The organism is Rhodanobacter sp. C03 (genome assembly GCF_002001175.1).
Classification (GTDB): domain Bacteria; phylum Pseudomonadota; class Gammaproteobacteria; order Xanthomonadales; family Rhodanobacteraceae; genus Rhodanobacter.
Map to the genome: position 1 here is coordinate 1 of NZ_MUNT01000011.1, position 115343 is coordinate 115343.

At 64.5% G+C, this 115343-nt stretch carries 100 protein-coding genes, 1 tRNA gene and 1 rRNA gene (1 of these 102 running past the window's edge); 65 read left to right on the forward strand and 37 right to left on the reverse strand.

The window, feature by feature from the left end; all coding sequences use genetic code 11:
• Window positions 1–3 precede the first annotated feature (3 nt).
• Together rrf and B0E48_RS14660 are read left to right on the forward strand one after the other, a co-directional pair.
• Window positions 4–117 (forward strand): 5S ribosomal RNA (gene rrf, locus B0E48_RS14655).
• Between the two features lie 192 nt (window positions 118–309).
• On the forward strand, window positions 310–993 hold the full coding sequence (locus B0E48_RS14660; RefSeq protein ID WP_077518909.1) for a rhomboid family intramembrane serine protease: 684 nt from the start codon (window positions 310–312) through the stop codon (window positions 991–993).
• Between the two features lie 5 nt (window positions 994–998).
• Here B0E48_RS14660 and B0E48_RS14665 read toward each other — a convergent pair whose 3' ends face one another.
• Window positions 999–1736 carry a glutamine amidotransferase gene (locus B0E48_RS14665; RefSeq protein WP_077518910.1) on the reverse strand — a complete coding sequence of 246 codons (738 nt, stop codon included), beginning with the start codon at window positions 1734–1736 and terminating at the stop codon, window positions 999–1001.
• A gap of 32 nt (window positions 1737–1768) precedes the next feature.
• The gene (locus B0E48_RS14670) at window positions 1769–3586 is read right to left on the reverse strand and encodes a GspE/PulE family protein (protein WP_077518911.1); all 1818 of its coding nucleotides are present in this window, start codon (window positions 3584–3586) and stop codon (window positions 1769–1771) included.
• Between the two features lie 98 nt (window positions 3587–3684).
• Here B0E48_RS14670 and glyQ point away from each other — a divergent pair, with 98 nt between their 5' ends.
• Entirely contained in the window at window positions 3685–4596 is a 912-nt protein-coding gene (glyQ, locus tag B0E48_RS14675) for a glycine--tRNA ligase subunit alpha (RefSeq protein ID WP_077518912.1), read from the forward strand.
• Window positions 4589–6736, forward strand: coding sequence for a glycine--tRNA ligase subunit beta (gene glyS, locus B0E48_RS14680; protein ID WP_077518913.1), 2148 nt, complete (start codon window positions 4589–4591; stop codon window positions 6734–6736). The genes glyQ and glyS overlap by 8 nt, the downstream gene beginning before the upstream one ends.
• A 73-nt stretch (window positions 6737–6809) precedes the next feature.
• On the opposite strand, the gene B0E48_RS14685 is transcribed toward glyS, so the two are convergent.
• Both B0E48_RS14685 and B0E48_RS14690 read right to left on the reverse strand, forming a co-directional pair.
• Complete coding sequence (locus B0E48_RS14685; protein WP_343124612.1) at window positions 6810–7502, reverse strand: helix-turn-helix transcriptional regulator; 693 nt, start codon at window positions 7500–7502, stop codon at window positions 6810–6812.
• A 214-nt stretch (window positions 7503–7716) separates the two neighbouring features.
• On the reverse strand, window positions 7717–7935 hold the full coding sequence (locus B0E48_RS14690; RefSeq protein ID WP_077518915.1) for a hypothetical protein: 219 nt from the start codon (window positions 7933–7935) through the stop codon (window positions 7717–7719).
• 11 nt (window positions 7936–7946) lie between these two features.
• Here B0E48_RS14690 and B0E48_RS14695 point away from each other — a divergent pair, with 11 nt between their 5' ends.
• Entirely contained in the window at window positions 7947–9821 is a 1875-nt protein-coding gene (locus B0E48_RS14695; protein WP_077518916.1) for an MFS transporter, read from the forward strand.
• Window positions 9822–9828: 7 nt separating this feature from the next.
• Here the strand turns inward: B0E48_RS14695 and B0E48_RS14700 are convergent, their stop codons facing one another.
• The 9 genes from B0E48_RS14700 to B0E48_RS14740 form a co-directional block, all read right to left on the reverse strand.
• Window positions 9829–10698, reverse strand: a complete 870-nt coding sequence (locus B0E48_RS14700) for a beta-lactamase induction protein (protein ID WP_077518917.1) — start codon at window positions 10696–10698, stop codon at window positions 9829–9831.
• A gap of 173 nt (window positions 10699–10871) precedes the next feature.
• A complete protein-coding gene (locus B0E48_RS14705) occupies window positions 10872–11468 on the reverse strand; it encodes a hypothetical protein (protein ID WP_139350308.1) in 597 nt (198 codons plus the stop codon).
• A 239-nt stretch (window positions 11469–11707) separates the two neighbouring features.
• A complete protein-coding gene (gene nudC / locus B0E48_RS14710; RefSeq protein ID WP_077518919.1) occupies window positions 11708–12679 on the reverse strand; it encodes an NAD(+) diphosphatase in 972 nt (323 codons plus the stop codon).
• An 11-nt stretch (window positions 12680–12690) separates the two neighbouring features.
• Window positions 12691–13059, reverse strand: a complete 369-nt coding sequence (gene erpA, locus B0E48_RS14715; protein WP_077518920.1) for an iron-sulfur cluster insertion protein ErpA — start codon at window positions 13057–13059, stop codon at window positions 12691–12693.
• A gap of 43 nt (window positions 13060–13102) precedes the next feature.
• Window positions 13103–13537 (reverse strand): polymer-forming cytoskeletal protein, encoded by a 435-nt coding sequence (locus B0E48_RS14720; protein ID WP_077518921.1) that lies wholly within the window; start codon window positions 13535–13537, stop codon window positions 13103–13105.
• Window positions 13524–14276, reverse strand: coding sequence for a DUF6776 family protein (locus tag B0E48_RS14725; protein WP_077518922.1), 753 nt, complete (start codon window positions 14274–14276; stop codon window positions 13524–13526). The genes B0E48_RS14720 and B0E48_RS14725 overlap by 14 nt, the downstream gene beginning before the upstream one ends.
• 92 nt (window positions 14277–14368) lie before the next feature.
• Complete coding sequence (gene bfr / locus B0E48_RS14730; RefSeq protein ID WP_077518923.1) at window positions 14369–14839, reverse strand: bacterioferritin; 471 nt, start codon at window positions 14837–14839, stop codon at window positions 14369–14371.
• A 150-nt stretch (window positions 14840–14989) separates the two neighbouring features.
• A complete protein-coding gene (locus B0E48_RS14735; RefSeq protein ID WP_168170374.1) occupies window positions 14990–15187 on the reverse strand; it encodes a (2Fe-2S)-binding protein in 198 nt (65 codons plus the stop codon).
• Between the two features lie 65 nt (window positions 15188–15252).
• Entirely contained in the window at window positions 15253–15813 is a 561-nt protein-coding gene (locus B0E48_RS14740; RefSeq protein ID WP_077518924.1) for an RNA pyrophosphohydrolase, read from the reverse strand.
• Between the two features lie 183 nt (window positions 15814–15996).
• Between B0E48_RS14740 and B0E48_RS14745 the strand changes: the two genes are divergently transcribed.
• Window positions 15997–16073: transfer RNA gene (locus tag B0E48_RS14745), tRNA-Met, on the forward strand.
• A gap of 158 nt (window positions 16074–16231) precedes the next feature.
• On the opposite strand, the gene B0E48_RS14750 is transcribed toward B0E48_RS14745, so the two are convergent.
• On the reverse strand, window positions 16232–16615 hold the full coding sequence (locus B0E48_RS14750; protein WP_077518925.1) for an HU family DNA-binding protein: 384 nt from the start codon (window positions 16613–16615) through the stop codon (window positions 16232–16234).
• A gap of 251 nt (window positions 16616–16866) precedes the next feature.
• Here B0E48_RS14750 and queD point away from each other — a divergent pair, with 251 nt between their 5' ends.
• From queD to glmU, 14 genes are all read left to right on the forward strand, one after another.
• Entirely contained in the window at window positions 16867–17229 is a 363-nt protein-coding gene (gene queD, locus B0E48_RS14755) for a 6-carboxytetrahydropterin synthase QueD (RefSeq protein WP_077518926.1), read from the forward strand.
• A 152-nt stretch (window positions 17230–17381) separates the two neighbouring features.
• Window positions 17382–17768, forward strand: coding sequence for a phasin family protein (locus B0E48_RS14760; RefSeq protein WP_077518927.1), 387 nt, complete (start codon window positions 17382–17384; stop codon window positions 17766–17768).
• 260 nt (window positions 17769–18028) lie between these two features.
• Window positions 18029–18394, forward strand: a complete 366-nt coding sequence (locus tag B0E48_RS14765) for a hypothetical protein (RefSeq protein ID WP_254423984.1) — start codon at window positions 18029–18031, stop codon at window positions 18392–18394.
• A 3-nt stretch (window positions 18395–18397) separates the two neighbouring features.
• A complete protein-coding gene (gene atpB / locus B0E48_RS14770; protein ID WP_077518929.1) occupies window positions 18398–19213 on the forward strand; it encodes a F0F1 ATP synthase subunit A in 816 nt (271 codons plus the stop codon).
• Window positions 19214–19295: 82 nt separating this feature from the next.
• On the forward strand, window positions 19296–19574 hold the full coding sequence (atpE, locus tag B0E48_RS14775; RefSeq protein ID WP_077440243.1) for a F0F1 ATP synthase subunit C: 279 nt from the start codon (window positions 19296–19298) through the stop codon (window positions 19572–19574).
• Between the two features lie 93 nt (window positions 19575–19667).
• Window positions 19668–20138: a F0F1 ATP synthase subunit B gene (locus B0E48_RS14780; RefSeq protein WP_077440242.1), complete on the forward strand. Its 471-nt coding sequence runs from the start codon at window positions 19668–19670 to the stop codon at window positions 20136–20138.
• A gap of 3 nt (window positions 20139–20141) precedes the next feature.
• Complete coding sequence (locus B0E48_RS14785) at window positions 20142–20675, forward strand: F0F1 ATP synthase subunit delta (protein ID WP_077518930.1); 534 nt, start codon at window positions 20142–20144, stop codon at window positions 20673–20675.
• Window positions 20676–20736: 61 nt separating this feature from the next.
• Entirely contained in the window at window positions 20737–22287 is a 1551-nt protein-coding gene (gene atpA, locus B0E48_RS14790) for a F0F1 ATP synthase subunit alpha (RefSeq protein WP_077518931.1), read from the forward strand.
• Between the two features lie 73 nt (window positions 22288–22360).
• Window positions 22361–23278 carry a F0F1 ATP synthase subunit gamma gene (gene atpG, locus B0E48_RS14795; RefSeq protein WP_077518932.1) on the forward strand — a complete coding sequence of 306 codons (918 nt, stop codon included), beginning with the start codon at window positions 22361–22363 and terminating at the stop codon, window positions 23276–23278.
• A 77-nt stretch (window positions 23279–23355) separates the two neighbouring features.
• Complete coding sequence (gene atpD / locus B0E48_RS14800) at window positions 23356–24768, forward strand: F0F1 ATP synthase subunit beta (RefSeq protein ID WP_077518933.1); 1413 nt, start codon at window positions 23356–23358, stop codon at window positions 24766–24768.
• 56 nt (window positions 24769–24824) lie between these two features.
• Complete coding sequence (locus B0E48_RS14805; RefSeq protein WP_077518934.1) at window positions 24825–25253, forward strand: F0F1 ATP synthase subunit epsilon; 429 nt, start codon at window positions 24825–24827, stop codon at window positions 25251–25253.
• Between the two features lie 163 nt (window positions 25254–25416).
• Window positions 25417–25962 (forward strand): hypothetical protein, encoded by a 546-nt coding sequence (locus tag B0E48_RS14810; RefSeq protein ID WP_077518935.1) that lies wholly within the window; start codon window positions 25417–25419, stop codon window positions 25960–25962.
• A 65-nt stretch (window positions 25963–26027) separates the two neighbouring features.
• On the forward strand, window positions 26028–27110 hold the full coding sequence (locus B0E48_RS14815) for a DUF748 domain-containing protein (RefSeq protein WP_077518936.1): 1083 nt from the start codon (window positions 26028–26030) through the stop codon (window positions 27108–27110).
• Window positions 27111–27174: 64 nt separating this feature from the next.
• Complete coding sequence (gene glmU, locus B0E48_RS14820; RefSeq protein ID WP_077518937.1) at window positions 27175–28545, forward strand: bifunctional UDP-N-acetylglucosamine diphosphorylase/glucosamine-1-phosphate N-acetyltransferase GlmU; 1371 nt, start codon at window positions 27175–27177, stop codon at window positions 28543–28545.
• 82 nt (window positions 28546–28627) lie between these two features.
• Here glmU and B0E48_RS14825 read toward each other — a convergent pair whose 3' ends face one another.
• Complete coding sequence (locus B0E48_RS14825) at window positions 28628–29620, reverse strand: pteridine-dependent deoxygenase (RefSeq protein ID WP_077518938.1); 993 nt, start codon at window positions 29618–29620, stop codon at window positions 28628–28630.
• Window positions 29621–29712: 92 nt separating this feature from the next.
• Here B0E48_RS14825 and B0E48_RS14830 point away from each other — a divergent pair, with 92 nt between their 5' ends.
• The 9 genes from B0E48_RS14830 to B0E48_RS14870 all read left to right on the forward strand — a co-directional run bounded on the left by B0E48_RS14830 (window position 29713) and on the right by B0E48_RS14870 (window position 38336).
• The gene (locus B0E48_RS14830) at window positions 29713–29982 is read left to right on the forward strand and encodes a phosphopantetheine-binding protein (RefSeq protein ID WP_077518939.1); all 270 of its coding nucleotides are present in this window, start codon (window positions 29713–29715) and stop codon (window positions 29980–29982) included.
• A 100-nt stretch (window positions 29983–30082) separates the two neighbouring features.
• Window positions 30083–30802: a xanthomonadin biosynthesis protein gene (locus B0E48_RS14835; protein WP_077518940.1), complete on the forward strand. Its 720-nt coding sequence runs from the start codon at window positions 30083–30085 to the stop codon at window positions 30800–30802.
• Entirely contained in the window at window positions 30799–31107 is a 309-nt protein-coding gene (locus tag B0E48_RS14840) for a hydroxymyristoyl-ACP dehydratase (RefSeq protein WP_077518941.1), read from the forward strand. The genes B0E48_RS14835 and B0E48_RS14840 overlap by 4 nt, the downstream gene beginning before the upstream one ends.
• On the forward strand, window positions 31104–32063 hold the full coding sequence (locus tag B0E48_RS14845; RefSeq protein ID WP_077518942.1) for an acyltransferase: 960 nt from the start codon (window positions 31104–31106) through the stop codon (window positions 32061–32063). Before B0E48_RS14840 ends, B0E48_RS14845 begins: the two co-directional genes overlap by 4 nt.
• A complete protein-coding gene (locus B0E48_RS14850) occupies window positions 32026–32658 on the forward strand; it encodes a LolA-related protein (RefSeq protein WP_254423985.1) in 633 nt (210 codons plus the stop codon). Before B0E48_RS14845 ends, B0E48_RS14850 begins: the two co-directional genes overlap by 38 nt.
• 2 nt (window positions 32659–32660) lie before the next feature.
• Window positions 32661–34985 (forward strand): MMPL family transporter, encoded by a 2325-nt coding sequence (locus B0E48_RS14855; protein WP_077518944.1) that lies wholly within the window; start codon window positions 32661–32663, stop codon window positions 34983–34985.
• Window positions 34969–35403 carry a phosphotransferase gene (locus tag B0E48_RS14860; RefSeq protein ID WP_077518945.1) on the forward strand — a complete coding sequence of 145 codons (435 nt, stop codon included), beginning with the start codon at window positions 34969–34971 and terminating at the stop codon, window positions 35401–35403. The genes B0E48_RS14855 and B0E48_RS14860 overlap by 17 nt, the downstream gene beginning before the upstream one ends.
• Window positions 35404–35419: 16 nt before the next feature.
• Window positions 35420–36157 (forward strand): 3-oxoacyl-ACP reductase FabG, encoded by a 738-nt coding sequence (gene fabG, locus B0E48_RS14865; RefSeq protein ID WP_077518946.1) that lies wholly within the window; start codon window positions 35420–35422, stop codon window positions 36155–36157.
• Window positions 36158–36344: 187 nt separating this feature from the next.
• On the forward strand, window positions 36345–38336 hold the full coding sequence (locus B0E48_RS14870; protein WP_077518947.1) for an alpha/beta fold hydrolase: 1992 nt from the start codon (window positions 36345–36347) through the stop codon (window positions 38334–38336).
• Between the two features lie 206 nt (window positions 38337–38542).
• Here B0E48_RS14870 and B0E48_RS14875 read toward each other — a convergent pair whose 3' ends face one another.
• The 3 genes from B0E48_RS14875 to B0E48_RS14885 are packed head-to-tail and all read right to left on the reverse strand — an operon-like array spanning window position 38543 to window position 41292.
• Window positions 38543–39298, reverse strand: coding sequence for a glycosyltransferase family 2 protein (locus tag B0E48_RS14875; protein WP_077518948.1), 756 nt, complete (start codon window positions 39296–39298; stop codon window positions 38543–38545).
• A 15-nt stretch (window positions 39299–39313) separates the two neighbouring features.
• The gene (locus B0E48_RS14880; RefSeq protein WP_077518949.1) at window positions 39314–40102 is read right to left on the reverse strand and encodes a beta-ketoacyl synthase chain length factor; all 789 of its coding nucleotides are present in this window, start codon (window positions 40100–40102) and stop codon (window positions 39314–39316) included.
• On the reverse strand, window positions 40099–41292 hold the full coding sequence (locus B0E48_RS14885; protein WP_077518950.1) for a beta-ketoacyl-[acyl-carrier-protein] synthase family protein: 1194 nt from the start codon (window positions 41290–41292) through the stop codon (window positions 40099–40101). Before B0E48_RS14885 ends, B0E48_RS14880 begins: the two co-directional genes overlap by 4 nt.
• Window positions 41293–41461: 169 nt before the next feature.
• Between B0E48_RS14885 and B0E48_RS14890 the strand changes: the two genes are divergently transcribed.
• The 3 genes from B0E48_RS14890 (at window position 41462) to hemF (ending at window position 43735) form a co-directional block, all read left to right on the forward strand.
• On the forward strand, window positions 41462–42154 hold the full coding sequence (locus B0E48_RS14890) for a YdcF family protein (RefSeq protein WP_077518951.1): 693 nt from the start codon (window positions 41462–41464) through the stop codon (window positions 42152–42154).
• A gap of 107 nt (window positions 42155–42261) precedes the next feature.
• The gene (locus tag B0E48_RS14895) at window positions 42262–42702 is read left to right on the forward strand and encodes a hypothetical protein (RefSeq protein WP_077518952.1); all 441 of its coding nucleotides are present in this window, start codon (window positions 42262–42264) and stop codon (window positions 42700–42702) included.
• 130 nt (window positions 42703–42832) lie between these two features.
• Window positions 42833–43735, forward strand: a complete 903-nt coding sequence (gene hemF, locus B0E48_RS14900) for an oxygen-dependent coproporphyrinogen oxidase (protein ID WP_077518953.1) — start codon at window positions 42833–42835, stop codon at window positions 43733–43735.
• A 97-nt stretch (window positions 43736–43832) separates the two neighbouring features.
• Here the strand turns inward: hemF and B0E48_RS14905 are convergent, their stop codons facing one another.
• Window positions 43833–44492 (reverse strand): hypothetical protein, encoded by a 660-nt coding sequence (locus B0E48_RS14905; RefSeq protein ID WP_077518954.1) that lies wholly within the window; start codon window positions 44490–44492, stop codon window positions 43833–43835.
• Window positions 44493–44636: 144 nt separating this feature from the next.
• On the opposite strand from B0E48_RS14905, the gene gpmA reads away from it, so the two are divergent.
• The 3 genes from gpmA to B0E48_RS14920 all read left to right on the forward strand — a co-directional run bounded on the left by gpmA (window position 44637) and on the right by B0E48_RS14920 (window position 46397).
• Window positions 44637–45380 carry a 2,3-diphosphoglycerate-dependent phosphoglycerate mutase gene (gene gpmA, locus B0E48_RS14910; protein WP_077518955.1) on the forward strand — a complete coding sequence of 248 codons (744 nt, stop codon included), beginning with the start codon at window positions 44637–44639 and terminating at the stop codon, window positions 45378–45380.
• A gap of 12 nt (window positions 45381–45392) precedes the next feature.
• Window positions 45393–45764, forward strand: coding sequence for a cupin domain-containing protein (locus B0E48_RS14915; RefSeq protein WP_077518956.1), 372 nt, complete (start codon window positions 45393–45395; stop codon window positions 45762–45764).
• Window positions 45765–45863: 99 nt separating this feature from the next.
• Window positions 45864–46397, forward strand: a complete 534-nt coding sequence (locus B0E48_RS14920; RefSeq protein WP_077518957.1) for a DUF1453 family protein — start codon at window positions 45864–45866, stop codon at window positions 46395–46397.
• Window positions 46398–46407: 10 nt separating this feature from the next.
• Here B0E48_RS14920 and B0E48_RS14925 read toward each other — a convergent pair whose 3' ends face one another.
• The 8 genes from B0E48_RS14925 to B0E48_RS14960 all read right to left on the reverse strand — a co-directional run bounded on the left by B0E48_RS14925 (window position 46408) and on the right by B0E48_RS14960 (window position 53327).
• Window positions 46408–47265: a type 1 glutamine amidotransferase domain-containing protein gene (locus tag B0E48_RS14925; protein WP_077518958.1), complete on the reverse strand. Its 858-nt coding sequence runs from the start codon at window positions 47263–47265 to the stop codon at window positions 46408–46410.
• 16 nt (window positions 47266–47281) lie between these two features.
• Window positions 47282–48586, reverse strand: coding sequence for an amidohydrolase (locus B0E48_RS14930; RefSeq protein WP_077518959.1), 1305 nt, complete (start codon window positions 48584–48586; stop codon window positions 47282–47284).
• 140 nt (window positions 48587–48726) lie between these two features.
• Window positions 48727–49113 carry a peptidase C13 gene (locus B0E48_RS14935; RefSeq protein WP_077518960.1) on the reverse strand — a complete coding sequence of 129 codons (387 nt, stop codon included), beginning with the start codon at window positions 49111–49113 and terminating at the stop codon, window positions 48727–48729.
• A gap of 118 nt (window positions 49114–49231) precedes the next feature.
• Window positions 49232–49834, reverse strand: coding sequence for a hypothetical protein (locus tag B0E48_RS18110; protein WP_139350309.1), 603 nt, complete (start codon window positions 49832–49834; stop codon window positions 49232–49234).
• A complete protein-coding gene (locus B0E48_RS14945) occupies window positions 49747–51027 on the reverse strand; it encodes an MFS transporter (RefSeq protein WP_077518962.1) in 1281 nt (426 codons plus the stop codon). Before B0E48_RS14945 ends, B0E48_RS18110 begins: the two co-directional genes overlap by 88 nt.
• A complete protein-coding gene (locus B0E48_RS14950; RefSeq protein WP_077518963.1) occupies window positions 51011–51349 on the reverse strand; it encodes a cupin domain-containing protein in 339 nt (112 codons plus the stop codon). Before B0E48_RS14950 ends, B0E48_RS14945 begins: the two co-directional genes overlap by 17 nt.
• Window positions 51350–51460: 111 nt before the next feature.
• Window positions 51461–52579 (reverse strand): cell division protein ZapE, encoded by a 1119-nt coding sequence (gene zapE / locus B0E48_RS14955; protein WP_077518964.1) that lies wholly within the window; start codon window positions 52577–52579, stop codon window positions 51461–51463.
• A gap of 58 nt (window positions 52580–52637) precedes the next feature.
• Complete coding sequence (locus B0E48_RS14960; RefSeq protein WP_077518965.1) at window positions 52638–53327, reverse strand: alpha/beta fold hydrolase; 690 nt, start codon at window positions 53325–53327, stop codon at window positions 52638–52640.
• Window positions 53328–53375: 48 nt separating this feature from the next.
• Here B0E48_RS14960 and B0E48_RS14965 point away from each other — a divergent pair, with 48 nt between their 5' ends.
• Window positions 53376–53969 (forward strand): ACP phosphodiesterase, encoded by a 594-nt coding sequence (locus tag B0E48_RS14965; RefSeq protein WP_077519171.1) that lies wholly within the window; start codon window positions 53376–53378, stop codon window positions 53967–53969.
• A gap of 113 nt (window positions 53970–54082) precedes the next feature.
• Here the strand turns inward: B0E48_RS14965 and B0E48_RS14970 are convergent, their stop codons facing one another.
• Window positions 54083–54604 carry a c-type cytochrome gene (locus B0E48_RS14970; RefSeq protein ID WP_077518966.1) on the reverse strand — a complete coding sequence of 174 codons (522 nt, stop codon included), beginning with the start codon at window positions 54602–54604 and terminating at the stop codon, window positions 54083–54085.
• A 487-nt stretch (window positions 54605–55091) separates the two neighbouring features.
• On the opposite strand from B0E48_RS14970, the gene B0E48_RS14975 reads away from it, so the two are divergent.
• From B0E48_RS14975 to B0E48_RS14985, 3 genes are all read left to right on the forward strand, one after another.
• Window positions 55092–56357, forward strand: coding sequence for an efflux RND transporter periplasmic adaptor subunit (locus B0E48_RS14975; protein ID WP_077518967.1), 1266 nt, complete (start codon window positions 55092–55094; stop codon window positions 56355–56357).
• Window positions 56358–56454: 97 nt separating this feature from the next.
• On the forward strand, window positions 56455–59688 hold the full coding sequence (locus tag B0E48_RS14980; RefSeq protein ID WP_077518968.1) for an efflux RND transporter permease subunit: 3234 nt from the start codon (window positions 56455–56457) through the stop codon (window positions 59686–59688).
• A gap of 176 nt (window positions 59689–59864) precedes the next feature.
• A complete protein-coding gene (locus tag B0E48_RS14985) occupies window positions 59865–62996 on the forward strand; it encodes an efflux RND transporter permease subunit (RefSeq protein ID WP_077518969.1) in 3132 nt (1043 codons plus the stop codon).
• Between the two features lie 100 nt (window positions 62997–63096).
• Here B0E48_RS14985 and B0E48_RS14990 read toward each other — a convergent pair whose 3' ends face one another.
• Window positions 63097–63414, reverse strand: coding sequence for a hypothetical protein (locus B0E48_RS14990; RefSeq protein ID WP_077518970.1), 318 nt, complete (start codon window positions 63412–63414; stop codon window positions 63097–63099).
• A gap of 539 nt (window positions 63415–63953) precedes the next feature.
• Between B0E48_RS14990 and B0E48_RS14995 the strand changes: the two genes are divergently transcribed.
• Entirely contained in the window at window positions 63954–66179 is a 2226-nt protein-coding gene (locus B0E48_RS14995) for an NADP-dependent isocitrate dehydrogenase (RefSeq protein ID WP_077518971.1), read from the forward strand.
• A gap of 219 nt (window positions 66180–66398) precedes the next feature.
• Window positions 66399–67487, forward strand: a complete 1089-nt coding sequence (locus B0E48_RS15000; protein WP_077518972.1) for a TraB/GumN family protein — start codon at window positions 66399–66401, stop codon at window positions 67485–67487.
• Here the strand turns inward: B0E48_RS15000 and B0E48_RS15005 are convergent, their stop codons facing one another.
• Both B0E48_RS15005 and B0E48_RS17610 read right to left on the reverse strand, forming a co-directional pair.
• The gene (locus B0E48_RS15005; protein ID WP_077518973.1) at window positions 67488–68435 is read right to left on the reverse strand and encodes an aldo/keto reductase; all 948 of its coding nucleotides are present in this window, start codon (window positions 68433–68435) and stop codon (window positions 67488–67490) included.
• 104 nt (window positions 68436–68539) lie between these two features.
• On the reverse strand, window positions 68540–68719 hold the full coding sequence (locus B0E48_RS17610; RefSeq protein WP_139350310.1) for a hypothetical protein: 180 nt from the start codon (window positions 68717–68719) through the stop codon (window positions 68540–68542).
• Between the two features lie 107 nt (window positions 68720–68826).
• On the opposite strand from B0E48_RS17610, the gene B0E48_RS15010 reads away from it, so the two are divergent.
• The 5 genes from B0E48_RS15010 (at window position 68827) to B0E48_RS15030 (ending at window position 73357) form a co-directional block, all read left to right on the forward strand.
• Complete coding sequence (locus B0E48_RS15010) at window positions 68827–69747, forward strand: LysR substrate-binding domain-containing protein (protein WP_077518974.1); 921 nt, start codon at window positions 68827–68829, stop codon at window positions 69745–69747.
• Between the two features lie 71 nt (window positions 69748–69818).
• Entirely contained in the window at window positions 69819–70931 is a 1113-nt protein-coding gene (locus B0E48_RS15015) for an S-(hydroxymethyl)glutathione dehydrogenase/class III alcohol dehydrogenase (protein WP_077518975.1), read from the forward strand.
• Between the two features lie 211 nt (window positions 70932–71142).
• Window positions 71143–71805, forward strand: coding sequence for an NYN domain-containing protein (locus B0E48_RS15020; protein WP_077518976.1), 663 nt, complete (start codon window positions 71143–71145; stop codon window positions 71803–71805).
• Between the two features lie 60 nt (window positions 71806–71865).
• On the forward strand, window positions 71866–72798 hold the full coding sequence (locus tag B0E48_RS15025) for a methyltransferase (protein WP_254423986.1): 933 nt from the start codon (window positions 71866–71868) through the stop codon (window positions 72796–72798).
• A 22-nt stretch (window positions 72799–72820) separates the two neighbouring features.
• Window positions 72821–73357 carry a pseudouridine synthase gene (locus B0E48_RS15030; protein ID WP_077518977.1) on the forward strand — a complete coding sequence of 179 codons (537 nt, stop codon included), beginning with the start codon at window positions 72821–72823 and terminating at the stop codon, window positions 73355–73357.
• A gap of 6 nt (window positions 73358–73363) precedes the next feature.
• Here B0E48_RS15030 and B0E48_RS15035 read toward each other — a convergent pair whose 3' ends face one another.
• Complete coding sequence (locus B0E48_RS15035) at window positions 73364–74149, reverse strand: TatD family hydrolase (protein ID WP_077519173.1); 786 nt, start codon at window positions 74147–74149, stop codon at window positions 73364–73366.
• 512 nt (window positions 74150–74661) lie between these two features.
• Here B0E48_RS15035 and B0E48_RS15040 point away from each other — a divergent pair.
• The 18 genes from B0E48_RS15040 to B0E48_RS15175 all read left to right on the forward strand — a co-directional run bounded on the left by B0E48_RS15040 (window position 74662) and on the right by B0E48_RS15175 (window position 102298).
• The gene (locus tag B0E48_RS15040) at window positions 74662–75111 is read left to right on the forward strand and encodes a hypothetical protein (protein WP_139350311.1); all 450 of its coding nucleotides are present in this window, start codon (window positions 74662–74664) and stop codon (window positions 75109–75111) included.
• A complete protein-coding gene (locus B0E48_RS15045) occupies window positions 75108–77114 on the forward strand; it encodes a PA domain-containing protein (RefSeq protein WP_077518979.1) in 2007 nt (668 codons plus the stop codon). Before B0E48_RS15040 ends, B0E48_RS15045 begins: the two co-directional genes overlap by 4 nt.
• Window positions 77115–77839: 725 nt before the next feature.
• A complete protein-coding gene (locus tag B0E48_RS15050) occupies window positions 77840–79786 on the forward strand; it encodes a S8 family serine peptidase (protein ID WP_254423987.1) in 1947 nt (648 codons plus the stop codon).
• 51 nt (window positions 79787–79837) lie between these two features.
• Window positions 79838–80047, forward strand: coding sequence for a hypothetical protein (locus B0E48_RS17915; RefSeq protein WP_168170375.1), 210 nt, complete (start codon window positions 79838–79840; stop codon window positions 80045–80047).
• Entirely contained in the window at window positions 80044–87534 is a 7491-nt protein-coding gene (locus tag B0E48_RS17920) for an ESPR-type extended signal peptide-containing protein (protein ID WP_168170376.1), read from the forward strand. Before B0E48_RS17915 ends, B0E48_RS17920 begins: the two co-directional genes overlap by 4 nt.
• Window positions 87535–87765: 231 nt before the next feature.
• Window positions 87766–89499, forward strand: a complete 1734-nt coding sequence (gspE, locus tag B0E48_RS15115; protein WP_077518981.1) for a type II secretion system ATPase GspE — start codon at window positions 87766–87768, stop codon at window positions 89497–89499.
• A gap of 1 nt (window position 89500) precedes the next feature.
• Window positions 89501–90718 carry a type II secretion system inner membrane protein GspF gene (gene gspF, locus B0E48_RS15120; RefSeq protein ID WP_077518982.1) on the forward strand — a complete coding sequence of 406 codons (1218 nt, stop codon included), beginning with the start codon at window positions 89501–89503 and terminating at the stop codon, window positions 90716–90718.
• A 34-nt stretch (window positions 90719–90752) separates the two neighbouring features.
• On the forward strand, window positions 90753–91178 hold the full coding sequence (gene gspG / locus B0E48_RS15125) for a type II secretion system major pseudopilin GspG (protein WP_077519175.1): 426 nt from the start codon (window positions 90753–90755) through the stop codon (window positions 91176–91178).
• 2 nt (window positions 91179–91180) lie between these two features.
• Window positions 91181–91639: a GspH/FimT family pseudopilin gene (locus tag B0E48_RS15130; RefSeq protein ID WP_077518983.1), complete on the forward strand. Its 459-nt coding sequence runs from the start codon at window positions 91181–91183 to the stop codon at window positions 91637–91639.
• Window positions 91636–92076: a prepilin-type N-terminal cleavage/methylation domain-containing protein gene (locus B0E48_RS15135; protein WP_077518984.1), complete on the forward strand. Its 441-nt coding sequence runs from the start codon at window positions 91636–91638 to the stop codon at window positions 92074–92076. The genes B0E48_RS15130 and B0E48_RS15135 overlap by 4 nt, the downstream gene beginning before the upstream one ends.
• Window positions 92073–92741, forward strand: a complete 669-nt coding sequence (locus tag B0E48_RS15140) for a prepilin-type N-terminal cleavage/methylation domain-containing protein (protein WP_077518985.1) — start codon at window positions 92073–92075, stop codon at window positions 92739–92741. Before B0E48_RS15135 ends, B0E48_RS15140 begins: the two co-directional genes overlap by 4 nt.
• Entirely contained in the window at window positions 92738–93610 is an 873-nt protein-coding gene (locus tag B0E48_RS15145) for a type II secretion system protein GspK (RefSeq protein ID WP_077518986.1), read from the forward strand. Before B0E48_RS15140 ends, B0E48_RS15145 begins: the two co-directional genes overlap by 4 nt.
• The gene (locus B0E48_RS15150) at window positions 93607–94797 is read left to right on the forward strand and encodes a type II secretion system protein GspL (RefSeq protein ID WP_077518987.1); all 1191 of its coding nucleotides are present in this window, start codon (window positions 93607–93609) and stop codon (window positions 94795–94797) included. The genes B0E48_RS15145 and B0E48_RS15150 overlap by 4 nt, the downstream gene beginning before the upstream one ends.
• Window positions 94794–95459, forward strand: a complete 666-nt coding sequence (gene gspM / locus B0E48_RS15155; protein ID WP_077518988.1) for a type II secretion system protein GspM — start codon at window positions 94794–94796, stop codon at window positions 95457–95459. The genes B0E48_RS15150 and gspM overlap by 4 nt, the downstream gene beginning before the upstream one ends.
• A complete protein-coding gene (locus B0E48_RS15160) occupies window positions 95456–96184 on the forward strand; it encodes a general secretion pathway protein GspN (RefSeq protein WP_077518989.1) in 729 nt (242 codons plus the stop codon). The genes gspM and B0E48_RS15160 overlap by 4 nt, the downstream gene beginning before the upstream one ends.
• Window positions 96185–96187: 3 nt before the next feature.
• Entirely contained in the window at window positions 96188–98824 is a 2637-nt protein-coding gene (gene gspD, locus B0E48_RS15165; protein WP_077518990.1) for a type II secretion system secretin GspD, read from the forward strand.
• A 95-nt stretch (window positions 98825–98919) separates the two neighbouring features.
• The gene (hrpB, locus tag B0E48_RS15170; protein ID WP_077518991.1) at window positions 98920–101547 is read left to right on the forward strand and encodes an ATP-dependent helicase HrpB; all 2628 of its coding nucleotides are present in this window, start codon (window positions 98920–98922) and stop codon (window positions 101545–101547) included.
• 64 nt (window positions 101548–101611) lie between these two features.
• Window positions 101612–102298, forward strand: coding sequence for a helix-turn-helix transcriptional regulator (locus B0E48_RS15175; RefSeq protein ID WP_077518992.1), 687 nt, complete (start codon window positions 101612–101614; stop codon window positions 102296–102298).
• Window positions 102299–102515: 217 nt separating this feature from the next.
• Here B0E48_RS15175 and B0E48_RS15180 read toward each other — a convergent pair whose 3' ends face one another.
• Window positions 102516–105176 carry a PKD domain-containing protein gene (locus B0E48_RS15180; protein ID WP_077518993.1) on the reverse strand — a complete coding sequence of 887 codons (2661 nt, stop codon included), beginning with the start codon at window positions 105174–105176 and terminating at the stop codon, window positions 102516–102518.
• Between the two features lie 774 nt (window positions 105177–105950).
• Between B0E48_RS15180 and B0E48_RS15185 the strand changes: the two genes are divergently transcribed.
• On the forward strand, window positions 105951–107186 hold the full coding sequence (locus B0E48_RS15185; RefSeq protein ID WP_077518994.1) for a TIGR03862 family flavoprotein: 1236 nt from the start codon (window positions 105951–105953) through the stop codon (window positions 107184–107186).
• 18 nt (window positions 107187–107204) lie between these two features.
• Here the strand turns inward: B0E48_RS15185 and B0E48_RS15190 are convergent, their stop codons facing one another.
• The 4 genes in view from B0E48_RS15190 to B0E48_RS15205 are tightly spaced (at most 21 nt apart) and all read right to left on the reverse strand, a layout consistent with a single transcriptional unit that may run on beyond the window.
• Window positions 107205–108638, reverse strand: coding sequence for an efflux transporter outer membrane subunit (locus tag B0E48_RS15190; protein ID WP_077518995.1), 1434 nt, complete (start codon window positions 108636–108638; stop codon window positions 107205–107207).
• Window positions 108639–108640: 2 nt separating this feature from the next.
• Entirely contained in the window at window positions 108641–111946 is a 3306-nt protein-coding gene (locus B0E48_RS15195) for an efflux RND transporter permease subunit (protein ID WP_077518996.1), read from the reverse strand.
• Window positions 111943–115062 carry an efflux RND transporter permease subunit gene (locus B0E48_RS15200; protein ID WP_077518997.1) on the reverse strand — a complete coding sequence of 1040 codons (3120 nt, stop codon included), beginning with the start codon at window positions 115060–115062 and terminating at the stop codon, window positions 111943–111945. Before B0E48_RS15200 ends, B0E48_RS15195 begins: the two co-directional genes overlap by 4 nt.
• A gap of 21 nt (window positions 115063–115083) precedes the next feature.
• Window positions 115084–115343, reverse strand: partial view of an efflux RND transporter periplasmic adaptor subunit gene (locus B0E48_RS15205; protein ID WP_077518998.1) — the final stretch only. It continues 1000 nt past the right edge of the window; only the last 260 of its 1260 coding nucleotides appear in the window; the start codon falls outside the window, past its right edge — the gene reads right to left on this strand; it ends in the stop codon at window positions 115084–115086.

The following is a 115343-nucleotide window of genomic DNA, read 5'->3' on the forward strand; positions in this document are numbered from 1 at the left end:
TTCCCTGGCGGCCATAGCGGCGTGGTACCACCTGATCCCATCCCGAACTCAGAAGTGAAACGCGCATGCGCCGATGGTAGTGTGGCTTTGCCATGCAAGAGTAGGTCACCGCCAGGGGCTTTATCCCCAAACCCTCGTAGCTCACGCTACGGGGGTTTGTTCTTTTGGGCGATCCGGATTGTTGCGGCGACGATGCACGCGATGTCGTGTGCGCTTGAATTGCCGCGGTATCGATCGCCGTCGATGATCTGCGATCCCCTATGATGGACAACACGCCGCGATCCAGTCGGTGTTGCAGGGAGCGCGCTCTTGTTTGTTCACGTCGAAACACGCCGCCGTCCGCGTTGGCATTGGGCAACCTTGCTGGTGGTCACGCTTTGCGTGGCATGTTTTGTCGGACTGGCGCTGACGCCGGTACCGCAACGCGGGCCGTTGTTGCTGGAATGGGGTACGGTACCAGCCAACATTTTCAACCCGCATGAGGCGTTGCTGCCGCAGTTGACCGATCCTGCCCTGCTGCGGCTGTTCACAGCACTGTTCATCCATGTGACGTGGCTGCATCTGCTCAGCAACCTGTTGTTTCTGGCCATTTTCGGATTGCCGGGCGAGCGAGCCCTGGGTTCGCTGCGTTTTCTGTTGCTGTTCGTGCTCGGCGGGATCGTGGCGAATCTGATCGGTGCCTTGTCACTGACAGGTGTACGCCTGCCGATCATCGGCTGCAGTGGCGCGGTGTCGGCGGTGGTGGGCACCTATGTGGCATTGTTTCCACGCGCCAAGCTGGGACTGGTGTTGCCACTTGGGCTGTACCTGGAATTTGTGCGCGTACCGGCCTTTCTGCTGATCGGCATCTGGGTGCTGCTGCAACTGCTGTTCAGCTATGCCGGACCGAGCTATGGCGCCTATGTGTGGTGGGCGCATATCGGCGGCTTTCTGTTCGGCGTGGTATTTGCCCTGTTCTCGCGCGACGCGATCGCCCGCCGTCTGCGCGGCTGAACGCATCAACCCGAAACCGCGTCGGCGTGGATCCAGCCATGCCGACGGGCAAACTGGGACAACAACCTGCGTGCGACAGGGGTAGCGGCCACACTGCCGAAGACCTGCTGCGGATCCGCACCTTCGCGTTGCATGTCGGCATGCTTGCGCTTGATGTAGGCACGCATCACGTCAGCATTGAACTCCGGATGGAATTGCGTGCTGATCGCCTGCGGTCCATGCCGCAGCAACTGGTGTGGCTCACGGGCAGAGCGCGCCAGCACGGCGGCGCCGCGCGGTGGTTCAAGCACACTCTGTTCGTGAGTGGTATGCGCGCGGAAGCTGGCCGGGAGGCTGCTCGCCAGCGGATCGGTTGCGGCATCATCAAGTACTTCGATCGGCTGGGTGCCGATTTCGCGGCCACCGGGCAAGTAATCGACGCGTCCGCCCAGTGCATGCGCCATCAATTGATGGCCGTAGCAGACACCGAACAGCGGCAGCTCGACATCCATCGCGTTGCGAATCCAGCCGGCCGTGCGCTCGCTCCATGCCAGACGCTCGGTCACCATCGCGGCGGAGCCGGTGATCACGGCGCCAGCGACGTCCTGTGGTGGTGGCAGCGCCTCGCCGACGGTGACGTCGATGATCTGCAGTTGCTGCGGTCGCAATTGCGCACCGAGCCGGAACCAGTGGGGAAAGTCGCCATGGCGGCCACGGATGTTGTCCGGCGCACGACCGGTGCGGATGATCAAGACAGGTTTCATGCAGGGCAATGTTGAATGTGGAATGGACGTCGTTACGGCGGTGTGTCGTCGAAGGCTTCGATCGGCGGCAGCACGGTGAGAATTTCCTGCACCGTGGTTAGCCCAGCGGCGACCTGATCGGCGGCGGAAATGCGCAATGGACGCATGCCTTCGGACAGTGCAGCTTTGCCGAAGTTGCTCAGATCGAGTTCGGCCGAGATCAGACTGCGCAACCGCGGCGACAGTTTCATCATTTCGTAGATGCCGGTGCGGCCCATGAAACCGGTATTGCGGCACTCAAGGCAGCCGACTGGCTGGAACACCTTGTCCGGCACCGGTATCGACCAACCGTGGGTCAGTACCGTCCATGCCTGCGGATCCTGGACGGCCTCCTGCTTGCAGTGCGGGCATAGCGTGCGTACCAGCCGCTGCGCGACCACACCGGTGAGGGTGGACTGAATCAGGTAATGCGGGACGCCGAGATCGAGCAGGCGGGTGACCGCGCTCGGCGCATCGTTGGTATGCAGGGTGGACAGCACCAGATGGCCGGTCAGCGAGGCCTGTACTGCCATCTGCGCAGTTTCCAGGTCGCGAATTTCGCCGACCATGATGATGTCCGGGTCCTGTCGCAGCAGCGTGCGTACGCCGGCGGCAAAATCCAGATCGATCGCGGCATGTACCTGCATCTGGTTGAATTCAGGCGAGACCATCTCGATCGGATCTTCCACCGTGCACACATTGAGTGCCGGTGTGGCCAGATGCTTCAAGGTGGAATACAGCGTGGTGGTCTTGCCCGAACCGGTCGGGCCGGTGACCAGCACGATGCCGTGCGGTCGCTCCACCATACTGCGCCAGTTGGCGCCCTCGCCCGGCGAGAAGCCGAGTTGGGCAAAATCCTTGACCACCAGATCCGGATCGAAGATGCGCATCACCACCTTCTCGCCGAACGCGGTGGGCATGTTGGAGATGCGCAGCTCCACCTCACGACCACCGGCCGAACGCGTCTTGATGCGGCCATCCTGCGGCCGGCGTTTCTCGGCTACGTCCATGCGCGCGAGGATCTTGATGCGTGCCGTGACCGCGGTCATCACCGGCGACGGCAGTTCGAACACCTTGTGCATGATGCCGTCGATGCGGAAGCGGATATGCCCGGTTTCGCGGCGTGGCTCCAGATGGATGTCCGAGGCGCGCTGTTCGAACGCGTACTGCAGCAGCCAGTCGACGATGTGCACCACATGGCGGTCATCTGCACCGACTTCGCCACTCTTGCCCAGTTCCACCAGCTGTTCGAAATTGAGGATTGCCGAAGACGCGTCGCTGCCTTTCGCGTCCTGCGCCAGCTGGATCGAACGCTGGACGCCGTAGAACTCCTGCAGATAACGGTTGATGTCGATCGGGCTGGACACTACCCGTCGCACGTCACGCCGCAGCATTTGCGTCAGGTCGGCGGCCCAGCCCGCGTCGAACGGCTCGCAGGTGGCGAATGTCACCTCGCCCGCGGTGGCCGCCACCGGCAGGATCCGATGACGCTGTGCATAGGCATGACTCACCACCTGGGTTACCGAGGCGACGTTGATCTTCATCGGATCGATTTTCAGGTACGGCAGGCCGGCGTGACTGGCCAGCCATTCGGTCAGCGCCTCCAGTTTCAGTGGTCGGCCCAGCTCGCGTTGATTCACCATCTTGGCGTTCGCGATCAACACCAGCGGATGCAGTTCCACCACGCTGCGACCGGCGCGTGCGCCCATGCGCACCTGCTTGGCGTCGTCGGCCAGCAGGTAACCGTCGACCACCAGGGCGGCCAGCAGATCGTCCAGTTCCAGTCGGCCACGCCGGCCCAGCAGGGATGCGATTTGTGGTGATGCAGCCATCCGGATGTAACCCCCGTAGTGCTTTTGCCGGCCCGGAGTCCAGTGGGAAAGCAAGCTGCCGCTATACTAACGCGCTTTACCCAAGGTCACGGAAAGCCATGTCCGCGCGCACCTTCCAGGATGTGATCCAGACCCTCAACCGCTATTGGGCGGCGCAGGGCTGTGTGTTGCTGCAGCCGCTCGACACCGAGGTCGGCGCCGGCACGTTCCACCCCGCCACCTTCCTGCGCGCACTCGGTCCCGAGCCGTGGGCCGCCGCCTATGTGCAGCCGTCGCGTCGTCCCACCGATGGCCGCTACGGCGAGAATCCGAACCGCCTGCAGCATTACTACCAATACCAGGTAGTGATGAAGCCGAACCCGGAAAACATTCTCGAGCTGTACATCGGCTCGCTGAAGGAACTCGGCCTCGATCCGCTGGTGCACGACCTGCGCTTCGTCGAGGATAACTGGGAATCGCCGACGCTCGGCGCCTGGGGTCTCGGCTGGGAGGTCTGGTTGAACGGCATGGAAGTGACCCAGTTCACCTACTTCCAGCAGGCAGGTGGCCTGGAATGTCGTCCGGTGACCGGCGAGATCACCTACGGTCTGGAACGACTGGCGATGTATCTGCAGAACGTGGACAACGTCTACGACCTGGTCTGGACCGATGGCCCGCGTGGCACCGTGACTTACGGCGACGTGTTCCACCAGAACGAGGTGGAGCAGAGCACCTACAACTTCGAGCATGCCAATGTGGCCGATCTGCTGCACTGGTTCGATGCGTGCGAGGCGATGGCGAACCAGCTGATTGCCGCGAACCTGCCGCTGCCGGCTTACGAGCAGGTGATGAAGGCCAGTCATACATTCAATCTGCTCGACGCGCGTCGAGCGATCAGCGTCACCGAACGCCAGCGTTACATCCTGCGCGTGCGCACGCTGTCGCGCAGCGTGGCCGAGACCTATGTGGCGCAGCGCGAGAAACTCGGTTTTCCGGGCCTCAAGCAAGTGAAGGAGCCGGCTCATGGCTGAGCACAAGCCACTGTTGATCGAACTGGGTACCGAGGAACTGCCGCCGAAGGCGCTGGACGAGCTTTCCGCCGCATTTCTGCGCGGCATCTGCGATGGTCTGGCCAAACGCGGCATCGACGCCGCGCTGGATCAGGCGAAAGCCTATTGCTCGCCACGCCGTCTGGCGGCGCATATTCCTGGCGTCGCGCAGGCGCAGCCGGAGCAGACGATCGAGCGACGTGGCCCCGCCATGAACGCTGCGCTGGATGCCGAGGGTCAGCCGTCCAAGGCGCTGCTCGGTTTCGCGCAGTCGTGCGGTGTCGGCGTGGAACAGCTGGAAAAGCTCGAAACCGACAAGGGAGCATGGTTCGTGTTCCGTGCGGTGAAGCCGGGCCAGCCGGTGTCGGCGTTGCTGCCCGAGATCATCGAAGAAGCGCTGAAAAGCCTGCCGATCCCGCGTCCGATGCGCTGGGCCGATCATGACTACAGCTTCGTGCGTCCCGTGCACTGGCTGGTGATCCTGCATGGTGCCGAGATCGTCGATGGCGGTGTGCTGGGACTGAAGAGCGGCCGCAAATCACGTGGCCACCGCTTCATGCATCCGCAGCCGGTGCATGTGGCCGATGCCGACAGCTGGCTGGACGCGATGCGCGCTTCCAATGTACTGGCTGATCCGCAGGAGCGCCGCCAGCGCATCCGTGCGCAGGTCGAACAGCAGGCCAAGCAGACCGGTGGCGTGCCACAACTCGATGATGCCTTGCTCGACGAGCTTGCCAATCTCACCGAGTGGCCGGCGGCGATCGCCTGCACGTTCGAGCGCGAGTTCCTCAGCGTGCCGCCGGAGGCCCTGGTGACCACCATGGTGGCGAACCAGAAATTCGTGCCGGTGTTCGATGCAGACGGCAAGCTCACCGAGCACTTCATCGGCATCGCCAATATTGACAGCAAGGATCCGGCCGAGATCCGCAAGGGCTACGAACGGGTGATACGGCCGCGTTTCGCCGACGCCAAGTTCTTCTGGGACGAGGATCTGAAGACGCCGCTGGCCAGCTACCAGGAACAGCTCAAGAGCGTCACCTACCAGCAGGCGTTGGGCAGCTTGTGGGACAAGAGCGTGCGCGTGGCCGAACTGGCGCGCGTGATCGCCAATCGGGTCGGCGTGGATGCCGGCGCTGCAACCCGTGCGGCGAGCCTGAGCAAGTGCGATCTGCTGACCCGCATGGTTGGCGAGTTTCCCGAATTGCAGGGTGTGATGGGTCGCTACTACGCCGGCCATCACGGTGAATCGACCGAAGTGGCCGAGGCGCTGGACAGTTATTACCAACCACGTTTCGGTGGCGATGCGATTGCCGCGGGCCGGTTAGGCCAGGTGCTCGCTGTGGCCGAACGGTTGGACACCTTGGCCGGCATCTTCGCGGTCGGCATGAAGCCGAGTGGCAACAAGGATCCGTTCGCGTTGCGCCGCGCCGCGCTCGGCCTGGCGCGCACGCTGATCGAGGGCGGTCTGGAGCTCGATCTGCGCGGCAGCTTCACCGAGGCACTGGAACTGCTGCCCGATGGTGCGCTGATGGCAGGCCTGAAGCCGGGCAAGGACGGCAAGCCGCCAATCCTGCATGCCGGCGAGCGACGGGCGATCCTGCTCGACGAGCTATACGACTTCGTGCTCGATCGCCTGCGCGGCTACTACGCCGAACAGGGCTTCGACAACGCGCAGTTCGAAGCCGTGCTGGCCGTGCAGCCACGCAGTCTGGCCGACTTCGACCGGCGCCTCCGCGCGGTCGCCGAATTCGGTCGTCGTCCGGAAGCCGCCAGCCTGGCAGCGGCGAACAAGCGGGTCGCGAATATTCTGCGCAAGCAGGCCGAAGAAACCGGCGCGCCCGCGATCGGCCGTACGGTTGATCCAGCGCATTTCGAGGCAGATGCGGAGCGTGAGCTGGCCGCCGCCCTTGGCGCGGCACAACAGGAAACGGCTGGCGCGCTGGCTGCGGGTGACTACACTGCCGTGCTGGCGCGGCTGTCACAGTTGCAGGCGCCGGTGGATACGTTCTTCGACAGCGTACTGGTGAATGCGGATGATCCCGCCGTGCGCGCCAACCGGCTCGCCCTGCTCGGGCAGCTGAAGGCACAGTTCAGCGCCATCGCCGATATCGCCCTGCTCTGAACAAGACCCACAAAAAACGCGGCAGCCGTGATGGCTGCCGCGTTTTTTGTGGGTCGATCGCCGCCGCTTGGACTCAGGCCGTACCGCGATCCAGCCGAATACGCTCGGCCAGCCGGTGATTGAAGGTCACCATGGCGAGTGGGTCCACATGGGAGCCGCCCGGGCCGAGGATTTCATAGAGCTGGGTCAGCAAGTCGGTGTTCTCCGACATGGAAAGCTGGCTGCCGGCCAGACTCAGTTCCGACTGCAAGATGCGCATGGCGGTGTTCAGCCGCTGGGTGTCGACGCCCATACTCATACTCTCGGTATGGCCTTGCGTCGCGCCGAGCCGCGCGCGCGGTCGATGCGAGCTCACGTTTTCCGAGCTGTACTGATCATCCAGAGTGGGCACGTTCGGATCGAGTTGCAACGTGCCTTCGCCGGCCACCAGCCAGACCAGCGAGATGCCCAGAGTGCGCGCAAGCGTGACGCAGCGCGCGCGTGATGGATCGGTATTGCCGTCGCGCCAGCTGCGCACGACGCCTTCGGAGAATCCGCACATTCTGGCGATTTCGGTGGCGCTGCCGACGCGTTTGATCAGCAGTTTAATGCGATCCGAAAAAGTTCCCGTGGCGGTGGGAAGCGTATTTTTTTGCGTATTCATCGGTGGCGGCCAAGGCGATGAGAGGGATGGGACATGGATATCGTAATACCGAATGCCGTAGGAATTCTGAAGATTGAATAAAGTTACGAAGTGTTGCGCTTGCAAAGTACCGAAGAATGTCATAACGCAGCGTTAAATCGTAATTACTTGCGATTTACTCCGGGATTCGACGCGGGAGCGCTCGGCTAGCCTGGACTCCGTGCTTCGATGCGACAAGCGCGCAAAAGTTTCATGCGCCGGTTCATGGTGAATCAGGTCGCGCAAGTGGGCACCGGTTGATTGGGCGCAGCATTTTTGATGTGCAAGTTGTGCCATGCGTTCCTGGCCATCAGCGGGCTCATTGGGTAATGCGAATTTCAGCAACAGCCGTGAAATCGTCGAGCGCGGTCGAGTCGGGTATTCGGCCGCGCCATTGAGTTGCACCCAGCAGGATCAGTGGCTTCGATAAATCGGTGCTTATGGATGCCGGGGCGACTTGCGTTGTGTCCGCGACTTGCTCATGGTCATAATCCCCGGTAACGAAGAAGCCGGCGGGCCGCCCCGGATCTTCCTTCACCAGGGCATCGCATGAGCCAATTCGCACTGCTGGGCAAGCGGCGGTTTGCGCCGTTCTTCTGGACCCAGGCGCTGGGTGCGTTCAACGACAGCGCATTCCGCAATGCGATGGTGATGCTGGCAGCGTTCCAGATGGGGCTGCCAGAGCGGCAGGTCTCGTTGTATACGAATCTCGCGCCGGCGCTGTTCATCCTGCCGTATTTCCTGTTCTCGGCCACCGCCGGGCAGCTCGCCGAGAAATTCGAGAAGACCCGGATCATCCGCTACGTGAAACTGTTCGAGATCGCCGCCATGTTGCTGGCGGCCTGGGGTTTCCACACGCACCATCTGGTGCTGCTGCTGATCGTGCTGTTCATGATGGGCGTTCACTCGACCGTGTTCGGGCCGATCAAGTACGCGATCCTGCCGCAGGCGCTGAAGCCCACCGAGCTGGTCGGTGGCAACGGCATGGTCGAGATGGGTACCCAGCTGGCGATCCTGGTCGGCATGATCGTGGGCAATGCGCTAATGCTGCTCGCCGGGGTGGGGCCGTTGGCTTCCGCAGCGCTGACCATCGCGGTGGCGCTGGCCGGCTACAGTACGAGCCGCGCGATTCCTCCCGCACCGGCGACTGCGCCGGAGCTGAAATTCAACTGGAACCCTGTGACCGAGACGGCGCGCGTGCTCGGCATCACGCGCAGCGATCGTGCGGTGTTCAACGCGGTGCTGGGCATCTCGTGGTTCTGGTTCTTCGGCACCGTGCTGGTGGCGCAGCTGCCGATCTACACCAAGTTCAACCTTGGCGGCGACGGCTCGGTGAGTACGCTGGTGCTTACCCTGTTCTCGCTGGGCACCGGCGTGGGCTCGCTGCTGTGCGAGAAAATGTCGGGCAAGCGGGTGGAGATCGGGCTGGTACCGCTGGGTGCGTTCGGGCTTACCGCCTTCGGCATCGACCTGTATTTCGCGCGGCCAGGTGCGGCGGTGCTGCAGGGCCTGGACTGGCTGGCCTTCCTGCATGCGGCCGGCAGCTGGCGCATCGTGCTGGATCTCACCGCGATCGGTGTGTTCGCCGGCTTCTACGTGGTGCCGCTATTCGCCTTTGTGCAGGCCCGCGCGCCGCGGGAAAAACTGTCGCGGATCATTGCCGGCAACAACATCATCAATGCGCTGCTGATCGTGATGGCCTCGATGTTCGGGCTGCTGCTGAGCCGGCTTGGCATGAGTGCGGCGGAGATTTTCGCAGTCGATGCCGTGCTCAATGTGGTGGTGGCCGCCTATATCTTCAGCCTGGTGCCCGAATTCCTGATGCGTTTCATCACCTGGGTGCTGGTGAATACGCTATATCGGGTGCGCGCCGACGGAGTACAGCACATCCCCGAAGAGGGCGCGACCCTGCTGGTGTGCAACCACGTCAGCTTCATGGATCCGTTGTTGCTGATGGCGAACCTGCGGCGGCCGGCACGCTTCGTGATGTATTACAGGATCTTCAACATCCCGTTGCTGCGCTTCGTGTTCCGCACGGCCAGGGCGATCCCGATCGCTGGCTACAAGGAAGATCCGGCCGTGCTGCAACAGGCTTATGACGCGATCGACGAGGCGCTGGCGGACGGCGAGGTGGTGTGCATCTTTCCCGAGGGTGGACTGACTGGCGATGGCCAGATCGCGACATTCCGTCCGGGCGTGGAAAAAATCCTGGCGCGCCGGCCGGTGCCGGTGGTGCCGATGGCCTTGCGTGGCCTGTGGGGCAGCGTGTGGAGTCGTCGTGATTCCATGCTGCGGCGTGCGCGGCTGCCGCGGCGGTTCCGTGCCCGGGTGGAACTGGTGGTGGATGCGCCGCTGGCGCCGCAACAAGTCAGTGCGGCGATGCTGGAAGTGCGGGTGCGCGAATTGCGCGGCGACCTCGCCTAGGTTGGAGTCAGCTCACCCAGCCGCCGAGCACGATCAACGCCACCACGCTCAGCCACGCCAGCAGTGCGCGCAGCAGTGCACTGCGCAGGCGCACCAGTTCAAACAGCGGATCGCTGTGTTCCTCGGCGTAGCCATCGCCCGCCTCGATATCGATCAGCACGTCGGCTTGTGCCGCTGCGCCGAGAAAACCCGGGCCGATGCTGTACCAGCTGGTGGCCGCGGCCTGGCTGTGCCAGCTTTTCCAGGCGCCGATCACGGCTTCCCAGTGGCCAACCACGGCCAGCGTGAAGGTCAGCAATTGTGCCGCCGGCCAGTCCAGCGCATTGGCAGCGTAGCGGGCTGCCGTGCGGCTGCCTGCATCGAGTCGCAGGGATTCATCGCGGCCCAGTGTCTGCGCCAGGCGGTACAGCAATGCACCGACCGGGCCGAGCAGGAAGAACCACAACAACACGCCAAAGCGCCGTCGCAATGCGGCGTAGGCGATCGCGACGCCCAGTGCGGCGGCATTCCATGCAACCGACTCACCATCGTCGGCAAGTTTCTGTGCGGCGGCTTCACGGCTGGCGCCGTCGGATGCCTTCAGGATCGCTTCCAGATCGGTTTCGAATTCGCGCGGACCGAAGCAGTACAGCAGCACCGCCAGCGAAAACAGCAACTGCAGCAACTCGCCCAGCGGCAGATGTCCGAGCAACCACCACAGCAGCGCGCAGAGCACCGTAGGCAGCAGCAGCGCCAGCAGCACGCGACCGCTGCCACTGGTGTCTGCAAGCTGCGCTATCCAGCGGCGAAAGATGCCGTCGTTACGCCAGTGCGCGAGCTGCGGCATGACATGCAGCAGACCAAGGGCGATGAGAGCGACAAGCAGACGGATGGCCATGACAGACGGACTCGCGGACAGTGGCTGCATTGTAAGCGACGGATCAGTCATGCGTAGACGGGTACCGACCGATTGCGTGTTGATCAACTGGCGTGTGGTGAGTGGGCATGCGGTGGTGCGGATATGCATCATCCAGCGTTCGCTCAAGCCACTCGAAGAAGCCCGTTACCTCATCACTGGAGCCACGGATCATGCTCGTGCGGGAGGCAGTGATACTCCGCGGCGGTTGTTTCCACCTCGTCCGGTGAAATGTGGCGATCGAGCATCTCCTGTGTCGACAGCCGCCTCCACGCATCGACGTCCAGGCAATGATGGTCAGGGATGCCAAACAAGGCTTGCAACCTGCGCGCAACACCGCCGATGCCCTGCCTCTTCGGATCGATCATGTGAATGCCCTGGACGATCGCGACGCCCGAGCCGGGCAGGTGCACGTTGGACTGGCGTGCTCCGGAGGATCCATGCAGCAGATTGCCGCCGGCGATGTAATGCGAATCGACTGTGGCGGGGAGTTCCCAGCGGATGGCTTGTGGCTGCTGTGGCGTTATCGCGGCAGCGTGGTCATCTGCAGACGGGGTCGCTGCGGCTGCCAGCCGCTGGCGCCGGCGAACCGGCAGCGGTGTGGTCATAGCCACAGCGACTGGCAATACGCGAGCGGGCGATGCCTGCGCCGAAACACGGATGAATCTGATATCGAGGACATCATGCGCAATGGCCACGCCATGCGCCCTGTGCCAAGGCGACGTGGTGCCATCGAGCAGCACGATCAGCAAGCCCAAGTGCATGCCGAGCACAACGACATACGTGGCAACCCGGCGCCCCGATTCCCGCCAGTCATCGAATGTTTGCGGACTCGGTCGCACGTCTGCCCATCCCTGCCGCACATGGTGTCCGACAGACCGTGGGGTGCCTGCAAAGTTTCCGCGCACCGCAGGGTATGCCCGGATGCGGCGGGTGATTTGCGAACGTCCTGGAACGATCCACCGTTACGGTAGCGTGGCTGGCAGTGTGCTCAGCGCGGGCTGCTGACGACCAGCGTAGCCAGCTCCAGTCCCGCGCGCTGCTGCAGCCAGTACGCCAGCAATTGATACGACACCGACAGGGCGGTGGATGGCAGGAAGCTGCCATCGGCGATGCCGTCGACGATTTGCTGTGGAGTGAACCAGCGCGCGTCTTCCAGTTCGTGGTCGCGCATTACGATCTGTCGCGAGCGTGCGGTGGCGATGAAGCCGACCATCAGCGAGGCGGGCATCGGCCACGGCTGCGAGGAGTGATAGTGCACCTCGTCGACGATGACACCGGACTCTTCGGCCACTTCGCGACGCACCGCATCTTCCAGCGATTCACCTGGCTCGACGAAACCGGCCAGTGTGGAATAGCGGCCCGGTGGCCAACTGGCCTGGCGACCGAGCAGGCAAGCGCCTTCGTGTTCGACCAGCATGATCACGGCGGCATCGGTGCGTGGGAAATGCAGGTGGCCGCAGTCCGGATTCGTGCACTGCCCACGGTGACCGGCGGCGACCAGTTGCAGCGGGAAGCCGCAACGCGTGCAGTGGCGCGTCTCGCGTTGCCAATGGGACAGGCCCTTGGCGTAGGCGAACAGCCCGGCCTCATGTGCCGGCAGCAGCAAGCCGGCGGCGCGCAGACTCACGCGGCGCGCGTCGAGTGCGGTTTCCAATGTCGTGATGCGCGCCGGGTCGTCCAGCACCAGCAGGAAGTGCGGGCGCCCATCGGCGATGCCGAGCAGACTGGTCGGCAAGTCGTCGAGCCAGCGTTCGCGCTCGCCGACGTCGAGCCAGCGCAGTGCCTCGTGATCGCCCTGCAGGAATGCTTCGCCAGCGGTGTCCAGCAACAAATAGCGTGCCTGGGTGGAGCGTGCCTGTTCGGCAATCCAGCCTGAATCATCCCGCCGCTCGGCGACCCGGTCGAGCACCAGGCTGAGTCCGGCGAAGGTATTCGGAGGCGGCAGTTTGGCCCGGTCCATCGGACGGCCTTTCAGGTGGAGAACGAGGAGCCGCAGCCGCAGGTGGTCTTGGCGTTCGGGTTGCTGATCACGAATTGCGCGCCGCTGAGGTTCTCGGCGTAATCGATCTGCGCGCCGGTGAGGTACTGCAGCGACAGCGGATCGCACAGCAGGGTCACGCCCTCGCGTTCGACTGCAAAGTCGTCTTCGGCCTGGGCCTCGTCGAAAGTGAAGCCGTACTGGAAACCCGAGCAACCACCGCCGCTGATGTACACGCGCAGCTTCAGTGCCGGGTTGCCCTCTTCGGCAATCAGCTCGTGCACCTTGTGCGCAGCGGCCGCGGTGAACAGCAGCGGTGCGCCGCTGCTGCGGTAATCGGGGATCGAGAGCAGAGTTTCCATGACGTTCAAGTGGGGGCGTTGCCGGTTGATGCAAGCATACCGCTTAGGCCGGCATGGCGTCGTCGAGCAGATCCGTAGCTGCGACTTCAGGGGCCGGCAGTTCGCGTGGCGTTTCTTCTGCCTGGCGCGAGATGCGTCCGTTGACTTGGGCGCCGGCGGCCATTTCCAGCGTGTGATAGCGCAGGTCGCCATCGATGCGTGCCTGCGCCGCCAGTTCCAGCCGGGCGCTGATGTGCACGTCGCCGGTGACATGGCCATTGATCACCGCATGCGGCACGCGGATCTCGCCCTGCACCTGGCCGTGCTCGCTGAGCGTCAGCATCGCGTCCTCGCCTTCGGCGAACACGGTGCCTTCGATGCGCCCATCCAGATGCAGCGCACCGCTGAAGCGCAGGTCACCGCGGATCACCGTGCCGCGGGCGATCAGGCTGGTTTCGTGGCTGGCGTTGCTGCGCTCGTTGCGCTTACGGTTGAGCATCTTGGTCCCCTTGGGCTGTGGTGATGTCGCCGCTCAGCGCAGCGCCCCAGGCGACGGTCCGGTCAACCGGATCGCCGCTGCTGGGCTGAATAAGAATGTGCAGCCGCGTCGGGCGGAAATCCGCCGGCAGCACGAAGGTGCCGTGCAGCTGCTGGAAATAGACGAAATGGAACGGCAGGCCGTTCTTCTGCGCGACATCGCCGAGTGCCGGCCAGTCGAGCGTGACCACCTTGTCGCCGCGCAAGCCCTCCACGCTGACCAGCGCATTGCCGACGGTTTCCTCGTCGCGCTTGGCGTTCTGGGTCAGGCTGAGGGTGAGGTTCCAGCCGTGCGAACCGGTGATCGGCTGCAGCTTCACTTCCTGCAGTTTCAGGCCGGCGCGCTGGGCGTCGCCGCCGACCAGTCGTGAATAGAAGCCCAGGTCGGCGCGCAGGCCGCTGAGTTCTTCCTCGCGCTGGGCCAGGGTGCCGCGCAGCGAGCGGGTGGCGACGTCATTGACCTGGGCCGCGCGCTGCAGGTTCGCGACCTGCTGCTTGAGATCATCGATCTGTGCGTTGAGTGCATGCTGCTGGCGCTGATCGGTGGCCGCCGGACTGGCATGCCGGGCCAGCAGACCGACCAGCAAGCCGGTCAGCAGCAGGCTGATCAGCCACGCCGAACCCAGCCACAGCCAACGCCGGCGCGAGCCGGCATCATCATGCCGGCGCACCACAAAGCGCGGTGGGGGTCGTGAAGCCATGCAGGCCGTTCCGGGGAAAAGCGAAGGTATAGCCCTGCCGTGACGAAAGCGTCAAGGAACCGGCGCACGCTTCGGCGCGCCGGTGGGGCAGCTCAGCTCTGCATCTTGCTCTGCAGGTAGCGCTCCGCGCCGATGTCCTTGATCAGGCTGAACTGGGTTTCCAGCCAGTCGATGTGTTCTTCCTCGTCGTGCAGGATGTCCTTGAACAGGTCGCGGCTGATGTAGTCGGCAATGCCTTCGCTGTGCGCGATGGCGGCGCGCAGATCGACCACCGCGGCCAGTTCCAGATCCAGGTCGCCCTGCATCGATTCCAGCGCGTTTTCGCCGATACGCAGCTTGCCCAAGTGCTGCAGGTTCGGCAGGCCGTCGAGGAACAGGATGCGCTCGATCAGATGATCGGCGTGCTTCATCTCCTCGATCGATTCCTTGTATTCGTGCTCGGCCAGTTCGGTGTAGCCCCAGTCCTTGAGCATCCGGTAATGCAGGAAATACTGGTTGATCGCGGTCAGTTCGTTGTAGAGCACCTTGTTGAGGAACTCGATGACTTTCGCATCACCTTTCATGGGGCTCTCCGGCTGCCGAGTGGGTGGGATCGCCACTATACAAACTTCGCGTACGCGCTGATGGAATGCGAATGGCAATGGTTTGCCAGCACAGGCGAACCGTGTACGGCGAGCCGGTCACGACGAATTCGTTTCGCGGGAGAGTGAAGCTCAGGCTGTAAGGATCGGCAGTTGGCTGAGCGTGTGTGCGACCGCCTGGTTCAGCGTGGCGCGGGCTTCCTGTTCGCAGGAGCCGCAGCAATCCGAGCAGCCAGTGCGTGCCTGCAATTCGGCAAAGGTATGCACACCGTCGGCCGCTTCGCGGCGGATGTCATGGTCGGTGACGGCATTGCACAGGCAGATGTACATGGCGCGTATAAGAACGCGAATGCGAATGATTGTCAACAATCAAGGGGGCGATGGTCGCCGCCAGTTCAGGCAGCCTTGCAGCCGTCGCGCGGCGGGGTGGGCGGCGTATCGGTGCTATCCCGCGGCGGCAGGCTGCCCAGTTCGACACCGAACAGGCCCTCCACCAGCGGCGCAAAGTGGCGCAGCGCGCGCTCGTAGACTTGCCGCTTGAAGTTGACCACGTGCGCGGCCGGGTACCAGAAATCCACCCAGCGCCAGATGTCGAACTCCGGCTTGTCGCAGGCATCCAGCTTCAGTTCTTCCTCGCTGGCGACCAGCTTGAGCAGGAACCACACCTGCTTCTGGCCGATACAGGTAGGCCGCTGGTGATGGCGCACATAGCGGCTGGGCAAGCGGTAGCGAAGCCAGCCATGGGTGGCGGTGATCACTTCCACGTGGTGCGGCGCCAGCCCGGTTTCCTCTTCCAGCTCGCGGTACATGGCTTCCAGCGGTGTTTCGTCCGAGCGCATGCCGCCCTGCGGAAACTGCCAACCGTCACGATTGACCCGGCGCGCCCAGAACAGTTGCCCGTCTGCATTGAGCAGAACGATGCCTACGTTCGGACGATAGCCATCAACATCAATCATGTCGCCTCCTGGAGCGAGTCGGCGTGATCTTTCGCCAGCAGCGTCGTACCCAGCCCTGCACTCGATTCAACCATGGCGCGCGAAGCAGCGGCAAGCCGCGGGCTTGAACGTAGCAGTCGACGCGACTACACTGCCGCGCCCCGCTTGGATCGCACCGATCCGGTATGCTGGGGCTTCCTTCAAGGCTATGTAGCTCAGCTGGTTAGAGCACAGCACTCATAATGCTGGGGTCGGTGGTTCGAGTCCACCCATAGCCACCAATCATCGACTTCAGGTCAAAAGCCCGAATCGAGAACAAAGCCCCCCGCATGATCGCGGGGTTTTTTGTGCCTGTCTGACGGGATGTCGGGATGCGCGGTTCATTGCCGCGCATCGGCGGCAATGAACACAGGTCACCGCAACAACGTCGTCACGCCTCTCAGGCGGCGGCGTCCTTGAGCTTCTTCAGCGGACGCACCTTGATCTTCACGCTGGCCGGCTTGGCCGCGAACACTTGCTCAAGCTTGGTGAACGGGTTGATGCCCTTGCGCTTCGGCTTGGCCGGCACGCTGACGGCGGTGATCTTCAGCAGGCCGGGCAGCATGAACGTGCCGGCGCCCTTCTTGTGGACGGAGCCGGTGACGGCGCCTTCCAGCGCAGCGAGCACGGCGCGCACGTCCTTGGCCACGACGCCGCTCGCCTCAACGAGATGCGCTACCAGTCCCGACTTGCTCAGGACTTCCTTGATCGGTTTGGGAGCTGCCGGCTTGGCGGCGGCTTTCGGGGCTGCCTTTTTCACGGCCTGTTTCTGGGTCTTTGCCATACGTTTCCCTGCGCATTTCGATGGATGGGATGCCGAAACTTCGCCCGGCAAGCGGAATGTAGGGCAAATTTGCAGTACGGCCAACAGTTCGCCGGCGATCCGGTGACGAGGAAACGCATGCGACGCGGATCGTGCGTCCGGTTGCCACGTGCACCAGCGAGCCCTCACGGCATCGGAAACAACCGCAGAGGCCCGGTTGCCTAGGTCAATCGCGCCACGGTGCCGAAGGTGTCCGGCTGTACAATGGCGGGATGAATATCTTCAAGGTCTTTACCCTCGAGGCGGCGCACCGGCTGCCGAATGTGCCGGCCGGGCACAAGTGCGCACGCTTGCACGGGCATTCGTTCCGCGTCGAGATCCATGTGGCGGGTGAGCCCGATCCACAGCTGGGCTGGGTGATGGACTTCGCCGACCTGAAGACTGCCTTCGCTCCGCTGTACGACCAGCTTGACCATCACTACCTCAATGACATCGATGGGCTGGAAAATCCGACCAGCGAGATGCTGGCGCGCTGGATCTGGCAACGGCTGCAACCGCGGCTGCCGGGCTTGGACAAGGTGGTGGTGCATGAAACCTGCACGTCGGGGGCCAGCTGCAGTCGCGGCAGCTTTTGACGCGACGCGAAAACCCGGAGCTACTCATAAGTAAACGTTTTCACTGAATATTTGTCGAATGGTCTGGCCGGTATTGGAAATATATATTGCACTGCACAAAAACTGCTGTTAGAGTTCGTCCCACTACCCCAAGCCTCAGTGAGGACAGCGTCATGACTCAGCAGATCAACAACCAGCTTTTCGCTTTCACCAAGCAGTTCACCGACAGCGCGTTCAAGGCGCAGGCGCTGGCCCTGAAGGGTCTGGAGACGGTCGCCGAGCTGCAGCTCAAGGCGCTCGAGCAGCAGTCCCAGGTTTCGGCCGAGTTCGTTGCCGAGGCGCTGGAAACGCGTGACGTCAACGGCCTGCGCACATTGTGGGAGAAGGGCACCAGCCTGAACCGCGACAACGCCGAGCGTTCGGTGGCTGTCTCGCAGGAAATCCTGGCCATCACGCAGAAGACCGCCGAGTCGCTGAATGCGCTCGTGCAGGAACAGCGCCAGGCCGCCAACGAGGCCGTTGCCGCTCCGATCGCCGCCGCCAAGAAGGCTGCCAAGTAATACCGCTGCATCGTCGCGGTTCGCCGCGATAATCAAAGGGCCGGACTTCATGTCCGGCCTTTTTTTATGGCTCACCGCAAAATGCGCTGGCCCCATGCGGTCACCAATCGATCCGAGGCGCAATTCGCGCGTGCCGGGACGAGATGTCGCAGGTTGCGTGGCTTGTCCATGCAACGACCGCACTGCTATACTTTTACGGATTGGATCGTGGCCCGCAGCTGTATCGGTGCCGCCTGGTGGAAACCGCGCGGAGACGTTACGTGCTCAATAGTCTTGCCTCTGGTCGACGTCTCGCTTTGCGCATCATGTGGCTGCAGCTTGCTGTGGCGGTGCTTGTTGGCCTCGTTTTCCTGACGCTGGGGCGTCGTGAAGCGATGTCGGCCGCGGCAGGTGCGACGCTGGTGGCGCTGGGTACCGCGCTGCTGTCGGCGCGCTTCTTCAGCGGACTGGGTGGGGCGGGTCTGGCGTTGAGCCGGTTGCTGACGGGCATGCTCCTGAAATGGATCGTGATCGTCGGAGGGCTGGTCGTGATCCTGTTCCAATATAAATTGCCGCCGCTGGCCGCCATCACGGGGTTGGCGGCTGCCTACGCGGTTTATCTGCTGGCGTTCAGATTCAAGGGTTGAGACATGGCGAGCGAGTCGGGTGGCCTGACCGAATACATCCAGCACCATTTGACCCACCTGCGTCCGCAGGCGAGTCCGGAGGGTTTCTGGGCGGTGCATATCGACTCGATTACCGTGTCGTTGGTGCTGGGCGTGGTGTTTTGCCTGCTGTTCTGGCTGAAGGCGCGCAAGGCCACCGCCGGTGTGCCGGGCAAGGGCCAGGCTTTCGTCGAGATCGTGCTGGAATTCGTCGACGGCCAGGTCAAGGACGTGTTCCACGGCGACCGTCGTTTCCTCGGGCCGCTGGCGCTGACCGTGTTTGTCTGGGTCTTCCTGATGAATGCGATGGATCTGCTGCCGGTCGATCTGCTGCCGTGGATCACCGAGAAGTTTGGCGTGGGTCATTTCCGCGCTGTGCCGACCGCCGACATCAACATGACCTTTGCGATGTCGCTGACCATCTTCGTGCTGATCATTTTCTACAGCTTCAAGGCGAAGGGTGCCAGCGGCTACATGCACGAGCTGTTCACCGCTCCGTTTGGCGCGCACCCCCTGCTGTGGATCCCCAATTTCCTGCTCAACGTGGTCGAACTGCTGTCCAAGCCGGTGAGCCTGGCGATGCGACTGTTCGGCAACATGTATGCCGGCGAATTGGTCTTCATGCTGATCGCGGGTTTGTTCAGTGCTGGCGCTGGCCTGGCAGGTTGGGCGCTGTATGGTGCTGGGATCATCGGCTACACGGTGTGGGGCCTCTTCCACATCCTGATCATCGGCATCCAGGCGTTCATTTTCATGGTGCTGACGATCGTGTACATCTCGATGGCGCACGATCACCACTGATCACGTTTATCGAATCCCGTTTTTCGAATCATCCGCTTCAACCGTTTTGATCTTTTCAGTTTAAATTTCTCAGGAGACCGTCGTGGAACTCATCGCTCATATTGCTCAAGTGCAGTCCTTCACCGCCATCGCGTTGGGTCTGATCATCGGCCTCGGCGCCCTCGGTGCCTGTATCGGTATCGGCGTCATGGGTTCGAAGTTCCTCGAAGCCGCCGCGCGTCAGCCGGAGCTGGTGCCGCTGCTGCAGGGCCGCATGTTCCTGCTCGCTGGCCTGATCGACGCCGCGTTCCTGATCGGCGTGGCGCTGGCGATGTACTTCGCCGTGGCCAACCCGCTGCTGTCGAAGCTGGTCGCAGGTTGAGTTACTGGCGGCGCCGTGGCGCCGCCGTCCGTCTGGCACGGGCATCAATAGTGCCCGTGTCTGTTTCATCCCGTATTTACAGGTAACGCAGCGATGGATTTCAACGCGACCTTGATTGGCGAAATGATTTCGTTCGCCATCTTGATCTGGTTCTGTGTCCACTTCATCTGGCCGCACATCAACAAGGCCATTGAAGAACGGCAGATCAAGATCGCCGAAGGCCTCAATGCGGCCGAGCGTGCGCACGCCGAGCTGAAGAGTGCCGACGTGAAGGTGGCTGCCGAGATCAAGGTGGCCCGTCAGCAGGCCTCCGAGATCATCGACAAGGCCCAGCAGCAGGCCAATCAGATCATCGACAAGGCCCGTGGCGAAGCCATCACCGAGATCAACCGGCTGAAGGCGAGCGCGCAGGACGACATCGCGTCGATGGCCCAGCGTGCCCGTGACCAGCTGCGCGAGCAGGTCGGCGCGTTGGCGGTGCAGGGTGCCAGCAAGATCGTGCAGCGCGAAGTCGATGCGTCGACGCACAAGGCCTTGCTCGACCAGCTCGCGGCCGAGATCTGATCGATGGCCCAGGCAATCACCCTCGCTCGCCCGTACGCCCGCGCCGCCTTCGAAGTGGCGCATGCCGCCGGTTCGCTGGCGGCATGGTCGCAGGCGCTGGCCTTCGCTGCTGCGGTAGCGAAGGATTCGCGCGTGGCCGATCTCGGCACCGATCCGCGGGTGCTGCCGGCACAGCTGGTGGCGCTGCATCTGCCAGCCGATGTCGCCGCCGATGCGCCGTTCGCGCAGTTCCTCACCGAGATGGCCGAGCAGCGTCGCATGGCGCTGCTGCCGGAAGTGGCCGAACTGTACGAGGCATTCAAGCGTGAGTCCGAGTCGCAGCTGCTGGTCAAGGTGACCAGCGCGCTGGCATTGGACGCGGCGCAGGCCGAGCAACTCAAGGTATCGCTGAAGCGCCGCTTCAAGCGCGAGATCGAACTGGAAACCCGGGTCGATGCCTCGCTGCTGGCTGGCGTGGTGATCGATACCGGTGCAGAAGTGATCGACGGCTCCGCTCGCGGACGTCTGGCGCAGCTGGCCAGCGCATTAGCGCACTGATCCAAAGAATCAAAACCTATCGGGTGCCGCTGATGCGGCGCGAATCCCAGGAAAACTTGCCATGTCCAGCACCACTTTGAATCCGTCCGAGATCAGCGAACTGATCAAGAACCGCATCGAGCAGTTCAAGCTCGGCGCGGAAGCACGCAACGAAGGCACGATCATCAGCGTGTCCGACGGCATCGTGCGCATCCACGGCCTGGCCGATGTGATGCAGGGTGAAATGATCGAGCTGCCGGGCAACTCGTTTGCGTTGGCGCTGAACCTTGAGCGCGACTCGGTCGGCGCGGTGGTGCTCGGCGAATACCAGCACCTGCGCGAAGGCGATACCGCCAAGACCACCGGCCGCATCCTCGAAGTGCCGGTCGGCCCGGAACTGCTCGGCCGCGTCGTCGACGCGCTGGGCAACCCGATCGACGGCAAGGGCCCGCTCGGTGCCAAGCTCAACGCGGCGATCGAGAAGGTCGCGCCGGGCGTGATCTGGCGCAAGTCGGTCGACCAGCCGCTGCAGACCGGCTACAAGTCGGTCGACGCTATGATCCCGGTCGGCCGCGGCCAGCGCGAGCTGATCATCGGCGACCGCCAGACCGGCAAGACCGCGCTGGCGATCGACGCGATCATCGCGCAGAAGGATTCCGGCATTAAGTGCATCTACGTCGCGATCGGCCAGAAGCGTTCGTCGGTGGCCAACGTGGTGCGCAAGCTCGAAGCGAACGGCGCACTGGCCAACACCATCGTCGTGGTCGCCTCGGCGTCCGAGTCGGCTGCGCTGCAGTACGTCGCGCCGTATTCCGGTTGCGCGATGGGCGAGTACTTCCGCGATCGCGGCGAAGACGCGCTGATCGTGTATGACGATCTGTCCAAGCAGGCCGTGGCCTACCGCCAGATCTCGCTGCTGCTGAAGCGCCCGCCGGGCCGTGAGGCATACCCGGGCGACGTGTTCTATCTCCACAGCCGTCTGCTCGAGCGCGCATCGCGCGTGTCCGAGGAATACGTCGAGAAGTTCACCAACGGCGAAGTGAAGGGCAAGACCGGTTCGCTGACCGCGCTGCCGATCATCGAGACCCAGGGCGGCGACGTTTCGGCGTTCGTGCCGACCAACGTGATCTCGATCACCGACGGCCAGATCTTCCTGGAAACCGACCTGTTCAACGCCGGTATCCGTCCGGCCGTGAACGCCGGTATCTCGGTGTCCCGCGTCGGCGGTGCCGCGCAGACCAAGATCGTCAAGAAGCTGTCCGGCGGCGTGAAGCTGGCGCTGGCGCAGTACCGTGAGCTGGCCGCGTTCGCGCAGTTCGCCTCGGATCTGGATCCGGCCACCCGCGCTCAGCTCGATCGTGGTCAGCGCGTGGTCGAACTGATGAAGCAGGCGCAGTACTCGCCGCTGTCGATCGCCGAGCTGGCCCTGTCGGTGTACGCCGCCGAGAAGGGTTACCTCGACGACCTGCCGGTCAACAAGGTGCTGCCGTTCGAGAAGGGCTTGCACGCGTTCATGCACCAGAACCACGCCGAGCTGATGGCCAAGATCGTGGCCACCGGCGACTGGAACAACGACATCGAAGCCACCTTCAAGGCCTCGCTGGACGAGTACAAGAAAACCGGTAGCTGGTAAGTCGGTAGTAGTGAATCGGAAGGGCGGACAGCGTTCTCCCTTCCCACCAGCGAGCACAACGAGCGGATAAAGCATGGCCAGCGGACGCGAAATCAAAACCAAGATCAAGAGCACGCAGAACATGCGCAAGGTCACGCGCGCGCTCGAAATGGTCTCTGCGGCAAAGATTCGTCGTGCGCAGGACATGATGAAGGCCTCGCGTCCGTATGCCCGCTCGATGCGCAAGGTGATCGCGCATGTGGCCCAGGCCAGCACCGATTTCAGCCATCCGTTCCTGACCCAGCGCGAGAAAGTGGCGCGGGTTGGCTACATCGTGGTGTCGACTGATCGCGGTCTGTGCGGCGGTCTCAACTCCAACCTGTTTCGTCGCCTGTTGCCGGCGATCGCCGAGTGGCAGCAGCAGGGCGTGCAGGTCGACGTAGTGGCGATCGGCCAGAAGGCGATCTCGTTCTTCCGTCGTCTGAAGGGCGTCAACCTGATCGGCAGCGTCAGCCATCTCGGCGAAAAGCCGAAGTTGGAGCAGCTGGTCGGCGTGATCAAGGTGATGATGGACGCCTATACGTCCAACGGCCTGGATCGGGTGTTCCTCGCCTACAACGACTTCGTCAACACCATGACGCAGAAGCCGACCATCGACGCGCTGTTGCCGCTGCCGCTGGTGGCGTCGGAAATGGAAGCGCACCAAGCCGCTGGCGAGACGGCTTATGCCGGCGTCAAGCTGGAAGCGAGCCACGACTGGGACTACATCTACGAGCCCGATGCGCAGACCGTGCTGGAGCACGTGCTGGGTCGTTACATCGAGTCGGTGGTGTACCAGGCGTCGCTGGAGAATCTGGCCAGCGAGCATGCCGCGCGGATGGTGGCGATGAAGAGCGCGTCGGACAACGCGAACAAGGTGATCGGCGAACTGACGCTGATCTACAACAAGGCGCGTCAGGCGGCGATCACCCAGGAAATCTCGGAAATCGTCGGCGGCGCCGCGGCGGTTTAATAAGTAGTACCCAACCTATTCATGGCGACGCGTAGCGGCGCCGACACAGACACTAAAAGATCCATCCGGAGCATTCCATGAGCCAGGGTAAAGTTGTTCAGATCATCGGCGCGGTTATCGACGTCGAGTTTCCGCGCGATCAGGTACCGCAGGTGTACGACGCACTGAAGATCGACGGCACCGAGATCACGCTGGAAGTGCAGCAGGTGCTGGGCGACGGCATCGTGCGTACGATCGCGCTCGGTTCCACCGACGGCCTGCGCCGCAACCTGATCGCCCGCAACACCGGCGAAGGCATCAAGGTGCCGGTGGGCAAGGCCACACTCGGCCGCATCATGGACGTGCTCGGCAACCCGATCGACGAAGCCGGTCCGATCGGCGAGCAGGATCAGTGGGTGATCCATCGCGAGGCGCCGAGCTACGACGACCAGGCGGCCGCGAACGACCTGCTGGAAACCGGCATCAAGGTGATCGACCTGATGTGCCCGTTCGCCAAGGGCGGCAAGGTCGGCCTGTTCGGCGGCGCCGGCGTGGGCAAGACCGTCAACATGATGGAATTGATCAACAACATCGCCAAGGCGCACGAAGGTCTGTCCGTGTTCGCCGGCGTGGGTGAGCGTACCCGCGAGGGCAACGACTTCTACCACGAGATGAAAGACTCCAACGTGCTCGACAAGGTCGCGATGGTGTACGGCCAGATGAACGAGCCGCCGGGCAACCGTCTGCGCGTGGCGCTGACCGGCCTGACCATGGCCGAGTACTTCCGCGACGAGAAGGACGCATCCGGCAAGGGCCGTGACGTGCTGTTCTTCGTCGACAACATCTACCGCTACACGCTGGCCGGTACCGAAGTGTCCGCGCTGCTCGGCCGTATGCCGTCGGCGGTGGGTTACCAGCCGACGCTGGCCGAGGAAATGGGCGTGCTGCAGGAGCGCATCACCTCGACCAAGACCGGCTCGATCACCTCGATCCAGGCCGTCTACGTGCCCGCGGATGACCTTACCGATCCGTCGCCGGCCACCACCTTCGCCCACTTGGACGCGACCGTGGTGTTGAGCCGTAACATCGCTTCGCTGGGTATCTACCCGGCGGTGGATCCGCTCGATTCCACCAGCCGTCAGCTGGACCCGAACGTGATCGGCGTCGAGCACTACGACGTCGCCCGTCGCGTGCAGGGCACGCTGCAGCGCTACAAGGAGCTGAAGGACATCATCGCGATCCTCGGCATGGACGAGCTGTCGGAAGAAGACAAGCAGGCCGTGTCGCGCGCGCGCAAGATCGAGCGCTTCTTCTCGCAGCCGTTCCACGTGGCCGAAGTGTTCACCGGCTCGCCGGGCAAGTACGTGCCACTGAAGGAAACCATCCGCGGTTTCAAGATGATCGTCGACGGCGACGTTGACCATCTGCCGGAGCAGGCGTTCTACATGGTTGGCGGCATCGACGAGGCGGTCAAGAAGGCCGAAGAGATGGGCGCCAAGAAGGCTGCCTGATCCTCAAGGGCGGACCGTCAGTCCGCCCTGTGTCTTACGCATTCGGAATCTGAGTCATGACCACCCAAACCATTCGCGTCGACATCGTCAGTGCCGAAGCCGAGATCTATCACGGCGACGCTGTGATGGTGGTCGCCACCGGCGAGCTGGGCGAGCTGGGCATCACGCCCCGCCACGCCCCGCTGATCACCCGCCTCAAGCCGGGTCACGTCGACGTGGTGCTGGCCGGCGGTGAGCGTCAGCAGTTCTGGGTGTCCGGCGGCATCCTGGAAGTGCAGCCGCAGGTGATCACCGTGCTGGCCGACACCGCTGCCCGCGCGTCCGATCTGGACGAGGCATCCGCGCAGCGCGCCAAGAAGGAAGCCGAAGACGCGCTGGCCCACCGCACCGACGCGTTGGATATTGCCGAGGCTCAGGCCAAGCTGGTCGAGGCGATGACCCAGCTGCAGGCGCTGGAGCGCCTGCGCAAGAACCTCAAGCACTGAGTGATTCGCACGCCACGGTGTGCGGACATCGAAGTGACAGAAAGCGCCGGCCCCGTGCCGGCGTTTCTGCATGTGAGGGTTGGAAATCATGACGGCCGCGCAGCTACAAATTACATATGTAATCTGTTAGTTTCGATAGCGTCGTTCCGCATGGGAGCCCAACATGATCCGATTCGCGCGCATGCTGCCGCCGGTCTCGGTCAGCGTGGCGCTGGTTGCTTGCGCCACCACACAGCCCGCCCATCCACCTGCACTCTCCGCTACCGGAGAGGCGTCCTGGCAGGAGGTATCCACACCCGGCATGGTGCGTTACCAGCTGGCGCTGGGAGAGGTATCCAGTGGCGCCACGCCGTTCCAGCGGGTTACCCCGGTCTATCCTGCCGATCAGCTCACGACGTGCCCGCCGCCGCAGGAAGTCCAGGCACTGCTGATCGTGGATGAGGGCGGCAAGGTTAGCGAAGTGCGTGTTGTCGACGAGGCGCAGGCTGACGCAAATCGGCGCCTGTTCATCGCCGCGGCTCGCCACGCCGCGCGGCAGTGGCAGTTCAATCCGTTGCAGGTCAGCCACTGGGCCGCCGATGCCAATGGCAACAGCCATGTGGTGTATGACGAGACGAAGCCGTTCAGTCTTACCTACGTGTTCCGCTTCGAATGTCACGCTGGCCACGCATCCGTCTCCACGGAAGCGTCCCGAACGGCACGTCCGTAGCGCATCCACGCCGCGCGAACATGTCGGTATCTAGAATGTGCTGACTTGCGCCGCGGATCGACCTCATGAAGCCTCATCATCGCCGCCATCTTGGCTGGCTTCTGGTCGTCATCCTGCTGCTGGTGATCGCGCGCGCGTTGTTGCCCTACGCGGTGCGCCACTACCTCAACGCCCGCATGGACCGGATGGGTGAGTATCACGGCCAGATCGCGGATATCGACCTGCATCTCTGGCATGGTGCGTACACCATCAACGAACTGCGTATCGTCAAGACAACCGGCAAGCTGCCGGTGCCCTTGCTCGATACCCCCCGTGCGGATATCGAGCTCAGCTGGTTCGCTTTGAGCCATGGCGTATTTCGCGGCAAGGTGAATTTCACCAGCCCGACGATCAATTTTGTCAAAGGTCAGGGCGACGACGACAGCCAGACCGGCAAGGGCGTGGACTGGCGTGCCCAGCTCAAGTTGCTGGCGCCGATGCGTCTGGACGAGATCAACGTCAGCAACGGTACGGTGACATTCCAGAGTTTCGTGACGAACCCGCGCGTCGATCTGAAGATGACCGACGTCAACGGCACGGTCACCAATCTCACCAACATCCAGCGCCGCCATGGCAATCGCGTGGCCGAGCTGCATGCCACCGCGAAGATCCTCGGCGACGCGCCGTTCGAGACCCAGGCCAGCTTCGATCCGCTGAGTCACTTCGGCGATTTTTCCTACCAGCTGCATGCCTCGAACATCCAGCTGGTCAAGGCCAACGATCTCGCCCGCGCCTATGCCGGACTGGATTTCGCCGGCGGCAGCGGCGACTTCACGATGGAGCTGGAAGCCAAAAACGGTCAGCTCGATGGCTATGCCAAGCCGATTTTCCATGACCTGAAGATCTTCAGCTGGAAGCAGGATGTTGTGCAGGACCGAAAGGGGCCGCTCAAGCTGGCCTATGAGGCACTGGCCCAGGGCGTGGTCTCGCTGTTCGAGAACCATGCGAACGATCAGTTCGCCACCCGCGTGCCGATCAGCGGACGCATCGACGACAAACAGCTGGATACGTCCCAGGCGATCGTCGGCGTGCTGCGCAATGCCTTCGTCAAGGCGTACCTCCCGCATCTGAAGAACCTGAAGCCGGCCGACGGAACCACCACGCACTGAATCGTGATCCGCGAAAACTCGATGTATCCTGCGCGTTCACTGATTCCCGATGCCGTGGTGCCACATGGAAACTCCCGCCTTGCACGTGATCATCCTCGCTGCCGGTGAAGGCAAGCGGATGAAGTCCAAACGCGCGAAGGTGCTGATGCCGCTGGCGGGTCGACCGCTGCTGGGGCATGTCCTCGCCGCGGCGCGCGCACTGCAGCCGGCCGCCATCCATATCGTTCATGGTCACTGCGGCGAGCAGGTGCAGGCGGCGTTTGCCGATCAGCCCGAGCTGCACTGGGTACGACAGGCCGAGCAACTGGGCACCGGCCATGCGGTGGAGCAGGCGCTCGGCGGCGTGCCAAGGGAGGCGCGCGTGCTGGTGCTGTACGGCGACGTGCCGCTGACCCGGGTCGAGACCTTGCAGCAACTGGTGCAGGCCGAAGGTGGTTTCAGCCTGCTCACCACCCGGCTTGCCGATCCGCAGGGCTACGGCCGGGTGCTGTGTGATGGCAACGGCAAGGTCCGTGCGGTGATCGAGGAGAAGGATGCCGATCCGGATCAGCGCGCCGTCAAGCTGGTCAACACCGGCATCCTGGTCGCCGATGCGATGGTGCTGCGCGGCTGGATCAAGCGGCTGGACCGCAACAACGCGCAAGGCGAGTACTACCTCACCGACATCTTCGGCATGGCGGCTGAAGAAGGTCGTGGTGCGCTCAGCGTCGAATGTGCCGATCCGGTGGAAGCCGCCGGTGCCAACAATCCGCTGCAACTGGCCGGGCTGGAGGCGGCGTATCGTCAGCGTGCCGCCCACGCGTTGATGGTTGAGGGCGTGCGATTGGCTGATCCGCTGCGCATCGATGTACGCGGCGCCGTTCGCACCGGTCGCGATGTCGAGATCGACATCGACGTGATCCTCGAAGGCACGGTGGCGCTCGGTGATGACGTGCGCATCGGCGCCTTCACCCGCCTGAAGGACGTGCAGCTCGCCAGCGGCACCGTGGTGCAGTCGCATTGCGATCTGGAGGGCGTGGTCACCCACGGTCCGTGCACGATCGGTCCGTTCGCGCGGCTGCGCCCGGGTACCGAACTGGACGCCGGCGTGCACGTCGGCAACTTCGTCGAGACCAAGAAAACCCGCATCGGCGAGAACAGCAAGGCGAACCATCTCAGCTACCTCGGCGACAGCGAGATCGGCCGCGGCGTCAACGTCGGCGCCGGCACCATCACCTGCAACTACGATGGCGTGAACAAATTCGTGACCCGCATCGGCGACGGTGCCTTCATCGGCTCCAACAGCGCGCTGGTGGCGCCGGTGACGGTTGGGGCGCAAGCCACCATTGGCGCCGGCTCGGTGATCACGCACGATGCGCCAGGGGGCGAGCTGACCGTGGCGCGCGGCAGGCAGCAGACATTTCCTGGATGGAAGCGGCCGTTGAAGCAGAAATGAGTCAGAAAAGCGAGGAGTGAGAAACGAGAGAAAGCGTACCGCCCACTCGTTTCTCACTCCTCGCGTGTTCACTCACTCCGCGCTACGCATAGCGCCAACCATCGATCTCCACCAGCAGTTCGCTGCGGCAGATGTCGCCGTGCAGCAGCAGCACCGGCACGCCGGGCAGGCGCTGGCGGAAGAATTCGCGCACGCGCGGGGCATCGGCGGCATGCCGCACGTAGGCCTTCAGCGGGGAATGGGTATCGAAGTCGGCGGTCATGTCGGCGCTGGCCAGCAGCGCTTCGAGGTTGGTGAGGGTTTCTTCGAGCTGGGCATCCAGGTCGTCCTGGTGCGCGGAGGCGTGGCCGACCACCGCGGCAGTGCCGGAGATCGCCAGCACATCCTGCGCCGGCAGCGTCATCGCACGGGCAAAGCTGGGCGGGGTGCGGCCGTACTGGCGCGGGTAGCGCCATGCACTCACCTGGCGCGGATTCTCCACCCGCGTGCCGCCCTGGTCGCAGGCCAGCAGATAGACCTGCAGCCGATGCTGCGCGTCGTGGTGACCAATCGCAGTGGCAGCGGGAAAGCCCTCGGCGAAGAAATCGCCCATGCCACGCGCGCGGCCATCGCAGAACTGCTTGTAACGCTCGGCGTCGCCTGCACCGTGATTGATCGCGCCAAGGTAGTTCCACACGCGCAGCACGTGCTGTGCACCACGCGCGGCGACGAAGCGGTGCAACTGCTCGTAAGCCAGTTGCGCGGTGGCGGTGGGGCCGCCGTGGGCGGATTCGTCCAGGTCGATCGCCGCGAACAGCCAGCCACCACCGGCCGACCAGTGCAATGCACCGTCGGTACCGCAGCTCACCGCCGCGTCGACCTGCCAGATTTCCAGCGGTGCCGGCGCGTCGAAACATTCCAGCGCCACCTGCAGGTAGCGCGGATCGTCGGAGTTCGGGCTGCCGGCGCCAAAACCGAACAACGCCAGTGTGCCCGCTTCCTTCAGCGCCGCTGCCGCGTCCGCGATCCGGTAGGAAATGCGCGGGGCGGGGCGTTTCAGTGGGGCGAGCAGTGGGTCTTCACATCCCTGAATCATTGCGTACAACCGGGAACGACAAGGGCGCTATGTTACACTCCGCGGCCACTGCCACCGGGGGGAGGCAATGAATCTAGAGTACGGAATCGAGCATGGCAGAGCAGACAGCGGCGCAGCGCGAATTGGCCACGTTGATCGTGGAGTGCCTGAATCTCGAAGCCGTCACCCCCGAACAGATCGATCCGGATGCCCCGCTGTTCGGTGGCGAGCTGGGCCTGGATTCGATCGATGCGCTGGAAATCGCGCTGGCGGTGTCCAAGCGCTACGGCTTCCAGCTGCGCTCGGACAATCCGGACAACCGGCAGATCTTCACCAGTCTGCGCACGCTGTCCGCGCATGTCGAGCAGCACCGCGTCGGCTGACGCCCGCTGGTGGACGAACCCGTGGAACCCGTCTCGTCACGTGGTATTCCCCCGCTGGTGGCAGGCTTGCGCTACCGGTGTTGCCATCGCGGAATGCTGCATGACGACTTCATCCCCAGCTCTTGAAAGCACGTCGCGGCGTTATGTGCTGCCGCTGCTGCTGGCCTATCCCTTGCTGGCGATCGCCGGCGCGCTGACGCATCGGCAGATTTTCCCGCTGGTGGCGCTGCTGTTGCTGCTGACGGCCGTGATGCTGCCGCGGCTGCAGACGCGTCGGGCCGGGCCATGGCTGGTCTGGCTGGGCGTGCTGGTGGCGTTGCTGCTGCTGTCGCTGTACGGATTCGCCGGCCTGTTGCTGGAAGCGGTGCCGGTGCTGATCAATGCGCTGCTGGCCTGCTGGTTCGGCAGCACGCTGGGTACGTCCGAGCCGCTGGTGACGCGTTTCATCGTCGCCATCGAAGGTGCCGAGCGACTGCAGCAGCCCGGGGTGGCGCGTTATGCGCGTCAGCTCACCTGGTTCTGGACGCTGCTGCTGGCGACGCAGGCGGTGGTACTCGCGGTATTGCTGCTGTGTGCCGAACACAGCGGACTGCTGGCGCGCTTCGGCCTCGTCTCGCCGCTGCCGGTGTCGGATCGCTGGGCCGCGGCCTGGCTGCATGTGGGTGGTTACGCGCTGCTCGGTGCTGCGTTCCTGCTGGAGTATGGCTATCGTCGCTGGCGACTGCGTCATCTGAGTCACCCCGGTTTGCACGACATGCTGTTGCAGCTGGTCCTGCATTGGCCGCAGCTGCTGCGCGGCAACCGGACTGTCGCGTCATGAATGGCGCCGTCTTCGAGCAGGCGTTGCGCATCGACGCCGGCCATCCGGCGTTGCCGGGGCATTTCCCCGGCCATCCGCTGGTGCCGGGAGTGATCCTGCTGGAACAGGTGGCATTGGCCCTGCGTGCATGGCGCGGACAGCGGCTGGCCCGTGTGCTGGAGGCGAAGTTCATGGCACCGTTGCTGCCGGATGAAGCAGCCATCGTGTGCCTGACGGAAACGGATGCGCTCCATTCGCGCTTCCGTTTCGAGATTCGGCGCGACAGCAGCCTGCTGGCGCGTGGCATGGTCGAGGGAGCGACATGAGCACCAACGAGCATTGGCAGAGCCGCCCGGAAGGCGGTGGCCGTTTTGCGATCTGGCTGATCCGTGCGATCGCACTGTATGGCGGCCGTCGCGTGGCGCGCGTGTGCCTGTACCCGATCACGCTGTACTTCTATTTGCGCCGCCGGCCGGAGCGGCTGGCGTCGAAGCAGTACCTGCAGCGTGTGTTCGGCCAGCCGGCGATGCCATGGCAGGTGTTCAAGCACATCCATTGTTTCGCCGCCACGATCATGGATCGGGTATTTCTGCTGGCCCATGGCGAGAAGCCGTTCCAGATCGAAACCGAAGGCCTGGAACTGCTCGACCAGCGCATTGCGCTGGGTCGTGGCGTGCTGCTGTTCGGCTCGCACCAGGGCAGTTTCGAGGCGTTGCGCGCACTCGGCGCACGTCGGCCGGAAATGCCCCTGCGGGTGGTGCTGGACAAGCAGAAGACTCCAGCGATGACCGAGTTGCTGGAAGCACTGGCACCGGAGGTGGGCGCCTGCGTGATCGACGCTGCTCAGGATGGCACCTCGATTGCGCTGGCCATGTCCGAGGCCTGCCAGAACGGCGCCGTGGTGGCGATGCTGGCCGATCGCGGGCGCGGGCATGAGGTGTTGCGGCATGCGCCGTTCCTCGGTTCACCGGCCCCGTTCCCGATCAGCCCGTGGCTGCTGGCACATACGCTGCAGGTACCGGTGGTGCTTTGCTTTGGCCTGTACCTGGGCGGCAACCGTTACCGGCTGATCTTCGAGCCGCTGGCCGACCGGGTGGAGATTCCGCGGCAGCAACGTGGCCCGGCACTGGATGCGCTGATTGCTCGCTACGCGCAACGTCTGGAACATTATGTCCATGTCGCTCCCTACAACTGGTTCAACTTCTATGATTTCTGGCAGCAAGATATGCGCGCTCCTGCTCAGCATGTCGCTGCCGCTGTGGGCGAACGCGTCGGCGTCTGAGGCCAGTCCCGCACCGGCCGTGGCGTCATCATCGGCGCAAGCGTTGATCACCGCCCTGGGCCAACCCGCGCCCGCCCGCACGGCGTTTGCCGAAGCGCGTTTCATGCAGGTGCTGGATCGTCCGCTGGTGGTGTCCGGCGAGCTGGCCTGGCTGGGCGGCGACAAGTTGCAGCGGCATGTCGAACATCCGAATGACGAAACCGCCACCATCGCCGACGGCGAGGTGACCCAGCAGCGCGCGGGCAAGAGCCCGCGGCACTTTTCACTCAGCCGCGCACCGCAGCTGCAGGTGTTGCTGGACAGCTTCGTGGCGTTGCTGAGCGGCGATGCCGGACGCCTGCAGCAGGCGTTCGAGATCCGGCAGAGCGGCGACCGGGCAGCAGCATGGACACTAACCATGGTGCCACGCGATGCGAAGGTGGCCAAGACGGTAGCCAGCATCGCGATCGACGGTGACGGCAAGACCTCGCGCTGCATGCGCATGCAGGAGGCGGATGGCGATCTGGCGATCGACCTGCTCGGCCCGCTCGCGGCGAAGATGCCTGCACAACCGACGCGCGAGGCGCTGCTGGCACTCTGTCAGGGCGCGCACTGAAGATGCGACGCGGTGGTCGTGCCACGCTGCTTGTGCTCTGGTTGCTGGTGCTGGCCGGACTCGGCTGGATGGTCAGTCAGCGACTGAAGGTCAGCACCGATCTGCGCAGCTTCATGCCGGCACCGACCACGCCTGATCAGCGACTGCTGATGGAACAGGTTGGCGACGGGCCCGGTTCGCGGTTGCTCTTGTTGGCGATCTCCGGCCAGTCGGATGCGCAACTGGCAGCGTTGAGCCAGGGCCTGGTCGGCGCACTGCACGGCGACAAGCGTTACAGCCAGGTACTCAACGGCAGCTTCGATCTGGGCGCGCTGCCTTCCGGCCTGCTGCCGTATCGCTACCTGCTGTCGCCGACGCTGGATACGCAGCGGCTGGACAATCCGTATCTCGCCGATCAGCTGCAGCAGCGGCTGGACGATTTGTCCTCGCCCGCGGCGAGTTTGCTGAAAGGCTTGCTGCCGCGTGATCCCACGCTGGAAGTGCTGAAGCTGGCCGAACGCTGGACGCCGGCGAAATCGCCTGAGCTGCGCGAAGGCGTGTGGTTCTCGCCGCAGAACGAAGCCTTGCTGCTGGTGCAGACCGCTGCCGCAGGCTTTGATCCGGACGCGCAGCAGCAGGCGATCGACGGTGTCCAGCATGCGTTCGATGCCTTGCCAGGCCATGTCGGCGCGAAGCTCGAGTTCAGCGGTCCCGGCTATTTCAGCGTGGTGGTCGGTGCGCAGACGCGGCACCAGGCCGACTGGATCGGTCGGATTTCCAGCGTGGGTTTCATCGTGCTGCTGCTGCTGGCGTATCGCAGCCTGAGTTCGTTGCTGCTGTCGGCGCTGCCGATCGCCAGCGCGGCGCTGGCCGGTATCGCGGCGTTGACCGTGGTGTTTTCCGAGGTGCACGGCATTACGTTGGCGTTCGGCTTCACCCTGCTCGGCGTGGCGCAGGAGTATCCGATTCGCGTACTCAGCCACCGTCGTGCCGGCGAGGATGCGGTGCAGAGCGTGCGCGCGTTGTGGCCGTTGCTGCTCACCGCGATCGCCTCGGCCTGCATTGCCTATCTGGCGTTCTATGCGTCCGGCGTGAATGGACTGAAGCAGCTCGCCGTGTTCACCATCGTTGGCCTGCTGGTGGCCGGCTTCAGTACGCGCTATCTGCTGTCGCACCTGCTGCCGGTGCGTGTGCGTGATGTGGCCGAGATGCGCTGGCTGGCGACGGCGCGCGATCTCGTCGATCGGCTGCCGCGACCGCGCTGGATTCCCCTCGTGGTGGCGCTAGCGATCGTGCTGATGCTGGCCTTCGCGCGTGGCTCGTTCTGGCAGAACAACCTCGCCGCGCTGACGCCACTGCCGCAGGACATGCTGCAGAACGACGCCCGTTTGCGCGAGGCGCTGGGTGCCCCCGACGTGCGTTACCTGCTGGTCTTGCAGGCATCGACCGAGCAGGGCGTGCTGGCACTGTCCGAGCAGTTGCAACCGAAGGTGGATGCGCTGGTCGCGCAGCACGCCGTCGACGCGCTGGAACTGCCGTCACGCTATCTGCCAACGGTGGCGTTGCAACAGGCGCGGCAGCAGAAGCTGCCGGATCGCGCCACCTTGCAGAGTGCATTGACCCGGGCCTTGCAAGGCCTGCCATTCCGCGCCGATCTTTTCCAGCCCTTCCTCGATGATGTCGAAACCGCGCGGCAGTTGTCGCCGCTGACACCCGAGCTGTACGTGCAGACGCCGCTGGGTCAGCGCCTCGCCGCGATGCTGGTGCAGCGTGATGGGCATTGGCTCGGCCTGGGCACGGTCAGTGGCGTGCACGACGTCGCCGCACTGCAGGCGCTGGGAGCAGACAGCGGCGGCAACGCGCGCCTGCTCGACCTGAAGGCCGCCTCGGAATCGCTGGTGGCGGCATATCGCACGCGCATCCTGCAGGCGCTGCTGGTGGCCAGCGTGTTGCTGGTGCTGACCATTACCTTCGCTTTGCGCAGCCTGCGTCGTGCGTGGCATGTGCTGGCACCGATGACGCTGGCGACGTTCCTGGTGCTGGCAGTGGAGCGCATGGCCGGCATCGAGATCTCGCTGTTCCATCTGGTCGCGTTGATCCTCGCCGGTGGCCTCGGTCTGCATTACGCGCTGTTCTTTGAACGCGACACCGGCGATCCGGCCGAGCAGCGGCGCACCCTGCATGCCACCCTCGTGTGCGTGCTGTCCGCGCTGCTGGTGTTCGGCATGCTGGCGTGGGCGACGATCCCGGTGCTGCGTGCGATCGGGCTCACGGTGAGCCTCGGTGTCGCCTTCCACTTCTGCCTGTCGATCCTGATGGCACCACATACGCATGCTTCCGAAGACTGACTGGGCACCACTGATCCCGCACGCCGGCAGCATGTGTCTGCTGGATGCGATGCTGGCGTGGGACGAGCGCACGATTCATGCGACCAGCGCTGGCCACACGCGTGCAGATAACCCGTTGCGTGGCCCGCAGGGCTTGCATGCCGTGCATCTGGCCGAATACGGTGCGCAGGCGATGGCCGTGCATGGTGGCTTGCTGGCGCGCGCGAAGGGTGCGCAGGTGGCACGACCGGGCCGCCTGGTCAGCCTGCGTGACGTGCACTTGTTCGAGGAATATGTCGATCGGCTGGACGGTCAGCTGGACATCCATGCCGAATGTCTTTATGCCGATGATGGCGGTGCGCAATACGCGTTCCGCGTCGAACATCGTGGTCGCCTACTGGCCAGCGGGCGCGCCGCGGTGATCCACCCCGAGTCCTGAATCACGAGGTCATGCCATGTCAGCAACATCTGCGGTGCGGCGCGCGCTGGTCACCGGCGGCAGTGGTGAACTCGGCGGTGCGATCTGCGAGGCGTTGGCCGCAGGCGGCTATCACGTCATCGTGCATGCCAATCAGAGCCTGTCGCGCGCGGAAACCGTGGTGGCCGCGATCCGCGCAGCCGGCGGCAGCGCACAGGCGACGGCGTTCGATGTCACCGATGCCGAGGTGACACGTGCCGCACTGGACATGCTGTTGTCCGAAGGCCCGATCCACGCGGTAATCAACAATGCCGGCGTGCACGACGACGCACCGATGGCCGGAATGAGCGGCGAGCAATGGCATCGGGTGATCGATGTCTCGCTGCACGGTTTCTTCAACGTGACCCAACCGCTTCTGCTGCCGATGGCGCGCGCGCGCTTCGGTCGCATCGTCTCATTGAGTTCGGTGGCCGCGCAATTGGGCAACCGTGGGCAGACCAATTACGCGGCCGCAAAAGCTGCATTGCATGGCGCCAGCAAATCGCTTGCGCGCGAGATGGCTTCGCGAGGGGTCACGGTGAACGTAGTCGCCCCGGGCGTGATCGAGGGACGCATGATCGGCGCGGATTTCCCGCCCGAGCGCATCCGCGAGATCGTGCCCGCGCAACGCGCCGGCAAGCCGGAGGAAGTTGCCGCGCTGGTCGCGTTCCTGTGCAGCGATGCGGCGGGCTACATCAATGGCCAGGTGATCGGCGTCAATGGCGGCATGGGCTAGCGCGGCAAGCGTGCGGGACGGAATTGATATTTCGACGTGTTTCCGCAAGGCATGGAAAGATTCAGGAGTGGCTTCGCTCCATGCCGAGCACCGAAGTTGATCCATTGCGGATTATGTTGAGCTAATCTGTTCCAGGGACGATCGCGCAGATCGCGGTCGTGGACTTCAGGCACAGGGGAAAATCAGGATGAATATTCGACGCTGGATCGTCGCAGTGCTGTTGCTGTGCGCCACTATCTTGCATGCGCAGCCCGTGCCGTTTGCCGAGCTTGCGCGGCACATGCAATACGACGCCGTGAAGATCTCGCCCGATGGCGAATACCTCGCCGCCACGGCGGTGGTGAAGGGGCAGACCGTGCTCGCACTGATCCATCTCGCGGACAAGAAATCGCAACTGGTTCGACCCCGCGACGAGGACGCCGTCACCGACTTCTGGTGGGTATCCCCGACTCGCGTGGTGTACACGGTGGGAACGCGTGTCGGTGGCTACGACGCACCGCTGGCCACCGGAGAACTGTATGCGGTCAATGCCGACGGGAGTGGTTCCGACATGCTGTATGGCGTCCGCAAAGACGGCATGACCACCGGCTCGCTTATCCAGCACGCGGTCAGTACGCGTGGCACGGCCGAATTCATCGCATCGATTCCCGATGACCCCAATCACATACTGGTATCCACCAGCCTGTGGGGTGCCGGCAAGGAAGGGGCATTACCGACCGCCAACCGCATGGACGTGCGCACCGGCGTCATGATCAAGCTCATCACAGCACCGATCCACGACGCGCAGTTCCTGGCCGATCACCAGGGAAGGATCCGTTTCGCGTGGGGCAAGGACGAAAACGGCGGCGTCCAGGTCTTCCAGCATCCGGTCGACGACGGTGGCTGGAAAGCAATGCCGGATCTGAATTCCAGCCGTTCCACCCCCATTGCGTTCAACCGCGACGACAGCGCAGCCTACTTCTATTGCCCGGGAGCGGACGGCGGTTTCGGCGTCTGCCGCTGGACCGAGGCCGAGCCCGTGCTGCAGGAGGTATGGAGCAATTCGAAGATCGAGGCCGACGGGCTGATGAAGGGACTGGCCGAAGGCGACATCGCCGGCGTCACCTTCATGGACGGCCGCGCCGGCATCGTGCCGTTCGACATGCAGTCCCCCGCGACGCAGTCGTTACTGGCGCTGATGAAGCAGTTTCCCGGCGAGAGCGTGCAGTTCGTCTCCGGCACCCGCGACGGCAGCTTGAGCGTGGTACTGGTGGAGGCCGACGCCGACCCCGGTACGTTCTACCTGTTCGACTCCAAGGCCAACAGGCTGACCCCGCTGCTGCAGCGGGCGTCGTGGATCAACCCCAGGGCGATGGCGACCAAGCAACCATTTGAGTTCGCCGCACGCGATGGCATGAAACTGCAGGGTTACGTGAGCTACCCGCCGGGCCATGAGCACGACAAGCACCTGCCGACGGTGGTTGTGGTGCATGGCGGTCCGTTCTTCGTCCGCGACCGCTGGGACTACGACCCCGACGTGCAGGCGTTGGCCACGCACGGTTATGCCGTGGTGCAGGTTAACTTCCGCGGTTCGGGCGGCTACGGCTACGACTTCGAAAAGGCCGGCTGGCGCGAGTGGGGCGGCAAGATGCAGGACGACGTGACCGACGCCACCCGCTGGGCCATCAGCCAGGGCATCGCCGATCCGCAGCGCCTGTGCATCTATGGCGCCAGTTACGGCGGCTACGCCGCGCTCGAAGGCGCGGTGAAGGAACCCGATCTGTACAAGTGCGCGATTGGCTACGTGGGCGTCTACGATTTGCCGCTGATGTACCGGCGCGGCGATACGCACAAGTCGACGAGCGGCGAGAATTATCTCAAGCGGCAGATGGGCGACGACATGGCCGAGCTGGCCAAACATTCGCCGATCCACCAGCTTGATGCACTCAAGGCCCGGGTGATGCTGGTGGTCGGTGGCCAGGATGAACGCGTACCGTCAGTCCAGGGTATCAGCCTTCACACGGAACTGGCCAAGCGCAACGTGCCTCACGAATGGATCGAGAAGCCCTGCGAGATGCACGGCTTCTACGATGAAGCGAACATCACCGAGCTGTACACGAGGATGCTGCAGTTCGTGGGTTCCAGCATTGGCGCGGGTGTGGGTGATGCAAGTACCACGGCCACTGCGGCCACGCATTGAATGGCCGCAAGGACGACCACCGTCGCATTGCCTGACTCATATGCAGCTGCCGGGTAGTGCCCCTGACTTGACCCCGCGGAGCCTTTACCCATTGAAGCTGCAAGGTCCGTTGTCACAGGGTACGTCGCCTGGCAGCGTGCGATGGACCGCGCTGTTTGCTGCTGGACTGCCAGCAAGTGCGGCGTGGCTTGCACGCGGTGTCAGGGTCAGCCCGTCGCGCTGTCGACCACAACCGGCGTGCCGCGCGAGCGTCTATAGCTGGCCACGATGTGGCCGTAGTGGATCACCCGGCTGATCGTATAGAGGGTGATGCGGGTGACATCGCCGACCGGGTTGAAGTGACTGAGCCGGAACTCGCCGTGATAGCGCGAGGCGATCGGCACCGAGACCACACCGAGCTGCTTCTCACGCGAGGCGGCGATCAGGATGGCCGCCTCGAACACGAAGTTTTCGGCCGACAGGTCGACCAGCTCCAGCGCGGCGCGTGGATACCAGCGCTGGCCGCTCTGGGTGTCGGCGACCGGTTGCGCGCAGGCCCACGAGATGCCCCAGTCGGCGACGGCGTTGGCACGGCGGCGACCGTTCGGCTGCTGCGCGCGATCGAGCAGGCGTGCGCCGATCACGATGTGCTCGGGGTATTGCGTGGCGGCGGCCGCGATGCGCGGAATGTCACTGGCCAGATGCTGGCCGTCGCCGTCCATCGTCAGCACCGCGTCGTAACCCTGGCGCATGGCCTCGCGAAAGCCATGGCGCAAGGCCTCGCCCTTGCCGCGTCGCTCGTTGTGGCGCAGCAAGGTGACCGGCAGTGCGGCGACGATTTCCGGTGTGCGGTCATCGGAGCCATCGTCGATCACGATGACCGGCGCACCGAGCGCGAGCACGGACTCGACCACCGACTGGATCGCGGCTTCCTCGTTGAGGCAGGGAATCAGCACGCACCAGCGTGCAACAGCGGTGTTCAAGCGACCAGCTCCCTTTCAGACATGATCCATGTCGATCTGCAGTCCCAGTGTAGCGGCAGCATCCAGCTGGCAGCGGCCGCGCCCTTCGACCAATCGTGCCAGTAGCGGCAATGCCGCCGCCGAGGCATTCGCGTCGCGCCAGTCGGCCAGTGGTTCGGGCAGCGCCGAAAGGATCCGCGTCGTGGTCAATGACACCTGCAGCGATGCGATCGTCGCGGCGCCGGGTTCGGGTGCCAGCACCAGGGCACAGCCGAACGACTGGGTGCAGCCGGTGACTTCCAGCAACGGTGCGCTGCCGGCGGTATCGCTGCATACCAGCAGTACCGCGCGTTGTTCCGCCAGCACCAGGCTGACCGCTTCGAGCAGGCCGGCGCCGAAGCTGGCGCGCTGCGCGGCCACCGCGGTGGATGGCGCGTGGCAGTCGGTGGCGATCGTCCAATAGCCGACCGGCGCGTTGTGTACCGAGTTGTGGAAACGGGTCGGTGACAGTTCGGCCGGCGCCTGCGCGAGGGTGGCGCACATGTAATCGGTGATCGGCTGGTCGCCGTGCGATGAGGCGAACACGCAGGCCAGCGTGGCGGCGTCACGGCCGCTCATCGCCACGGCTTGCCCAGCCACTTCGACCGCCAGCAGCACGCTTTCGGGCGCGCGTCGACGTTCGTTCGGTGGCAGCGTGGCAGCGGCGGGTCGGCCCGTCGACGGCGTCGGCATGAGGCCGGCCAGCAGCGACCTGAGCGCCGCGAAGTCGGCCAGCTGCGGCGACCACAGGCCGATCCCTTCCACGTAGACGCGCCGTGCACTCATGCGGCAAATCCCGCCCGGGCGAAGGCGAGGCAGGCATTGTTGCCGCCGAAGCCGAACGAGTTGCTGAGCGCCACGTCGACGCGCTGCTGCTCGTTGCGCCAGGCGAACTGCGCCCCGCAGATCGGGTCGGGAGTGTCGCCGCCGAGGTTGCCGGGAATCAGTCCGTGCTCGATTGCCTGCAAGGCGATCGCCGCCTCGACGATCCCGGCCGCGCCCAGCGTATGGCCGGTGAAGCCTTTGGTGGAGCTGGCGCGCGTGCGGGTGGGAAAGGCACGGCTGACCAGCGCCGCCTCGACCTCGTCGTTCTTCAGGCTGGCGGTGCCGTGCAGGTTGATGTAGTCGACCTGCGCCGCATCGAGGCCGGCGCGCGCCAGTGTGTCGCGCAGTGCCAGTTCGGCGCCCAGTCCGTCCGGGTGCGGGGTGGACATGTGGTGCGCATCGCTGGCTTCGCCATAGCCGAGCAGCTGCAGCGCGTCGGGTGCGGCATCGATCCGTTCCAGCAAGGCGAAGCCGGCGGCCTCGGCGATCGAGATGCCGTTGCGTGACGCATCGAACGGGCGGCAGGGTTCGGGCGAGACCAGCTCCAGCGCGTTGAAGCCGAACAGCACGCTGTCGCACAAGGTATCCACGCCGCCGACCACGGCCGCGTCCACCAGGCCAAGCTGGATCAGCCGTTCGGCACTCGCGAACACCTTGGCGCTGGACGAGCAGGCGGTCGAGATCGTCAGGCACGGGCCTTCCAGCGCCAGTGCCGTGGCGACGAAGGCGGCCAGCGAATGCGGCGCATGGATCGCCGGGCGCAGCATGTCGTCCGCAAATCCGCCATCGGCATCGAGCCGGCGGTAAGCTTCCTCGGTGGCGCCGATGCTGGCGGTGGAAGTGCCGAGCAGCAGCGCGATGCGCGTGGCGCCGTACCGCGCGCGCGCGGCCTGGACGCGATCGAGGAAACCGTCCTGGTTCAGGCCGAGCCACGCCAGCCGGTTGTTGCGGCATTCCCATGCGCTCAGTGTGGCGGGCAGGGCGGTGTCTTCCACGCCGTCGACGCGACCGATCCAGCAGTCCAGTGGCGTACTGCTGAAGTCGTTGGGACGCAGGCCGCTGCGGGAGTGCTGGAGCGCGTCGAGCTGGGCTGTCAGGCCGTGTCCGATGGCGGAGGTGGCGGTATACGCGGTGATCGCGAGAGGAGTCATCGAAACGGGCATCGCGAAAGCCTAGCGGTCACCCCGCGGCTTGCCTAGCCTGCGTCGGGTCACCGTACAGGCGGGCATTCAGCGTGATCGCGTACGCATGAAGGTGCCGCGAACACTGGTCGGGCCGTTAAGCTGATGCACTTCCCGGCACGAGTACCACTCACCGCCCATGCCTGCAGCACGAAGCCCCTGGCGCTACCTGCGTGACCACGACATCCAGCATGCGGCCGTGGTGACCGTGCTGGCGGTGTTGCTGAGTGGTGGCCTGGTCTGGCTGGGTTACCTGATCCATGTCTGCCGGATGGCTGCGCGCAGTCCGCTGGCGCCGCCGCAGCGAATGATCGCGCTGGTGTTCGGGCGCCGGCTCGAGAATGATCTGCCGGAGCATGATTACCAGTTGCGCCTGCGCCGCGTGCTCAGCCTGGCTGAGCAGCGACAGACCGACCATGTCCTGCTGCTCGGTGGTGGTAGTGGCGGTTTGTGCAGCGAGGCGGCGGCCGGCCATGCCTGGTTGCAGCAGCACGGTCTGTCCGCCGACGTGCGCGTGGAACTGGAACAGGATTCGATCGATTCGCTGGAGAACCTGCGTCAGGCGCGCCATCTGCTGCAGGCGCAAGCGGATGGTGCCGAGCTGCCGCCGGTGGCCCTGATCACCAGTCGCTACCATCTTGCCCGCTGCCTGCTGCTGGCGCGCCGGCTGGGTCTCGACGCCGTGCCGATCGCCGCCGAGCCGGCGATGCCGCGGCATGGGCGTTATCTGGGTCTGCTGCTGATCGAGGCCGGCTTCGTGATGTGGACCGACCTGGGCCTGCGCTGGGCGCAGCTGATCGGCAACCGGCGCATGCGCGATCGCATCCGTTGATTCGATCCCTTGGTACGGACTACGGCGCATGCAGGCTTGTGCGCATCGTGATGCCCCGGCAGACTGCGCGGGCCGTGCATCTTGCCGGCGTATCCAGGGGGAAGACGATGTCGCGTTCACGGCTTTTGTTGCTGTTGCTGCTGCCTTTGCTGTTGCTGACCATGGCATTCCGCCAGGTGCCGCTGGCCGATCCGCCGCCGATCGATGTACCCGCCGGCCTGACCGCGGTGCAGGTGAGCAAGGCGGTCAAGGGCGCGCTGATCGGTCGTAGCTGGACGGTCGCGGCCGAACAGGCCGATGGCATCGATGCCACCCTGACCGGGAACGATTACACCGCCAGGATCCATGTCGCTTTCGACAGCAAGCAGATCAAGATCAGCTATGTCGGCAGCACCAACCTCAAGTACGAAGTGAAGAAAGACGGTCAGCGCATGATCCATACCAACTACATGGGCTGGATGCATTACCTCAGTGGCGACATCGGCCGCAATCTGGAGCTGATTTCCGCCGGCGCGAGTGCGACGCCGGCCCCCATGGCGGCTGGCTGACGCCAGCATGCGATGCTGAACCCAACGGTCCGCATGCGGGCCGTTGTCGTTTGAGCGCGCGACGTCGCGCCGCAGCCGCAGTGCGCGTTGCCTTGCTAAGCTCCTCACCATCGTCGAACCCGGGAACGTGATGAGCGAGCAGGCCGATCTTGCCGAAACCTTTCTGCGCGGATTGCAGGATCGCCTCTGCGCGGCGATCGAGCAGGTCGATGGCAGCGCGCGCTTCGAGGAGGATGCCTGGCAGCGTGCGGCCGGCGGCGGCGGACGTACCCGCGTGCTGCGCGACGGTGCGGTATTCGAGCAGGCGGGCGTCAACTTCTCGCGGGTCAGCGGCAACCAGTTGCCGCCCAGCGCCACCGCGCATCGACCGGAACTGACCGGCGGCAGTTTCATCGCCACCGGTGTCTCGCTGGTGCTGCATCCGAAGAATCCGCATGTGCCGACCATGCACGCGAACGTGCGCTACTTCGAGGCCAGCAAGGAAGGCGTGGAGCCGGTGTGGTGGTTCGGCGGCGGCTTCGACCTCACCCCGTTCTATCCGGTGGACGAGGACGTGGTGCACTGGCACACGGTCGCGCGCGACTTGTGCGCGCCGTACGGGGCGCAGGTCTATCCGCGCTACAAAAAGTGGTGCGATGACTACTTCTACCTGAAGCACCGCGACGAGACCCGCGGCGTCGGTGGCCTGTTCTACGACGATCTGAACGAGGGCGGTTTCGAGCGCTGCTTTGCGTTCACCCGCGCGGTCGGCGAAGGGCTGCTCGACGCCTACCTGCCGATCGTCGCGCGCCGCAAGGACACGCCCTACGGCGAGCGCGAGCGCGAGTTCCAGCTGTATCGGCGCGGCCGCTACGTGGAGTTCAACCTGGTCTACGATCGCGGCACGCTGTTCGGTCTGCAGTCCGGTGGCCGCACCGAATCGATCCTGATGAGCCTGCCGCCGCGGGTGCGCTTCGAATACGCCTACACGCCCGACGCCGGTTCGGCCGAGGCGAAGCTGGCCGAGTACCTGATGCCGCGTGACTGGGTGTAACCCTGAATCGTATGTGTAGGAGCGGCTTCAGCCGCGATGCTCTTCGCTGCTGCCGTCAAAGGCATCGCGGCTGAAGCCGCTCCTACAGAAATCTGGCTTACGGCGTCGCGCCGCTGAACTTCACCACCGTGGCGCCCTTCACCGGTCCGATCTGCGCGCTGTCGCTGACCTTCAGCACCACCTCGCGGCGAAACTCCAGCGTGCCCTGCACCACGGCATGCGGGCCGATGATCACCAGCGGTGTGCGGCTGTTGAAGTTGAACCAGCCACCCGGTTTGTCGACCAGAATACCGCCTTCGACGTGCGAGTTGGCGCCGACCGTGATGTCGCCGCCGACCGTGCCGAGGCCGCCCGCGACATGCGCGCTGTCCAACACGATCGCGCCGTTGACGTTGCTCAGCTTGCCACCCACGTCGGCGCCCGGGGCCAGCTGCAGGCTGCCATTGACGGCATCGACCGAGCCGCTGACGCGGCTGCCGCGGCCCAGGCTGATCGCGCCGTTGACGGTGCCCAGCTCGCTGGCCTGCGCCTTGTCGCCCAGTTCGATCGCGCCGTTGACGGTGCTGGCCTTGCGCACAACGGCACCGTCGGCGATGTGCACCGCCCCGTTGACGGTGCTGACCGTGCCGGCATGCTGGCCGGCCTCGACCCGTACCGAGCCATTGACCTTGTCGATGTCGCTGTCCTGCGCGATAGCCAGTAGCGGCAGGCCCAGCGCGAACGCGGCGGCGATGAGAGCGGTCGAAAGACGACGCATGGCTTGTCTCCGTGTGTGAGTGGTATGGCTAGGATGCCTCGACGGCGCCATCGGTTTAGCATGACCTGTGGCAGGGTCGGCATTTGACGATACCGGGCCTCGCCTTCACCATTCCCGGTTTACGTCATCTGATTGAGCGCCCCCATGCACAAGCTCGTACTGATCCGTCACGGCCAATCGCAGTGGAACCTCGACAACCGCTTCAGCGGCTGGGCCGATGTCGACCTCACCGAACAGGGCATGGCCGAGGCACAGGAGGCCGGTCGGCTGTTGCAGGCGGAGGGTTATACGTTCGACGTAGCGCATACCTCGGTGCTCAAGCGCGCCGTGCGCACGCTGTGGGGCGTGCAGGATGCGATGGGCCTGATGTGGCTGCCGGTCGTCACCGAATGGCGGCTCAACGAGCGCCACTACGGCGCGCTGACTGGCCTCAACAAGGCCGAGACCGCGGCGAAGTATGGCGAGGAGCAGGTGAAGGTCTGGCGCCGCAGCTACGACATCCCGCCGCCGCCGCTGGAGCGCAGCGCCAATGAGTCGGTGCACGATCCGCGCTACGCCAACCTCGATCCGAAGGATATTCCCGATACCGAATGCCTGAAGGACACCGTTGCCCGCGTGCTGCCGTACTGGCACGAAGTACTTGCGCCGGCGATCCGTTCCGGCCAGCGCGTGCTGGTGGCCGCGCATGGCAACTCGCTGCGCGCGCTGGTGAAGTATCTGGACGATATCTCCGACGAGGCGATCGTCGAGCTGAACATCCCCAACGGCGTGCCGCTGGTCTACGAATTCGACGAGCAGCTCAAGCCGCTGCGTCACTACTACCTCGGTGACGCCGAGGCGATCGCGGCGAAGATGGCCGCGGTGGCGAACCAGGGCAAGGCGAAGTAGCCCGGAGTGGACATGCCACACGTCACCTCACCGAGACAGATCGCCGCGGCATTGACTGAATACTGGTCGCCCCGCGTGGTGGGTGAAGTCGATGACTCCTACGTCAAGGTGGCCAAGGTGCTCGGCACGTTCGGCTGGCACAGCCATGATGACGAGGACGAATTGTTCCTGATCCTTGAAGGCGAGCTGCGCATCGAGATGGAAGCGGATGCGGTCGAACTCGCGCAAGGGGACATGTTCGTGGTGCCCAGGGGCGTCAGGCACAACCCGGTCGCGGCGACGGAATGCCTGATCATGCTGATCGAGCGCAAGTCGACCCTGCATACCGGCAATCTCGTGACGGAACGGACGCGTTCGCTGGCCGAGCAGCTGGGCAACGGCTGAAACCCGTAGCCTGGCGTCCTGGCGAAGGGTGACAAACGTCAGTCGTCAGCCGCTGTTTGCTCGACTAAGCTGGGCGAATTCCACTCGCCGGTGCCGCGCATGCCTGCCCATATGACCAACTACCTGATCATGTTGCCGCTGCTGGCCTGGATCGTGTGGCGGCGCGTGAGTCGCCAGTTCGGTCGCCAGCCGATCCAGCGCAAGCGGATGATCGCGCGCATCGCGATCCTTGCGATCCTTGGCGCCCTGCTGAGCCTCGCCGGGTTTCACAACATCCAACTGCTTGAGGGATTGGTCGGCGGCATGCTGATCGGTGCATTGATCGGCATGGTCGGGCTCAGACTCACCCGCTTCGAAGTCGATCCGGTCAAGGGTGATTGCTACGTGCCGAATACATGGATCGGTGCCCTGCTCACGGTGCTGCTGCTCGGTCGTCTGATCTGGCGCTTCATGCAGATGCAGCAGGTTTCCGCGACTGCACAGGCCGGTGGCTACCCGGCGAACTACGCCTATAGCCCACTGACCCTGCTGGTGTTCGGTCTGCTGGTCGGTTACTACATCGTCTACTTCAGCGGCCTGCTGATCCATCACCGCCGTTTCCAGCAATCGCATCCGGGCGCGACCGCGCTGTAGAGGTGGTCAGCTACGGCTTGGCGAACATCGCCGAAAACTCCCGCGCGAAGCGATGCACGTCACCAGGCCAGCGCGCAGAGAGATAGTTGCCATCACGCACCACGAAAGCGGGCGAGGCATCGCGCTCGCTGTCGCGGGCTAGGCCATTCGTCTTGCGGCGGTAATCCGGTGCGTCGCGCGGTACGTCGAGAAAGTCGGCCGGATCGGCCAGCGCACGCGTCACTTCCTGCTGCACCGACATGTAGCCGACCGGCTGGCCGGGTGCCTCGGCATAGGTGCGGTAGTAGTGCGGATCCCAGAAGCGGCTGATCCGTGCCGTCGACCAGGCCTTCTTTTCCAAGGCCCAGGTCAGTGCGGTGGTGCGGCGGCCATGCAGCACCGACTTGCCATCCGCCGAGCGGCTGCGCGCTGCCAGCAGCACGCCATGGCAGATCGCGGCGACCGGCTTGTCCGCGGCGAAGAAGGCAGCGACCAGCTTCTGCAGCAGCGGACTTTCCAGATACTCGCGCATGCCGCGCGCCCGATGTCCGCCTGGCAGCAGCAGACCGTCAAACGCCGATGCATCCAGTGCCTCCCAGCGCAGCGGCGCGCGGAACGCGGCATCCTGCAGCATCGACGCATACGCCTTGCGCGCATCGATGTTCGCACGCAGCAGCAGGCCGACCAGGCGCAGGCGATTCAGTCCCGGCAGCCAGCCCCAGGGATCGAGGCCCATCCCGCTGAGCATCAGCTCGTCGGCGCTGGCAACTTGTCCGGCGGGCGTGGCGAAGATCACCTCGTGCCCGTCGGCGTGCAGCGTGTGCCAGCTCACCGCGACTTCGGAAGGATCGAAGTCACGGTGCGGCAGCGGGATCAGGATGCGGGCCATGCGCGTGGTTCGCCGCCTACGAAGTCGGTGCGTTGAGGTAATCCAGGCTGGCCTGCAGCATCGACTCCATCCCGATCTTCAGTGCGCCTTCGTCGAGATAGAACTTCGGCGAATGGTTGGCCGGTGCCTTCGAGGCATCCTGACCCAGCGGGGTGGCGCCGACGAAGAAGTACACGCTGGGCACCGCCTTGGCGAAATAGGCGAAATCCTCCGAGGCCATCCACGGTTTCGCTTCGATCACATGTTCGTTGCCGAGCGCCTTGCCGATGCTGCCGCGCACGCGGGCGGCGAGCGCGGGATCGTTGACCAGGACCGGATTGCTGTCGCCCACCGGGATCTGTTCTTCGACCGTCGCGCCGTTGGCGGCGGCGATGTGTTCGGCGATGCTCTTGAGGTTGTCGATCGCCTGCTGGCGCATGTCGGCGTCGAACGTGCGCAGGGTACCTTGCAATTCCACCTGGTCCGGCACGATGTTGTAGCGTGAGCCGCCCTCGACGATGCCGAAGCTGAGCACCGCCGGCAGGTTGCCGATATCCAGCTTGCGGCTGACGATGGTCTGCGCGGCGCTGATGATCTCGGCCGACGTGACGATCGGGTCGACCCCGTTCCACGGCATCGCGCCGTGCGTCTGTCGCCCGTGCACCACCATGCGGAACCAGTCCGAGCCGGCCATCGTCGGTCCCGGCCGCACCGCCACCGTACCCACGTTGAGCGAGCTGACCACGTGCATGCCGAACATCGCGTCCGGCTTGAAGTCGCGGAACAGGCCTTCCTTCAGCATCAGCGACGCGCCTCCTTCCTCACCGGCCGGCGCACCTTCCTCGGCCGGCTGGAACACGAACAGCACCGAACCGTGCAACTGCTTCTTCATGCCGCTCAACGCCTGCGCCATGCCCAGCAGCATCGCGGTGTGCGCATCGTGGCCGCAGGCATGCATCACGCCGGTTGGCTTGCCGCGGTATTCGCCCTTGGCCTTCGAGGCGAACGGCAGGTCCACTTCCTCGGTCACCGGCAGCGCGTCCATGTCGGCGCGGATCGCCAGCCGCGGTCCGGGCAGATCGCCTTTCAGCAGCGCCACCACGCCGGTATGCGCAATGCCGGTATGCACTTCCAGCCCCAGCTTCTTCAGTTCGGCGGCGACCAGTGCCGAGGTGCGCACCTCGCGGTTGCTCAGTTCGGGATGCTGATGGATGTCGCGCCGCCACGCGGTGACCTGCGGCAGTTCCTGCTGCGCCATGGCTTGCACGCTGGAAGCATCGGTGGCGTGCAGCGGCGCGATGAAGGTGGCGGCCAGCGCCAGGACAAGGGCGGTGCGGTGCATGCGGTATCTCCGTGACTGGAGTGACCGATGCTAACGCCTGGATGCCATCGGGCGCTGTATTTTCCGCCGTGCTGTTGGCAAGGTCAGGACGCGACTTCGCTTATCCCAAGCGGCATCAACACGGTGACCACGGTGCCAGTTCAGGGCACGATGCTGAAATCGATCTCGATCGGATAGGGCGCCGGCTTTGCCGGTGGCACCGGCAGCATCCAGGTCGCGAACTGACCGGCCATGCAGGTGGCCACCGGTGTCGGTGGCAGTACCTCGATCCGGGCCGGCCTGCCGTCGGCCTGGATGTCGGCGACCAGGGTGAAGGGTGACTTGTCTGCCGGTGCGTTGCTGGCAAGGCAGCCCTTGAGCGCCATGGTGGTGGGGTTGTTGATCTTGCCCCACAGTTGTTTCTGGTAGGCGGGGCCGGTCACGTCGGCCTCGGCCAGCTTGCCCTGCGTTACGCGGGCACTGAAATCCTGACCGGGCGGCACGCCGGTGGCAGCAAACAGCAGGGCGGCAGCAAACAGGGCAGGCATGGATGGCTCCGGTATCGATCCGTGCGGACACGGTAGCAGTTCATCCAGTCCGGTGTGCGCTGCATGTCATGTATCAAAAACGGACTTCCCGTGCCCGATCGAACCGCTGCCAAGCCGTCTATTTTTTGGGTGAGCTTTTCTTCGCCGGACGCCGGGCCGTCTTGACCGCGATCTTCTTGGTCACCGCAGGTTTGACACTCTTGGCCGCCGGCGTCTTCTTGGCGCTGTTCTTGCGGGCTGCCGCTGCCGGCTTCTTCGCGATTGATGCGGCTACCGGCTTCACTTTCTTCGCTGCCGGCACGACTTTCGCGACAGGCTTTTTCGCGGATTTGGCGGCCCGAGGCGGCTTCTTCGCAATCACCTTCTCCGCAACCGGGGCCGTGTGGGTGTTCTCGTCATGCTTGTTCGAGAACATCTTCGGCGTCCACGCACTCTGGAAGTGCGTCACCATGTTCCTGAACACCTCACTTTGCTCCAGCATCAACGAAAACAGATCGTGCTTTTTCGACTTGTCCTTCTTGTGCGATTTGTCTTTGCTCATGATCAGGCCCTGGCAGTGGTGTGGATCCACTGTAACCGAACTTTCAGCACCACGATCGAAGGCAGGCGTCAGGTTGCGCGAATCGCGGCAATCTACGTCAGATGCAACATCCGTCGTTCCGGATGGCGATACACCAGTACCGTGGCGACCAGCCCGCACAGCGCGGCGAACGACAACCACAGTCCTGGCGCGGCGTTATTTCCGGTGAGATGGATAAGCCATTGCGAGATCGCCAGGCTCGAACCGCCCAGCGTGGTGGCGAGGCTGTAGGCGAGCGAGAAACCGGCGGTGCGTACCTCGATTGGCATGATTTCGGTGAGTGCCACCACCAGTGCGCCGTTGTAGCTGGCGTAGATGAAGGACAGCCACAGTTCCACGCCGAGCAGCCGGTCGAAGCCGGGTTTGGCCACCAGCCAGTGCAGCACCGGATACGCAGTGAGCAACGCGAGCACGGTGCAGGCGAGCAGCAAGGGCCAGCGACCGATGCGGTCGGACAGCGCGCCCATCAGCGGTAGCCAGATCAGGTTGGAAATGCCGATGCACAGCGTCACCACGAACACGTCGGACTGCGACAGCTTCAGCACTTCCTTGCCGAAGGTCGGCGTGTACGCGGTGATCAGGTAGAACGACACCGTGGTCATCAGCACCATTGCCATGCCGAGCAGCACGATGCGCCAGTGGGTGATCATCGAGCGGTAGATTTCGCTGGCATCGAGGCGATGCTTGCGGGCGAGAAAGGCCTCGGTTTCCTGCAGCGAACGGCGGATCAGGAACACGAACGGCACGATCAGGCAGCCGATCAGGAACGGCACGCGCCAGCCCCAGTCGCTCATCGCTTGCGGCGACAGCCAGCGTTGCAGCAACAGGCCGAGCGCGGCGGCGAACATCACCGCAACTTGCTGGCTGGCCGATTGCCAGGAACAGTAGAAGCCGCGGTGCCCCGGCGTGGCGATCTCGGACAGGTAGACCGACACGCCACCCAGCTCGACGCCGGCGGAGAATCCCTGCAGCAGGCGTCCGGCCAGCACCAGCAGCGGCGCCAGCGCACCGATGGTGGCGTAGCCCGGTACCGCCGCGACCATCAAGGTGCCGACGGCCATCATCGCGAGGGTGAGGATCAATCCCTTGCGACGGCCATGATGATCGATGTACGCGCCGAGCATGATCGCGCCGATCGGCCGCATCACGAAGCCGGCGGCGAAGGTCAGCAAGGTCAGCAGCAGCGATGCATACGCGTTGTGGCTGGGGAAATACGTGCGTGCGATGGCCGAGGCGTAATAGCCATAGACCATGAAGTCGTACATCTCGAGGAAATTGCCGCCGACGACGCGGAAGATCGCCTTGATGTTCTGACGCCTAGCGTTCTCCGCCATGCGGCCCCCAGAACACGACCCACGTGGCAAAGTCGGCAGAGAAATTTTCAAACCGATGCTCGGCGCCGGCCTCCACCAACAGGACATCGCCAGCTTTGAATGGAATGCGTTCCTCGCTTTTTAAAAAGTCACCTGCACCGCTGATGACGATGTAGAGCTCGTCCTGTTGGTGTGGCGACTGCGGGTCGGTGTTACGTGGCGCGTAGAGTCCGACTTTCATCGAACCGTGCCTCAAGCCGTAGTGAAAACGGAATTCATCCGGGCTGTCCGGAAGCTTTGCCAGGGCCTCTTCAAGCCCGAACCTCCAGTCTTCAGCTGACATGGTGTATCGACCTGTCGTCGGTACCACGCAAGACCGCCTTGACGTAGTCGTGGCGAGCGCTGGTTGGTGTGACATGCATGGCATGGGTCCTGCGAAGGCAGGACATCAAGGCTAGTCCGCGCGGTGTTCCAGCGCCAGATAGTCCTTGCTCTGCATCTCGATCAGGCGTGACTCAGTGCGGCCGAATTCGGCGCGCAGGCGCTCGCCGTCGTACAGCTCGGTGATCGGTGCGGCGGCGGACAGCACCAGCTTGACGTGGCGGTCGTAGAACTCATCCACCAATTGCACGAAACGCTTCGCGGCGTCCTCGCTGTAGATGGTGAACTGCGGCACGTTGGCGATGATGATCGCCGGGCCGGCCTTGGCCAGCGCGATGTAGTCGGCGACCGCACGCGGGCCTTCGCACAGTGCGTCGAAATCGAACCACAGGATATTGTCGGCGCGCTTGCGATACGGGATGTCGCGTCCGTTGATCTGCAGCGAGCCGTCCTGCTGTACCGGGCCACTGGCCTGGCTGCTGAAGATGCGCTCCAGCGCGCGATGCGCCTCGGCGCCGGGCGGCGTCAGGTATACCGGTGCCTGCGCCAGCGCACGCAGGCGCCAGTCGTGCGACGAGGCCATTTCCACCACGTGGCAGCGCTGTTCGATCAGCGCGATCGCGGGCAGGAAGCGTGCGCGTTGCAGACCGTCCTTGTAGAGATTGGTCGGTGCGGTGTTGGAGGTGGTGACCAGGGTCACGCCACGCGCAAACAGTGCATCGAGAAGGTTGGCCAGGATCATCGCATCGCCGATGTCGCTGACCAGGAATTCGTCCAGACACAGCACGCGGCAGCGTGAGGCAAGTTCGGCCGCCACCTCGACCAGCGGACTCTGGCGCTCGCCCAGCGCGCGCAGGCTCGCGTGCACTTCGCCCATGAAGCGGTGGTAGTGCCGGCGCAACGCGATGCCGTGCGGCAGGCTGGCCACGAACAGGTCCATCAGGAAGGTCTTGCCGCGGCCGACCGTGCCCCACAGGTACAGGCCGGGCACCGCTTCAGGCTGATCGTTGCCGAGCAGGGATTTCAGCCGTCCAAACAGGCCGCCATTGGTTTCGGGTTGGACGCGCAGCGCCGCATGCATGCGGTCGAACTCGGGCAGCAGCGCCAGCTGGGTCGGGTCGGATTCCCAGCGGTGCGCGGCGACGCCTTCCTGGTAGCGCGCACTCGGCGCGAGTGGGGAGGTTTCACTCATGGAACGGCGTCTTGGATGAGGTGGATGGGCGAGCGTCAGGCGCGATGGGTGACATGCTTCACGGCTGGCGTGGCGGTGGCAGCCAGTCGCGCGCGGCATGTTTCACCGCGCCACGCAGATCCATCAGCCGGCGATGAAAGAAATGGCCGGTCTCGGGCATGCGCACCAGTTCCGGCGGTTCTGCCAGGCAGTCGATCCAGTCGAACACGGCCTGCGGCTCGACCACCTCGTCTTCCTCGCCCATCACCACCAGCCAGGGACAGCCGGGCGGAGTGATCGATGCGAACGACCAGCGGCCAGCCGGCGGGGCGATGCTGATCAGGGCCTTGGCCTGCAGCTGTGCGGCATTGCGGATCGTGACGTAGCTGCCGAACGAGAAGCCGGCCAGCCACAGCGCATCGTCCGGTCGTGTGCGGCGCACCCAGGCGACCACGGCGGCCAGATCATCGCCTTCACCGTCACCGTTGTCATAGACGCCCTCGGAGGCGCCGGTGCCACGGAAGTTGAAGCGCACGGTGTCCAGTCCGGATTCGCGCAACGAGCGATCGAGCATGGTCACCACCTTGTTGTGCATGGTGCCGCCCTGTACCGGGTTCGGATGGCAGATCACCGCCACGCCGCGGCGCGCGCCGGCCGGCTCGGCGACGTCGCTGACGGTTTCGAGCTTGCCGGTGGGGCCGGCGAGCATGAAACTGGCGGCGATCTCGGGAAAGCCGGCAGGGTCGGCGGGAAGCTCGGTGGGATTCATGCATACGATGATAACCGCCACGGCGCTTTGCCGCCGCGGGCGCCGTCGATGAATCATCTGGCGCATGCGTTGCTGGCCGGCGACGACGAGTGGCTGCAACTGGGCGGCATGCTCGGCGACTTCGTGCACGGCCAGCCCGATCCCGCGTTGTTTCCGCCGCGGGTGATCGCCGGCATCCGCCTGCATCGTGCGATCGACGTATACACCGACGCCCATCCCGAGGTGCTGGCGGCCAAGACGCTGCTAGTGCCCCCGCATCGGCGCTATGCCGGGATCCTGCTGGACATGTGGTTCGACCATTGCCTGGCGCGGGATTTTGCGCGCTGGTGCACGCAGCCGCTGGACGACTACTCCAACGCCTTGCGTGCGCTGCTGCATCGTCACGATGCCTTGCTGCCACCGGCGTTGCGGCAGTTCCGCGGCTATATGGAGGCGCATGACTTGCCGGCCGGATATGCCGATCGCGCGATGCTGGGGCGGGCGCTGACGGGCATCGGGCAGCGTTTGAGCCGGGCCAATCCGCTGGATTCGGCGTTGCCGGTGCTGGTGGCGCAGGAGGTGGCGTTGCAGGAGCGCTTTGAGGCGTTCTTTCCGCAGCTGCAGGGGTTCGCGCGGGAGTGGATCGAGGCGCAAGTGGGATGAGTTGGCGAGTTCTTCGCAGATACCGGCCCCTCTCCTTCCCAGAAGGGGAGATGAGGCAAACGTAAACGCCGCCCAAGGGGGCGGCGTTTGGTTTTGCTTTATTGAAGCGCTGCTTACTTGGCCTGACCGACGATCCAGGTAACCGCCGCCTTGACCTGCTCGTCGGTGAGCGCCGGGTTGCCACCCTTCGGCGGCATGAAGTTGCCGTCCGGACCGTGGTAACCCTCGGTGGCATGCTTGATCAGGGTATCGAGGCCTTCGGCGATGCGCGGACCCCACATCGACTTGTCACCCAGTTTCGGCGCGCCGGCAACACCGGAGGTATGGCAGCTGGTGCACAGGTTGTCGTAGATGGTCTTGCCGTCGGTGCTGCCGCCGTAGGCGACCTGCGAGGCAGCGGCCTTGGCGGCAGCGTCAGCGGCGGCCTGCATCGCGGCGCGGCCGGTATTGCCGGCGTAGACGGCGCCGGCCGGGGCAATCCGCTCGGCGATCTTGGCCGGTTCGTTCGGATTGGTTTCGTGCGGCGCGTGCTCGTAGATCGCCAGTGCCGAGAAGATCAGCACCACTGTCAGCACCGCAAGGCCGCCGATCATGATGGCGAACTGGCGCAAGACGCTCTGATCGGATTTGCTCATGGGACCGCTCACGCACGTACTCCTGTCAGTGGGCAGGGCGGCAGGGCCACGATGGCCGTCCCGGCATGCCTGATTTGCTTGTACTGGATCACCGGGGCCGTGGGTGCACGGCATGAATGCCCGGTTGCCGCCAGACCCGTGATCCGGATCGAACAGACAGCCAGTCGCGGATTATAAACGAAGCGCGCGGCAAGTTTCAGGCCTCCGTACAGGGCGTCCAGCGTCCGTATCCGGGTTTCATGCCACCGGCTGCAGGCCTTGATGCAGGCCCTGCGCGCCCTGCGCCCCTGCCATCGGTCATGGCGCACCCCTGTCAACCGGCATTGTTCAAGTTCGTTCAACTGCCCCTATGCTCTCACCCCGAGAGGAGTCGGTCGGACGTTGACCAGGCGGGTGAAGCCGACAAACTCCATACACATCAGTTATGCATACTGCGCGATGGTGTGTCGGGTGGCCGCGTCGTTCCAGTTCAGTCCAGGAGTTTCACATGTCGCGTTTTTGGAAGATCGCATTGATCGTCATTGCGGTGATCGTGGTGGTGACGATCGGTTTCCGGCTGCTGCACAAGCCGACTGCAACCGGCGGCAAGCATCGGCACGGGGCTACTGCAGATACCAGCGCTGATTCGAGCAAGGATGGTCAGCCCGGCCAGGACAATGCGCCGGTGCCGGTCACGGTCGAGCCGGTGGTGAGCCAGAACGTACCGATCTACCTGACCGGTCTGGGCACCGTGCAGGCGCTGAACACGGTGACGATCAACCCGCAGGTCGCCGGGCAGATGATGAGCATCAACTTCACCGAGGGCCAGTCGGTGAAGAAGGGCGATCTGCTGGCGCAGATCGATCCGCGTACTTTCCAGGCGAACTATGACCAGGCGGTTGCCAAGCAGAAGCAGGACCAGGCCCTGCTCGCCACCGCGCAAAGCACGCTCAAGCGCAACCAGGCGCTGGTGGCCAGCGGCTATGTGGCTGCACTGGACATGGATACTTTCCGCAACAACGTCGGCCAGTTGCAGGCGGGGGTAACCGCGGATGAGGCGAGCGTGCGCTCCAGCAAGGTGCAATTGGACTACACCCGCATCATCTCGCCGTGCGATTGCGTCACCGGCATCCGCAGCGTGGATCCGGGCAATGTGGTGAACACCTCTACCGCGATCGTCACGCTGACCCAGGTGCATCCGATCTACGTCATCTTCTACCTGCCCGAACAGAATCTGGAAACCGTGCGCAATGCGTTCAAGGGCGGCGCCCAGCTTGAGGTCGCGGCGCTGGATCGTACCGATTCCCACCCGCTCGCCAACGGCGGCGTGCTGCAGGTGATCGACAACCAGATCGACACCAGCACCGGCACGTTCAAATTGCGCTCGCAGTTCCCGAATGCGGACAACAGCCTGTGGCCGGGACAGTTCGTCAACGTGCAGCTGAAAGTCAGCACCACGGCCGGTGGCCTGGTGATTCCGGCGCAGGCGGTACAGCGTGGTCCGGATGGCGACTACGTGTATCAGCTGCAGGACGACAAGACGGTGAAGATGCAGCCGGTGACGGTAGCCAGCGAAGTGGGCGCCAGCAAGGTGATGATCAGCAAGGGTCTGGCGGTGGGTGACCAGGTGGTCACCGAAGGTCAGTTCCGGCTCAAGCCCGGCAGCAAGGTGCAGGCGCTGAAGCCTGGTGAAGTACCGGCCGCCCCCAGCGCCGCCGAACTGCAGAAGGCCAAGACGAAAGGTCAGCAGGGCGGTGGTCGCCGTGGTGGTTGATGGCAGCACGGCATCCGGCTTGCGTTACGCGCGAGTGGGCATGCCGTTGTCTGACCATGATCGCGGCTGAAGCCGCTCCTACACGTTACGGATAGCCATGGGATTTTCGACACTCTTCATTCGCCGGCCGATCGCCACCTCCTTGCTGATGGTGGCGATCCTGCTGCTCGGCATCCTCGGCTACCGCCAGCTGCCGGTGTCGGCGCTGCCGGAGATTGAGGCGCCCAGCCTGGTGGTGAGCACGCAGTACCCGGGTGCCAGCGCTGCCACCATGGCCTCGCTGGTGACCACCCCGCTGGAGCGCAACCTCGGCCAGATCTCCGGCCTGTCGATGATGACCTCCGATTCGTCGGCCGGCCTGTCGACGATCGTGCTGCAGTTCAATATGGACCGCGACATCGACATCGCCGCGCAGGACGTGCAGTCGGCGTTGAACCAGGCGCGCGGCACGTTGCCCAGCACGCTGCCGTATCCGCCGGTGTACAACCGGGTGAATCCGGCCGACGCGCCGATCCTTACGCTGGAACTCACCTCCGACAGCCTGCCGCTGCGCGACGTCAACAACTACGCCGATTCGATCCTGGCGCAGAAGCTGTCGCAGGTGCAGGGCGTGGGCCTGGTCTCGATCGCCGGCAACGTGCGTCCGGCCGTGCGCGTGCAGGTGAATCCGGCGCAGCTGGGCAACCTCGGCCTGACCATGGAGGACGTGCGCAGCGCGCTCACCCAGGCCAACGTGAATGCGCCCAAGGGCACGCTCAACGGCGCCACCCAGAGTTACAGCATCGGCACCAATGACCAGCTGGCCACGGCCGAGGAATACAAGAACACCATCATCAGCTACAAGAGCAACGCGCCGGTACGCCTGTCCGACGTGGCCAACGTGGTCGATGGGGCGGAGAACGACCAGCTCGCGGCGTGGGCCAACGGCAAGCCGGCAGTGCTGCTGGACATCCGTCGCCAGCCCGGTGCGAACATCGTGCAGACGGTGGAGTCGATCCGCCAGATCCTGCCGCAGCTGCGCGCGGTGTTGCCGGCGAGCGTGCACCTGGACGTGTTCGCCGATCGCACGGTGACCATCCGCGCTTCGGTGCACGACGTGGAGTTCACCCTGCTGCTGACCATCTTCCTGGTGGTGGCGGTGATCTTCGTGTTCCTGCGCCGGCTGTGGGCCACGATCATCCCGTCGGTGGCGGTGCCGTTGTCGCTGCTGGGCACGTTCGGCGTGATGGCGTTCACCGGCATGTCACTGGACAACCTGTCGCTGATGGCGTTGACCGTCGCTACCGGTTTCGTGGTCGACGATGCGATCGTGATGATCGAGAACATCGTGCGCTACATCGAGCAGGGCAAGGACGGCAAGGAGGCGGCCGAGATCGGCGCGAAGGAGATTGGTTTTACGGTCCTGTCGCTGACCGTATCACTGGTGGCGGTGTTCCTGCCGTTGCTGCTGATGCCTGGCGTCACTGGTCGTCTGTTCCACGAATTCGCCTGGGTGCTGACGATCGCGGTGACCATCTCGATGCTGGTGTCGCTGACGCTGACGCCGATGATGTGCGCCTATCTGCTCAAGGCCGACCAGTTGCCGGAAGGCGACGACGCGCATGAGCGTCACGCCGCCGCCGGCAAGCAGAACCTGTGGACGCGCACGGTCCATCTCTACGAGCGTTCGCTGGACTGGGTGCTCGATCATCGCCCGCTGACCATGCTGGTGGCTGGCGCCGCGGTGGTGCTCACGGTGTTCCTGTACATCGTGATTCCCAAGGGCCTGCTGCCCGAGCAGGACACCGGCATGATCACGGGTGTGGTGCAGGCCGACCAGAACGTGGCGTTCCCGCAGATGGAGCAGCGCACCAAGGCGGTCGCCGATGCCTTGCGCAAGCAGGACGGTGTGGCCGGTGTGGCCGCCTTCATCGGCGCCGGCTCGGTCAATCCCACGCTGAACCAGGGTCAGCTCAGCATCGTGCTGAAGGATCGCGGTGATCGCGCCAACCTGGACACGATGGTAGCGAACCTGCAGGCGGCGGCGGCAGGTATTCCCGGCGTGGCGCTGTACCTGAAGCCGGTGCAGGACGTGACCCTGGACAGCCAGGTGTCCGCCACCGAATACCAGTACTCGATGTCCGACGTGAACGCGACCGAGCTGTCCGGTTACGCCAACCAGATGACCCAGGCCATGCGCCAGCGCCCGGAGCTGGCCGACGTCGGCAACAACCTCGCCGATCAGGGTACGGCGCTGAAGCTGACCATCGACCGCGACAAGGCCAGCCGCCTCGGCGTGCCGGTGCAGACGATCGACGACACGCTGTACGACTCGTTCGGGCAGCGCCAGATCTCGACCATCTTCACCCAGCTCAACCAGTATCGCGTGGTGCTCGAAGTGGCGCCGCAGTTCCGCACCAGCACGTCGCTGCTGAACCAGCTGGCGGTGAAGAGCAATGGCAACGGGGCGCTGACCGGCAGCAATGCGACCAGCTTCGGCCAGGTCGCGTCGAGCAATTCGTCGACCAGCACCGGCATCAGCGTCGCCAATACCGGCGTCATCGTCGGCAGCGGCAGCATCATTCCGATCGCATCGCTGGCGTCGGCCGAGGTCACCACCTCGCCGCTGGTGGTCAGTCACCAGCAGCAACTGCCGGCGGTGACCGTGTCGTTCAACCTGGCGCCGGGTTACTCGCTGTCGCAGGCGGTGGATGCCATCCACGGGATCGAACAGCAGCTGAAGTTCCCGCCGCAGGTGCGTGGCCAGTTCATCGGCAAGGCGGCGGAATTCTCCTCCAGCCTCGGTGACGAGGTGTTGCTGCTGCTCGCCGCGATCATCGTGATCTATATCGTGCTGGGCGTGCTGTACGAGAGCTACATCCACCCGCTGACGATCATCTCCACGCTGCCGCCGGCCGGTGTCGGTGCGCTGCTGGCGCTGATCCTGTGCGGCATGAGCCTGTCGGTGGACGGCATCGTCGGCATCGTGCTGCTGATCGGCATCGTCAAGAAGAACGCGATCATGATGATCGACTTCGCGATCGAGGCGAAACGTACCGGCATGAACGCGCATGACGCGATCCGCCGTGCCTGCCTGCTGCGCTTCCGCCCGATCATGATGACCACTGCCGCGGCGATGCTCGGCGCACTGCCGCTGGCGCTGGGCAACGGTATCGGTTCGGAACTGCGCCGTCCGCTCGGCGTGTCGATCGTCGGCGGCCTGCTGCTGTCGCAGCTGGTGACGCTGTACACCACGCCGGTGATCTATCTGTACATGGAGCGTTTCTCCGACTGGCTCGCCGCGCGCCGTGAGCAGCGCGCGCTACGGCACGCGAGCCAGGGCGCTGCGTGATGCAGCCGATGTCCTGCGGGGCCGCGCCATCGCGGGCGCTCCGGGTGGATAGTGAAGCAGCTGGCCGATCATCCCCGCGGTGACTCAACCTTTTCACGGCTGAGGCGTTAGCTGGGGATGAATCTTTCACGCGCCGTCTGCAATAACGTCCTCCGTACCCTGGTCAAGCTCGATCCATGAATATCTCCGGTCCGTTCATCCGCCGCCCGATCGGCACCTCGCTGCTGGCGATCGGCGTCTTTGTGGTCGGAGTGATCTGCTACGCGCTGCTCGGCGTCTCGGCATTGCCGGACATGCAGATACCGGTGATCTTCGTGCAGGCCAGCCAGGCCGGTGCCAGTGCGGGCACGATGGCCTCCACCGTGGCCGCGCCGCTGGAGCGTCACCTGGGCCAGGTCACCGGCATCGACACCATGCGTTCGTCCAGTTCGCTGGGCAGCACCCAGGTGTTCCTGATGTTCGACTCCGGTCGCAACCTGGATGCCGCGGCGCGCGATGTGCAGGCGGCGATCAATGCAGCGCAGTCGGATCTGCCGTCCGGCCTCAACAGCCCGCCCAGTTACGAGAAGGCGAATCCGAACGACGATCCGATCATCGCCTTCGCGCTGACGTCCGAAACGCAATCCACGCGCGACTTGTATGACGTCGCCGATTCGCTGCTGGCGCAGCGGCTGCGTCAACTCGAGGGCGTGGCTTCGGTGGACATCGCCGGCGCGTCGACGCCGGCGGTGCGCGTCGACGTGAACCTGCGCGCACTCAACGCGATGGGGCTGTCGCCGGACGACCTGCGCAACGCGTTGACCGCGGCCAACGTGACCTCGCCGCAGGGTTTCCTGTCCGATGGCAACACCACGATGGCGGTGACCGCCAACGATGCCCTGCACAACGCCGACGATTTCGCGAAGCTGGTCATCTCCAACCAGAATGGGGTGGCGGTGCGGCTGTCCGACGTGGCCAAGGTCTACGACGGCACTCAGGACGCGTATCAGGCGGCGTGGTTCCAGGGCAAGCCGGCGATCCTGATGTACGTGTACAAGCAGTCCAATGCGAATGTCATCGGCACGGTGGACCGGGTCAAGGCGGCGATACCGGAGCTGCGTGGGTATCTGCAGCCGGGCACCACGCTGACTTCGTACTTCGACGGTACGCCGACCATCCGCGCCTCGCTGCACGAAGTGCAGGCCACGCTGCTGATCAGCCTGGCGATGGTGGTGTTGACGATGGCGCTGTTCCTGCGCCGGCTGGCGCCGACCCTGATTGCCGCGGTGGCGGTACCGCTATCGCTGGCCGGCGCGGCCACGCTGATGTACATCCTCGGCTACACCCTCAACAACCTCACCTTGCTGGCGCTGGTGATCGCGATCGGCTTCGTCGTCGACGATGCGATCGTGGTGATCGAGAACATCGTGCGGCATATCGATCAGGGTATGACGCGGATGCAGGCGGCGCTGACCGGGGCGCGCGAGATCGGCTTTACCATCGTGTCTATCACCGGTTCGCTGATCGCGGTATTCATCCCGCTGCTGTTCATGGGTGGCATCACCGGCATGTTCTTCAAGGAGTTCACGATGACGCTGGTGGCGGCGATCGTGATCTCGGCGGTGATCTCGCTGACTTTGACGCCATCGATGTGCGGCCATTTCCTGCGCGGGCATCGCGAAGCGGCCGAGTCGTCGCGCTGGGGCCGCGCGATCGACCGTTTCCACGAAGGCATGCTGGCGGTCTATACCCGCGCGCTGAATTTCTCGCTGCGCCATGCGTTGCTGCTGTCGCTGACACCATTGATCCTGATCGGCGTCACCATTTTCCTGTTCACCCAGGTCAAGACCAGCCTGTTCCCGCAGCAGGACACCGGCTTGATCCGCGGACGCGCGACATCGGGTTCGACCGTGTCGTTCCAGGATTCGGTCGACCGCCAGCAACGCCTGATCGACATGCTGCTGAAGGATCATGACGTGGCCACCGTCGGCTCGCGCCTGGGCAGCAGCCGGCAGGGTGCCAGCGGCTTCTTCGATATCCAGCTGAAGACCGCCGCAGAGGGCCGCAAGGACGACACCTTCGTGGCGCTGGCGCGGTTGAGCGCGAAGGCCGCGAAGTATCCGGATCTGAATGTGCGACTGCGTCCGATCCAGGACTTGCCCAGCTTCGGTGGTGGCGGCAGCAGCCAGGGCGCGCAGTATCAGATATCCCTGCAGGGCGACGACCTGGCCGAGCTGCAGGCGTGGCTGCCGAAGTTGGTCACCGAGCTGAAGAAGAATCCCCAGCTGAGGGATGTCGGCAGCGACCTCGACGAGGCCGGCCTCGAGCAGGACATCGTGATCGATCGCGACAAGGCCTCGCGGCTTGGACTGTCCATCGGCACCATCGACGGCGCGCTGTACGACGCGTTCGGCCAGCGACAGGTATCGACGATCTATTCCGATCTCAACCAGTACAAGGTAGTGATCAACGCGCTGCCGAACCAGACCGCGTCGCCGGCCTCGCTCGACAGCACCTACGTGAAGTCGACCAGCGGCCAGATGATTCCGCTCACCGCGTTTGCGCATCAGCAGGCCGGCCTCGCACCCACCCAGGTTACCCACCAGAATCAGCAGACCACGATGGATCTCAGCTTCAACCTGGCGCCCGGCGTGAGCATGGGCGAGGCGTTGCAGGTGATCCAGGCCACGGCGAGCAACATGCGCATGCCGGGCGACATCAAGCTCAACGTGGGCGGTGATTTCCGCCGCTTCCAGCAATCGCAGAGCGGCATGCTGTGGCTGGTGCTGGGTGCGATCCTCACCGTCTACATCGTGCTCGGCATGCTGTACGAGAGCTTGATCCATCCGGTGACGATCCTGTCCACCTTGCCGGCGGCTGGTGTCGGCGCACTCATGGCGCTGTGGCTCACCAACACCGACCTGTCGGTGATCGCGCAGATCGCGCTGGTGCTGTTGATCGGCATCGTCAAGAAGAACGCGATCATGATGATCGACTTCGCCCTCGTCGCCGAACGCGAGCACGGCAAGAGCCCGATGGATGCCGCACGCGAAGCCTGCATCGTGCGCTTCCGCCCGATCATGATGACCACCATGGTCGCGATTCTCGCCGCGCTGCCGATCGCGATCGGCCTCGGCGAAGGCTCCGAACTGCGTCGGCCGCTCGGCATTGCGCTGATCGGCGGCCTGCTGATCTCGCAAAGCCTCACCTTGCTGAGCACCCCGGCGCTGTACGTGATCTTCTCGTGCCTGGCGGCACGGCGGAAAGCGTGGTGGGCGGCTCGGCAGGAGCGTGCGCGGTCGCGCCGCATCGTCAGCGTGCGCGGCTGAGGCATCGCCTTCGACAGGCCGATCCTGGCAGGAGCCGGATTGGCGTTTGTATGTTCAGCATTTCCTTCATGCACACGGCTTGTTAACCCGATGCTGGTTATCACTGTGGTCTTCCACAAATGCAGATGCGTTTGTTCGCCCCACGCAGGAGAATCCCCATGAAAATGACCCGCCACGCCCTGATCTGTGCCGTTTCGCTGGCCGCCGTGTTGGCCCTGAGTGCCTGTGGCAAGACGAACGACGAATCGGCCTCGCAAGTACCCGCTACGCCGCCCCCGGCCGCCACGGTCGCCGCGCCGGCAATGGCACCGGCAACCGATGCTTCCACCATGGCACCGGCGAGCAGCGGCTCCGCCATGACGCCCATGAACAGCAGCTCTTCCGCGCAGCCACCCGCCAACAGCAGTTCTGCGGGCACCGGGCATTGATACGGCCCCGACAGGCATGGCTCGATGACTGAGTAAGGATGCGGATCTCCGGGAGCGGGGTCTGGCCGCGCCCCTGAAGATCCGCATGACAGTCTGCCTGTTGTTCTGGCTGGAACACATTCGACAAGCTGAAAGATGCACAAGATCAGACAAAGGCCGGGAAACCGGCCTTTGTCGTTTCCAGTTCTGGGGTCTTGAGTGCCGGAATGGCCAGGTGATGATTCCCGCGAATTTTCCGTACGGCGACGCGATGCCTGCGTGCTTTCGCGCGTATCGCCCAGGCAGCAGACCTGTTCGACTTCGGCCTCATGGGGTTCGCCGCTCAACGTGCCAGGCAGGATCACGGCCCGCTTTCCCCTCCCTAGCGAAAACGCGACAATGGGAGGCTTTCGTAAACGCTGATCAAGCATGCTTGGGTAGTTTGGGAGGATCCGATCGCCGCAGGCACGGTATGCCTTGCGACCCCGGCACGTTCCCGAGCGGCAGCGCCTTATCCTTCGAATGTCGTCACAGTGAGGTCCATCAGACAATGCCCACCACGCCAAAGATCATCTACACGCTGACGGACGAAGCCCCGTTCCTCGCCACGCAGTCCCTGTTGCCGATCATCGCCGCGTTCACCAGTACCGCCGGCATCAAGGTGGAGACGCGTGACATCTCGCTGGCGGGGCGCATCATTGCGCTGTTCCCGGAGTTCCTGAAGGACGATCAGAAGATTGCCGATGATCTGGCCGAGCTGGGTCAGCTCGCCACCACGCCGGAGGCGAACATCATCAAGCTGCCGAACATCAGCGCGTCGATGCCGCAGCTGAAGGCCGCGATCAAGGAGCTGCAGGGTCAGGGCTATGCGCTGCCGGACTATCCGGACGAGCCGAAGGACGCGTCGGAAAAAGACATCAAGGCGCGCTATGACCGGGTCAAGGGCAGTGCGGTGAATCCGGTGTTGCGCGAAGGCAACTCCGATCGTCGCGCCCCGGTTTCGGTGAAGAACTATGCGCGCAAGCATCCGCACAAGATGGGTGCGTGGAGCCAGGATTCGAAAACCCATGTAGCGCACATGGACGGCGGCGACTTCTACGGCACCGAGAAATCCGCCGTCGTCGAGCAGGCCGGCAACGTCAGCATCGAATGGTCCGGCAAGGACGGCAGCCATACCGTGCTGAAGCCGAAGACCGCGTTGCTGGCCGGCGAGATCATCGACGCCGCGGTGATGAGCAGGCGCGCGCTGGCCAGTTTCATCGACGCGAAAATTGCGGACGCGAAGAAGCAGGGCGTGCTGTTCTCCGTGCATTTGAAGGCGACCATGATGAAGGTCTCCGACCCGATCATGTTCGGCGTGGTGATCAGCGAGTTCTACCGCGACGTGTTGGTGAAGCACGCGGCCGTGCTGAAGCAGGTCGGCTTCAATCCGAACAACGGCATCGGCGACTTGTATGCACGCATCGCGTCGCTGCCGGAAACGCAGCAGGCGCAGATCAAGGCCGACATCGACGCGGAGTACGCGCAGCGTCCGGGTCTGGCGATGGTCAATTCCGACAAGGGCATTACCAGCCTGCACGTGTCCAGCGACGTGATCATCGACGCCTCGATGCCGGCGATGATCCGTGACTCCGGCAAGATGTGGAACGCCGAAGGCAAGTTGCAGGACATCGTCGCGGTGATCCCCGACCGCAGCTATGCCGGCGTGTATCAAGCCACCATCGACGACTGCAAGGCGCATGGTGCGTTCGATCCGGCAACCATGGGCAGCGTGCCGAACGTGGGCCTGATGGCGCAGGCGGCCGAGGAGTACGGCTCGCACGACAAGACCTTCCAGATCGCCGCCGACGGCGTGGTGAAGGTGATCGATGCCGCCGGCACCGTGCTGTTGCAGCATGAGGTCGAGGCGGGCGATATCTGGCGCATGTGCCAGACCAAGGATGCGCCGATCCAGGATTGGGTGAAGTTGGCGGTGAGCCGCGCGCGGCACACGCCGGCGGTGTTCTGGCTGGATCCGCAGCGCGCCCACGACACGCAGATGATCAGCAAGGTCGAGCGTTACCTGAAGGATCACGACCTCAGCGGTCTGGATATCCGCATCATGACGCCGGTGGAAGCGACGAAATTCTCGCTGGAGCGCATCCGCCAGGGGCTGGACACGATTTCCGTCACCGGCAACGTGCTGCGCGACTACCTGACCGACCTGTTCCCGATCATGGAGCTGGGCACCAGCGCGAAGATGCTCTCGATCGTGCCGCTGATGGCCGGCGGCGGCCTGTTCGAAACCGGCGCCGGCGGTTCCGCGCCCAAGCACGTGCAGCAGTTCCTGGAAGAGGACTACCTGCGCTGGGATTCGCTGGGCGAGTTTCTCGCGCTGGCGGCATCGCTGGAACATCTGGGCAACCGCTACGCCAATGTCGACGCCGACGCGCTGGCCAAGACGCTCGATCAGGCCAACGGCAAGTTCCTCGACAACAACAAGTCGCCGTCACGCAAGGTCGGCGAACTGGACAATCGTGGCAGTCATTTCTATCTGGCGCTGTACTGGGCGCAGGCGCTGGCTTCGCAGGAGTCGCACGCGGCACTAAAGGCCAAGTTCGCACCACTGGCCAAGGCGTTGCAGGAGAACGAGGCGAAGATCGTCGCCGAACTCAACGGCGCGCAGGGCAAGCCGGTGGATATCCAGGGTTATTACCACCCGAACCTGAAGCTGGTCAGCGCTGCCATGCGTCCGAGCGCGACCTTCAACGCCGCGCTGGCGGCGCTTTCGGCGTGAGGCGAGCCGCGTTGGAGTAAGCGCGGTACGCTGCAGCAGCAAAAGGACGGGGCGCCTTGCGGCGCCCCGTCTTTATTTTCATCGCGGCCTGCAGCCGGACAAGATGTCCGGTGGGCATGCCAGAAGTTCCCCGATCCGCATGCCGACGCGCGGTTCCGGCAACATTCGAGTCAGCATGGCCCTGACACAATCCACGCTTCCGAGAATGGAGCAGCACCGATGCGTCTGTCATGCCTTGCCTTCCTGTTCGCGCTGAGTGGTTTGGTGCCGGCGTTCGCCCAATCGATCACGGCCAGCACGCCACCGCCACCGGTGCCATCGAACGTGGCCGAACTGGCGGGAGTGGTGGTCAGTGGCGTGATGCCCGGCCCGGGCCTGTGGAAGGTGTCCAAAGGCGATCACGTGATGTGGGTGCTCGGCACGCTGTCGCCGCTGCCGCAGAACATGCAGTGGCAGTCGCGCGATCTGGAACAGGTGATCAGCCAGTCGCAGCAGGTGTTGCTGTCGCCTTCGGTGAAGTTGAAGGCCAACGTCGGCTTTCTGGGCAAGATGTTCCTGCTGCCATCGGCCTATAGCGCACGCAAGAACGATGATGGGCAGACCTTGCAGCAGGTGTTGCCGCCACCGGTGTACGCGCGCTGGGAGGTGCTCAAGCAGAAGTACATCGGCGATAACCGCGGCATCGAACGCTGGCGGCCGATCTTCGCGGCACAGGAGCTGTACCAGAAGGCGATCAAGGCGAATGGCTTGAGCAAGACCGGCGGCATCCAGGCCGACATCGATGCACTGGCCACCCGCTACGGCGTCAAGCAGGTGCCGACGGATTACCAGGTCGTCATCGAACATCCGGGCGCGGCGCTCAAGGCGTTCAAGAGCTCCGCCCCGCACGACACCACCTGCTTCATCCGCACGCTGGACAGCATCGAGCAGGACATGCCGGCGATGAAGGCGCGCGCCAACGCCTGGGCCACCGGCGACCTGCAGGCACTGCGCGAACTGCCCGACAGCGAGCGACGCGACGCTTGCGTTTCGGCGCTCGCAGACGCCGGCTTCGCCCGTACGCTGGGCCTCGACGACGTTACGGCGAAACTGCAAGCCGTCTGGCTGGGCGCTGCACGTGCGGCACTGCACACCAATACGCAGACCTTCGCGATGCTGCCGATGAGCGAGTTGCTGAAAGCGGACGGCTATCTGACGAAACTGCAGGCCGATGGTTACAAGGTCGAATCTCCGGAAGAGCAGGAGGCCGATCCCGCCCCAGGCAGCAGCGCCGATGCTCCCGCGAACAGTGGGAGCTCGTCACGATAGTCAGCCTGCGCTGACCCGATCCAGCTGTGCGATCTCGTCCGGTGCCAGCAGCAGTCGGGTGGCGCCGAGCAGCTCATGCAGCTGCTCCACGCTGGTGGCGCTGGCGATTGGCGCGGTGAGGCCGGGGCGTGCGATCAGCCACGCCAGCGCGACCTGTGCCGGCGTGGCGTGGTGGGTAGCGGCGATCGCGTCGAGCGCGGCGAGCACCTGCAAGCCACGCGGGTTCAGGTACTTTTTCACCGAGCCGCCGCGTGCACTGCTCCTGGCCAGGTCGGCCTCGCTGCGGTACTTGCCGCTGAGGAAGCCGCTGGCCAGCGCGTAGTAGCTGATCACGCCGATGTTCTCCGCGCGGATCAGCGGCTCCAGTTCCTTTTCGTAGCCAGCGCGGCTGACCAGGTTGTATTCCGGCTGCAGGCTCTCGTAACGCGGCAGGCCATGTTGCTTCGATATGGCGAGCGCATCGGCGAAGCGCGCGGCGCCGTAGTTGGATGCACCGATCGCGCGTACCTTGCCGGCCTCGATCAGTCGCGCGAACGCGCCCAGAGTTTCGGCCAGTGGCACGCTGGCATCGTCCTCATGCGCCTGGTACAGGTCGATGTGGTCGGTCTGCAAGCGCTGCAGCGAACCGTTCACCGCCTGCTGGATGTTGGCCGGAGACAGACCGGGATGCTCGACCCATTTCGCCACCTTGGTGGCGATCACCACCTGGTCGCGCTTGCCGCTCTGCTTCAGCCAGCGACCGATGATGGTCTCCGACTCGCCGCCACGATTGCCGGGAACCCAGGCCGAATACACATCGGCGGTATCGATCAGGTTGCCGCCGGCATCGACGAACGCATCGAGCAGTTCGAACGAGCGCTTTTCGTCGGCACTCCAGCCAAACACGTTGCCGCCGAACGCAAGCGGGGCGATGGACAACGACGATTTGCCAAGTGAGCGCTTGTGCATGGAGGAACACCTCGAGCCATGGAAGTGCCAAGCATGCACGCGTCCGGGCAAATAGAGCGTGATGTATCCGGGACGATTGCGTGCCGGACACGGGTAGCGTCGGCTCAGCGCGGTCCGACGAGTCGCGGCCAGATCGCCGCGCAGCACATCCGCGCGATGGACTTGGGTTTTGCTGGGGCGGGCTTGCGCCGACCCGTCGTGGTGCGGGTATCAGGGCGCCAGGGCAGATCGTTATGGGTGACGTGGCCGTGCAGGAACAACAGGTTGGTCCAGAGTGAGCTCATGACGGGATCTCCTGGGAGCATGAAGACTTGGTGTGAGCTCAAGATACGCGGGCCACACACCGCCAAAAAGCGATATATTCGCAAGCCAGACTTGAGAGAAATTCAAGATGGGAAAGCTGCCGCTGGGCCTGCTGCAACAGTTCGTGCTGGTCGCCCGGCTGGGTAATCTGTCGCGCGCCGCGACGCAGGCGAACCTCACCGTGAGTGCGCTCAGTCACCAGATGCGCCAGCTGGAAGAGCGGCTGGAGCGACGGCTGTTCGAACGCGGGCCGCGCGGAGTGACGTTGACCGTCGAGGGCTGCAGCCTGCTCGAGGCGGTGGGCGAGCATTTCGACGGCATTGAACATGCGCTGTCGCGCTATCACCAGCGTCGCCACGACGCGCTCACGCTCAGTGCCAGCCCCGGCATCATGTCGAGCTGGCTGGTGCCGCGGTTGCCGCGGTTGGTCGCAGTGCATCCGGACTTGGAGCTTAGCTTGCAGTCCACATCGGCGCTGGTGAACTTCGAGCGCGAGCCGGTCGATGTCGGTTTGCGTTACGGTCATGGCAACTGGCCCGGCCTGCACAGCGAGCGGCTGTTCGGCGAATGGATCGCGCCAGTCGCGGCGCCTGCCCTGGTGGCGCGGATGGAGGGCGTCGATCCCGGTGACCTGTCGCGCTGGCCGCTGCTCGGAGAGCCGAGTCCCTCCACTCGCTGGAACGACTGGTTCGCCCGTGTCGGCAGCGCGCCACCGACGCGCTACGTGGCGCAATTCGACAGCCTCGATGCGCTGCGCCACGCAGCACTGGAAGGCCTTGGCGTGGCCTTGGGCCGGATGGTGACATCGAAATCGCTGATCGACGCCGGGCGGCTGCAGGTGCTGGGCGAAAACTACCTGGCGGTGAAGGAGGCGTACTGGCTGGTGTATCCGCCGCGTTCGCAGGAGCATCGCGGCTTGCAGCTGTTCCGCGAATGGCTGCTGGCCGAGGCGGACGACTACGGCCGGCAGATGTCGGCGTTTCGGCCGGATGACACGGCCGTGGGTTGATGCGGTTTCGCAACGCGGCCGGACGCGTCATCATCGTGGGTCGTTGCCGACCCATCGTCAGGAGTTGAACCATGAAGTCACGCGCCGCGGTTGCCTGGGAAGCCGGCAAACCACTCACGATCGAACAGGTCGATGTCGCCGGGCCGAAGGCCGGCGAGGTGCTGGTGCGCATCGTCGCCACCGGTGTCTGCCATACCGATGCGTTCACCCTGTCGGGCGCCGATCCGGAGGGGATGTTCCCGGTGATTCTCGGTCACGAGGGCGGCGGCATCGTCGAGGAAGTCGGCGCCGGTGTCACCACGCTGAACGTCGGCGATCACGTGATTCCGCTGTACACGCCCGAATGTGGCGAGTGCAAATTCTGCCGTTCGGGCAAGACCAACCTGTGCCAGAAAATTCGCGTCACGCAGGGTCGCGGCCTGATGCCCGACGGCACCAGCCGCTTCTCGCTCGATGGCAAGCCGCTGCTGCACTACATGGGTACCAGCACGTTCAGCGAATACACCGTGCTGCCGGAGATCTCGCTGGCGAAGATCAGCAAGGCCGCGCCGCTGGAGAAGGTCTGCCTGCTCGGTTGCGGCATCACCACCGGCATCGGCGCGGTGCTCAATACGGCGAAGGTCGAGCCGGGGGCATCGGTGGCGGTATTCGGCATGGGTGGCATCGGCCTGTCGGTGGTGCAGGGCGCAGTGATGGCGAAGGCCGGCCGCATCGTGGTGATCGACACCAATCCGGACAAGTTCGAGATGGCCAAGCTGCTCGGCGCCACCGACTGCATCAATCCCAAGGACTACCCGGACACACCGATCCAGCAGGTGATCGTGGATCTCACCGATGGCGGCGTGGACTATTCGTTCGAGTGCATCGGCAACGTCCACGTGATGCGCGCGGCGCTGGAGTGCTGCCACAAGGGCTGGGGCGAGTCGATCATCATCGGCGTCGCCGGCGCGGGGCAGGAAATCAGCACGCGGCCGTTCCAGCTGGTCACCGGGCGGGTGTGGCGTGGCTCGGCGTTCGGCGGAGTCAAGGGTCGCTCGCAGCTGCCCGGTTACGTCGACCGTTACATGGCCGGCGAGATCAAGATCGACGAAATGATCACCGAAGTGCTGCCGCTGGAGCGCATCAACGATGCGTTCGAACTGATGCATGCGGGCAAGGTGATCCGCTCGGTGATTCACTACTGAGACCCAATGTTCGAACGGCCTCGTAGGGCGGGCACTGCCCGCCGGCTTTTGCTGTGCGTGGGTGTGTGGCAGAGCGGCGGGCAGTGCCCGCCCTATCGGGAATCCTTCCCCGTCGCGGTGAACGAAGCTCTAGAATATGAGCACGCCGCTGGCTCCATTCTGCTGTCGGCAGCCATCATTTTCTATGCCAGCACACCCATAAGGTTGTCCAATGAACCGCACCGCCATTCTCGTCGACGGCGCTTTTTTCCTTGCCCGCTACCGCAAGGTCTATGGCGAACGTGATGCCGGCGACGCACGCGCGGTGGCGAAAACCGTATTCAGCATGGCGCTGGAGCATCTGAAGGCAGTCGATCGTCCACGCGAATCGCTGTATCGCATCTTCTTCTACGACTGCCCACCGCTGGAAAAGAGCTTCATCAAGCCGGTCAGCGGCGACAGCATCGACTTCGGTCGCACCGGTGCCGCGGCGTTCCGGCGCGAGCTGCACGATCAGCTGCGCAGGCAGCGCAAGATGGCGTTGCGGCTGGGTCGGCTGGCCGAGCGCGGCGAATGGCAGCTCAAGCGCAATGCCTACCAGCAGCTGCGCGACGGCAATTTGCAATGGGATGATCTCGGCGACGAGCATTTCGAGCCGGACATGCGCCAGACCCAGGTCGACATGAAGATCGGCATCGACATCGCCGCATTGACCTACAAGAAGCTGGTCGACCAGATCATCCTGATCGCTGGCGATGCGGATTTCATACCGGCGGCGAAGCTGGCGCGCTACGAGGGTATCGACTTCATCCTCGATCCGATGTGGCAGAGCATCGCACCGGATTTGCACGAACATATCGATGGTTTGCAGTCGGTATGTCCGCGACCGTTCTGAATACCGTGCCTACACATGGGTTTCGCCACATTGCATCAAGTCTGCATAAAGGGGTCATCGATGAATCGCGGGATCGAAGCAAGGGTACGAGCGGCTCGCCTGGGTGCGGCACTGATGCTGGCGGCATGTCTGGGCCTGCCCGCGTTGGCGTGGGCACAGCAGGCGCCGGCCGCCTCGACCGCACAGGATCAGCCGGCTGACGAACTGGTACCACCGACCAGCGCCAGTGATTTCACCTCCGCCCAGCTGGACGGCGTACTTGCCGGCAACTGGCGTTCGCCGGCGAACCGTGCGCGCGATGTGTATCGCCACCCCAAGGCCACCCTGCAGTTTTTCGGTATCCGACCGGATCAAACGGTGATCGAGATCACCCCTGGCGGCGGCTGGTACAGCGAAGTCCTGGCGCCCCTGCTACGCGACAACGGGCATTACGTGGCCGCGCTGCAGGCACCTGTCGGCGACGGCGAGGCGAAGCGCGACGCGGCGGCGTTGCGCGCGAAATTTGCCGACGACCCGGCCGAGTACGGCAAGGCGACGATCGTCGAATTCGATCCGAAAGCGCCGGTACTCGGTGCGCCTGGTTCGGCCGATCTGGTGCTGACGTTCCGCAACGTGCACAACTGGGTGATGGCGGACACCGCGCAGGCGATGTTCAAGGCGTTCTTTTCGGTGCTGCGGCCCGGCGGCGTGCTGGGTGTGGTCGATCATCGCGCGGACGACAGTGCCACGCTGGCGATGGTGAAGCGCAGTGGCTACCTGCCGCCACGCTACGTGGTGAAGCTGGCCACCGAAGCGGGCTTCACGCTGGACGAGAGCAGCGAGATCAATGCCAACCCGAAGGATACGAAGGACTATCCCAAGGGCGTGTGGACATTGCCACCCACGCTCACGCTGGGCGAGCAGGACAAGGCGAAGTATCAGGCGATCGGCGAGTCGGACCGGATGACCCTGCGCTTCGTCAAGCCGTCGGCGCCGGCGGCTGCGACTCCCTGAAGCAACCATACGGCGTCCCGCCATGCTGATCGCCTTGAACAAGCCGTATGGCGTGCTGTGCCAGTTCACCGATGCGGATGGGCGCCGCACGCTGGCCGAATTCGTCAGGCAAAAAGACGTCTATGCGGCTGGACGGCTGGACCATGACAGCGAGGGTCTGCTGCTGCTGACCGACGATGGCCCGCTGGCGCACCAGCTGACCGATCCCCGGCACAAGCAGAGCAAGACCTATCTGGTACAGGTCGATGGCGAGATCGATGAGGCGGCCCTGCGCGCATTGCGTCGAGGTGTCCTGTTGAACGATGGCCCGACCTTGCCGGCGGAGGCGACGCGCATCGCCGAGCCGGACTGGCTGTGGCCGCGCGACCCGCCGGTGCGCTTCCGCAAGAGCATTCCCACCAGCTGGCTCAGTCTTGCCATCCGCGAGGGCCGCAATCGCCAGGTACGCCGGATGACCGCCGCAGTGGGTTTCCCGACCCTTCGACTGATCCGCGTGCGCATCGGCGAGCACGCGCTGGACGGACTGGCGCCCGGCGCGACACGTACTCTCTTGCCCTAGGAGCGCTTACAGGCCGAAGAATGCTTCGGCAGTCGCCGTGCTGTTCGCCGCCGTGACTTCAACCGGTTCGCCGCGATCGCGCGCGATTTCCTCGCAAATGTGCTTGAGGTACATCGGCTCGTTGCGTCGGTGTGCCGGATGCGGTCGCACCGTGCGTGGCAGCAGGTAGGGCGCGTCGGTCTCGATCATCAACCGGTTCGCCGGAATCTCGCGCACCAGTTCGCGCAGATGGGTGCCACGGCGCTCGTCGCAGATCCAGCCGGTGATGCCGATGTGGCAATCCAGCGCCAGATAATCGCGCAGCGCCTCGCCACTGTCCGTAAAGCAGTGCACCACCGCCGCCGGCACTTTGTCGCGATAGCGTCGCAGCAGCGCGATGAAATCGTCGTGGGCATCGCGTTGATGCAGGAACAGGGGCTTCTGCAGATCCACCGCGATCCGTAACTGGCGCTCGAATACCTGCAGCTGCACCGGGCGCGGCGAATAATTGCGGTTGTAGTCCAGCCCGGTCTCGCCGATCGCGCGCACCGCATGATCCTGCGAAAGCTCACGCAGCAGTGCGTCGCTGGCGTCGTCGTAGTCGATCGCATGATGCGGATGCACTCCGGCAGTCGCGAACAGCGTGCCAGGGTATGCCCTGGCCAGCGCATGCGCATGCGTGCTGCCGTCACGCGAGGCGCCGGTGACGATCATCCGACTGACCCCATGCGCCTGCGCACGTTGCAGCACGGCATCGAAATCGTGGTGGAACGATTCGTGACCGAGGTTGGCGCCGATATCGAGTAGCTGCATGGTTTTTGGTCGTGGCGGGGTAGCCAATTCTGGCAGCTGCGAGCCCACGCGCAAGCGTGCTTTCTTCCCGCGGCGCAGCACAAATCACGCTTGCGGGCTTCCATGAAATTACGTTGACGCTCGCAAGAAATTGCTGATAGCTTCGCTGGTTCGGGTCTGAGGGGTTTCGGAATCTGCGGTTCGGCTAGGTGGGAGCCACTGACATCGACGAGGGGGCGGGGTGGGTCCTGCACCGGGGAAGCTCGTCGCGATGTCGTGGCTGGTCGGGAATGCGTGGGCAGGGGCGTGGGGCGTGGGAGAGCGGGCCGTCAGGCAACCTCGACACGTTCTAAGCAACGGCTGGTGCTGCAGTGCACGGCGCGACTGGCGTCTGTTCACGCACGGAGCGTCCACGCAAGCCAGATGCTCTTGTCGACGAAATTCCGGCGCGCAATCCGGCGCGAGGAAAGCGTGCGCTAAAAATTTCTGGTGCCGGGTGACGGCACTTTTTTCAACGGGAGGGTTTTGCATTGATGAAGAACGTAATGACTCAGGCGGCGGCTGTGATGCTCACAGGCCTGTTCGCCAGTGCGGCAATCGCCGCAGACAAGAAGCCGGCGCAGCCAGCACAGTCGGCGGAGACTTCGGTCGCCGGCGGTTCCATGCAGGTGGCCTTCTTTGATCCGGTCACCAAGAAGCTGCGCGCGCCCACGCCCGAAGAGGCGGCGGCATTCGCCAAGTCGGTCGAACTCAAGCGCCAGCAGCAGGCCTTGCTGTCCAGCTCCAGTGGCCGTCCGCGCACCGAGGCCGAGTCGCTCAAGACCCTGCGCACGGTGCGTGTGAATGGTTACACCATGGAAGTGATGGACACGCCCGAAGACACGGACAGCTACGTGGTCGGCAAGCGCGACGCCAAGGGCAACCTGGTGGTGGTGCACCCGGGTGACGAAGTACCGACTGCCGCCGTGGAGGTGACGAAATGATCCGCCGCAACACGCTTTTTACGGCCTTCCTGGTTGCCGGCATGCTCGGCTTCGCTGGCAGCGCGCTCGCCGCCGACATCGTCATCATCAACAAGGACGTTGCCAACACCGGCCTCAATGACACGTCTCCTGCGACGCCGGTTGGCGGCAATGCCGGTGTGACGCGAGGCGAGCAGGCACGTATCGTGTTCCAGTTCGCGGCCAACATGTGGGGCGCCGTGTTGAAGAGCAGCGTGCCGATCGCGGTCGATGCCAAGTTCGGCCCGCTGCAGTGCGACGCCAATGGCACCGTGCTGGGCTCCACCGGCACCAATGGCAATATCCGGTTCACCAATGCCGCCACGGCCCCGGCGGGCGTGAAGCTGAACGTGTGGTATTCCGGCGCACTGGGCAATGCCTATTCCGGTGCCGATGCCACGCCCACGACGTCCGACATGACCATGTCGTTCAACGGCGCGTTGGGTACGGCAACGTGTCTGCCCGATAGCGGTTGGTATTTTGGTCTGGATGGCAAAACGCCGGCGGGCCAGAGCAATCTGCTCAACGTCATGCTGCACGAAATGAGTCATGGTCTCGGCTTTGCCGGTACGTCCAACCTCACCAGCGGAGCGCTCTCGCAGAGCTCGGTCAACATCTACGAGTACTTCGCTTACAGCAACACCAACAGCAAGGCGTGGGGTGACCTGACCAATGCGCAGCGCAAGGCCGCGGCCCTGGACGATGGCAATCTCGTTTTCCGCGGCACGAACGTCGTGGCCGAGGCGCCGCTGGCACTGGGTCCGCCGCCGGTCGTCAAGGTAACCGCGCCTGCCGCCGCCGTGGGTGATTACGCTTATGGCGAGGCATCGTTCGGTCCGGCAGCCACCGCGCAGAATTTCTCAGGCACGGCCGTGTTGGGCGTTTCCGGCAGTGACAGCCAGGCTTGTACGGCGTTGACCAATCCGGATGCGGTTGCCGGCCACGTCGCGATCGTCGACCGCGGCACCTGCAGCTTCCAGACCAAGGCTTACAACGCGCAGCAGTCCGGTGCCACGGCGGTGCTCATCGCCAATAACGCCGCCGGCGTGATCGGCATGGCAGGCGACAACACAGTCGGTGATGTCACCGTGCCGACCGTGATGGTCAGCCTGGCCGATGGCGCCAAGATCAAGGCCAACGTACCGGCGAGCGTGGGCCTCGGTCTCGGCAACGGCCTGGCCGGCACCGATGCGAACGGTAACGTGCAGTTGTATGCGCCAACGACTCTGGCCAGCGGTTCCTCGTTCTCGCATTACGACACCCGTCTGTCGCCCAATGCGCTGATGGAGTACGCCGAGAGTTCGGATCTGAAGGGGCACATCAATCTGGATCTGACCCCGGCGCTGTTCAAGGACGAGGGCTGGCAGCTCAACGAGACCGGCCAGAAGCTGTTGACCTGCGACACCGGCGTGCCGACATGGATCCCGGGTGGCATCGTGATTGGCGCCAACGTGTATGCCAATGCCAAGACGATCGCCGCTTCGGCAGCCCATTTCGGGATTTACCGCACGTCGATGTTGACCTACGCCGCCAACCTTGCCGCTCAGCAGCTGATAACGGCGCCGCAGGCCAGCAGCCTGAATGCCTGCCTCAGTGATGCTGAATTGCAGAATCAGTTCAATGCATGGGGCAACGGCTTGCCTGATCCTTCCGTTCCGACCGGTCCGGTCGCGATCGAGCTGGCCAACGGAGTTACCGTTGCTGGCCAGTCCGGCGCGGTGGGTGGCGAGAAGCTCTACTCGCTGGTGGTTCCGGCGGGTGCACGTGCACTGACGCTGCGTACCTCGGGTGGTACGGGCGACGTGTCGATGTTCGTCAAGTTCGGCGCCGAGCCTTCCACAACGGCATACGACTTCACCTCGGCGCATGCCGGAAACACCGAGTCGGTGGCTGTGAGCAAGCCGAGCGCAGGCACGTACTACATCAAGGTGGTGGGTGTGCAGGCATTCTCGAACGTCAGCGTGCAGGCCAATTTCGTGCCGTAACCGATTCGCGCTGGCGCCATCGCCAGTACGCACGGGTAGAACAGCTGGCCCCGGGTATGCCGGGGTCAGCTTCACTGGCAGGCAGCGTCAAGATCGGCATCAGGCACAAGCCAGGCCTTTCGGCGATTTGCGAATGGCCGTCTGGACGTCCATGGACCTTGGTTGAATCCGATTACGCGCACTTGCACGAGTCGCGTGCCAAGCGAGTGGTTGCCATGGTTGCAAGGGGGGCCGGGAGCCGCGTCCGCAGTGGATGACGCAATACATTGCGCCTCCCATGGGTGGCGTTGCCGGATCGCGCGGACCCTGAAACGGCATGGTCGTGGGCCTACGTGGCAAACCATCAATTGATGGGATCGCCGCCAATTTTTCTTCGTAAAACAGTCAGTTGCTGCATGGCTGACGAGTAACACAGTGCGTTCGCAAAAGAATTGCACTGCGTCGCAAATTTGGATTGACCTTCGCAAGAACAGAATGGTAGTTTCGTAAAACTGTGCGGTACAAAGTACTGTCGCAGGAAATAACGGCCCAGCGTATCGCTCGGCGTCAGTGCGTGGAACGGGGAGTTTCACGCGGCACGGTTTCCACGGCCACAGCCATGGAAAGCGAATCATCAATACTTGGGGATCATCGCAATGGTGAATAGTTTGGGGATCAAGGGGTTGCTCGCAGCCTCGATTGCAGTGGCTTTTTCGTTTTCGGCTTTTGCAAGCAATGTTGCGCAGGTGGTATCCGCCAGCCCGACCGTGGCTGCGAAGTTCAATACCAGTGCCCTGCGCACTGAGGGCAGCTATGACCGTTTCATCGTCAGGTATGTCGATGGCAGCACGGAAAAAGCGAGCACGGCAGCCGCCCTGCAGAGCGTCCAGGCCGCCGTCGCCCGCGCAGGCGCCATGCGTACCTCGCTGTCGAGCAGTGCGCCAAGCGTGAGCTATGGACGCAAGCTGGCAACCGGTTCCGATCTGGTAACAACCTCACGCAAGCTGACGCAGGCAGAAGCCGCGGCTTTCATGCAGTCAATCGCTGCCGATCCGGCCGTTGCCCATGTTGCTCCGGACGTGCTTCGCCACGCCATTGGCGACATCAAGGCGCATGCCAACCTGGATCCGACGGCCTTCACGCCCAACGACCCCAACTTCGCGAAGTATCAGACGGACTATCTGCCGGGTGACGGCACGTTGACGACCACGAACAAGGTTGCCAACTATGGCGGTGTCAACGTCAAGGGCGCCTGGGATCTCGCCGATGGCACTGGCGTGATCATTGCGGTCATCGATACCGGTATCGTCAAGCATGCGGACGTGAACACGTCACTGGGTGATGCCGGATATGACTTCATCATCGACAAATTTGTTTCCGGGCGCACCGCCGATGGTCGCGTATCAGGCGGCTGGGATCTCGGCGACTGGACCACGGGCAACACGTACAAGGCAACCAATGGCGGTTGCGTCGATGCCAACAATCCCGCTGAAGCCAGTTCCTGGCACGGCACCCATGTGTCCAGCGCCAGCGGTGCCGAGCTGACCAACAACGCTGTCGGCATGGCGGGCATGGCTTACAACGCCAGGGTGCTTCCGATCCGCGCACTGGGTCATTGCGGTGGTTACGACAGCGACATCAATGATGCCATCGTGTGGGCCGCAGGCGGCCACGTGGATGGCGTGCCGGACAACCAGAACCGCGCGCAGGTGATCAATATGAGCCTGGGTGGAGATGGCACTTGCGCGGCAAGCGACGATGCCGCCCTCGCCATCGCCCAGGCCAATGCGTTGGGTACCACCGTCGTCGTCGCCGCGGGCAACGATGGCGAGTCTGCATCCCTGAGTTCGCCGTCCAGCTGCCCGGGTGTGATCACCGTCGCCTCGACCGGCTACACCAGCAAGCTCTCGTTCTACTCCAACTACAACAGCCCGGGTGAAAGCGTGGTGGCTCTGGGCGCGTTCGGCGGTGGTGTCTACACCAACGATGCGGCGAGTGGGACGCAGCTGAATCCAGAAGGCTTCGCCTGGCAGGCCATCAACACGGGCACAACCACACCAAAGGCCAGCCCGAGTGGCGACACCTATGGCGGTATGGCAGGTACCTCGCAGGCCACGCCGCATGTCACCGCCGCGGTTGCCTTGATGCAGAGCGCTCGCATCAGCGCAAGCCTGCCCCTGCTGAAGCCGGCTGAGGTGCTGAGCATCCTCAAGAGCACGGCCCGCATCCCCAACGTGAATCCGGATCCGTCGATGACCTTCGGTGCCGGCATCCTCGATGCGGGTGCTGCCGTGGCTGCGGCTGCGGCCTACGTCCCGGACAATGGTGGTGGTGATAACGGCGGTGGCGATGGCGGCAATCAGGACACCACCATCCCGCTCACCAATGGCGTCGTGCTGGCCAACCAGTCCGGAGCGACCGGATCCAGCAGCGTCTACAAGCTGGACGTACCGGCAGGTGCACTTGCGCTGACCCTGCGTACGCTCGGTGGCACCGGCAACGTATCCATCTACGTCAAGGCGGGCTCCGCAGCCAGCGCTACCGACTACGACTTCAAGTCGGCCAGCAGTGCCGGCAACACTGAGTCGGTGGCGATCTCGCGTCCGAAAACGGCGACCTACTACATCACCGTGGTGGGCGAGTCCGCTTACAGCGGCGTGAGCGTAGTCGGCAGCTACGTCGCGGCCAAGTAAGCCCTTTCGTCGCAAGCCAATGAGACTCCGCCCGCATGGGCGGAGTCTCACATGCATCGGACAACGAAATGCCGTGGTGACGAAGCTGCCCGCAAAAACACGCGCGCGCCTTCAGATCCGGAAGTAACCGGCGCGCAAGTCTGCTTTACCTGTTTCGAAAAGACCTGCAGATGGCAGGCAAAAATCATGTCATTCGGCGCGCGCTTGCTGCGGCAGGTGCGCGTCGAATTCGAAAAATTCCAGTTGGGGGCAGTGTCTTGAACAAGATCTATAGCAAGGTATGGAACAAGTCGTTGGGTATGCTGGTGGTTGCTTCCGAGCACGCCAAGGCCAGTGGCAAGGGTGGCGCCTCCAAGCGTCTGCGCGCCTCCGCGGCAACGCTGGCCGTGGGCCTGGCGATGGCCGCAAGCTCGGCTCACGCTGCTGCGGGTGTTTCTCCTTGCGAAGCTCTCTATGCGAGTGGCCACCAGCCAACTGCCAATGGAGCGGATGCCTTGTCCTGTGGTCTCGACGCCAAGGCGGATGGCGCGGACACCCTTGCGTTTGGCAGCAATGCCTGGGCGTCCGGTGCGGCCAGCATGGCACTTGGCCTGAACAGTGTTTCTTCCGGCATCAACGCGGTTGCTGCAGGCAATTCTGCAAATGCGAGTGGCTTCTACTCTATCGCCATCGGCGGACAGGCGCAGGCCACTGGTGCGCCACTGGGTGGTTCTGGTCCGGGTTCGCTCGCCATTGGTGGGGGTGACACCACGGCGCATAAAAATGTTGCCGGCAAGGGCAGCATTGCGGTGGGTTTTGGCAGCCAGGCCGATCCGCAAGGTGGTGGTGACAACCAGGGGGGAAGTGCGGTGGGCGTGTATGCCCAGGCCAACAATGGCTCGTACAACACTGCGTCAGGTTACAAGGCTTATGCGAATGCGCCGGGCGTTGGCCCGGACAATGGTGGCTATGCCGTGGCCAATGGCGCGTACTCGAGCGCCAGCGCGGCACAGTCGACTGCGATTGGTAGCGTTGCGAAAGCTGCCGCGACAAGTGCCTCCGCGCTCGGCTTTGCGGCGCAAGCCACGGCGGCCAACAGCGTGGCGCTGGGCGCCGGCTCGCTTGCCAATGTGGCAAACACGGTGTCGGTGGGCAACGCCGGTGCCGAGCGTAAGATCGTGAATGTGGCGGCCGGTACGGCCGACACGGATGCGGTGAACGTCAGCCAGCTCAATGCGCAGGCGGCAACGACAGAGAAGGCATCGCACCTGTTTGACGCCGACGGCGCGACGGACGGCAATGAAGATGCACTGGCGATCGGCACGCACGCGGTGGCAGCCGGCGCAAGCAGCTTCGCGCTCGGCGAAGACAGTGCGTCGTACGGTGCCAGTGCGGATGCGGAAGGCGACTTCAGCACGGCGATCGGCGCGCACAGTTTTGCGCTCAGTGACGGGGCATCTGCGCTGGGCTGGGGCGCAAATGCGGTCGGTGCCAACAGCACGGCGGTGGGTTATGGCAGCGTCGCCAATGCGGACAACAGCGTGGCGCTGGGTGCGAACTCGCAGGCGGATCGCGCGAACAGCGTGTCGGTGGGTACGGTCGGCAACGAGCGTCAGGTCACCAACGTGGCGGCGGGGACACAGTCCACGGATGCCGTGAACAAGGGCCAGCTTGATACGACCAATGCGGCAGTGGCGTTGAACACGACGAACATCGCCAGCAACACGGCGGCGATTGGCACGATCAACAGCACGGCGGTGTTCTACACCGATGCGACACGCAAGGCGGTGGTGCTGGGCAACGGCACGACGGCGGTGAAGGTGGGCAACGTGGCGGCCGGTGACGTCAGCGCCAACAGCAAGGATGCGGTGAACGGCGACCAGCTCAACAACACGAACCAGGCGGTGGCACAGCTGGCTGGCACGACGGTGAAAGCATCCCGCCTGTTTGACGCCGATGGCGCGACCAACGGCGACGAAGATGCACTGGCGATCGGCACGCACTCGGTGGCAGCCGGCGCGAGCAGCTTCGCGATCGGCAATGAGAGTGCGGTATACGGCGCCGGTGCGTCGGCTACCGGCAACAACACTGTGGCGCTGGGCGCGGGCAGCTTCGCGGATGTCGACAATGCGTCGGCGGTCGGTTCGCTGGCCAGTGCGGTCGGCGCGAACAGCACGGCACTGGGTTACAGCAGCACGGCCGGTGCAGACAACAGCGTGGCCCTGGGTGCGAACTCGCAGGCGGATCGCGCGAACAGCGTGTCGGTCGGTACGGTGGGCGGCGAGCGTCAGATCACCAACGTGGCGGCGGGCACCGTGGCCGCAGGCAGCACCGATGCGGTGAACGGCGGTCAGCTGAAGACCACCAATGATGCAGTGGCGTTGAACACGACGAACATCGCCAGCAACACGGCGGCGATCGGCACAATCAACACCACGGCGGTGTTCTATGCCGATGCGACGCGCAAGGCGGTGGTGCTCGGTAACGGGACAACAGCAGTGAAGGTGAGCAACGTGGCGGCCGGTACGGCCGACACGGATGCGGTGAACGTCAGCCAGCTCAATGCGCAGGCGGCAACGACAGAGAAGGCATCGCACCTGTTTGACGCCGACGGCGCGACGGACGGCAATGAAGATGCACTGGCGATCGGCACGCACGCGGTGGCAGCCGGCGCAAGCAGCTTCGCGCTCGGCGAAGACAGTGCGTCGTACGGTGCCAGTGCGGATGCGGAAGGCGACTTCAGCACGGCGATCGGCGCGCACAGTTTTGCGCTCAGTGACGGGGCATCTGCGCTGGGCTGGGGCGCAAATGCGGTCGGTGCCAACAGCACGGCGGTGGGTTACGGCAGCGTCGCCAATGCGGACAACAGCGTGGCGCTGGGTGCGAACTCGCAGGCGGATCGCGCGAACAGCGTGTCGGTGGGTACGGTCGGCAACGAGCGTCAGGTCACCAACGTGGCGGCGGGGACACAGTCCACGGATGCCGTGAACAAAGGCCAGCTTGATACGACCAATGCGGCAGTGGCGTTGAACACGACGAACATCGCCAGCAACACGGCGGCGATTGGCACGATCAACAGCACGGCGGTGTTCTACACCGATGCGACACGCAAGGCGGTGGTGCTGGGCAACGGCACGACGGCGGTGAAGGTGGGCAACGTGGCGGCCGGTACGGCCGACACGGATGCGGTGAACGTGGCGCAGCTGAACGATTCGATGACGGGCGCGACGCGCTTCTTCCAGGCGGACGGTGCGACCGATGGCAGCGAAGACTCGTTTGCCTACGGTGATCACTCGACTGCATCGGGCGCCAGCAGCTTCGCCGGAGGCACGGAGAGTGCGGCGTACGGCTTTGGCTCGGGCGCGATGGGCGACAACAGTGTGGCGTTGGGTGCCGGCAGTTTCGCATTCATGACGGGGGCGTCTGCGGTCGGTTCGCTGGCTAGTGCGATGGGTGAATTCAGCACGGCTACCGGTTACGGCAGCACGGCCAGTGGTGACAACAGCGTGGCCACAGGCAATAACGCGCAGGCCAGTGGCGTTGGTAGCGTGGCGACCGGCAGCGACAGTGTTGCCAGCGATGAAGGTGCATCTGCATACGGCAGTGGTGCTCAGGCCACCGGCGCGAACACTGTCGCGATTGGCGAGACGGCGAAGGCCAGCGCCGAGTATGCAACGGCAGTAGGTGCGGAGAGCGAGGCTTCCGGCGAGCAGAGTGCCGCCTTCGGCGCCGGCAGCGTAGCCAGCGGCGACGGCAGTGTCGCGTCCGGCGTGTTGAGCGAAGCCAGTGGCGTGGAATCGACGGCAATGGGCTACTACAGCCTGGCGTCGGGTCTGGTATCGACTGCACTTGGTGCGGAGAGCATTTCCAGTGGTTTGACCTCGGTGGCAGTGGGCTTCAACGCGGTTGCATCAAGCGACTACGCGACGGCGGTGGGCGGCTTGTCAACGGCCTCGGGTCACAATGGAACGGCGCTGGGCAACTCCGCGCAGGCCATCGCCAATGATGCGGTGGCGTTGGGTGCGGACTCGGTGGCTGATCGTGCCAACACGGTGTCGGTGGGTAGTGCCGGAAAGGAACGTCAGATCACCAACGTCGCGAACGGTACAGCCGACACGGATGCGGTGAACGTGGCGCAGCTGAACGCGCAGACGGCGTCGACGGCAAAGGCCTCGCACCTGTTTGATGCGGACGGCGCGACCGACGGCAGCGAAGATGCGCTGGCGATCGGTGAGCACACGGTGGCCGGTGGTGCGAACAGCTTCGCGATCGGCGATGAGAGCGCGTCGTACGGTTACGGTGCGTCGGCCAATGGCAACAACACGGTGGCGCTGGGCGCCGGCAGCTTCGCGTTTACCGACAACGCCTCGGCAGTGGGCTCGCTGTCCAGTGCGATGGGCGCGAACAGCACGGCGGTGGGTTACGGCAGCGTCGCCAACGCGGACAACAGCGTGGCGCTGGGTGCGAACGCGCAGGCGGATCGTGCGAACAGCGTGTCGGTGGGTACGGTCGGCGGCGAGCGCCAGGTGACCAACGTGGCGGCCGGCACGGTCGCGGCGGGCAGCACCGATGCAGTGAACGGCGGTCAGCTGAAGACCACCAATGATGCAGTGGCGTCGAACACAACGGCGATTGCCGCGAACACGACGGCGATTGCCGGCAACACGGCAGCGATCGGCACGATCAACAGCACCGCGGTGTTCTACACCGATGCGACGCGCAAGGCGGTGGTGCTGGGTAATGGCACGACGGCGGTGACGGTGAGCAATGTGGGAGCCGGCACGGCCGACACGGATGCGGTGAACGTGGCGCAGCTGAACGCGCAGACGGCGTCGACGGCAAAGGCCTCGCACCTGTTTGATGCGGACGGCGCGACCGACGGCAGCGAAGATGCGCTGGCGATCGGTGAGCACACGGTGGCCGGTGGTGCGAACAGCTTCGCGATCGGCGATGAGAGTGCGTCGTACGGTTACGGTGCGTCGGCCAATGGCAACAACACGGTGGCGCTGGGCGCCGGCAGCTTCGCGTTTACCGACAACGCCTCGGCAGTGGGCTCGCTGTCCAGTGCGATGGGCGCGAACAGCACGGCGGTGGGTTACGGCAGCGTCGCCAACGCGGATAACAGCGTGGCGCTGGGTGCGAACGCGCAGGCGGATCGTGCGAACAGCGTGTCGGTGGGTACGGTCGGTGGCGAGCGCCAGGTGACCAACGTGGCGGCCGGCACGGTCGCGGCGGGCAGCACCGATGCAGTGAACGGCGGTCAGCTGAAGACCACCAATGATGCAGTGGCGTCGAACACAACGGCGATTGCCGCGAACACGACGGCGATTGCCGGCAACACGGCAGCGATCGGCACGATCAACAGCACCGCGGTGTTCTACACCGATGCGACGCGCAAGGCAGTCGTGCTGGGCGATGGTACGACACCGGTGACGGTTGGCAATGTGGCGAACGGTACCGCCGGCACCGATGCGGTGAACGTGGATCAGCTCAATGCGGTGGCCGAAAACATCGCCGCGAAGGGGAATCCGCTGTTTGCTGCTGACGGTTCAATGGACGGCAGTGAAGATGCACTGGCGCTTGGCACGCACTCGGTGGCTGGTGGCGCGAACAGCTTCGCGGTGGGTGTTGAAAGCGCGTCGTATGGTTACAACAGCTACGCCGCCAGCGATTACGCCACGGCCGTGGGCTCCGGCGCTGGGGCCTTTGGTGTGGGCTCGTCAGCATTTGGCAGCGGCGCAGTGACCTATGCCGACTTCGCGACTGCCGTCGGCTACGGCGCGGTTGCTACCGGAACCAATAGCGCCGTTTTTGGTGTCTATGCCCAGGCCACCGGTCCGGCCAGCGTGGCGGTGGGTGGTACGGCGGTCGATGAAGACGGTAACCCGTTGGTGCAGGACATGGACGGCAATCCGATCACCATCGGTGCAACCAGTGCAGGGGTCGCCGGCACGGCAGTGGGCGCCAGTTCGCAAGCCAGTGGATTTGCCGCTTCGGCGTTCGGCGTGGGTGCCTATGCCAGCGGTGAGCAGTCGCTCGCATTAGGTGCCGTGGCCAATGCCACCGGCGACTTCGCCACTGCCGTCGGCACGCAGAGCGTGGCGACCGGCAATGGCAGCGTTGCACTCGGCGGCATGGCAGACCTGCTGCCTGGCGAAGGGTTCTATGTGCAGACGATGGCCACTGGAGAAAATGCCACGGCACTTGGTGCCGGTGCACAGGCAACGGATGACTATGCCACTGCCGTCGGTGCCATCACTGAGGCTGGCTTCGGTGCCACAGCGATAGGCTACTTTGCCTACGCGCCAGGTGAGAATGCCACCGCGCTCGGTATCAACAGCTGGGCTGCGGGTGCCAGCAGCGTGGCCATCGGCGACACCAGCACCGCCTTGGCTGCCAATAGCGTTGCTCTGGGTGCGAACTCCTGGGCGAATCGTGACAACACCGTCTCGGTGGGCAATACCGGCACCGAACGCCAGATCACCAATGTGGCGGCTGGTACGGAGGAAACTGATGCGGTGAACAAGAGTCAGCTGGATGCGGCCGTGGCCGGCGTCTCCAGCGGACTTGGCGATCTCGCCGACAGCGTCGTGAAATACGATGACGGCAACGATGATCAGGTGACCCTGGCTGGCAGCAACGGTACGCGCATCAGCAATCTGCAGGCCAGTAACGTGTTGAGCGATGCGGCTACCGTGGGGCAGATCGCGGACCTGCTCGGCACCCTCGGCGGCGGTGCGATGCTGCAGGCGGGTGGCAGCATCGGCATGCCCAGCTATGCGATCCAGGGTGGCAGCTACAGCAACGTCGGTGATGCATTGAGTGCGCTGGATGGTGTACTCAGTGGGGCGCTGACCAGCATCGCCGGCCTGCAGCAGACCGTCCCCGGTAGCGCCAACGGCCCTCGCGTGGCGGTTGACGGTGCCAGCGACGGCAGCGATCTGGCCACGGTGGCATCCGGCTCGAGCGGCGTGGCGATCGGTGCCAATGCGGGGGTTGGCGGCGATCACGGCACGGCGGTCGGTGGCGACAGCTACGCGGCCGGCCCGAACGACACCGCGATCGGCGGCAACGCCAAGGTGAATGCAGACGGCAGTACGGCAGTCGGCGCCAATACCACCATTGCTGCGGCAGCAACCAATGCGGTGGCGGTGGGCGAGAGCGCGTCGGTGACGGCGGCTTCCGGCACGGCGATCGGTCAGGGCAGTTCGGTGACGGCAGTCGGTGCGGTAGCGCTGGGTCAGGGTTCGGTAGCCGATCGTGCCAACACGGTGTCGGTGGGTACGGTAAGCAATCAGCGCCAGATCACCAACGTCGCCGCCGGCACTCAGGCGACCGACGCCGCGAATCTCGGCCAGGTACAGGATCAGGTGCAGCAGGCGCTGGTCACCGCCAAGACCTATGCCGATGCCGGCGACCAGCAGACCCTGAGCCAGTCCAAGGCCTATACCGATCAGAAGTTCGGCAGCTTTGCCACCACCAGCGACGTCAACTCGCTGCGCGACCAGGTCAACGAGCAATTCCATGCGGTGGACAAGCGCATGAACCAGGTCGGTGCGATGGGTGCGGCGATGTCGCAGATGTCGTTCAGCACGCAGGGCATCAACACGGCCAACCGGGTTGGCGTGGGCCTGGGTGGTTACCACGGCGAAGCGGCGTTGTCGGTGGGCTATTCGCGACAGTTGTCGCCGAAGGCGAACGTGACCTTCGGTGCCGCCGTCAGCGGCAACGAGGCCTCCGGCGGTGTGGGCGTGGGCTTCGGCTGGTAAGCCGACGGCAGCCCGGCTTGCCGGGCCGCTGGATTTGACCGAAACCGGCGCCCTAGCGGCGCCGGTTTTTTGCGCTGAATGGCTCAATATGTCACGTGTTGGTCAGATCGCTTTCATGTTGCCCCGACCATGCTCGCCTCTCGCTGGCTGGATGTGATACCAATGGCGGTTACCACGTGGGCGCCGGGGGCGTTGACGGGGCAATCGCATGAACTTGAGTGGGGTGGATGGATGTCGGCAACCATTGAGCCGGTGACCAGCGAGGCGGGCAAGATGCTGGACGGTCGCGAAGCGGAAGTCTGCGCATGGCTGGTTGCGCGAGGTCGCCTGAAAGACAGCGATCTGGGCCGCGCGCGCCGGTTGCACGAGGAATCGTCCGAGGGCACGTTGACTACCCTGATGGCCACGCTTGGACTGGTGTCCGAGCGCGATCTGGCCGAAGCGTGGGCGGAGTTGCTGCAGGTGCCACTGCTGTCTGCGCGCGATGCGCCGGAACTGCCGCCAGCCGATCTGGACCTATCACTGCGCTTTCTGAAGCAGCAGCACGTGGTACCGGTGCAGGACGACAAGGACGGATTGGCGCTGATCGTGGCCGATCCGGCCGATCCGTATCCGCTGCAGGCGGTCGAACTGGCGGCGGGCCGATCGGTCGCGTTGCGGGTGGGCCTGCGCTCGGAAATCGATGGCCTGATCGAACGTTATTACGGTAGCGGTCGTTCGGCGATGGGCACCATCGTGGAGAACCTCGATGGCAGCGCGGCCGAAGAGGACGATGTCGAGCATCTGCGCGATCTTGCCTCCGAAGCACCCGTCATCCGGTTGGTGAACCTGATCCTGCAGCGCGCAGTCGAACAGCGCGCGTCGGATGTGCATATCGAGCCGTTCGAGAATCACCTGAAGGTGCGTTACCGCATCGACGGCGTGCTGCATGAAGTGGAGGCGCCACCGTCCTCATCCACCGCGGCAGTGATTTCGCGCGTGAAGATCATGGCGCGACTGAACATCGCCGAGCGACGGTTGCCGCAGGATGGGCGCATCCAGTTGCGCGTGCAGGGCAAGGAACTCGACCTGCGCGTGTCGACGGTGCCGACCAGCTTCGGCGAATCGGTGGTGATGCGCATCCTCGATCGCGAATCGATCGTGTTCGATTTCGCCTCGCTCGGCTTCACCGACCATTTCCAGCAGCGCTTCGTCGACGTGCTGGATCGCCCACACGGCATCCTGCTGGTGACCGGGCCGACCGGTTCGGGCAAGACCACCACGCTGTACACCGCGCTGTCGCAGATCAACAAGCCAGACGTGAAGATCATCACGGTCGAGGATCCGGTCGAATACCAGATCGAAGGCATCAACCAGATCCAGGTGAAGCCGCAGATCGGGCTGGATTTCGCCGGTGCGCTGCGCTCGATCGTGCGCCAGGATCCGGACGTGATCATGATCGGCGAAATGCGCGATCTGGAAACCTGCCGCATCGCGATCCAGTCCGCGCTCACCGGTCACCTGGTGCTGTCGACGCTGCATACCAACAGCGCGGCCGGCGGCATCACCCGATTGCTGGATATGGGTGTCGAGGATTATCTGCTCGGCTCCACTGTCAACGGCATCCTGGCGCAGCGTCTGGTACGCCGGCTCGATCCGGAAACCGCGACCTCGTATGAGGCGTTGCCGGAAGTGATAGCGCAGTTCGAACTGGAGAAATACACCGACGAGCGACCGATCCGGCTGTGGAAGCCGGGCAGCAGCGCGGCCAATCCGAGCGGCTACCGCGGCCGTCGCGCAATCATGGAATTTCTGGTGATGAGCGATCCGCTGCGCAGGCTGGTGATGCAGCGTGCCGACGCCGGCGAGATCGAGCGCCTGGCACGCGCCGAGGGCATGCGCACGATGTACGAGGATGGCATCGCCAAGGCCGTGGCCGGCATCACCACGCTGGAAGAGGTCCTGCGCGTGTCGCAGGAAAACTGAGATGGCGCAGTTCCGTTACAAGGCGATCAGCGATGCCGGCGAGACGCTGCAAGGTCAGATGGAAGCGGCCAGCGTCGAGGAAGTGATCGGCCGCCTGCAGGATCAGGGCCATGTCCCGCTGGAAGCGCAGCCAGCCGATGGCACGGGCGGCGGCAGTGGCCTGGCGGCGCTGTTCAAGCGCGGTCCGTTCACTGGCGACCAGCTGGCGCAGTTCACCCATCAGTTGGCGACCCTGCTCGGTGCCGGTCAGCCACTGGATCGCGCGCTCAGCATCCTGCTCGATCTGCCCGAGAGCGAGCACGCGAAGAAGCTGGTCGAACGCGTGCGCGATCGGGTGCGCGGTGGCAACACGTTGTCTTCGGCGCTGGACGAGGAACATGGTGTATTTCCCAAGCTGTACGTCAGCCTGGTGCGCGCCGGCGAAGCGGGCGGCTCGCTTGAGGAGACGCTGCGCCGGCTCGCCGATTATCTGGAGCGTTCGCAGGCGCTGCGCGGCAGTATCGTCAATGCGCTGATCTATCCAGCCTTCCTGATGGTCGGCGTACTCGGCTCGCTGGTGCTGCTGCTGGCCTATGTGGTGCCGCAGTTCGTGCCGATCTTTGCCGACATGCAGGTGCCGATCCCGTGGATTACCGAGGCGGTGCTGGCGATCGGCAACACGCTGCAGGCCTGGTGGTGGCTGATCCTGCTGCTGCTTGGCGGTGGTCTGTTCGTCTGGCGGGCGCGCTTGCGCGATCCGCAGGCGCGGCTGGCCTGGCATACGAAGCTGTTGGGCATCCGACTGGTCGGGCCGTTGCTGCTGAAGGTGGAGACCGCCCGCATCGCGCGCACGCTCGGCACCTTGCTGAAGAACGGCGTGCCGCTGCTGTCGTCGCTGACCATCGCGCGTCAGGTCACTTCCAACCGCGCGCTGGACAAGGCGTTGAGCGAGGCACACGAGCAGGTCAAGGGTGGCAACGGTCTGAGCCTCGCGCTGGGCCAGTCGAAACTGTTCCCGCGACTGGCGATGCAGATGGTGCAGGTGGGCGAGGAAGCCGGCCAGCTCGACACCATGCTGCTGAAAGTCGCCGATACATTTGAACTTGAGTCCAAACGTGCGATCGATCGTTTACTGGCTGCGCTGGTACCGGCGTTGACGATCGTGATGACGGTGATGGTGGCCTTCATCATGGCGGCGATCCTGTTGCCGCTGCTCAGCCTGACCAGCAACATCCAATAGACACGCAACCCTTCGCAAACCCGAGGTGATCTCCATGCAGTACAGGCAACCACGACGACTCGGCTCGAACGCCGGTTTCACCCTGCTCGAAATGCTCGCGGTGATCGTGCTGATCGGCATCATCGGCACCATTGTGGTTCGCTCGGTCAGCGGCAGCGTCGACAAGGGCAAGTACGGTGCCGGCAAGGCGCAGCTGAACACGCTGGGCCAGGACATCGATGGTTACGCGCTGGACAACGGCAGTCCGCCGCAGCAGTTGGAGGATCTGGTGGTCAAGCCGGCCAATGCACCCAACTGGCACGGCCCGTATGCGAAGGAGTCCTTGCTGAAGGATCCGTGGGGACATGAGTTTGGTTACAAATATCCCGGCGATCACGGCAATTTCGACCTGATCTTCTACGGTCAGGACGGCAAGCCGGGCGGTGACGGCTACAACGCTGACGTGGGTAACTGGCAGTAGCCATGATCGCTTCACGCGCCCGCGGCTTCACCCTGTTCGAAATGCTGGCGGTGATCCTGTTGATCGGCATCGCTGCTGCCGCCGCATCGATCTCGGTGACGCAGGGTCTGGCCAGTGCGCGCGTGCGTGCCGCGAGCAGCGAGCTGGCCGCCGCATTGCGGGCCACCCGCACGCAGGCCATCGTGCGCGGTGAAGAACAGAACTTCGACGTGGATACCCGTGCGGACAGCTATCGCAATGTGAAGCAGCAGGACGTGCGCCTGCCGAAGGGTCTGCGCGTGAGCATCACCAGCGCGAAAGAGGATCAGCCGAACGATCACACCGGGCGCATCCGTTTTTTCCCGGACGGCAGTTCCACTGGCGGGCGCATCACCTTGCAGAGCGGCAAGCGCCAGTGGCATGTCAATGTGTCCTGGCTGACCGGCGAAGTGCGCGTGGTCGACACGGTGGCCGCGCGATGATCCGCTCGCGCCCGCTATCGCAAAGGGGCTTCAGCCTGCTCGAGGTGATCGCCGCGATCATGTTGCTGGCGATCGCGTTCACCGCGCTGATGAAGGTGACCGGCGCCTCGATCAGCCTCAGCCAGAACGCGGCCGAGCACAGCGAGGCGGCGATGTGGGCGCGCAGCCTGCTCGACAGTGCGTTCGTGGGGCAAGCGGTCAAGCCGGGCACTAGCTCGGGCCGGTTCAATCAGCAGTTCCGCTGGCAACTCAACGTCACGTCGTGGAATCAGGCCGGTGTCGCGGAACCCGCTGCACCGCTGCATCTGTACCAGCTGGATCTGGATGTGCAGTGGGGACCGTCAGTGCACCCACGTTCGGCACATTTCCGCACGTTGCGACTGGGCGGCCCCGAAGTCGACGCTGCTGGCATCGGCAACGCGCAGGCCTCCCCATGAAGCGCGCTGGCGGGTTCACCCTGCTCGAAGTGCTCGCAGCGCTGGTGTTGCTGGCGCTGCTGCTGGTCGGTGTGTATTCGGGCATTCGCACTGCCACCCGCAGCGTGCGAACGGGGACCTCGGCGATCGAGCGGATCGACCAGATCCGTTCCGCCGAAGGGTTCCTGCGCCGCGAGCTGGCGCAGAGCCTGATCCAGCCGATCAGCCACAACGACCATGGTGATGCGATTTATTTCGAGGGTAGTGCGCGTGAGATGCGTTATGTCGCGCCGCTGCCTGGCTATCTCGGCAAGCTCGGTCCGCAACTGCAGCAACTGCGGCTGGTCGATGACGGCAACGGCAGCCAGCGGCTGGAACTGCGTCTGGCGGTACTGCCGCCGGACGGTCAGCCGCCCAGGCCGCTGGGCGACCCGCAAGTGCTGTTCGATCACATCAAGGACGGCAGCTTCAGTTATCGCGGTGTCGATGGCGATGGCGCCGCCGTGCCGTGGTCCGGCGCGTGGGCCGATGGTCGGGTGCTGCCACAGCTGGTGCGCATCGAACTGCGACCGTTGGGCAACCAGGCCTGGCCGCAACTGGATGTGCCATTGCGCGCCAATCCACTGAACAGCAATGGGCAAACCAGTCTGCCTCGGGCCGGCCTGCGTGGTGGAGGTCTGCCATGAGAAGGCCACTATCCCGGCGTACCGGGCAGCGTGGCGTGGCCCTGTTGCTGGTGTTGTGGGCATGCACCCTGCTGGCGATCCTGCTGGGCGGCTACGCCGCCCTGGCGCGCACCGAGGGCTTGCAGGCGCGCTATGAGTTTACCCAGGCCCAGGCGCATTACGACGCCGAAGCGGGCCTGATGCGCGCGGTTTACGGACTGCAGAATCCTGTACTCAAACAGCGCTGGATTGGTGATGGACGTACTTATTCGTTCCGCTACGACAACGCCACCGTTGCGGTGTCGGCGATCGACGAAGGCGGCAAGGTGGATATCAATAGCGCTACACCAGACGTGCTGCAAGCCCTGTTCCAGGCCGCCGGGATGGAGCCGGTGCATGCGAAGGCGGCGGCTGGCAACGTGATGGACTGGCGTAACCCGCCTGGCATCGACAGCGTGGCGCAAACCCAGCGTGCCGCCTATACGGCCGCCGGGCGTGACTACGGCCCGCGGCATGGGCCGTTCGCCAGTATCGAGGAACTGCAGATGGTGCTTGGCATGACGCCTGCGGTCTATCGTACGGTGGCGCCGGTGGTCACGATCTGGTCAGGCAACACCAGTCCGGATCCGAACACCGCGCCGCCGTTGGCGCTGGCAGCGATTCCGGGAATGACCCCGGAGCAGCTGAGTGTGATCCAGGCTGCACGCGCGCGGAGTGCAAACGATCCTAGTCTGGTTCTCAACAACGGAACCACGCATAGTATCCGGTCGGAGGCCACGCTGGCCGACGGCACGCGCGCAGAATTGCGCGCCACGATTCGTATGCAGACGGGGCGGGGCAGCACGCAACCGTATATGGTGCTGCGCTGGCAGGAGGGAAATGCGGAATGAGTAATACGGCAATGCAGTCGTTGCGGCCGCTGGTGGATCGTTTGCGTCGTGGCTGGCGTGCTTCGCCGTTGCCGGTCTTCCTCGGTTGGTGGGCAGGTGAGTTGCGCACGTTGCTGCCGCCGCGCTGGCACGGCTGGTTTGGCGGCGGTGCAGACTGGCACGTGCTCCAGTACGCAGACATGCAATGGACGCTGCGCCGCGCCGGCCACGACGAGGTGCTGGTCCGCTGGGATGATCACGCCGAGACGTCTGCCATCGATGCAGGTATCGGGCAGGTTGCGTTGAACGCGGCACTGCAGAAAGTGGATCGGGAGGACTTGCGGCTGGCGCTGCTGTTGCCGTCAGCCGTCGTGCTGCGGCGAACGTTGGCGCTGCCAACCGCCGCGCGCGACAACCTGCAGCAGGTGATGGCGTTCGAGATGGATCGGCAGACCCCGTTCAACGTGACCCAGGTGTATTACGCGGTACGCGAGCTGAGCGTGCCGGCCACCGCAGGGCGCTTCAATGCGGAGTTGCTGGCGGTCACGCGTGGCACGCTGGACCCCTTGCTGGCGCGGCTGCGCTCGCTCGGTGTTTCGATCGACACGGTGGATCTGGCGGTCGGCAACGATCGGCTCGGGGTCAACCTGCTGCCACCGGAACAGACCCCGCGACAGGTGCGGCCGCGACGACGCCTGAATCTGGCGCTGGTGGCGGCGTGCGTGATCTTGCTGGTGCTGCTGCTGGGCCAGTGGCTGCACAATCGGCAGACCGTATTGACGCAGATGCGGAGCGAGGTCGAGGACATGCGCGGCGAGGCACAACAGGTTGCGTCGTTGCGTCAGCAGTTGCAGGACAATGTGGGCGCCGCCGGTTTCCTGGTCCAGCGCAAGAAGAACACTGTGACCATGCTCAGTCTGTTGCAGGACGCCAGCACGCGATTGCCGGACAGTGCGTGGCTGGAGCGTTTCAACGTCGACAACACGGGCCAGATCGGCATGCAGGGGCAAAGCCCGCAGGCGGCGAAACTGCTCGATGTGCTGAAAGACTCCACGTTGATCACTCAGGCCAGTTTCCAGGGCAGCATCCAACCCGATCCCACCAGCGGCAAGGAGCGTTTCTACCTGACCGCGCAATTGCATCAGCCGAATGTGGCTCCGGCAAAGCCCGCGGTCGCGGCGTCGACCGGCAACGGGGGTGCGCCATGAAGATGGTGACACTCAATCCGCGCGAGAGCCGTATTGCGGCAGTCCTGCTGCTGTTGCTGGCGCTGCTGCTGGCTTACTTCGTGCTGCTACATTGGTGGTTCGTGGCGCCATTGCGGCAGATTCATGGCGAGATGGCTGACCTGCGCGACACGCACAGCCGCTACGCGGCGGCGATTGCCGAAAAGCCGGCGTTGCAGCAACGCCTTGCTGCGCTCGGCGCCGACCAGGCCGCCAGCCGTGCGTTTCTCGCCGACGATGATCCGAACACCGCTGCCGCGGATCTGATGCAGCGCGTGGTCGACGTGGTGGGCAACAGCACCCACCCCGGCAGTTGTCAGGTGAGCCAGAAGATGCCGTTGCCCAATCCGCCGGTCACACCGGGTGAGCCTTACCGCAAGGCCGCCGTGAGCATCAACCTGAGCTGTGACATGGAATCGCTGGCGAATGTCCTGCACGCACTGGAGCAGGGCACGCCATACGTATTCATCGACGATCTCAGCATCTACCGCAATCCGGTGGCGGCGCAGCAGAATCACGCGGCGCCGCTGGAAGTACAGTTCACGCTGTCCGGCTACCTGCGCCCGTCGCACGCGAGTCCTGCCGCAGCTCCGGTGACTGCGCCGGCTGGCCTGCAGCAACCCGGTGAGGGAGCCACGCCATGAATGCTGCTCATCAGCGCAAGCTGACGTCGGTGCTTGGGGTGAGCGCGGTTGTGCTTGGCACCCTGTGGCTGTTGTTGCTGGGTGGTGTCGGGCGCAAAGTGCATTGGGGTGCACCGCGAGCGCTGCCGCCGTTGTCAGCGGTCGGCAATGCCGCGAGTTTGCCGCTGCCGTTGCCGCTGGAACAGTTTGCGGTGATCTGGCAGAAGCCGCTGTTCAGCCCCGATCGCAAGCCGGTACCACAGGTGGCCAACGCGGGCACCAGCATTGGTGATCTCGAGCTGACCGGCATCATCCTCACGCCGGGTCTGCGCATGGCCTTGCTGCGCGACAAGAATGCCGAGCACCATGAGGTGCGCCTGCGCGAGGGTGAGTCGCTGCCGGATGGCAGCGTAACCCTGGTCGAGGTGCGGCCACGCTCGGCGCTGTTCGACACATCCACTGGCCGCGCCGAATTGAAGCTACCCGCCGGGGCGCCCTTCGATGGCCAGAAAACCGATCCAGCGGTAGATACCCCCAATCAGGATGTTCCCGCGAATGCGATGATCAGAATAGAGCCGCAGGACGCCGGAAGGCAGCAAAACGGCCCCAGGAATGGTCCTGATTCAAAGCGGCCGCCGGGGCCCGGGCCGGAGAACGGCCAGCCGTCGTTGCTCGAGCGACTAAGAGAAAATATCCAGAAACGTCGTGCCGCCAACGCCGCCGCGGCCAACGAAGGAGTACGTTGATTCATGTTACGCAAACTCACTCAGCAAGTTCTGCGCATGGCCATACTGGCCGTGACCGTGGGCATGGCCGGTTGCGCCAGCCTGCCGGCGCCGCATGACAACGGCGCGCTGCAGCGCGAGGCGATGGCCGGCACGCAGAACCCGGTGCCGGCACCGTTGCCGTTGAACAGCGACTTCGCCAGCGGCAGCGAAACCACGGCGAAATCGGAGCTCAGCCACGGCAGCGGCCAGTTCATCCGGCCGGGCGCGCTGGCTACGCCACGACCGGCGGCGAACGGTCCCGGCGGTGTCACCTTCAATTTCGAGAATCAGCCGGTGCAGGCGGTGGTCAAGGCGATCCTCGGCGACCTGCTCAAGCAGAACTACACGATCGTGCCGGGTGTGCAGGGCAACATCTCGTTCGCAACCTCCGAGCCGGTGGATTCGAACCAGGCGCTGCCGATCCTGGAGACCCTGTTGTCGTGGACGCACAATGCGCTGGTGCAACGCAACGGCGGTTACGTGGTGATGCCGGAGAAGGACGCCGTGGCCGGCAACCTGGTGCCCAGTCTCGGCGCCGCCGCACCGCAGGGTGGCCTGCAGGCGCGGCTGTTCCCGCTGCACTACATCTCGGCCAGCGAGATGCAGAAGCTGATCAAGCCATTCGCGCGGCCGAACGCGATCCTGCTGGTGGACTCGGCGCGCAACCTGCTGGTGATGTCCGGCACGCCGGATGAGCTGACCAACTACCAAGGCATGGTGCGCACCTTCGATGTCGACTGGTTGCGCGGCATGTCGGTGGGCGTGTTCAACCTGCAGTATGCGAACGTCGCCGAGCTGATGCCGAAGCTCGATGGCATGTTCGGCGCGCATGGCGATACCCCGCTGGCCGGCATGCTGCGTTTCATCCCGATCGAGCGCACCAATGCAATGGTGGTGATCAGCACCCAGCCCGAATACCTGCAGGAAGTCGGCGACTGGATCACCCGCATCGACCGCGGTGGCGGCAACGAACCGCAGCTGTTCGTCTACGACGTGCGCAACATCAAGGCGTCGGATCTGGCGAAGTACCTGGCGCAGATCTACACCAACGGTGCCGGCGGCAATGGCAGCAGCGACAATGGCGGCAAGGTCGGGCCCGGCCTGAGCGGTGGCACGCTGGGCAGCGCCGACAACGCCAGTGGCAAAAGCATAGGCAGCACCGCCGGCAGCTTCGGCAATACGGACAGTTCGGGCGCTACCGGGGGGCTGGGCAGTTCGGGCGGCACCTCCGGTATCGGCAGCGGCAGCAGTGGTCTCAATACGGGCAGTGGCACCACCGGTGGTATCGGGGGCACCACGTCCGGCATCGGCGGCAGTGGTTCAAGTGGCAGCAGCGGGCTGGAGAACGCCGGCAGCAGTGCCTCGAACGACCAGCAGTACAGCTCCAGCGATGGCAGCGTGAAGATCAGTTCGGTCGACAACAGTAACCAGCTGATGGTGCGTGCCCGGCCGTCGCAATGGGAGGAGATCAAGACCGCGATCACCAAGCTGGACAACGTGCCGCTGCAGGTGCAGATCGAGACGCGCATCATGGAGGTGACGCTCACCGGACAGTTCGAGTTCGGCGTGCAGTGGTATCTACAGGGGCTGACCGGCAGCACCACCAACAGCGACGGCAGCGTCACGCCCGGCGAGCCATATCGCCATCGGGCGGCCGCGCTGGGCGGGGGCGGCAACACCTACAACACGGGTGACGCGCTGTTCTACTCCTTCATCAACAGCAAGATGCAGGTCGCGCTGAGTGCGATGGAGACCAACGGCAATACCAAGACGCTGTCGGCACCTTCGATGGTGGTACTCAACAACCAGCTGGCGCACATCCAGGTAGGCAACCAGATCCCGGTCAACCAGACCTCGATCATCGGGCTGGGCGGGACGACCGCCACGAATACGACGGCCAGCTCGGTGACGTATCTGCCCACCGGCGTGATTCTCGATGTGCAGCCGCGGGTGAATCCGGGTGGCCTGGTCTACCTCAACGTGCACCAGCAGGTCAGTTCGACGCTGGGCAACGCCAATACGCAGGGCAACTTCACCATCGCGCAGCGCGATGTGGCGACCCAGGTCGCGGTGCAAAGCGGCCAGACCGTGCTGCTCGGCGGCCTGATCCAGCAGGACGAGTCCACCACCAATACCGGTATTCCAGGACTCAACGACATCCCGTGGCTGGGCCGGCTGTTCGGCACTACCGGCCGCAGCCGCAACCGCACCGAGCTGATCGTGCTGATCACGCCGCGGGTGATCCGCAGCAGCGAGGATGCCCGGCAGATCACCGAGGACTACCAGAACAAGTTCGAGTCGCTGGCGCCTCTGCGGGAATCCCAGCATGCGGTGTCCGCCGTGCCGGTGATCGCGCCGCTGCCGGCGTCGACGGCGGTCGCCGCCAGCTGGCCGGAACAGCTGCAGCAACACGCCGAGGGCGCCTTGCGCAATGCCGATTATGCGAATGCGCAGGATCTGGCGATGCAGTCGTGGCGGCAGGGTTCGCGCCACGGCAGCCTGTGCGAACGCAACTGGCAGGTGATCCTGCAGGCGCGGCAGGCAAATCACGCCTTGGGTGGCGTCGATGCGGCGCGCAAGCAGGAAGCCGAATGTCTGCGACCGTCGGCAACGCCATAGCCGCCGACGCGCAAGCTGCGCACTGATAGGAGCCAGGGGAGGCGCGTGGTGGCGGCTGCACAGGCATGGACTGGCAGCCGTTATCATTCGCGTGGATGACTTCATCCACGCCCCGCTTTCCGATCACCCCGCTGCTGCCGGAAATCCGCGCCTCACTCGCCGCACATCCGCGGCTGGTGCTGGAGGCGCCGCCCGGTGCCGGCAAGACCACCCAGGTGCCGCTGGCGCTGCTCGATGCGGCATGGCTGCAGGGGCTGAAGATCCTGATGCTGGAGCCGCGCCGGATCGCGGCGCGCGCCGCCGCGCAGTTCATGGCGCAGCAGCTCGGCGAAGAGGTCGGTCGTACGGTGGGCTATCGCATCCGCTTCGAGTCCAAGGTGAGTGCGGTCACGCGGATCGAGGTGGTCACCGAAGGCATCCTCACGCGGATGCTGCAGGACGATCCCGAACTGGGCGGCATCGGCGCAATCCTGTTCGACGAATTCCACGAACGCCATCTTGCTGGTGATCTTGGCGTGGCGCTGGCGCTGGATGTGCAGGCCACGCTGCGGCCCGAGCTGCGCCTGCTGGTGATGTCGGCCACGCTGGATGGCGAGCGCATCGCGCAATGGCTGCACGCACCGCGTATCTCCAGCCCCGGCCGCAGCTATCCGGTGCGCATCGACTATCCGCCGGCGCGCGCGCAGGAGAGCGTCGAGCATCAACTCGCACGCGTGGTGCGGCAGGCACTGGAAGACAGCGATGGTGACGTGCTGGCGTTCCTGCCCGGCCGTCGCGAGATCGCACGGGCGCAGGCAGTACTCATGCAGAGCCTCGATCGGAGTGATGTCGAGGTGGTCGTATTGCACGGCGAGCTGTCGCTGGCCGAACAGCAGTTCGCGTTGAGCCCCGCCGAGCCGGGCACGCGACGCGTCGTGTTGGCGACGAATGTGGCCGAATCCAGCGTTACCTTGCCCGGCATCCGTGCGGTGATCGACAGCGGCCTCGCGCGTGAGCCGCGCTTCGATCCGAACTCCGGCTTCACCCGGTTGGAAACCGTCAACATCTCGCAGGCCTCGGCCGACCAGCGCGCCGGCCGCGCCGGTCGCGTGGCGGAAGGCACGGCGTACCGGTTATGGCCGCAGAGCAGGCGGCTCGATGCGGCGCGCACGGCGGAGATCACCCAGGCCGAACTGTCCGGCCTCGCGCTGGAACTGGCGGCCTGGGGTTTGACGGCGAGCAGCAGCGCGCAACTGCCGTGGCTGGACCCGCCGCCGCACGGCGCGCTGGCGCAGGCACGCGAACTGCTGAGCAGCCTCGGCGCACTCGACAGCAGTGGGCGCATCAGCGCGCTGGGTCGCCGGATGCTGGAACTCGGCGCCACCCCGCGTCTGGGCGCTGCCGCGTTGCGCGCTCCGGATGAACGGCGCGCGTTGATCGCCGACCTGCTGGCACTGATGGAAGCACGCTCGCCGCTGCGCGGCGAGCAGGCACGCAGCGATGATTTCCGTGTGCGCGTGGCCGCCTTGCACGCCTGGCGCGACCGCCACAGCTCGGGTGGCCGCTCTCGCCCCTCTCTTGCGCATCCTGCGCCTGCGGGACTAGCACTTCCTGTGCAGCGCGCGTCCTTCGCTCGCGACACTGAGCCATCCATGGCTGGCGCTCGTGGCGGTGGCGTCGATGCCGGCGCACTGGCGGCGATCGAACAGGCCAGCAAGGGCTGGCGCCGACGTCTGGACGTCCGTACCGCCGCCAGCGGCATGCCCGACAGCCACGTCGTCGGCGACCTGCTGCTGCATGCGTTCCCCGATCGCATCGCGCGGCGCGACGACAACAATCCATTGCGTTATACGCTGGCGAATGGCCGTGGTGCGCGTCTGCATGAAAACACGGCTCTGCTTGGCGAGCCGTGGCTGGTCGCGCTGGACCTGCGTTTCGAGGCGCGCGACAGTTTGATCCTCGCGGCCGCACCGCTCGACCCGCGCGTGCTGGAGCGTGATTACCCGGCGCAGTTCACGCGCGAACGCACGTTGCGCTGGAACGACGAACGCGCGGCGGCCGAGGCTTTCGACGAACGTCGCTTCGGCGCCATCGTGCTGGAACGTCGCAGCGTGCCGGTGCGACCCGAGGATGCGCTGCCGGCGATGCTGGCTGCGGTGCGCAGCAAGGGCCTCGGCGTGCTGCCATGGAGCGCGAACGCGCAGCGCCTGCGCGCTCGCATGCAGGCGCTGCGCGCGTGGATGCCGGAACTCGGCTTGCCGGACATCTCCGATGCGGCGCTGCTGGCCTCGCTGGATGACTGGCTGGCGCCGTATCTCGGTGGCAAGCACCGGCTCGACGCGCTCGACGCGGAGGAGCTGTCGCAGGCGCTGGCGGCGCGGTTCGACTACGAGCAGCGTCGCATGCTCGATGCGCAGGCACCGGAAACGCTCACTGTGCCAAGTGGTCAGCAGCGGCGCCTCGAATACGCCGAGGGCGAGCCACCGGTGCTGGCGGTCAAGCTGCAGGAGCTGTTCGGTCTGGCCGACACGCCGCGCATCGGCGGCGGGCGCATCCCGGTCACCTTGCACCTGCTCTCGCCGGCCGGCCGGCCGATCCAGGTCACGCAGGACCTGAAGGGCTTCTGGGAACGCACCTATCCGGAAGTGCGCAAGGAATTGAAGGGGCGTTATCCGCGTCACCCCTGGCCGGACGATCCGTGGACCGCCACGCCGACGCACCGGGCGAAGCCGCGCGGCAGCTGAGCGCGCGCAGACACTTCGGGCTGGCCCGAAAGGTCGCGCCCTCGGGCCGGCTAGACTTGGATGCATGAACGATGGCGCACCGCTCAATCGTTATCAGTTGGCGGAACTCGGCAGCCTGCTGGCCGAGCCGGCACGCGCGGCGATGCTGCTCGCGTTGACCGACGGCACCTCGCGACCGGCTGGCGAATTGGCGCAGGCGGCCGGCATCACGCCGGCCACCGCCAGCGCACATCTGCACCGGCTGCTCGACGGTGGTCTGCTGGCGCTGCAGGTGCAGGGGCGCCATCGCTACTACCGGCTGGCGGATGAGCGTGTCGCGGCGATGCTGGAATCGCTCGCGCTGGCTCGTGCACCGGCGCCGCATACGATGCCGGCCAGGGGTGATGCGCAACTGCGCCGGGCGCGTTGCTGTTACCGGCATCTGGCCGGTGCGCTGGGCGTGGCGTTCTGCGCCACGCTGTTGCAACGCGACTGGCTGCAAACCGAGACGCGCGGTCTGTTTCTGCGACCGGCTGGTATCGAGGCGCTGGTATCGAGCGGATTGCCCTTGGCCGATGCGTCACAGCTGTATGGTCGCAGTTGCCTGGACTGGACCGAGCGCCGCATGCATCTGGGTGGCCCGCTGGGGGTGATGTTGACCTCGGCGATGTTCGAGGCCGGCTGGTTGCGCCGGTTGCCGCAGGGACGCGCCTTGCAGCCCAGCGCGGATGGCTTGCGCCGGCTGGGCATGCTGGGCGTGCTGGTCGATTGATGCTGGTGCGGTCAGCAGGCGGTTGATACAAGCCCGGTTTGCACCACATGCAGCTTTCCGGGGAATGCCGCGAGGGAAGCATTCGGACGTCCAAAAAAAGGCCCGATCGTTGCCGATCGGGCCGGAGGATTCCTTGGTCTGAAACAGGAAGCGCAGCCTTGCGTCTCCTTGACAACCGTTGACGGCAGCCGCGCGAGGCAGCTGCCGTCAGGGGTACTTACTGCACGGTCAGGGTGACGTCGTCGAGCGTGAAGTCGGTGTTACCCGAGGACGAAGTCTCCTTGCCGGTGAACTTGATGGTCACCGTCTGGCCGATGTACGCGGACAGGTTGGCGGTTTCCACCGCGTAGCCGGTGTTCGTGTTCTTGCTGGTGAACGAGCCCACCGTGCCCAGCACCGTACCCGACGAATTCAGCACCTGCACGGTCAAGGTATCGACCGCCGTGCTCTTGGTCGAGTCGATATGCAGGTAGTACTGCAAGGTCGCCGTCGTCTTGCCGCTCGGAATCGCTACCGATTGCGAAACCGTGTCGGTGTGCGAAGTACCATACCCGTCGAGCCACGCGAACCACGTCCCTGCATGTGCGGTCTCACCGCTGCCGCAGTAGCTGGACGAGGAGCTGCTGCTGCTGCACAGCGAACCCGAACTCATGCTCCACGGTGTCGCCTTGCCGGTTTCGAAGCCGGTGTTGACGAGCAGCTGGGTCGGGGTGCCACCGCTGGAGACCGTCACCGATGCCGTCTTGGAGCTGGTCTTGCCATCGACGCTGTCGGTCACCGTCTCGGTCACGCTGTAGGTACCGGCGGCCGCATAGGTGTGGCTTGGGCTGGCTACGGCCGAGGTGCTGCCGTCACCGAAGGTCCACGCATACGTGCCGATGGAGCCACCCGAATCGGTGGAGCTGTCGGTGAAGGTGGCGGTAAGGCCGCTGGTGGTGTCGCTGAAGTTGGCGGTCGGCGTGCCACCGGTGGCGCCACTGGAGACCGTCACCGATGCCGTCTTGGAGCTGGTCTTGCCGCTGACGCCGTCGGTCACCGTTTCGGTCACGCTGTAGGTGCCGGCGGCCGCATAGGTGTGGCTCGGGCTGGTGGCGGTCGAGGTGCTGCCGTCGCCGAAGGTCCACGCATGCGAGCTGATGGTGCCGCCCGAATCGGTGGAGCTGTCGGTGAAGGTGGCGGTCAGGCCGCTGGTCGTGTCGCTGAAGTTGGCGGTCGGCGTACCACCCGTGCTGCCACCACCGCTGACATTGCCGGACAGCGCGCTGACGATGATGCTGCCGAAGCCGGTGGTGTAATCCCAGCCGGTGGCGGCCGTCTCACCGCTGTTGTTGCCCGAGGTGATGTCGTGGAAGTCGGTCGCGTAGTTGGCCGCCGCTGCCTTGTAGATCAGCGGAGCGGCGAAGCCGAGCGCGCCGCCATTGGCTGCCTGGATACGTGCCCACGCACCCACGAACAGTGGCGAGGACAGGCTGGTACCACCGATTTGCTGGTTGGCCTGACCGTCCACGATGACCAGTGCGCCGGAATCCGGGCTGCCTTCATAGGCGATATCGGGTACGCCGCGGAACTTGGAGGTGCCGTTCTGGCCCACGCCCACCTGCCAGCTCGGAATCGGCTCGAAGGTGCTCGGGCTGCCACCGGTGGCGCCTTCGCTTTCGCTGAGGTTGTTCCACACGGTCTCGCTGGACCAGGTCGTGGTGTTGGTGGTGTAGATCTCGGTGCCGCCGGCCGCGATCACGTACTGCGAGCTGGCGGGCCAGCTCGGGGTGATGCCGCTGGTGCATTCGTTGGCACCGGAGTCGCCGGCGGATACCGAGAAGGTCTGGCCCTGCGCCACGGCCTGCTCGAAGACGGCGTCTTCTGCGGTCGTCGTGCCAGCCGACTTCGCATCGGTTTCGCACTCGCCCAGCGAGACGTTGATCGCAACCGCCTTGTCGTCGGTCACCGCCAGGTTGTAGTCCGTGGTGAGGGCGGCATCGGAGAGCGAGGCAGCATCGTAAAGGATCAGGCTTTTCAGGCCACCCGACATCGCGATCATGTCCTGGGTGTCCAGATCCCATTCACCGTCGCCGCTGGCCGAGACACTGCCTTTGTTGCCGGTACCCTCGATGGTCGGGACGAGCGAGGTCAGGCCGTTGGTGCTCTCGAAGGACTTGATGTCGCTGAGCACATCGCTCATCTGGCCAGATACCACGTTACCGACGGTGATCGTCGTTGCCGGGGCAAGGCTGCTGGCGCCGTAGATCTTCGGGAAATCGAGCGGGTTGTGGCCGACAGCCGTACCGGACGTCGCATCCGTGTGAACGGCATTTGCACGCACCCGGCGCGCGAAGATATGCGACATGTGCACGTTATCCAGGCCCAGCACGGACTGCACCGTGCTCTGCAACTCGGCCGGGATCATCACATCGTTGGAGTTGGCGTATGCATCGCGTCCGTCATGCGTGCGCACGTGCACCATCGAGGTATGGAAGGATGACTGCACCGTATCGGCTTGGCCATCGGCCTCGACCAGCATGCGATTGGGCGCGATCGTGACATTAGTGAAGCCGGACTGCTTCAGATAATTCGCGACGGCCTGCGCCTGCGCCTGGGTCGGCGAATACAGCGCGGCGAATTCCGCCGGTGTCAGCGCCTTGTGCTTGGGATCGGCCACATAGGCGTCCAGCTTCGACTTGTTCTGCAGCTGCAGTGAGATCACCACGTGCATCGGCTGCGAGAACGCAAGCGGACCCTGGACAACATCACCGTTGCGCAGGCTGGTGGCATGATGCGGCTGCATCAAGGAGACGAACGAGGCTGGTGTGGCGAAGGCTGATGCGGTGGCAGCCATGCCGATGGCGGCCACCAGCAACTTGAGACGAAAATGGTTTGGCATTTAGAGCTCCCAGAACGTTTTTGAGGCCAAACGAAGCCGTTGAGACCCGTGGACCTCATGAATTAGTGTCATGGACAGACACGACACGACGAGTTTTCTTGGATTGCCCTGCGATCCCGTGTCTTGTGTCCAACCCTCCCCCAGGTTTCCCTCAGGGTTGAACGCAGATTTGAAGTGGTCTTGCAGAAGTGGCCACAGGATCATTCGCCAAGCTCCCAGTTGGCGAATTCAACGACGGTATGAGTTGCAGATGAAACGGGTCAATAGGACTTTTTGTAGTGGTCGGTGACTGCGGTCACATAATCAAAAAATGGCGTCGGTGTGTCTGCAACGCAATTATTTTCAATAATCATGGCGCTGCGGAACCCTGTGAAAGCACGTACGTTCGATTCCAGCGCGAGCGTGTTGCGCGATGCTTTTCATGAGTGCAATCAGTCAAATGGGCGCCGCATGCGTGAGCGGGGCAGGAACGTCTTGGGTGATCCAATACAGCAATGAAATCGATTACGCGGGAGGTGGAACATTTTTGATGGAAGCGTAATTACATGCGTTTGGAACGATATTAATTCATCGAACTCGCAATATTTTGCCGAACCCTTGCGTGATCGACCTCGGGATAATCGATGCAATCCGATTAATCCGATTTATTTTCAATTCAGCTGATCCTGTTCGAACGATACCGATGCTGGCTAGGCGCGTGAACGTCAATCCGACTGCGGCGGAATGACCCGGTTGCCGGTTCATTCCGTTCGGACAGCATGCGACCATGCACGGATGACCCGAACAACTTCCCCGAACCTGGCCATCATTGGCGGTGGCCCGGCCGGCCTGATGGCCGCGGAAGCCGCGTGCAAGGCCGGCGTGAAGGTCGATCTGTATGACGCGATGGGTTCGGTCGGCCGCAAATTCCTGTTGGCCGGCAAGGGTGGGCTGAACCTGACCCATGGCGAACCACGCGCACGCTTCGTCGAACGCTATGGCGCGCGTCGGGCCGAAATCGCGCATTGGCTCGATGCATTCGATGCGGATGCCTTGCGTGCCTGGGCACGCGGGTTGGGTGTGGAGACCTTTGCCGGCAGTTCGGGCCGGGTGTTTCCGCGCGATCTCAAGGCGGCGCCGCTGCTGCGTGCGTGGTTGCACCGTTTGCGCGAATCCGGCGTGACGTTCCACATGCGCCATCGCTGGCTGGGCTGGCAGGCGCATGGCGCGCTGCATTTCGCCACACCGCAGGGCGAGCGTGCGGTGCCGACGGATGCGGTGATCCTCGCGCTGGGTGGCGCCAGCTGGCCGCAGCTCGGTTCCGATGGCGCATGGCTGGCGCCGCTGCAACAGGCCGGGATCGACATCGCGCCGCTGCAGCCGGCGAACTGCGGGTTCGAGCTGGCCTGGAGCGAGCATCTGTCCAGCCGCTTCGCCGGTGCGCCGCTCAAGGCCGTGGTGGCGCACTGGACGGATCGCCGCGGCGTGGCGCACGCGCGGCAGGGCGAATGCGTGCTCAGCGAGTACGGCATCGAGGGCAGCCTGATCTACGCGATCGGCGCGGAGTTGCGGGAGCAGTTGCTCGAACGTGGCGAAGCCGTGCTGCGGCTGGATCTGGTGCCGGGCTACAGCGAACCGGCACTCGCCGATCGCCTGGCGGCACCCCGCGGCAAACACAGCATCGGCGACTGGTTGCGCCGACGCGCCGGGCTGGATCCGGCGAAGTGCGCGCTGGTATTCGAGCTGACCGCGAAGGCGACGCTGGCCGATCCGCTGGCGCTGGCAGCACAGCTCAAGTCCTTGCCCTTGCACCTGCGTGCGCCGCGGCCGGTCGCCGAGGCGATCAGCACCGCCGGTGGCGTGCGGCTGGAAGGACTGGACGACAAGCTGATGCTACGCATGCGTCCGGGTGTGTTCTGCGCCGGCGAGATGCTGGACTGGGAAGCGCCGACCGGCGGCTACCTGCTCACCGCCTGCTTCGCCAGCGGACTGATCGCCGGCCGTGGCGCAGCGCACTGGCTGGGAAAGTAGCCGGGACGCGTGCTGTCCTCAGTGCTTGGTGGAGGACGTCAGTGAGGACTTCGTTGGCTCGACCAGTTCGCTGGCCGACCAGCCGCCGCCGATATCGCCGATCAGCGATACCGCATCGAGCAGGCGTTGCTGCTGCACGTTGAGCGCGCTCTGCTGCGTGTTCAACTCGGTCGCCCGCGCAGTGGCCGCAGTGGTGTAGTCGACCGTGCCGGCCTGATACTCGTTGAACGCGATCTCGGCGCCGCGGGTGGCGTCGCGCACGGCGGCGTCCAGCACCTCGGCCTGCTGGGCGAGAATGCGCAGGCCCGAAAGATCGTCCTCAACGTTCTGGAACGCGGTCAGCACGGTGCCGCGGTAATTGGCGACCGCCGCTTCGTAGTTGGCTTTCGCGGCGGCGACCTCGCCGTGGCGTGCGCCGAAGTCGAATACGGTCTCGCTGACGTCCGCACCCAGCGACCACACATGGTTGGCGATGTGCAGCAAGCCGGCCAGCGGCGACTGCGAAAAACCATCCGCCGCAGACAGCGAGAGAGTGGGGTAATACGCCGCGATGGCGACGCCAACGGCGGCGTTCTGCGCGGCCATCTCGCGCTCGGCGACCGCGATATCCGGGCGGCGCTGCAGCAGGGTCGAGGGCACGCCGGCCGGGACCGATGGCAGTGTCGGCAATGTGGTGCCGTGCGGGATGTCGAGTTCCTCGGGATTCTTCCCCACCAGCACGGCAATCGCATGAGCGTACTTCGCACGCGCCACACCGAGCGCGATCAGGCTGGCCTGGGCATTCTCCAGCTGGGTCCGCGCACTGATGGCATCGGAAGGCGGAATGGTGCCGGCGGTGTCCTGGTTGGTCACCACGCGCAGATATTCCTTGTAGGCGTCGACGGTCTTCTGCAGCAGGTCGATGTCGGCATCGGTCACACGCAGTTCGATCACGGCGGTGGCCAGTGCGGTCTGCTCGGACAAGGTGGCATTGGCCAGGGTCGCTGCACTGGCCTGCGCGGTCGCCTTGTTCTCTTCGATGGTACGGCGAACCTTGCCCCACAGATCGGGAGCCCAGCTGACATCGCCCTCGAGCGAACCCGCGCTGCTGGTCGACTTGCTGCCTGCGCTGCGCTGCTTCGTTGCCGAACCGCTGATACCGATCGCGGGGAACAGGCTGCTGCGTGCCACCTGCACCTCGGCGAGCGCGGCCTGGTAATTGGCGTAGTCCTGGCGCACGGTCTGGTTGGAGACCGACACCATCGGCTCCAGCTGATCGAGTAGCGGATCGTTGAAACCGGTCCACCAGTCGCCTTTCGGCGCTTCGGCCGCTGGCGCCGCGGCCGTCCAGCCGGGCAGCTCCTTGTATTGCGCAGGCGTCACCACCTGCGGGCGGTGGTAGTCGGGGCCGACCATGCAGCCGCCGAGCAGCAGCGTCAGCGAACAGGCCAGGGTCGTGCGGGGGATCTTCATCTTCATGCGCTCGCGTCCGATCTGTTCCACGGCAGGGTGGCGGACCACTTGGCCAGTCTGGCGCGCAAGCGGTCGAGGTAGAGGTAGATCACTGGCGTGGTGTACAGCGTGAAAACCTGGCTGAAAATCAGGCCGCCCATGACGGTGATGCCCAGCGGCTGCCGCAGTGACGCGCCCTGGCCGATGCCGATCGCCAACGGCACCGCGCCGAGCACGGCGGCGGCGGTGGTCATCATGATCGGGCGCAGACGCACCACGGCAGCATCGTGGATGGCCTTCTGCGGCTCATAGCCTTCGTCGCGTTGCAGGTGGATGGCGACGTCGATCATCATGATCGCGTTCTTCTTGACGATGCCGATCAGCAGGATGATGCCGATCATCGCGATCACCGAGAACGGGGTGCCGAAGATCAGCAGCGCCAGGGTGGCACCGATACCCGCCGATGGCAGGGTGGAGAGAATGGTGATCGGGTGGACGGTGTTCTCGTACAGAATGCCGAGCACGATATAGACGGCCGCCAGCGCCGCCAGGATCAGCAGCGGCATGCTCGACATCGACTGCGCGTAGACCTGCGCGGCACCGGCGAAGCTGCCATGGATGGAAGCCGGGACGCCCAGCTCCTGGGTGGCCTGGTTGATCGCCGCGGTGGCCTTGCTCAGCGAACCGCCGGGCGGCAGGTTGAACGATATCGTGGCGGCGACCAGGCCGCCCTGATGACTGACCTGGGTGGCGGTGTGGTTGCTGACATACGTGGCCAGCTGTGGAAACGGCACCAGGGTTTCGCTCGAGGTGCTGTCCGCACTGCCGCTGGAGCTGCCACCTTTCGCGTTGGAGATCGCGTTGGTGAGCTGGTTGGCCACGGCGTTGGCATTGCGTGCATTGGTATTGGACGTCGTGCCCTGCGCGGCCGTCACCACCGACACCGGGGTGACTGGTTTGACCAGGCTGCCCGACATCTGCGTCTGCTGGGTTCCCGCCGCATTGCCGGCCGCCGTGCTGAAACGCATGCGGTCGAGCATCTGCGGATACTGCCAATACGACGGTGCCACCTCCATCACCACGTAGTACTGGTTGAGCGCGTTGTACACGGTCGATACGGTGCGCTGGCCGAAGGCGTCGTACAGCACGCTGTCGATCTGGTTCGGCGCAAAGCCGTAACGTGCACCGGTGGTGCGGTCGAAGTTGATGTAGATCTGCAGGCCGTTCTGCTGCAGATCCGAGTTCACGTCGGTCATCTGGGTACGGTCCTTGCCCAGCGCGGCCACCAGCAGCGGCACCCACTTGAACAGCGCGGTGGAATCGTCGCTGGTCAGCGTGTACTGGTACTCGGCGGCGGACGAGCGCCCGCCGATATGCAAGTCCTGTGCAGCCTGCAGGAACAGTTTCGCGCCCGACACACCGTTGAGCTTGGGTCGCAGGCGATCGACCACCTGCGCCGCGGAGAGCTTGCGTTGCGCCAGCGGCTTGAGCTCGATGAACACATTTGCGGTGTTGAGCGCGCGGCCACCGGTGAAGCCCGCCACCGAGGCGACCGCCGGATCCTTCTGCACGATCGCCTGCAACTGCGCGAGCTTCTGTTGCATTGCCTGGAACGAGATGCTCTGGTCGGCGATGATCTGGCCCGACAGGATGCCGTTGTCCTGCTCGGGAAAGAAGGTCGAGGGCACCAGCTTGAACAGCAGCACATTCAGCACGACCAGTCCGATCAGGGTCAACCCGACCAGCAGCGCGTGGTCGAGCACGCTGGTGAGCGAACGGGCATAGGCGTTCTTGAAACGTTCGAACTGGCGCTCGTACCACAGCGCCCAGCGCGCCCTGGAGTGCAGCGTCTTGCGGTTGAGCACATAGGCCGCCATGGTCGGCGTGACGGTAAGCGAAATCACCAGCGAAAGCAGGATCGCGATCGACAGCGTCACCGCGAACTCGTGGAACAGCAGACCGACGATGCCGGGCATCAGCAGGATCGGCAGGAACACCGCAATCAGCGACAGGCTCATCGAGATCACCGTGAAGCTGACCTCGGCGCTGCCGCGCAATGCCGCCTCGTGCACGTCCATGCCGGACTCGACGTGGCGCACGATGTTCTCCAGCACCACCACCGCATCGTCGACCACGAAGCCGGTGCCGATGGTCAGTGCCATCAGCGAGAGGTTGTCGATGCTGTAGCCGAGCAGGTACATCGGCCCGAACGTGCCGATGATCGACAGCGGCAGTGCCACCGCCGGCACCAGGATCGCCCGGGGCGATTGCAGGAACACAAAGACCACGCCGATCACCAGCAGCACGGCCACGAACAGGGTGCGCTCGGTGTCGCCCACCGCGGCATTGACCGATTGCGAGCGATCCACCGCGATACCGACATGCACGTTGTGCGGCAGCGTCGCCTCGATCGTCGGCAGCACCTTGCGGATCTGCGCGACGGTCTTGACGATGTTGCCGCCGGGCAGCGGGTAGACGATCACCAGCACGGCATCCTTGCCGTTGTACAGGCCGGCATTGCGGATGTTTTCCGCGGAATCCTCGACGTCGGCGACGTCGCGCAACAGCACCGGTGCATTGTTGCGGTAAGCCACGATCAGGTCGCGATAGGGCGCGGCCGTGTTGATCTGGTCGTTGGAGGTGACTTCGTAGCGCTGGTCGCCCTGGTCGATGTGGCCCTTGGCGCTGTTGGCGTTGGCCGAGCTGATCGCCGCGCGCACATCTTCCAGCCCGATGCCGTAGCTGTTGAGCTGGTCGGGCTGCAATTCCACCCGCACCGACGGCAACGCGCTGCCGCCCAGAGTGATCTGGCCCACGCCATCGACCTGCGACAGCTGCTGCTGGAGGATCGAGTCGGCCGAATCGTAGAGCTGCGCGCGGGTCATCGTGTTGGAGGTCAGCGCCAGCACCATGATCGGTGAATCGGCCGGGTTGTACTCGCGGTACGTCGGGTTGCTGCGCAGCGTGGACGGCAGGTCCGCGCGCGACGCCTGCAAGGCCGCCTGGACATCGCGCGCCGCGCCGTTGATATCCCGGCTCAGGCCGAACTGGATGACGATGTTGGCCGAGCCGACCGAACTGGTCGAGGTCATTTCGCTGACATCGGCGATCGAGCCCAGCCGCCGTTCCAGCGGCGCCGCCACGGTGGACGCCATGATGTCCGGACTGGCGCCCGCCATGCTTGCCTGGACCACGATGACGGGATAGGTGACGTTCGGCAGCGGCGCGACCGGCAGGTGGAAATACGCCAGCATGCCGGACAGCGCGATGGCGACCGCCAGCAGGGTGGTCGCCACCGGTCGCTTGATGAACAGGCCCGGGATGCTCACGGCGTCTGCTCGGGCGCCTGTTCGGACGTCGGCTCGGGACGCTTGCGCTGGAAGCGCTGCGCCAGACGGTCAAAGAACAGATAGATCACCGGCGTGGTGAACAGGGTGAGTACCTGGCTAAACGCCAAACCACCGATGATGGCCAGGCCGAGCGGCCGGCGCAGCTCCGAACCGGTGCCGCTGCCCAGCAGCATCGGCAACGCGCCGAGCATCGCCGCCAGCGTCGTCATCAGGATCGGCCGGAAGCGCAGCAGCGACGCTTCGAAGATCGCCTCCGCCGGTGGCTTGCCGTGTTCGCGTTCGGCCTCGAGCGCGAAGTCCACGATCATGATGGCGTTCTTCTTGACGATGCCGATCAACAGCACGATGCCGATGATGCCGATCACGTCCAGATCGCTGCCAGCGATCATCAACGCCAGCAGGGCGCCGATGCCGGCTGAAGGCAGCGTCGAGAGGATCGTCACCGGGTGGATGAAACTCTCGTACAGCACGCCGAGCACGATGTAGACGGCGACCAGTGCCGCGATCAGCAGGTAGACCTCGCTGGACAGCGAATCCTGGAACGCCTGCGCGGCACCCTGGAACGACGACGTGATCGAGGACGGCAGGTGCACCGCCTGCTCGGCCTGGTTGACCTCGTCCACCGCCTTGCTCAGCGAAGCATCCTTGGCCAGGTTGAACGAGATGGTGACCGCGGGGAACTGCGCCAGGTGACTGACCACCAGCGGCGACTTGGTGACCTTGATCGTGGCGATGCCTTTCAGCGGCACCTGGCCGCTGCTGCTGGTCTGGCTGGGCAGGTACAGGTCGCCGAGCGACTCGATCGTCGGCAGGCTTTCGGGCTTGGCGACCAGGATCACTCGGTACTGGCTGGACTGATCGAAGATCGTCGACACGATGCGCTGGCCCAGTGCGTCGTAGAGCGCGTTGTCGATCGTCGCCGCGGTGATGCCGTAACGCGCGGCCAGCTGGCGGTTGACCTCGACGTCCACGCTGAGGCCGTCGTTGTTCAGGTCGCTGGTGACGTCGGTGATCGAGGTGATCTTCTTCATGCGTGCGACCAGGGCGGGCACGTATTGCATGAAAGCCTGCTGGTTCGGCCCGCGCAGCACGAACTGGTACTGGTTCGGCGATACCGTGGTGTCGAGGGTCAGGTCCTGTTCGGGCTGCAGGAACAGCTTGATGCCCGATACGTTCTCGACTTCGGTCTGCAGGCGCCTGGCAATCTCGGCCGCGGTCGACGAACGATCGTCGCGCGCCTTCAGGTTGATCAGGAAGCGGCCGTTGTTGAGCGTGGTATTGGTGCCGTCGATGCCGACATACGAGGTGAGGCCGGTGACGTCCTGATCCTTGAGGATCGCTTCCGCCAGCGCCGCCTGCCGTTCCACCATCGCGCTGTACGACACCGAGTTGTCGGCGATGCTGATGCCCTGGATCACGCCCACGTCCTGGGTCGGGAACAGACCCTTGGGAATGACGATGTACAGGATCACGGTCAGTGCCACGGTGAGCGTCGCGATGACCAGGGTCAGCACCTGATGGCGCAACACGAAGCGCAGGCCGCGCTCGTAGCCCGCCAGCGTCTTGTCGAACAGACCTTCGCTGATCCGCTCGAAACGGCTGGGATGCCGGTCGGCTTGCGCGCGCAGCAGACGTGCGCACAGCATCGGCACCAGGGTCAGCGAGACAATGCCCGAGAGCACGATGGTGACCGCCAGGGTGACCGCGAATTCGCTGAACAGGCGTCCGATCACGCCGCCCATGAACAGCAGCGGGATCAGCACCGCGATCAGCGAGACAGTCAGCGACACGATGGTGAAGCCGATTTGCCCGGCGCCTTCGAGAGCGGCTTCCAGCGGCGTCTTGCCTTCTTCCAGGTAGCGCACGATGTTCTCGATCATCACGATCGAGTCGTCGACCACGAAACCGGTGGCGATGATCAGCGCCATCAGCGAGAGGTTGTCGATCGAGTAGTTCAGCTGGTACATCACCGCCAGCGTGCCGATCAGCGAGACCGGCACCGAAATGCTCGGGATGATCGTGGCCGGCAGGTTGCGCAGGAACACGAAGATCACCAGCACCACCAGCACGATCGCCAGCACCAGCTCGAACGCGGCGTCGGACACCGACGAGCGGATCACGCCGGTACTGTCGGAGACGACCTCGACTTTCATCCCTGCCGGCAGGGTGGACTCCAGCTGCGGCAGCTCCTGCATGATCTGGTTGACGGTGGCGATCACGTTCGCGCCCGGCTGGCGCTGCACATTCAGCACGATCGCCTGGGTCTTGTTGAACCACGCACCCTGCTCGGTGTTCTGCGCGGACTGGGTGACCCGGGCGACATCGCGCAGGAACACCGGGGCGCCGTTCTGGTAGGAGACCACCGTGGCCAGGTAATCCTCCGGATTCTGGATCTGGTCGTTGCCGTTGATCGTGTAGTCCAGTTTCGGGCCGTCGAAATTGCCCTTGGGCTGGCTCACGTTGACGTTCGCGATCAGCGAACGCAGATCGTCGATATTCAGCCCATACGCCGCCAGCTTCTGCGGGTCCGCCTCGACCCGGATCGCCGGCACGTTGCCGCCGGCCGGGGTGACCAGGCCGACGCCCGGCACTTCGGAAATCTTCGCGCCGAGCCGGTTGTTGGCGACATCCTGCAACTGCGGCAGCGACATCGAGCTGGAGGTGACCGCCAGGGTAAGAATCGGCTGGTCGGCGGGATTCACCTTGGCATAGGTTGGCGGTGCCGGCAGGCCCGTGGGCAGCAGGCTATTGGATGCGTTGATCGCCTCCTGCACATTCTGTTCGGCGATATCGAGATTGAGCGCCAGATCGAACTGCAAGGTGATGACCGAAGCCCCGGCCGAACTGTTCGAGGTCATCTGCTGCAGGCCGGGGATCTCGCCCAGCTGCACTTCCAGCGGCGCGGTCACCGTGGTCGCCATCACCGTGGGGCTGGCGCCTGGATAGAAGGTCTGGATCTGGATCGTCGGATAGTCGACGCTGGGCAGTGACGACACCGGCAGAAAGCGCACCGCGACCAGGCCCACCATCACCAGGGCGATCATCAGCAGCGATGTCGCCACCGGCCTGAGCACGAACAGGCGGGAAATGTTCATCGGATCGCGTACCCGCCGTGCTTACGAAGTTTGTGTGGCAGGTGCGGAGCCGTGTGCCCGCTTGCCGCTCTTGTGCGGCGGGCTGGCCGAGGAAGAGGCGGCAGCCGGTGCGCTGCCAGCCTCGGCCGGCTTCGCCGCGGCGATCTTGATCTTGGCGCCGTCGCTCAAGCGGTCCATGCCGTCGGTGACCACCTGCTGACCCGCCGTGAGGCCCGTCAGGATGACCGTGTTCTTGCCGTCGCTGGGGCCCTGGGTCACCTTGTGCACCGAGACAGTCTGGT

Bases quoted from the DNA above. Each gene is read 5' to 3' on its own strand.
- B0E48_RS14665 (WP_077518910.1), bottom strand. From the start codon at position 1,736: ATGAAACCTGTCTTGATCATCCGCACCGGTCGTGCGCCGGACAACATC.
- B0E48_RS14670 (WP_077518911.1), bottom strand. From the start codon at position 3,586: ATGGCTGCATCACCACAAATCGCATCCCTGCTGGGCCGGCGTGGCCGA.
- glyQ (WP_077518912.1), top strand. From the start codon at position 3,685: ATGTCCGCGCGCACCTTCCAGGATGTGATCCAGACCCTCAACCGCTAT.
- glyS (WP_077518913.1), top strand. From the start codon at position 4,589: ATGGCTGAGCACAAGCCACTGTTGATCGAACTGGGTACCGAGGAACTG.
- B0E48_RS14685 (WP_343124612.1), bottom strand. From the start codon at position 7,502: ATGACATTCTTCGGTACTTTGCAAGCGCAACACTTCGTAACTTTATTC.
- B0E48_RS14695 (WP_077518916.1), top strand. From the start codon at position 7,947: ATGAGCCAATTCGCACTGCTGGGCAAGCGGCGGTTTGCGCCGTTCTTC.
- B0E48_RS14700 (WP_077518917.1), bottom strand. From the start codon at position 10,698: ATGGCCATCCGTCTGCTTGTCGCTCTCATCGCCCTTGGTCTGCTGCAT.
- nudC (WP_077518919.1), bottom strand. From the start codon at position 12,679: ATGGACCGGGCCAAACTGCCGCCTCCGAATACCTTCGCCGGACTCAGC.
- erpA (WP_077518920.1), bottom strand. From the start codon at position 13,059: ATGGAAACTCTGCTCTCGATCCCCGATTACCGCAGCAGCGGCGCACCG.
- B0E48_RS14720 (WP_077518921.1), bottom strand. From the start codon at position 13,537: ATGCTCAACCGTAAGCGCAACGAGCGCAGCAACGCCAGCCACGAAACC.
- B0E48_RS14725 (WP_077518922.1), bottom strand. From the start codon at position 14,276: ATGGCTTCACGACCCCCACCGCGCTTTGTGGTGCGCCGGCATGATGAT.
- bfr (WP_077518923.1), bottom strand. From the start codon at position 14,839: ATGAAAGGTGATGCGAAAGTCATCGAGTTCCTCAACAAGGTGCTCTAC.
- B0E48_RS14735 (WP_168170374.1), bottom strand. From the start codon at position 15,187: ATGTACATCTGCCTGTGCAATGCCGTCACCGACCATGACATCCGCCGC.
- B0E48_RS14740 (WP_077518924.1), bottom strand. From the start codon at position 15,813: ATGATTGATGTTGATGGCTATCGTCCGAACGTAGGCATCGTTCTGCTC.
- B0E48_RS14750 (WP_077518925.1), bottom strand. From the start codon at position 16,615: ATGGCAAAGACCCAGAAACAGGCCGTGAAAAAGGCAGCCCCGAAAGCC.
- queD (WP_077518926.1), top strand. From the start codon at position 16,867: ATGAATATCTTCAAGGTCTTTACCCTCGAGGCGGCGCACCGGCTGCCG.
- B0E48_RS14760 (WP_077518927.1), top strand. From the start codon at position 17,382: ATGACTCAGCAGATCAACAACCAGCTTTTCGCTTTCACCAAGCAGTTC.
- atpB (WP_077518929.1), top strand. From the start codon at position 18,398: ATGGCGAGCGAGTCGGGTGGCCTGACCGAATACATCCAGCACCATTTG.
- B0E48_RS14780 (WP_077440242.1), top strand. From the start codon at position 19,668: ATGGATTTCAACGCGACCTTGATTGGCGAAATGATTTCGTTCGCCATC.
- B0E48_RS14785 (WP_077518930.1), top strand. From the start codon at position 20,142: ATGGCCCAGGCAATCACCCTCGCTCGCCCGTACGCCCGCGCCGCCTTC.
- atpA (WP_077518931.1), top strand. From the start codon at position 20,737: ATGTCCAGCACCACTTTGAATCCGTCCGAGATCAGCGAACTGATCAAG.
- atpG (WP_077518932.1), top strand. From the start codon at position 22,361: ATGGCCAGCGGACGCGAAATCAAAACCAAGATCAAGAGCACGCAGAAC.
- atpD (WP_077518933.1), top strand. From the start codon at position 23,356: ATGAGCCAGGGTAAAGTTGTTCAGATCATCGGCGCGGTTATCGACGTC.
- B0E48_RS14805 (WP_077518934.1), top strand. From the start codon at position 24,825: ATGACCACCCAAACCATTCGCGTCGACATCGTCAGTGCCGAAGCCGAG.
- B0E48_RS14810 (WP_077518935.1), top strand. From the start codon at position 25,417: ATGATCCGATTCGCGCGCATGCTGCCGCCGGTCTCGGTCAGCGTGGCG.
- B0E48_RS14815 (WP_077518936.1), top strand. From the start codon at position 26,028: ATGAAGCCTCATCATCGCCGCCATCTTGGCTGGCTTCTGGTCGTCATC.
- glmU (WP_077518937.1), top strand. From the start codon at position 27,175: ATGGAAACTCCCGCCTTGCACGTGATCATCCTCGCTGCCGGTGAAGGC.
- B0E48_RS14825 (WP_077518938.1), bottom strand. From the start codon at position 29,620: ATGATTCAGGGATGTGAAGACCCACTGCTCGCCCCACTGAAACGCCCC.
- B0E48_RS14830 (WP_077518939.1), top strand. From the start codon at position 29,713: ATGGCAGAGCAGACAGCGGCGCAGCGCGAATTGGCCACGTTGATCGTG.
- B0E48_RS14835 (WP_077518940.1), top strand. From the start codon at position 30,083: ATGACGACTTCATCCCCAGCTCTTGAAAGCACGTCGCGGCGTTATGTG.
- B0E48_RS14840 (WP_077518941.1), top strand. From the start codon at position 30,799: ATGAATGGCGCCGTCTTCGAGCAGGCGTTGCGCATCGACGCCGGCCAT.
- B0E48_RS14845 (WP_077518942.1), top strand. From the start codon at position 31,104: ATGAGCACCAACGAGCATTGGCAGAGCCGCCCGGAAGGCGGTGGCCGT.
- B0E48_RS14850 (WP_254423985.1), top strand. From the start codon at position 32,026: ATGTCGCTGCCGCTGTGGGCGAACGCGTCGGCGTCTGAGGCCAGTCCC.
- B0E48_RS14855 (WP_077518944.1), top strand. From the start codon at position 32,661: ATGCGACGCGGTGGTCGTGCCACGCTGCTTGTGCTCTGGTTGCTGGTG.
- B0E48_RS14860 (WP_077518945.1), top strand. From the start codon at position 34,969: ATGCTTCCGAAGACTGACTGGGCACCACTGATCCCGCACGCCGGCAGC.
- fabG (WP_077518946.1), top strand. From the start codon at position 35,420: ATGTCAGCAACATCTGCGGTGCGGCGCGCGCTGGTCACCGGCGGCAGT.
- B0E48_RS14870 (WP_077518947.1), top strand. From the start codon at position 36,345: ATGAATATTCGACGCTGGATCGTCGCAGTGCTGTTGCTGTGCGCCACT.
- B0E48_RS14880 (WP_077518949.1), bottom strand. From the start codon at position 40,102: ATGAGTGCACGGCGCGTCTACGTGGAAGGGATCGGCCTGTGGTCGCCG.
- B0E48_RS14885 (WP_077518950.1), bottom strand. From the start codon at position 41,292: ATGACTCCTCTCGCGATCACCGCGTATACCGCCACCTCCGCCATCGGA.
- B0E48_RS14890 (WP_077518951.1), top strand. From the start codon at position 41,462: ATGCCTGCAGCACGAAGCCCCTGGCGCTACCTGCGTGACCACGACATC.
- B0E48_RS14895 (WP_077518952.1), top strand. From the start codon at position 42,262: ATGTCGCGTTCACGGCTTTTGTTGCTGTTGCTGCTGCCTTTGCTGTTG.
- hemF (WP_077518953.1), top strand. From the start codon at position 42,833: ATGAGCGAGCAGGCCGATCTTGCCGAAACCTTTCTGCGCGGATTGCAG.
- B0E48_RS14905 (WP_077518954.1), bottom strand. From the start codon at position 44,492: ATGCGTCGTCTTTCGACCGCTCTCATCGCCGCCGCGTTCGCGCTGGGC.
- gpmA (WP_077518955.1), top strand. From the start codon at position 44,637: ATGCACAAGCTCGTACTGATCCGTCACGGCCAATCGCAGTGGAACCTC.
- B0E48_RS14915 (WP_077518956.1), top strand. From the start codon at position 45,393: ATGCCACACGTCACCTCACCGAGACAGATCGCCGCGGCATTGACTGAA.
- B0E48_RS14920 (WP_077518957.1), top strand. From the start codon at position 45,864: ATGCCTGCCCATATGACCAACTACCTGATCATGTTGCCGCTGCTGGCC.
- B0E48_RS14925 (WP_077518958.1), bottom strand. From the start codon at position 47,265: ATGGCCCGCATCCTGATCCCGCTGCCGCACCGTGACTTCGATCCTTCC.
- B0E48_RS14930 (WP_077518959.1), bottom strand. From the start codon at position 48,586: ATGCACCGCACCGCCCTTGTCCTGGCGCTGGCCGCCACCTTCATCGCG.
- B0E48_RS14935 (WP_077518960.1), bottom strand. From the start codon at position 49,113: ATGCCTGCCCTGTTTGCTGCCGCCCTGCTGTTTGCTGCCACCGGCGTG.
- B0E48_RS14945 (WP_077518962.1), bottom strand. From the start codon at position 51,027: ATGGCGGAGAACGCTAGGCGTCAGAACATCAAGGCGATCTTCCGCGTC.
- B0E48_RS14950 (WP_077518963.1), bottom strand. From the start codon at position 51,349: ATGTCAGCTGAAGACTGGAGGTTCGGGCTTGAAGAGGCCCTGGCAAAG.
- zapE (WP_077518964.1), bottom strand. From the start codon at position 52,579: ATGAGTGAAACCTCCCCACTCGCGCCGAGTGCGCGCTACCAGGAAGGC.
- B0E48_RS14960 (WP_077518965.1), bottom strand. From the start codon at position 53,327: ATGAATCCCACCGAGCTTCCCGCCGACCCTGCCGGCTTTCCCGAGATC.
- B0E48_RS14965 (WP_077519171.1), top strand. From the start codon at position 53,376: ATGAATCATCTGGCGCATGCGTTGCTGGCCGGCGACGACGAGTGGCTG.
- B0E48_RS14970 (WP_077518966.1), bottom strand. From the start codon at position 54,604: ATGAGCAAATCCGATCAGAGCGTCTTGCGCCAGTTCGCCATCATGATC.
- B0E48_RS14975 (WP_077518967.1), top strand. From the start codon at position 55,092: ATGTCGCGTTTTTGGAAGATCGCATTGATCGTCATTGCGGTGATCGTG.
- B0E48_RS14980 (WP_077518968.1), top strand. From the start codon at position 56,455: ATGGGATTTTCGACACTCTTCATTCGCCGGCCGATCGCCACCTCCTTG.
- B0E48_RS14985 (WP_077518969.1), top strand. From the start codon at position 59,865: ATGAATATCTCCGGTCCGTTCATCCGCCGCCCGATCGGCACCTCGCTG.
- B0E48_RS14995 (WP_077518971.1), top strand. From the start codon at position 63,954: ATGCCCACCACGCCAAAGATCATCTACACGCTGACGGACGAAGCCCCG.
- B0E48_RS15000 (WP_077518972.1), top strand. From the start codon at position 66,399: ATGCGTCTGTCATGCCTTGCCTTCCTGTTCGCGCTGAGTGGTTTGGTG.
- B0E48_RS15005 (WP_077518973.1), bottom strand. From the start codon at position 68,435: ATGCACAAGCGCTCACTTGGCAAATCGTCGTTGTCCATCGCCCCGCTT.
- B0E48_RS17610 (WP_139350310.1), bottom strand. From the start codon at position 68,719: ATGAGCTCACTCTGGACCAACCTGTTGTTCCTGCACGGCCACGTCACC.
- B0E48_RS15010 (WP_077518974.1), top strand. From the start codon at position 68,827: ATGGGAAAGCTGCCGCTGGGCCTGCTGCAACAGTTCGTGCTGGTCGCC.
- B0E48_RS15015 (WP_077518975.1), top strand. From the start codon at position 69,819: ATGAAGTCACGCGCCGCGGTTGCCTGGGAAGCCGGCAAACCACTCACG.
- B0E48_RS15020 (WP_077518976.1), top strand. From the start codon at position 71,143: ATGAACCGCACCGCCATTCTCGTCGACGGCGCTTTTTTCCTTGCCCGC.
- B0E48_RS15025 (WP_254423986.1), top strand. From the start codon at position 71,866: ATGAATCGCGGGATCGAAGCAAGGGTACGAGCGGCTCGCCTGGGTGCG.
- B0E48_RS15030 (WP_077518977.1), top strand. From the start codon at position 72,821: ATGCTGATCGCCTTGAACAAGCCGTATGGCGTGCTGTGCCAGTTCACC.
- B0E48_RS15035 (WP_077519173.1), bottom strand. From the start codon at position 74,149: ATGCAGCTACTCGATATCGGCGCCAACCTCGGTCACGAATCGTTCCAC.
- B0E48_RS15040 (WP_139350311.1), top strand. From the start codon at position 74,662: ATGAAGAACGTAATGACTCAGGCGGCGGCTGTGATGCTCACAGGCCTG.
- B0E48_RS15045 (WP_077518979.1), top strand. From the start codon at position 75,108: ATGATCCGCCGCAACACGCTTTTTACGGCCTTCCTGGTTGCCGGCATG.
- B0E48_RS17915 (WP_168170375.1), top strand. From the start codon at position 79,838: ATGCATCGGACAACGAAATGCCGTGGTGACGAAGCTGCCCGCAAAAAC.
- gspE (WP_077518981.1), top strand. From the start codon at position 87,766: ATGTCGGCAACCATTGAGCCGGTGACCAGCGAGGCGGGCAAGATGCTG.
- gspF (WP_077518982.1), top strand. From the start codon at position 89,501: ATGGCGCAGTTCCGTTACAAGGCGATCAGCGATGCCGGCGAGACGCTG.
- gspG (WP_077519175.1), top strand. From the start codon at position 90,753: ATGCAGTACAGGCAACCACGACGACTCGGCTCGAACGCCGGTTTCACC.
- B0E48_RS15130 (WP_077518983.1), top strand. From the start codon at position 91,181: ATGATCGCTTCACGCGCCCGCGGCTTCACCCTGTTCGAAATGCTGGCG.
- B0E48_RS15135 (WP_077518984.1), top strand. From the start codon at position 91,636: ATGATCCGCTCGCGCCCGCTATCGCAAAGGGGCTTCAGCCTGCTCGAG.
- B0E48_RS15140 (WP_077518985.1), top strand. From the start codon at position 92,073: ATGAAGCGCGCTGGCGGGTTCACCCTGCTCGAAGTGCTCGCAGCGCTG.
- B0E48_RS15145 (WP_077518986.1), top strand. From the start codon at position 92,738: ATGAGAAGGCCACTATCCCGGCGTACCGGGCAGCGTGGCGTGGCCCTG.
- B0E48_RS15150 (WP_077518987.1), top strand. From the start codon at position 93,607: ATGAGTAATACGGCAATGCAGTCGTTGCGGCCGCTGGTGGATCGTTTG.
- gspM (WP_077518988.1), top strand. From the start codon at position 94,794: ATGAAGATGGTGACACTCAATCCGCGCGAGAGCCGTATTGCGGCAGTC.
- B0E48_RS15160 (WP_077518989.1), top strand. From the start codon at position 95,456: ATGAATGCTGCTCATCAGCGCAAGCTGACGTCGGTGCTTGGGGTGAGC.
- gspD (WP_077518990.1), top strand. From the start codon at position 96,188: ATGTTACGCAAACTCACTCAGCAAGTTCTGCGCATGGCCATACTGGCC.
- hrpB (WP_077518991.1), top strand. From the start codon at position 98,920: ATGACTTCATCCACGCCCCGCTTTCCGATCACCCCGCTGCTGCCGGAA.
- B0E48_RS15175 (WP_077518992.1), top strand. From the start codon at position 101,612: ATGAACGATGGCGCACCGCTCAATCGTTATCAGTTGGCGGAACTCGGC.
- B0E48_RS15180 (WP_077518993.1), bottom strand. From the start codon at position 105,176: ATGCCAAACCATTTTCGTCTCAAGTTGCTGGTGGCCGCCATCGGCATG.
- B0E48_RS15185 (WP_077518994.1), top strand. From the start codon at position 105,951: ATGACCCGAACAACTTCCCCGAACCTGGCCATCATTGGCGGTGGCCCG.
- B0E48_RS15190 (WP_077518995.1), bottom strand. From the start codon at position 108,638: ATGAAGATCCCCCGCACGACCCTGGCCTGTTCGCTGACGCTGCTGCTC.
- B0E48_RS15200 (WP_077518997.1), bottom strand. From the start codon at position 115,062: ATGAACATTTCCCGCCTGTTCGTGCTCAGGCCGGTGGCGACATCGCTG.